Source organism: Streptomyces xylophagus (assembly GCF_000716435.1).
In the GTDB taxonomy this organism is placed as follows: Bacteria; Actinomycetota; Actinomycetes; order Streptomycetales; family Streptomycetaceae; genus Streptomyces; species Streptomyces xylophagus.
On the sequence record NZ_JNWO01000005.1, the window covers coordinates 57672 to 173014 of the forward strand.

The 115343-nt window shown below is 71.1% G+C and carries 94 protein-coding genes (2 of these 94 cut by a window edge); 51 read left to right on the forward strand and 43 right to left on the reverse strand.

Annotation, left to right across the window (positions count from 1 at the left end):
• The 3 genes from OO70_RS11625 to OO70_RS52320 all read left to right on the forward strand — a co-directional run.
• Positions 1-13 carry the final stretch of an SWIM zinc finger family protein gene (locus tag OO70_RS11625; RefSeq protein ID WP_078651362.1) on the forward strand. Its footprint begins 1457 nt before the window's first position, so 13 of the gene's 1470 nt are visible here — the last part of the coding sequence; its start codon lies off the left edge, out of view; its stop codon occupies positions 11-13.
• Positions 10-2736 carry a DUF7824 domain-containing protein gene (locus OO70_RS51225; RefSeq protein ID WP_051741116.1) on the forward strand — a complete coding sequence of 909 codons (2727 nt, stop codon included), beginning with the start codon at positions 10-12 and terminating at the stop codon, positions 2734-2736. The genes OO70_RS11625 and OO70_RS51225 overlap by 4 nt, the downstream gene beginning before the upstream one ends.
• Positions 2737-2869: 133 nt before the next feature.
• Complete coding sequence (locus tag OO70_RS52320) at positions 2870-3508, forward strand: PadR family transcriptional regulator (RefSeq protein ID WP_078651363.1); 639 nt, start codon at positions 2870-2872, stop codon at positions 3506-3508.
• Positions 3509-3613: 105 nt separating this feature from the next.
• Here the strand turns inward: OO70_RS52320 and OO70_RS11640 are convergent, their stop codons facing one another.
• Positions 3614-4042 (reverse strand): type II toxin-antitoxin system Rv0910 family toxin, encoded by a 429-nt coding sequence (locus OO70_RS11640; RefSeq protein ID WP_043668025.1) that lies wholly within the window; start codon positions 4040-4042, stop codon positions 3614-3616.
• A gap of 112 nt (positions 4043-4154) precedes the next feature.
• Entirely contained in the window at positions 4155-4322 is a 168-nt protein-coding gene (locus tag OO70_RS53700; RefSeq protein ID WP_106971117.1) for a hypothetical protein, read from the reverse strand.
• Between the two features lie 219 nt (positions 4323-4541).
• Between OO70_RS53700 and OO70_RS11645 the strand changes: the two genes are divergently transcribed.
• Both OO70_RS11645 and OO70_RS11650 read left to right on the forward strand, forming a co-directional pair.
• Positions 4542-5096, forward strand: a complete 555-nt coding sequence (locus tag OO70_RS11645; protein WP_043668028.1) for a Clp protease N-terminal domain-containing protein — start codon at positions 4542-4544, stop codon at positions 5094-5096.
• 46 nt (positions 5097-5142) lie between these two features.
• Complete coding sequence (locus OO70_RS11650) at positions 5143-6150, forward strand: EamA family transporter (protein WP_043668031.1); 1008 nt, start codon at positions 5143-5145, stop codon at positions 6148-6150.
• Positions 6151-6186: 36 nt separating this feature from the next.
• On the opposite strand, the gene OO70_RS11655 is transcribed toward OO70_RS11650, so the two are convergent.
• From OO70_RS11655 to OO70_RS11670, 4 genes are all read right to left on the reverse strand, one after another.
• A complete protein-coding gene (locus tag OO70_RS11655) occupies positions 6187-7110 on the reverse strand; it encodes an RNA polymerase sigma-70 factor (RefSeq protein WP_043668034.1) in 924 nt (307 codons plus the stop codon).
• Between the two features lie 58 nt (positions 7111-7168).
• Positions 7169-7645, reverse strand: coding sequence for a carboxymuconolactone decarboxylase family protein (locus OO70_RS11660; RefSeq protein WP_043668038.1), 477 nt, complete (start codon positions 7643-7645; stop codon positions 7169-7171).
• 150 nt (positions 7646-7795) lie between these two features.
• Positions 7796-8428 (reverse strand): FMN-binding negative transcriptional regulator, encoded by a 633-nt coding sequence (locus OO70_RS11665; RefSeq protein WP_043668040.1) that lies wholly within the window; start codon positions 8426-8428, stop codon positions 7796-7798.
• A complete protein-coding gene (locus OO70_RS11670; RefSeq protein WP_043668043.1) occupies positions 8428-9114 on the reverse strand; it encodes a pyridoxamine 5'-phosphate oxidase family protein in 687 nt (228 codons plus the stop codon). The genes OO70_RS11665 and OO70_RS11670 overlap by 1 nt, the downstream gene beginning before the upstream one ends.
• Before the next feature lie 77 nt (positions 9115-9191).
• Here OO70_RS11670 and OO70_RS11675 point away from each other — a divergent pair, with 77 nt between their 5' ends.
• Positions 9192-10523 (forward strand): aminotransferase class I/II-fold pyridoxal phosphate-dependent enzyme, encoded by a 1332-nt coding sequence (locus OO70_RS11675; protein ID WP_106971671.1) that lies wholly within the window; start codon positions 9192-9194, stop codon positions 10521-10523.
• 42 nt (positions 10524-10565) lie between these two features.
• A complete protein-coding gene (locus tag OO70_RS11680; RefSeq protein WP_043668049.1) occupies positions 10566-11468 on the forward strand; it encodes a LysR family transcriptional regulator in 903 nt (300 codons plus the stop codon).
• A gap of 40 nt (positions 11469-11508) precedes the next feature.
• Here the strand turns inward: OO70_RS11680 and OO70_RS11685 are convergent, their stop codons facing one another.
• A complete protein-coding gene (locus tag OO70_RS11685) occupies positions 11509-11976 on the reverse strand; it encodes a pyridoxamine 5'-phosphate oxidase family protein (protein ID WP_199827299.1) in 468 nt (155 codons plus the stop codon).
• Positions 11977-12124: 148 nt separating this feature from the next.
• Between OO70_RS11685 and OO70_RS11690 the strand changes: the two genes are divergently transcribed.
• Positions 12125-12766, forward strand: a complete 642-nt coding sequence (locus OO70_RS11690; RefSeq protein WP_043668052.1) for a cysteine hydrolase — start codon at positions 12125-12127, stop codon at positions 12764-12766.
• A 3-nt stretch (positions 12767-12769) separates the two neighbouring features.
• On the opposite strand, the gene OO70_RS11695 is transcribed toward OO70_RS11690, so the two are convergent.
• The gene (locus OO70_RS11695; RefSeq protein ID WP_043668055.1) at positions 12770-13237 is read right to left on the reverse strand and encodes a Rieske (2Fe-2S) protein; all 468 of its coding nucleotides are present in this window, start codon (positions 13235-13237) and stop codon (positions 12770-12772) included.
• Between the two features lie 193 nt (positions 13238-13430).
• On the opposite strand from OO70_RS11695, the gene OO70_RS11700 reads away from it, so the two are divergent.
• The 7 genes from OO70_RS11700 (at position 13431) to OO70_RS11730 (ending at position 19504) form a co-directional block, all read left to right on the forward strand.
• Positions 13431-14186, forward strand: coding sequence for a HipA family kinase (locus tag OO70_RS11700; RefSeq protein ID WP_043668058.1), 756 nt, complete (start codon positions 13431-13433; stop codon positions 14184-14186).
• Positions 14183-14599, forward strand: coding sequence for a DUF3037 domain-containing protein (locus tag OO70_RS11705; protein WP_043668061.1), 417 nt, complete (start codon positions 14183-14185; stop codon positions 14597-14599). The genes OO70_RS11700 and OO70_RS11705 overlap by 4 nt, the downstream gene beginning before the upstream one ends.
• A gap of 141 nt (positions 14600-14740) precedes the next feature.
• Positions 14741-15502 (forward strand): 3-oxoacyl-ACP reductase FabG, encoded by a 762-nt coding sequence (fabG, locus tag OO70_RS11710; RefSeq protein ID WP_043668063.1) that lies wholly within the window; start codon positions 14741-14743, stop codon positions 15500-15502.
• 32 nt (positions 15503-15534) lie between these two features.
• The gene (locus OO70_RS11715) at positions 15535-16296 is read left to right on the forward strand and encodes an SDR family oxidoreductase (protein ID WP_043668069.1); all 762 of its coding nucleotides are present in this window, start codon (positions 15535-15537) and stop codon (positions 16294-16296) included.
• A 201-nt stretch (positions 16297-16497) separates the two neighbouring features.
• Complete coding sequence (locus OO70_RS11720) at positions 16498-18072, forward strand: ABC transporter substrate-binding protein (RefSeq protein WP_043668072.1); 1575 nt, start codon at positions 16498-16500, stop codon at positions 18070-18072.
• Positions 18073-18185: 113 nt separating this feature from the next.
• A complete protein-coding gene (gene ung / locus OO70_RS11725; RefSeq protein ID WP_043668074.1) occupies positions 18186-18869 on the forward strand; it encodes a uracil-DNA glycosylase in 684 nt (227 codons plus the stop codon).
• 101 nt (positions 18870-18970) lie between these two features.
• Complete coding sequence (locus OO70_RS11730) at positions 18971-19504, forward strand: hypothetical protein (RefSeq protein ID WP_043668078.1); 534 nt, start codon at positions 18971-18973, stop codon at positions 19502-19504.
• Positions 19505-19531: 27 nt separating this feature from the next.
• On the opposite strand, the gene OO70_RS11735 is transcribed toward OO70_RS11730, so the two are convergent.
• Positions 19532-20017 carry a hypothetical protein gene (locus OO70_RS11735; protein WP_043668081.1) on the reverse strand — a complete coding sequence of 162 codons (486 nt, stop codon included), beginning with the start codon at positions 20015-20017 and terminating at the stop codon, positions 19532-19534.
• Between the two features lie 117 nt (positions 20018-20134).
• Positions 20135-20647, reverse strand: a complete 513-nt coding sequence (locus tag OO70_RS11740) for a DinB family protein (protein WP_043668083.1) — start codon at positions 20645-20647, stop codon at positions 20135-20137.
• Positions 20648-20741: 94 nt separating this feature from the next.
• Here OO70_RS11740 and OO70_RS11745 point away from each other — a divergent pair, with 94 nt between their 5' ends.
• Positions 20742-21653, forward strand: coding sequence for a Gfo/Idh/MocA family protein (locus tag OO70_RS11745; RefSeq protein ID WP_043668086.1), 912 nt, complete (start codon positions 20742-20744; stop codon positions 21651-21653).
• On the opposite strand, the gene lnt is transcribed toward OO70_RS11745, so the two are convergent.
• Positions 21571-23145 carry an apolipoprotein N-acyltransferase gene (gene lnt, locus OO70_RS11750; RefSeq protein ID WP_043668089.1) on the reverse strand — a complete coding sequence of 525 codons (1575 nt, stop codon included), beginning with the start codon at positions 23143-23145 and terminating at the stop codon, positions 21571-21573. The two genes, OO70_RS11745 and lnt, sit on opposite strands and share 83 nt — an antisense overlap.
• Before the next feature lie 77 nt (positions 23146-23222).
• Entirely contained in the window at positions 23223-23714 is a 492-nt protein-coding gene (locus tag OO70_RS11755) for a nuclear transport factor 2 family protein (protein ID WP_043668092.1), read from the reverse strand.
• 113 nt (positions 23715-23827) lie between these two features.
• Here OO70_RS11755 and OO70_RS11760 point away from each other — a divergent pair, with 113 nt between their 5' ends.
• Positions 23828-24568, forward strand: a complete 741-nt coding sequence (locus OO70_RS11760; protein WP_043668095.1) for an SDR family NAD(P)-dependent oxidoreductase — start codon at positions 23828-23830, stop codon at positions 24566-24568.
• Positions 24569-24747: 179 nt separating this feature from the next.
• Here the strand turns inward: OO70_RS11760 and OO70_RS11765 are convergent, their stop codons facing one another.
• From OO70_RS11765 to OO70_RS11780, 4 genes are all read right to left on the reverse strand, one after another.
• On the reverse strand, positions 24748-25317 hold the full coding sequence (locus OO70_RS11765) for a chloramphenicol phosphotransferase CPT family protein (RefSeq protein ID WP_043668098.1): 570 nt from the start codon (positions 25315-25317) through the stop codon (positions 24748-24750).
• Positions 25318-25343: 26 nt separating this feature from the next.
• Positions 25344-25523: a hypothetical protein gene (locus tag OO70_RS11770; RefSeq protein ID WP_043668100.1), complete on the reverse strand. Its 180-nt coding sequence runs from the start codon at positions 25521-25523 to the stop codon at positions 25344-25346.
• Positions 25524-25618: 95 nt separating this feature from the next.
• Positions 25619-26137, reverse strand: coding sequence for a DUF1877 family protein (locus OO70_RS11775; protein WP_043668103.1), 519 nt, complete (start codon positions 26135-26137; stop codon positions 25619-25621).
• Between the two features lie 9 nt (positions 26138-26146).
• Complete coding sequence (locus OO70_RS11780) at positions 26147-26425, reverse strand: winged helix-turn-helix transcriptional regulator (protein ID WP_234336836.1); 279 nt, start codon at positions 26423-26425, stop codon at positions 26147-26149.
• A 140-nt stretch (positions 26426-26565) separates the two neighbouring features.
• Here OO70_RS11780 and OO70_RS11785 point away from each other — a divergent pair, with 140 nt between their 5' ends.
• A complete protein-coding gene (locus tag OO70_RS11785) occupies positions 26566-27126 on the forward strand; it encodes a carboxymuconolactone decarboxylase family protein (protein WP_043668110.1) in 561 nt (186 codons plus the stop codon).
• A gap of 1 nt (position 27127) precedes the next feature.
• Here OO70_RS11785 and OO70_RS11790 read toward each other — a convergent pair whose 3' ends face one another.
• Positions 27128-28003, reverse strand: coding sequence for an undecaprenyl-diphosphate phosphatase (locus OO70_RS11790; protein ID WP_043668113.1), 876 nt, complete (start codon positions 28001-28003; stop codon positions 27128-27130).
• 318 nt (positions 28004-28321) lie between these two features.
• On the opposite strand from OO70_RS11790, the gene OO70_RS11795 reads away from it, so the two are divergent.
• Genes OO70_RS11795 through OO70_RS11805 form a run of 3 tightly spaced genes read left to right on the forward strand, consistent with a single transcriptional unit; the run spans position 28322 to position 31190 of the window.
• Complete coding sequence (locus OO70_RS11795; protein WP_078651381.1) at positions 28322-29512, forward strand: Gfo/Idh/MocA family protein; 1191 nt, start codon at positions 28322-28324, stop codon at positions 29510-29512.
• Entirely contained in the window at positions 29509-30447 is a 939-nt protein-coding gene (locus OO70_RS11800; RefSeq protein ID WP_043668115.1) for a DUF6807 domain-containing protein, read from the forward strand. The genes OO70_RS11795 and OO70_RS11800 overlap by 4 nt, the downstream gene beginning before the upstream one ends.
• Entirely contained in the window at positions 30441-31190 is a 750-nt protein-coding gene (locus OO70_RS11805; RefSeq protein ID WP_043668118.1) for a cupin domain-containing protein, read from the forward strand. Before OO70_RS11800 ends, OO70_RS11805 begins: the two co-directional genes overlap by 7 nt.
• Positions 31191-31219: 29 nt before the next feature.
• Here the strand turns inward: OO70_RS11805 and OO70_RS11810 are convergent, their stop codons facing one another.
• On the reverse strand, positions 31220-31711 hold the full coding sequence (locus OO70_RS11810) for a winged helix-turn-helix transcriptional regulator (RefSeq protein ID WP_043668121.1): 492 nt from the start codon (positions 31709-31711) through the stop codon (positions 31220-31222).
• A gap of 103 nt (positions 31712-31814) precedes the next feature.
• Between OO70_RS11810 and OO70_RS11815 the strand changes: the two genes are divergently transcribed.
• Complete coding sequence (locus OO70_RS11815; RefSeq protein ID WP_043669018.1) at positions 31815-32999, forward strand: thiolase family protein; 1185 nt, start codon at positions 31815-31817, stop codon at positions 32997-32999.
• Positions 33000-33042: 43 nt separating this feature from the next.
• Here the strand turns inward: OO70_RS11815 and OO70_RS11820 are convergent, their stop codons facing one another.
• Complete coding sequence (locus OO70_RS11820; RefSeq protein ID WP_043668124.1) at positions 33043-33846, reverse strand: TVP38/TMEM64 family protein; 804 nt, start codon at positions 33844-33846, stop codon at positions 33043-33045.
• Between the two features lie 50 nt (positions 33847-33896).
• On the opposite strand from OO70_RS11820, the gene OO70_RS11825 reads away from it, so the two are divergent.
• From OO70_RS11825 to OO70_RS11835, 3 genes are all read left to right on the forward strand, one after another.
• A complete protein-coding gene (locus OO70_RS11825; RefSeq protein WP_043668127.1) occupies positions 33897-34619 on the forward strand; it encodes a DNA alkylation repair protein in 723 nt (240 codons plus the stop codon).
• 300 nt (positions 34620-34919) lie between these two features.
• Complete coding sequence (gene tuf, locus OO70_RS11830) at positions 34920-36089, forward strand: elongation factor Tu (protein WP_043668130.1); 1170 nt, start codon at positions 34920-34922, stop codon at positions 36087-36089.
• A 125-nt stretch (positions 36090-36214) separates the two neighbouring features.
• Positions 36215-37060, forward strand: coding sequence for a spermidine synthase (locus tag OO70_RS11835; protein WP_043669019.1), 846 nt, complete (start codon positions 36215-36217; stop codon positions 37058-37060).
• Here OO70_RS11835 and OO70_RS11840 read toward each other — a convergent pair.
• Both OO70_RS11840 and OO70_RS11845 read right to left on the reverse strand, forming a co-directional pair.
• Positions 37022-38329, reverse strand: coding sequence for an MFS transporter (locus OO70_RS11840; protein ID WP_043668133.1), 1308 nt, complete (start codon positions 38327-38329; stop codon positions 37022-37024). The genes OO70_RS11835 and OO70_RS11840 overlap by 39 nt on opposite strands.
• An 89-nt stretch (positions 38330-38418) precedes the next feature.
• Positions 38419-39435, reverse strand: a complete 1017-nt coding sequence (locus OO70_RS11845) for a membrane protein (protein ID WP_043668136.1) — start codon at positions 39433-39435, stop codon at positions 38419-38421.
• A 151-nt stretch (positions 39436-39586) separates the two neighbouring features.
• Here OO70_RS11845 and OO70_RS11850 point away from each other — a divergent pair, with 151 nt between their 5' ends.
• Complete coding sequence (locus tag OO70_RS11850; RefSeq protein ID WP_043668139.1) at positions 39587-40024, forward strand: DUF4442 domain-containing protein; 438 nt, start codon at positions 39587-39589, stop codon at positions 40022-40024.
• A 72-nt stretch (positions 40025-40096) separates the two neighbouring features.
• Here the strand turns inward: OO70_RS11850 and galU are convergent, their stop codons facing one another.
• Complete coding sequence (gene galU, locus OO70_RS11855; RefSeq protein WP_043668142.1) at positions 40097-41062, reverse strand: UTP--glucose-1-phosphate uridylyltransferase GalU; 966 nt, start codon at positions 41060-41062, stop codon at positions 40097-40099.
• 342 nt (positions 41063-41404) lie between these two features.
• On the opposite strand from galU, the gene OO70_RS11860 reads away from it, so the two are divergent.
• The 6 genes from OO70_RS11860 (at position 41405) to OO70_RS11875 (ending at position 48838) form a co-directional block, all read left to right on the forward strand.
• Positions 41405-43255, forward strand: coding sequence for an RICIN domain-containing protein (locus tag OO70_RS11860; RefSeq protein WP_234336826.1), 1851 nt, complete (start codon positions 41405-41407; stop codon positions 43253-43255).
• A gap of 266 nt (positions 43256-43521) precedes the next feature.
• Positions 43522-46011: a beta-glucosidase family protein gene (locus tag OO70_RS11865; protein WP_043668147.1), complete on the forward strand. Its 2490-nt coding sequence runs from the start codon at positions 43522-43524 to the stop codon at positions 46009-46011.
• 127 nt (positions 46012-46138) lie between these two features.
• A complete protein-coding gene (locus OO70_RS54505) occupies positions 46139-46369 on the forward strand; it encodes a hypothetical protein (RefSeq protein WP_158711445.1) in 231 nt (76 codons plus the stop codon).
• 106 nt (positions 46370-46475) lie between these two features.
• Positions 46476-47975: an amidohydrolase gene (locus tag OO70_RS11870; RefSeq protein ID WP_043668149.1), complete on the forward strand. Its 1500-nt coding sequence runs from the start codon at positions 46476-46478 to the stop codon at positions 47973-47975.
• Positions 47962-48174, forward strand: a complete 213-nt coding sequence (locus OO70_RS54510; protein ID WP_158711446.1) for a hypothetical protein — start codon at positions 47962-47964, stop codon at positions 48172-48174. The genes OO70_RS11870 and OO70_RS54510 overlap by 14 nt, the downstream gene beginning before the upstream one ends.
• Before the next feature lie 13 nt (positions 48175-48187).
• Entirely contained in the window at positions 48188-48838 is a 651-nt protein-coding gene (locus tag OO70_RS11875) for an isochorismatase family protein (RefSeq protein ID WP_051741165.1), read from the forward strand.
• Between the two features lie 806 nt (positions 48839-49644).
• Here OO70_RS11875 and OO70_RS11880 read toward each other — a convergent pair.
• Positions 49645-51000: a lysine N(6)-hydroxylase/L-ornithine N(5)-oxygenase family protein gene (locus tag OO70_RS11880; protein WP_407702763.1), complete on the reverse strand. Its 1356-nt coding sequence runs from the start codon at positions 50998-51000 to the stop codon at positions 49645-49647.
• Between the two features lie 99 nt (positions 51001-51099).
• On the opposite strand from OO70_RS11880, the gene OO70_RS11885 reads away from it, so the two are divergent.
• Positions 51100-52053 (forward strand): methionyl-tRNA formyltransferase, encoded by a 954-nt coding sequence (locus tag OO70_RS11885; RefSeq protein ID WP_043668154.1) that lies wholly within the window; start codon positions 51100-51102, stop codon positions 52051-52053.
• 171 nt (positions 52054-52224) lie between these two features.
• Here the strand turns inward: OO70_RS11885 and OO70_RS11890 are convergent, their stop codons facing one another.
• Genes OO70_RS11890 through OO70_RS11900 form a run of 3 tightly spaced genes read right to left on the reverse strand, consistent with a single transcriptional unit; the run spans position 52225 to position 55206 of the window.
• Positions 52225-53112 carry an ABC transporter ATP-binding protein gene (locus OO70_RS11890; protein ID WP_043668157.1) on the reverse strand — a complete coding sequence of 296 codons (888 nt, stop codon included), beginning with the start codon at positions 53110-53112 and terminating at the stop codon, positions 52225-52227.
• A gap of 4 nt (positions 53113-53116) precedes the next feature.
• Positions 53117-54184, reverse strand: coding sequence for a FecCD family ABC transporter permease (locus OO70_RS11895; protein ID WP_043668160.1), 1068 nt, complete (start codon positions 54182-54184; stop codon positions 53117-53119).
• Positions 54181-55206, reverse strand: coding sequence for a FecCD family ABC transporter permease (locus OO70_RS11900; RefSeq protein ID WP_174479416.1), 1026 nt, complete (start codon positions 55204-55206; stop codon positions 54181-54183). The genes OO70_RS11895 and OO70_RS11900 overlap by 4 nt, the downstream gene beginning before the upstream one ends.
• Positions 55207-55433: 227 nt before the next feature.
• On the opposite strand from OO70_RS11900, the gene OO70_RS11905 reads away from it, so the two are divergent.
• Entirely contained in the window at positions 55434-77387 is a 21954-nt protein-coding gene (locus tag OO70_RS11905; protein ID WP_043668165.1) for a non-ribosomal peptide synthase/polyketide synthase, read from the forward strand.
• A gap of 62 nt (positions 77388-77449) precedes the next feature.
• Positions 77450-77659 (forward strand): MbtH family protein, encoded by a 210-nt coding sequence (locus OO70_RS11910; protein WP_043668170.1) that lies wholly within the window; start codon positions 77450-77452, stop codon positions 77657-77659.
• Between the two features lie 63 nt (positions 77660-77722).
• Here OO70_RS11910 and OO70_RS11915 read toward each other — a convergent pair whose 3' ends face one another.
• From OO70_RS11915 to OO70_RS11925, 3 genes are read right to left on the reverse strand one after another with little or no spacing between them, the layout of a single operon-like run.
• Positions 77723-78799 carry an iron-siderophore ABC transporter substrate-binding protein gene (locus OO70_RS11915; protein ID WP_043668174.1) on the reverse strand — a complete coding sequence of 359 codons (1077 nt, stop codon included), beginning with the start codon at positions 78797-78799 and terminating at the stop codon, positions 77723-77725.
• 51 nt (positions 78800-78850) lie between these two features.
• Entirely contained in the window at positions 78851-80662 is a 1812-nt protein-coding gene (locus tag OO70_RS11920; RefSeq protein WP_051741121.1) for an ABC transporter ATP-binding protein, read from the reverse strand.
• Positions 80659-82380, reverse strand: coding sequence for an ABC transporter ATP-binding protein (locus OO70_RS11925; protein ID WP_199827300.1), 1722 nt, complete (start codon positions 82378-82380; stop codon positions 80659-80661). Before OO70_RS11925 ends, OO70_RS11920 begins: the two co-directional genes overlap by 4 nt.
• A 217-nt stretch (positions 82381-82597) precedes the next feature.
• Between OO70_RS11925 and OO70_RS11930 the strand changes: the two genes are divergently transcribed.
• Positions 82598-83242: a DedA family protein gene (locus OO70_RS11930; RefSeq protein ID WP_043668176.1), complete on the forward strand. Its 645-nt coding sequence runs from the start codon at positions 82598-82600 to the stop codon at positions 83240-83242.
• A 57-nt stretch (positions 83243-83299) separates the two neighbouring features.
• Here OO70_RS11930 and OO70_RS11935 read toward each other — a convergent pair whose 3' ends face one another.
• Positions 83300-83827 (reverse strand): gamma carbonic anhydrase family protein, encoded by a 528-nt coding sequence (locus OO70_RS11935; RefSeq protein ID WP_043668178.1) that lies wholly within the window; start codon positions 83825-83827, stop codon positions 83300-83302.
• Positions 83828-83937: 110 nt separating this feature from the next.
• Here OO70_RS11935 and OO70_RS11940 point away from each other — a divergent pair, with 110 nt between their 5' ends.
• The gene (locus OO70_RS11940) at positions 83938-84732 is read left to right on the forward strand and encodes an acyltransferase (protein WP_043668180.1); all 795 of its coding nucleotides are present in this window, start codon (positions 83938-83940) and stop codon (positions 84730-84732) included.
• A gap of 7 nt (positions 84733-84739) precedes the next feature.
• Here OO70_RS11940 and OO70_RS11945 read toward each other — a convergent pair whose 3' ends face one another.
• Positions 84740-85597, reverse strand: a complete 858-nt coding sequence (locus OO70_RS11945) for a DMT family transporter (RefSeq protein WP_043668182.1) — start codon at positions 85595-85597, stop codon at positions 84740-84742.
• A gap of 106 nt (positions 85598-85703) precedes the next feature.
• Here OO70_RS11945 and OO70_RS11950 point away from each other — a divergent pair, with 106 nt between their 5' ends.
• Both OO70_RS11950 and OO70_RS11955 read left to right on the forward strand, forming a co-directional pair.
• Positions 85704-86288, forward strand: a complete 585-nt coding sequence (locus OO70_RS11950) for a helix-turn-helix domain-containing protein (RefSeq protein WP_043668184.1) — start codon at positions 85704-85706, stop codon at positions 86286-86288.
• 31 nt (positions 86289-86319) lie between these two features.
• Complete coding sequence (locus tag OO70_RS11955; protein WP_043668187.1) at positions 86320-86877, forward strand: YbaK/EbsC family protein; 558 nt, start codon at positions 86320-86322, stop codon at positions 86875-86877.
• Between the two features lie 24 nt (positions 86878-86901).
• On the opposite strand, the gene OO70_RS11960 is transcribed toward OO70_RS11955, so the two are convergent.
• The gene (locus OO70_RS11960) at positions 86902-87951 is read right to left on the reverse strand and encodes a cation diffusion facilitator family transporter (protein ID WP_043668188.1); all 1050 of its coding nucleotides are present in this window, start codon (positions 87949-87951) and stop codon (positions 86902-86904) included.
• Between the two features lie 59 nt (positions 87952-88010).
• On the opposite strand from OO70_RS11960, the gene OO70_RS11965 reads away from it, so the two are divergent.
• Positions 88011-88370, forward strand: coding sequence for an ArsR/SmtB family transcription factor (locus OO70_RS11965; protein ID WP_043668190.1), 360 nt, complete (start codon positions 88011-88013; stop codon positions 88368-88370).
• Between the two features lie 26 nt (positions 88371-88396).
• Here OO70_RS11965 and OO70_RS11970 read toward each other — a convergent pair whose 3' ends face one another.
• From OO70_RS11970 to OO70_RS11990, 5 genes are all read right to left on the reverse strand, one after another.
• A complete protein-coding gene (locus OO70_RS11970; protein ID WP_043668193.1) occupies positions 88397-89623 on the reverse strand; it encodes a 4-hydroxybenzoate 3-monooxygenase in 1227 nt (408 codons plus the stop codon).
• An 84-nt stretch (positions 89624-89707) separates the two neighbouring features.
• Positions 89708-91345, reverse strand: coding sequence for an APC family permease (locus OO70_RS11975; RefSeq protein WP_043668197.1), 1638 nt, complete (start codon positions 91343-91345; stop codon positions 89708-89710).
• Positions 91346-91491: 146 nt separating this feature from the next.
• The gene (locus tag OO70_RS11980; protein WP_043668200.1) at positions 91492-91911 is read right to left on the reverse strand and encodes a CoA-binding protein; all 420 of its coding nucleotides are present in this window, start codon (positions 91909-91911) and stop codon (positions 91492-91494) included.
• Positions 91912-92002: 91 nt separating this feature from the next.
• Positions 92003-93871, reverse strand: coding sequence for a right-handed parallel beta-helix repeat-containing protein (locus OO70_RS11985; protein WP_043668203.1), 1869 nt, complete (start codon positions 93869-93871; stop codon positions 92003-92005).
• A gap of 141 nt (positions 93872-94012) precedes the next feature.
• The gene (locus OO70_RS11990; RefSeq protein ID WP_043668206.1) at positions 94013-95008 is read right to left on the reverse strand and encodes a LacI family DNA-binding transcriptional regulator; all 996 of its coding nucleotides are present in this window, start codon (positions 95006-95008) and stop codon (positions 94013-94015) included.
• 195 nt (positions 95009-95203) lie between these two features.
• Here OO70_RS11990 and OO70_RS11995 point away from each other — a divergent pair, with 195 nt between their 5' ends.
• Positions 95204-97162: a carbohydrate-binding protein gene (locus tag OO70_RS11995; RefSeq protein ID WP_234336827.1), complete on the forward strand. Its 1959-nt coding sequence runs from the start codon at positions 95204-95206 to the stop codon at positions 97160-97162.
• 13 nt (positions 97163-97175) lie between these two features.
• On the opposite strand, the gene OO70_RS12000 is transcribed toward OO70_RS11995, so the two are convergent.
• A complete protein-coding gene (locus OO70_RS12000; protein ID WP_043668210.1) occupies positions 97176-99155 on the reverse strand; it encodes an AfsR/SARP family transcriptional regulator in 1980 nt (659 codons plus the stop codon).
• Positions 99156-99282: 127 nt separating this feature from the next.
• On the opposite strand from OO70_RS12000, the gene OO70_RS12005 reads away from it, so the two are divergent.
• The 4 genes from OO70_RS12005 (at position 99283) to OO70_RS12020 (ending at position 102333) form a co-directional block, all read left to right on the forward strand.
• Positions 99283-100164 carry an alpha/beta fold hydrolase gene (locus OO70_RS12005; RefSeq protein ID WP_043668213.1) on the forward strand — a complete coding sequence of 294 codons (882 nt, stop codon included), beginning with the start codon at positions 99283-99285 and terminating at the stop codon, positions 100162-100164.
• Between the two features lie 75 nt (positions 100165-100239).
• On the forward strand, positions 100240-101004 hold the full coding sequence (locus tag OO70_RS12010; protein ID WP_043668216.1) for a cysteine--tRNA ligase: 765 nt from the start codon (positions 100240-100242) through the stop codon (positions 101002-101004).
• Entirely contained in the window at positions 101001-101546 is a 546-nt protein-coding gene (locus OO70_RS12015; RefSeq protein WP_043668219.1) for a SixA phosphatase family protein, read from the forward strand. Before OO70_RS12010 ends, OO70_RS12015 begins: the two co-directional genes overlap by 4 nt.
• Positions 101547-101667: 121 nt before the next feature.
• On the forward strand, positions 101668-102333 hold the full coding sequence (locus OO70_RS12020; protein WP_043668222.1) for a hypothetical protein: 666 nt from the start codon (positions 101668-101670) through the stop codon (positions 102331-102333).
• Between the two features lie 8 nt (positions 102334-102341).
• On the opposite strand, the gene OO70_RS12025 is transcribed toward OO70_RS12020, so the two are convergent.
• On the reverse strand, positions 102342-104312 hold the full coding sequence (locus OO70_RS12025; protein ID WP_051741123.1) for an APC family permease: 1971 nt from the start codon (positions 104310-104312) through the stop codon (positions 102342-102344).
• Positions 104313-104437: 125 nt separating this feature from the next.
• Here OO70_RS12025 and OO70_RS12030 point away from each other — a divergent pair, with 125 nt between their 5' ends.
• A complete protein-coding gene (locus OO70_RS12030; protein ID WP_043668225.1) occupies positions 104438-105064 on the forward strand; it encodes a YigZ family protein in 627 nt (208 codons plus the stop codon).
• 41 nt (positions 105065-105105) lie between these two features.
• Here the strand turns inward: OO70_RS12030 and OO70_RS12035 are convergent, their stop codons facing one another.
• Positions 105106-107064, reverse strand: a complete 1959-nt coding sequence (locus tag OO70_RS12035; protein WP_234336828.1) for a protein kinase domain-containing protein — start codon at positions 107062-107064, stop codon at positions 105106-105108.
• Between the two features lie 144 nt (positions 107065-107208).
• Here OO70_RS12035 and OO70_RS12040 point away from each other — a divergent pair, with 144 nt between their 5' ends.
• The 3 genes from OO70_RS12040 (at position 107209) to OO70_RS12050 (ending at position 112428) form a co-directional block, all read left to right on the forward strand.
• Positions 107209-108024 carry an SDR family NAD(P)-dependent oxidoreductase gene (locus OO70_RS12040; RefSeq protein ID WP_043668231.1) on the forward strand — a complete coding sequence of 272 codons (816 nt, stop codon included), beginning with the start codon at positions 107209-107211 and terminating at the stop codon, positions 108022-108024.
• 101 nt (positions 108025-108125) lie between these two features.
• A complete protein-coding gene (locus tag OO70_RS12045; RefSeq protein WP_043668234.1) occupies positions 108126-109289 on the forward strand; it encodes an exonuclease SbcCD subunit D in 1164 nt (387 codons plus the stop codon).
• Positions 109290-109437: 148 nt separating this feature from the next.
• A complete protein-coding gene (locus OO70_RS12050) occupies positions 109438-112428 on the forward strand; it encodes an AAA family ATPase (RefSeq protein WP_043668236.1) in 2991 nt (996 codons plus the stop codon).
• On the opposite strand, the gene OO70_RS12055 is transcribed toward OO70_RS12050, so the two are convergent.
• Positions 112422-112868, reverse strand: a complete 447-nt coding sequence (locus OO70_RS12055; protein WP_043668240.1) for an Lrp/AsnC family transcriptional regulator — start codon at positions 112866-112868, stop codon at positions 112422-112424. The genes OO70_RS12050 and OO70_RS12055 overlap by 7 nt on opposite strands.
• Before the next feature lie 134 nt (positions 112869-113002).
• Between OO70_RS12055 and OO70_RS12060 the strand changes: the two genes are divergently transcribed.
• The gene (locus tag OO70_RS12060; RefSeq protein WP_051741124.1) at positions 113003-113482 is read left to right on the forward strand and encodes a rhodanese-like domain-containing protein; all 480 of its coding nucleotides are present in this window, start codon (positions 113003-113005) and stop codon (positions 113480-113482) included.
• Positions 113483-113485: 3 nt separating this feature from the next.
• Here OO70_RS12060 and OO70_RS12065 read toward each other — a convergent pair whose 3' ends face one another.
• Positions 113486-114280, reverse strand: coding sequence for an ATP-grasp domain-containing protein (locus OO70_RS12065; protein ID WP_043668246.1), 795 nt, complete (start codon positions 114278-114280; stop codon positions 113486-113488).
• 75 nt (positions 114281-114355) lie between these two features.
• On the opposite strand from OO70_RS12065, the gene OO70_RS12070 reads away from it, so the two are divergent.
• Positions 114356-114874: an immunity 21 family protein gene (locus OO70_RS12070; protein WP_043668249.1), complete on the forward strand. Its 519-nt coding sequence runs from the start codon at positions 114356-114358 to the stop codon at positions 114872-114874.
• 168 nt (positions 114875-115042) lie between these two features.
• On the opposite strand, the gene OO70_RS12075 is transcribed toward OO70_RS12070, so the two are convergent.
• Positions 115043-115343 carry the 3' end of a DUF885 domain-containing protein gene (locus tag OO70_RS12075; RefSeq protein WP_043668252.1) on the reverse strand. Its footprint extends 1391 nt past the window's final position, so the window shows 301 of its 1692 coding nt (coding positions 1392-1692); its start codon lies off the right edge, out of view; the stop codon is at positions 115043-115045.

A 115343-nucleotide genomic window follows, 5' to 3' on the forward strand; every position in this document is an offset into this window, starting at 1 on the left:
GACCGCACGATGAACCTGGTCCACCTCGCGGAAGCCGGGGACGTCGAAGGAGTGCTCCGGGAACTCGGCGCGCTGACGCCGGACGGGCGCGCTGCACAGGCCGAGGCGCTGGAGGAGCGGCGCGCGCCGCTGCGAGCCGGCTGGTACCACGTCCCCGAGGAGGAGAAGGCCGCCCAGCTGGCCGCCGAACTGGGTTGCCGGACCGACCCGTTGGCCGCCGCCGAGTGGATCCTGCGGTCCGAGAACGGCGCGAACACGGTCGTCCTTCCCCTCGGCGGCGTCTGGATGCTCGACGTCGTGAACCTCCAAACCGTGGCCTGGCGAGCCGAGTTGGCCGCGCGGATCGCCGAGCTGTCGACGCCGGGGAACACCGTCAGGTCCGACCTCGTCGAGCACCTCGTCCACGACACGGGGTGTCCCGTGCCGACCACCGACGGGTTCATCGACAGCTGGCTGGTCCGCCGCGGCAGCAACTGGGAGCAGCCCGGACACCTGCGCGGCGGCGCCCGGTCCGGGGCCACCCTTCTGGCGCGGCTGCGCGCCGACGACCTGACGCCGAAGCTCCTCCCGCTGCTCGTGGATCGGCCGGGCATCCACCTCGGCGCGCATGGATTCCACCACCAGACGACGCGGCACGACCTTCGCTACGTGAGGGAGAACACCAGGCTCGGCGTGCTCATCTACCTCTCCGCCGAGAGCAACGGGCTGGTCGACCGGGCCGCGCTGGTTCGGCGTGTCTTCGCCGATCTGCTCGCCGCCCCGGTCTGGGGGCAGGACGCGGCGATCGCGCTGACTCAACTCGCCCTCACACCCGGGGAACACGCCTCGACGAGCCGTGAACGCCGGGCGCTCGCCGAGCAGTTGCTGCCGCAGCTACTCCAGGACGGCACACGAGCGGAGACCGCGCCGCCACTCGCCCACCTGCGCGCCCTCGCCCTCACCCCGGCCGAGAACGCGCCCGCAGTCCGTGACCATGTGGCCCTGCTCGACCTGTCGTTGCCGGTCGCCGCCTACGCCCAGGAGGTTCTGATCGGCCTGGACGAGGCCGGGCTGCTGGAGCCCGACGTGCTCACCGAGATGTGCCAACGGGTCCTGCCGCGACCGGAGAAGAAGCTGGTCCGTACCCAACTCACCCGGCTCGACCGCGCGGCCCGCAAGGATCCCGGGCGCGCCCGCAGTGCCGTACTCGACGTGGCGACGGCCTTCGACCACCGGGACGTCGACATCCAGGAGCGCGCCCTCGACGTGGTGGCTCGGCACCTGAAGGCTGCGGGCGACTCCGTACTGCCGGAGCTGCGCACGGCAGCCGAGCGGATCACCCCCGCTCTCGCGGCCCGCGCCGCCGAACTGTTCGGCGCTGCACCAGACCAACTCCCCTCCCCGCACGCCGACTTGCTGCCCGCTGTACCCGAGCCCCGCCCGGTCCCGGGCCCCATCGAGACGCCCGCCGAGGTCGCCGAGGAACTCGCGGCGGTCGTAGCGAACGACAAGGACGTGGTGACGTTCGAGCGCGTCCTGGACGTACTGGTCCGGCACGCCCACCTCGACCGTGCCGCGCTGGAGCGGGCGTTGCAGCCGGTCATGCGCAGACAACCCCGCGACGCCCTGGACTTCACCCAGTCCGACGTCTACGACGTGGCCGCCGCGCTGCGCGGCGACGAGCCGAGGCGGCGTAACTTCACCGACCGCCTCAGGTACCAGGACCACTCTCCGGCAGGGGAGTTGCTGCAGGCGCGGCTCGCCGAGGCGCTCGACATCATCAGGACCGACGCGCAGCCGTTCCTGCTGGCCGTGCCGACCGACGCGACGGGGGCGCTGGACGCCGCCGTACTCGTGGAGCGGATCTCGGTGCTCGACGGGCTCGGCATCACCCCCGCGCCGGTCGACCTGACCCAGGCCCTGCTGCGCGTCACCCCGACCGCGGACGAGGAGGTGCTGGGCGCCGCCGAGCAGCTCCGGTCCGACGCCGGGCGACGGCTGGCCGAGTGGCTGCGTGAGGGCGGGCTGCCGCACTGGGAGTGCGGGCCTGCCGACTGGCCCGAAGCCCGGCCGGGCGAGCACCCGTCGGAGTGGGTGAGCCACCTGCGCCCCGAACCGGCCCCCGGCCCCCCGCTCCTCCCGGCCGCCGCGACCCTGATCGGGCCGCACCGCGACAACGGCCTCTACGACCCGATGCTCCCCTTCTGGCTCGCCCAGCTGCCCCACCACCGCGAGGTCGTGCTGGCCCGCGACTACTTCAGATACCGCGTCTCCATGCGGGGCTGGGCCCTCGCACTGCCCTTCGCCGCGGAGTCCGGCGGCCCGGCGGGGTTCGCGCTCCACCTGGCCGTGGCGTACACCCTCACCTACGACCAGCAGCGCGAACGCGACGCGGCGGTGGACGCGCTGCTCGTGCTCGCCGGGCGGGGACAGCTGAACACCGACCTGCTCGGACGGCAGCTGGCCGCGCTGCTGCGCGCCAACTGCGTCGAGGCGAACCGGGTGACCGCCTCCCTCCGTACGGCGGCCGAGACGGGCGCGTACGCCACCGTCTGGTCCGTCCTCGAAACCGCCCTGCCCCTCCTGCTGCGCGACCCCGTGGCCAGGGGCACCGGAGCGCTGCTCGCCCTCGGCGTGGACTCCGCCTCGCGCTGCGCGGCGAAGGGGGAGATCCCCGAGGTCACGGCGGCCGCGGCGCGCAAGGGGTCCAGCCAGGTGGTGAAGACCGCGCGGCTGCTGCGCGACGTACTGGGCTGAGCGGTCCCACCCCTGGACGGGAGTGGTCCGAAGGGATTTTCCGGAAGCCCTTCGGCAGGGGGTTGTCATCCGAACAGTTCCGATATATCGTTGACGCATCGCGACAGATCAACGATGGAATGGAGTGATTGCGATGCGTACCCACGGATACGAGCGTGGACATGGACAGGACGGCCCCTCCCGGCGCGGCCGGGGTGGCCCTGACGGACGGCGTGCGGCTTTCGGTCCCTTCGGGCCGGGTGGCCCGGGCGGTCCCGGTGGCCCCGGCTTCGGACCGGGCTTCGGTCCCGGCCCCTGGGGCGGACGAGGGCGCGGCGGCCCCAGGGGCGGCAGGGCACGGCGCGGCGACGTACGCGCGTCGATCCTCGCCCTCCTGAAGGACCGGCCGATGCACGGCTACGAGATGATCCAGGAGATCGCCGAGCGCAGCGGCGGCGCGTGGAAGCCGAGCCCCGGCTCGGTCTACCCCACCCTGCAGCTGCTGGAGGACGAGGGCCTGATCGTCAGTGAGACGGAGGGCGGCAAGAAGCTCTTCGCGCTCACCGAAGCCGGCCGTACCGCGGCCGAGGAAGGCCCGGACGCGCCCTGGGAAGAGGCTTCCCGCGGTGTCGACTGGGAGGCCCTCAGCGAGATCCGCCAGGCCGGCTTCGGTCTGATGGAGGCCTTCGGCCAGGTCTGGAAGACCGGCAGCAAGGAGCAGCGCGAGAAGGCGCTGACCGTCATCAACGACGCCCGCAAGAAGCTGTACCTGATCCTGGCCGACGAGGACTGATGTCCCCGGCGCCGGACGAGGCAGCGGGCCAAGGCGCCCCACGGGACATCCGTGGGGCGCCTTCCCTTTGCGCGTTCCCGTTCCTGCGGTGCCCCTGCGCCTTCCTCAGGCCACCAGCCCGGCCAGTTTGCGCAGCGACTCGTTCAGAGCGGCCGTCCCCGAGTCCTTCAGCTTGCCCGCCATCAACGACACCGCCGCGCCCGTGAACTCGCCGTCGATACGGACCGTGGTGGCGTCGCCGTCGGGTGTGAGCGTGTAGCGCGTGGCGACGTTCACGGCCATCGGGCCCTTGCCGCGGATGGCCAGCACGCGGGCGGGCTCCAGCTCCTCGATGGTCCACTCGACCTCCGCCGGGAAGCCCATCAGCTTCATGTTCTCCTGGAAGGTCCCGCCCACTTCGAGGGCTTCCGGACCGCCCTTGGGGAAGTTCGTGTGGGTCGCGTTCCACTCGCCGTACGCGGACCAGTCCGTGAGTTGAGTCCACACCTTCTCGGCCGGGGCCTCGATGCGTGCCTCCGCGCTGATTTCGGCCATGCGACCACCTCTTCGTATCGGGCTACGGTGTCGCGGAACGTAGCCGCAGGGCGTCCAACATTCAATACTGATGAACCGTCAGGAATTGTGTACGTCCGCCGGTTTGCCGGGGTCAACTCACCCGCCGTATCACCGCCGCGTCGAACAGGTCCCACGCGCGCGGGTGGGCGCTTTCGTCGTGGCAGTGCCAGGCGTCCCAGAACAGGTCGGCGAGCAGTGCGTCTTCCGGGGCGTACACCCGGTACACGTACTGCCTGCCGTCGACCGCCGGCAGAGCCACCAGCCAGCACCTGCTCTCCACGCTCGCAAAAGACGTACGCCGGGTGCAGCGCGGTTGCGTACGGGGCGCGCGGTGGGCAGGCGCGCGCCTCTCAGGGTCGGCCCGCGTGATCTCATCCGTAAGGAGGAGATTCCGTCAGCCTGGGTCCACTTTGCGTGGGACGCCGAAATGCTCCCCTCCGGGGATGCCCTCAATGCGGGGGACTGATGGGGTAGGAGAGTGCAACCCCGTATCCCCAGGCAGTCGACGAGCGAACAGGGAATCCACCGCGCGGACCACGATGCCAGGCTCAGTGCAGAGCTGGCGGCGGTGGTCGCCGGCGCGCGCCGCCGGGCCCTGCGGGACGGGGACCGGCAGATCGACACGGCACACCTCCTGCACAGCCTCCTCGAGTCGGACCCCGAAGCGCGTGCCGTCTTCGGCGACGGCCCCCAGATCGCCCGACTCCTCGGCTACCTCGTGCAACGCAGCATCGGCTACGGCCTCCGCTGGCAGGGCGCGGTCGAGGACTCCGGCGCGATCCCGGTCATCCCCACGGCGGAGGGCTGGTCGCCCCTCGCGGCGGGCGCGCTGGAATACGCCTGTGAACGCGCCGAACTCCGCGGCGACGCCCTGGCCTGCGGCAGCGACCTCCTCGCCGCGATCGTCGCGGACCCGGAGTCCCGCGCCGTCGAGGTCCTCCACCGGGCCGGCATCGAGTCGCCTGAAGTCCTGGTGTGGATCGAGAGCCGGTGGGACGAGTACGTCGGGGACGGGGAGACGTCCACGCCCTGAGACAGGTGTCAACAGGGGTGACGGTCATGTCATCGCCTGTCATCATGTGGCCGTGCATACGTCTGAGAGCAGTGCGGCCGTCGGAGGCGGGAAGGGCGTCGGGCTGGGCCTTGCGCTCGGGTCCGCGTTGGCCTTCGGCGGGTCCGGTGTCGCGGCGAAGCCGCTGATCGAGGCGGGCCTCGACCCCCTGGACGTGGTGTGGCTGCGGGTGGCCGGTGCCGCGCTCGTGATGCTGCCCCTCGCCGTACGTCATCGCGCGCTCGTCCGCAGCCGCCCCGCGCTGCTCCTCGGCTTCGGACTGCTCGCCGTCGCCGGTGTCCAGGCCTGCTACTTCGCCGCGATCTCCCGCATACCCGTCGGCGTCGCCCTGCTCGTGGAGTACCTCGCACCCGCCCTCGTGCTCGGCTGGGTGCGGTTCGTGCAGCGGCGTCCGGTCACCCGTGCCGCCGCGCTCGGTGTCGTCCTCGCGGCCGGCGGACTCGCCTGTGTCGTCGAGGTGTGGTCCGGCCTGAGCTTCGACGCCGTGGGACTGCTGCTCGCCCTCGGTGCCGCCTGCTGCCAGGTCGGCTACTTCGTCCTGTCCGACCAGGGCAGCGACGCCGGCGCCGAGGCCCCCGACCCGCTCGGCGTGATCGCGTACGGCCTGCTCGTCGGCGCCCTCGTGCTGACGGCCGTGGCCCGCCCGTGGACCATGGACTGGTCCGTCCTCCGGGGCGACGCCGCCATGAACGGCACCCTCGTCCCCGCTGTCGCCCTGCTCGCCTGGATCGTGCTGATCGCCACGGTCCTCGCGTACGTCACCGGCGTGGTCTCCGTCCGCCGTCTCTCCCCGCAGGTCGCCGGCGTCGTGGCCTGCCTCGAAGCGGTCATCGCGACCGTGCTGGCCTGGGTACTGCTCGGCGAACACCTCTCCGCACCGCAGATCATCGGCGGCGCGGTCGTCCTGCTCGGCGCGTTCATCGCCCAGTCCTCGGCCCCCACGAAGGGCTCCGAGGAGCCGGTCGCGAGCGGCGGCCCGGAACGGGAGCTCTCCGCCCGGGAGACGGCCTCCTGAGCCGCCCCCCAGCACCACTCCCTGGATCTCCCTACGTCAGCTCGGTCGCCGACGCGCCTGCCTCAGCTCGCGGTCGACGGCCCAGGCGTCCGCGACCGGGCCGAGGTGGCCGAGCTTGTCGGGATTGATCACCGCGCGGATGGTCTGAATCTGTCCGTCCAGCACGTCGAGGATCAGAGTGTGGAGCACCTTCCCGTCGCGGTCGCGGAAGATCGCACCCGGCTGGCCGTTCAGCTCGTGCGGCTCGAACGACACGTCGATCCGGATCAGCCACGGGAAGACGGTGCCCAGCACCCTCGCCACGTTGTCCGCCCCCATGACCGCCTTGGCCAGCTGCGGTGCCTTGCCGCCGCCGTCCCCGACGAACTGCACGTCGGCGGCCAGCAGTTCACGCAGCCCGCCCACGTCGCCGTCCTTCAGCGCGGCGAAGAACCGCGCCGCCAGCTCCTGCCGCTCCTGCCGGTCCGCCGCGAACCGCGGCCGCCCGGCCTCCATGTGCCGCCGCGCCCGTACCGCCAACTGCCGGCACGCCGCCTCCGAACGTCCCACCGCCGCGGCGATGTCCTCGAACTCGAAGGCGAACACCTCGCGCAGCACGAACACCGCCCGCTCCAGCGGGCTGAGCCGCTCCAGCATCAGCAGCGCCGCCATCGAGACCGAGTCGGCCAGATCCAACGACCGGGCCGGATCCTGGTACGGATCACTCAGCAACGGCTCGGGAAACCACGGGCCGACGTACTCCTCCCGCCGGACCCGCGCGGACCGCAGCACGTCGACGGAGATCCGCGTCACCACGGCCGAGAGATAGGACTTGGTCGACGTGGGCCGGGTCGCGGTGCCGTCGAAGCGCAGCCACGTCTCCTGCACCGCGTCCTCGGCCTCGCCCACACTGCCCAGAATCCGATAGGCGATCGAGAACAGCAGCGGCCGCAGCTCCTCGAACTCCTCGACCTTGCTCACGCCGAATCCCCTTCCCCTGACGGGAGTTGTGTCCCCAGCCGCATACCAACACTGCGGTTCAGCCGAACATCCCGGGCTCGTAGTCGCCGGCGCACGGCTGCCGGGTGATGATGTTCAGCCGGTTCACCGAGTTCATGAAGGAGACCAGGATGACCAGGGCGGTGAGCTGCTCCTCGTCGAAGTGCTTCGCCGCGTGCGCCCACACGTCGTCGCTCACCCCACCCGCCCCGTCGGCGACCCGGGTGCCTTCCTCCGCCAGCTCCAGCGCCGCCCGCTCGGCCTCGCTGAAGACCGCGGCCTCGCGCCACGCCGCGACCAGGTTCAGCCGTACCGAGGTCTCGCCCGCGGCGGCCGCCTCCTTGGTGTGCATGTCGACGCAGACGGCGCAGCCGTTGATCTGGCTCACCCGCAGCGCCACCAACTCCTGTGTCAGGTGCGGGAGTTGCGAACCCTTGAGTGTCCTGCCCACCGCCATGAACTGCTTGGCGGCCTTACCGGCGATCGGGCTGGCGAGGTAGTTCAGTCGCGCTTCCATGGCGTGCTCCTCTGCGTGGTGTCCGTCGGCTACACCCCCGAGACGAGACAGCCCGGCCTCCTGTGACATGAGCGAATGTGACCTGCGTCTCCCGGCAGACCGGTGCTGCCCGCAGAGGAAGTCCCCTTGTGTGAGGGGGAGTTCCGTTCTTCACCCCTCGCGCCGCCGCAACAAATGCTCCCGCGCCACCGCGTCCCGAGGACCACCGCGCTCCGCGAGCCCCGCCGCGATCCGGTCCTGCACCTCGGCCGACCGCTTGCCCGCGTACTTGAACTTCGCCCGCACGCCGGTCACTTCGAGCCGCAGCACGCGAATACCGGACAACAGTCGTCCGTACGGCGCCTCGCCCGCCGCGACCGGCGCGGAGCCGCCCTCGGGCTGGAAGTGGCCGACCTGGCGGTTCAACAGGGCCGCCTTCTCCGCCGGATCGTCCACCAGGTGGGCGGTGCAGCGGAGTTGGACCGCGGCGTAGAAGCTGGTCGGCACGCCGTGTTCCGCCGGGCCGTCCGGTTCCGCCTGCCAGGGACCGGTGACGTACACGTAGTCGTCGACGACGCTCAGCACCACCTGGGGGTTCGCCTCCAGCGATGACCACAGGGGGTTGGGGCGGGCGAGGTGGGTGATCACCTCGCCGCGGTCGGGGTCGTAGGCGAAGTGGAGCGGTTGGACGAACGGGGGTTCGCCGGGCGGGCCGTTGACGGCGAGCTGCCCGAAGTCGTGGGCGGCCAGCCAGTGTTGCCACTCGGCGTCGTCGTGAGGTGCGTCCCAGGGGTGGATGAGCATCACAACGCCGCCAGGTAGTCGGGGAGTTCGATGCCGGGAGCCAGGTCGTCGTTCGGGAGCGGGGCGCCGTAGGCGGGCCGGACGGGGACGACGCCGGCCCAGTGGGGGAGGTCCAGGTCCTCGGGGTCGTCGTTCGCGCCGCCGGTGCGCAGCTTGGCGGAGACCTCGTCGAGGTCGAGGCGGATCACCATGGTGGCGGCGAGTTCCTTCTTGTTGGCGGGCCGCGAGTCCGCCGACCGGCCCGGCACGACGTGGTCGACCAGCGCGTCCAGCGCCGTCCGCTTCTCCTCGGGGTCCGTCACCTGGTGAGCGATGCCGTGCACCACCACGGAGCGGTAGTTGATCGAGTGGTGGAAGGCGGAGCGGGCCAGCACCAGCCCGTCGACGTGCGTGACCGTCAGGCACACCGGGAGCCCGGGATCGGCCTGCCCTGTCATCCGCAGCGGACGCGCGCCCGTCGAACCGTGCACGTACAGCCGCTCGCCGACCCGCCCGTACAGCGTCGGCAGCACGACCGGCGCGCCGTCGCGGACGAAGCCGAGGTGACAGACGTAGGCCGCGTCGAGTATCGCGTGCACCAGGTCCTTGTCGTACGACGCCCGGTTCGCGGAACGCGTGGGGACGGTCCGGTCGGTCGGCGTGTAGGCGGCGGGCGGCGACGTCGGCTGTGGGGCGGTCCCCTGCATGGTGCTCTCCAGTGTGCGGTGACTGTGTTCGGGCGACTGTGTTGCGAGGGATATTGCACTAGTGCATAATGCTCTTTGTGCTAGGAGGATATCGGATCGAAGGGCGACGTGCAGCAGACATTGCCGCGGACGTCGAGCGTGCGGTGGGTTCGGGTGAGCTGGAGCCCGGGCAAGTGCTGCCTCCCATGCGGGAGTTGGCGGTCGAACTGGGGGTGAACCCCAATACGGTCGCGGCCGCGTACCGGACCCTGCGGGAGCGCGGGGTCATCGAGACCGCCGGGCGCCGGGGCAGCCGGGTGCGGCCCAAGCCGGCCACGACCGGGCGTGAGCACATCCGGATGGACGTGCCGGTGGGGGTGCGTGACGTGTCCCACGGCAACCCGGATCCGGCGCTGCTGCCCTCCCTGGCGCGGGCCTTCACCTGGGCCGCCGAGCAGTCCGACCGGGAACCGGTCCTGTACGGCGACAACCCGGTCGAGCCGGAGTTCGCCCGCTTCGCGCGCGCCGCACTGGACGCCGACGGGGTGCCGGCGGGCCCGGTGGCCGTGGCCTCCGGCTCCCTGGACGCCGTCGAGCGTGTCCTCGCCGCCCATCTGAAGCCCGGGGACACCGTCGCCGTCGAGGACCCCGGGTGGGGCAGCCTGCTCGACCTCGTACCGGCCCTCGGACTGCGCGTGACCCCCGTCCGCGTCGACGACGAGGGACCACTCCCCGACGACGTGCGCGCCGCGCTGGAGTCCGGCGCGCGGGCCCTGATCGTCACCGACCGGGCACAGAACCCCACCGGAGCCGTGGTGAGCGCCACGCGCGCGCGTGCCCTGCGTGCCGTGCTCCGCCGGCACCCGGAGATCCTGCTGATCGAGGACGACCACGGCCACGGCATCGTCCACCAGCCCCTGCACCCCCTGGCCGGCACCACCCGCACCTGGGCCTTCATCCGCTCGGTCGCCAAGGCCTACGGCCCCGACCTGCGCCTCGCCGTGCTCACCGGCGACGCCGTCACCCTCGACCGCGTCCGCGGCCGCCAGCGACTCGGCCCGGGCTGGGTCAGCCGCCTGACGCAGCGGGCCGTGTCCCGCCTGTGGGCCGACGGCGCGGTGGACGCACCGGCGGTGGCAGCCGCGTACGGCGAGCGCAGGGACGCGCTGATCGCCGCGCTCGCCGAACGCGGCGTCCCGGCCCACGGCAGCAGTGGCCTCAACGTGTGGATCCCGGTACCGGACGAGACGGGCGCCGTGTCCCGCCTGCTCCACGCGGGCTGGGCCGTGGCCCCGGGCGCCCTCTTCCGACTGGGCGCAGCGCCCGGCATCCGGATCACCGTCTCGACCCTGACGCCCGAGGAGACCGGACCATTGGCGGAAGCGATCGCTTCGGCGTGCGAGGCGGGGCCGGTTCGGGGTTATGCGTAGCACAAGCGAGATCTACGCCCGGTATCTCGTAGCATCGCTTACATGTTGAACCTGGAGCGCCTGCGTACCCTGGATGCCCTCGCCCGGCACGGCTCGGTCAGCGGTGCTGCCGAGGCGCTGCATGTGACGACCTCGGCCGTGTCGCAGCAGATGTCCAAGCTGGAGCGGGAGGTGAGCCAGCAGCTCCTCGCGAAGAACGGGCGAGGGGTGCGGCTCACGGACGCCGGCCGGCTGCTCGCGGAGCACGCGGGGCGCATCCTGTCCCAGGTCGAGCTGGCGCAGGCCGATCTGGAGGCCCAACGGGGGCAGGTGGTCGGCGAGTTGAGACTCTCCGCGTTCCCGACCGCCGCCCGCGGCCTGTTCCCCGCCGCGCTCTCCGCCCTGCGCGCCCAGCACCCCGCGCTGCGCGTCCGCTCCACGGAACTGGAGCCGGAGAGCGGTATCGCGGGAGTCGTGCGCGGCGACCTCGACCTCGCGGTCGTCCTCGACTGGTACAACAAGCCGATGCCGCTGCCGGACGGCCTGGTGAAGGCGCCGATCCTGGACGACCCCGCCGATGTGGCGATGCCGGCCGACCATCCGCTGGCCGGGCGCGACGAGGTGGACCTCGGGGAGTTCGCCGACGACGAGTGGATCACCTGGGCCGAGGGCGAGTTCTGTCACGAGTGGCTGATGTTCACCCTGCGCTCCCGGGGCATCGAGCCGATCATCGGCCATCGCGCCGCCGAGACACACACCCAACTGGGCCTGGTCGCCGCCGGGTTGGGCGTGTGCGTCGCCCCTCTGCTGGGCCGCCGGCCGATGCCCGCCGGAGTCGTCACCGTCCCGCTCAAGCAGCGGGTGCGCCGACATGTGTACGTCGTCTGGCGCGCGGACGCCGACCGCCGCCCGTCCATCCGCGCGGCGGTCGAGGCGTTGCAGGCGGCGGCCGAGACTCTCACCTGAGCGGAACCGGGCAGAGCAACAGCGGAAACGGGCAACTGGCTTACAGAGCCGCCAACTTGCGGAAGTCCCACGACGCGACCGTGTCCGGCGTCAGCCGTATCCACGCGTGCCTGCCGTCGTACGGCATCGCGTCCAGGCCGAAGTTCTTCTGCGCGAACAGCTTCTCCACGGCGACGAGTTCGGGATGCGGCTCGCCCGTGCGCGGGGCCTCGCCCACGAACTCGACGGTCCCGGACAGCTCGACGCCCCGCAGCTCGTCGTAGGCGTGCCCGCCGTCGATCACCACGGCGACGCGCGGGTCGCGGCGCAGGTCGGACCAGCGCTTGCTGCGCGTGATCGAGTAGAGCCACAACGAGGTGCCGTCCCAGGCGAACCAGAGGGGGCTGACATGCGGGGCCCCGTCCGCGGAGGCGGTCGCCACGCGGCAGGTGCTCTCGGCGGCGAGGAACTCGTCCAGTTCCTCGGGTGTCATCATGATCTTCCGGCCTCGACGCTGAGTGGCGGTCATGCGATCCCCTTCGGCTACGGCACGAGCGGCGGGCAGCCGCTTCTGACGCTGCGTCAGGAAAGGGGCCGAAGGAGCGTCGGCCGTCTTCCCTCCGCACGCGATGCTCGTTACTGTCGCCCGCCCCGGCCGTCGACGACAAGGGAGAGCCATGCCGTCGCACGCACAACTCAGTGAGATCCTCGACACGGTGGGCACTGCACTGCTGACCGTCGAATGTCAACAGGGGGTGGTCGGCCCGGACAGCGCACTGCCCGAACTCGCCCTCGCCGCCCGCTCGTCGGGCGCGCTCGCCAACGTCGCCCGGCTGGTCGCCGCCGCCCACGAGAGCGGGGTGCAGGTCATCCACGCGGTCGCCGAACGCCGCCCGGACGGCCGGGGCGCGAACCACAACGCCCGGCTGTTCCGCGCCGCCGAACGCCTGCCCGTACAGCAGCTGTCGGGCACCACGGCGGTGCGCGTCGCGCCCCCGATCGAGGTCGCCGAGGAGGACTTCGTCGTACGACGGCTGCACGGTCTGTCACCGATCCAGGGCACCGAAGTCGACGCGCTGTTAAGGAACTTGGGCTGCCGCACACTGATCGTCACCGGCGTCTCGGCCAACGTGGCGATTCCCAACGCCGTGTTCGACGCCGTCAACCGCGGCTACACCGTCGTCGTACCGAAGGACGCCATCGCGGGGGTGCCCTCGGAGTACACCCCCGCGATGATCCGCAACACCCTCGCATTGGTCGCTACGGTCGCGACCACGGACGAGGTGCTGGGCTGTCTCAAACGACCGCGCCGGAGCTGACCGTCACGCCAGCGTGATGGAGTCCCCGGACACGGTGATCTGCTCGGCGGGCAGCGCCTCGGTCGCGGGACCCTTCTTCACGCTGCCGTCCGTGACGGAGAACTCGCTCTTGTGGCACGGACAGACGATGACGCCGTTGCTGATGCTGCTCACCGCACAGCCCTGGTGGGTGCACTTCGACGAGAACGCCTTGTACGTGCCCGCCGTCGGCTGGGTGACCACCACGCCCTGGCTGGCGAAGATCTTGCCGCCGCCCTCGGGGATGTCGGAGGTCTTCGCCAGTTCGGTACCGCCGGCGGCACCCTGGGCGGTGGACGAACCCGCGGTGTTGGTGGAGCCCGAGGAGTCCGACGACGAGTCGTCGCTGGACGAACACGCGGTCAGCGCGACGGCGAGTCCCGCCGCGCCGACCGCCGCCAACGCGGTGCGGCGGGACGGCGCCGTAACGGGTTCGAACGAGTCGCTGGTCATGCTGACGTTCCTTCCATGGGGGGCGTGTGTGACTGTGCAAAGGGGTACGAAGTGCGGGCGACCGTCGTTCAGACGGTGTCGAGAGCTTGGCCTGATCGAGATCAGGTGTGCGTAAAACGTCCCTGTCGTTCCGCTGTCGGCCCTGTATAAGGCCTGAACAGGCGCTTGTAGCGGGCACCAGTAACCTGGGGCGATGCTCAAGGAAGTCATTGCGACCCGCTACATCACGCCCCTGCGCGAGGGCGGTTCGCTGCCGGGGCTCGTCGAGGGTGACGACTTCGCGCCGTACGTCATGAAGTTCAGCGGCGCAGGACAGGGCCGCAAGACGCTCGTCGCCGAGGTCGTGGTGGGGGAGCTGGCCCGCCGGCTGGGCTTCCGGGTTCCCCGTCTGGTGACCCTCGACCTCGACCCGGTGCTCGGCCTCGGTGAACCCGACCAGCAGGTCCAGGAACTGCTCAGGTCGAGCGGCGGCACCAACCTCGGCATGGACTTCCTGTCCGGCGCGCTCGGCTTCGACCCGCTCGCCTTCACGGTGAGCCCGGAGGAGGCCGGCCGGATCGTCTGGTTCGACGCGCTGGTCAACAACGTCGACCGCTCCTGGCGCAACCCCAACCTCCTGATGTGGCACGGCGACCTGTGGCTCATCGACCACGGTGCCACCATGATCTGGCACCACAACTGGCCCGGCGCGGAGACTTCGGCGGCCCGTCCCTACGACGCCACCGATCACGCCCTCGCCCGCTTCGCCCCGGACCTCGCGACCGCCGCCGGGGACCTGGCACCGCGGGTCACCGAGGAACTCCTCGCCGAGGTCACCGCCGAGATCCCCGACGCCTGGCTGACCGGCGAGCCCGGCTTCGACACCCCGGATCTCCTCCGTGAGGCGTACGCGGCACCCCTCCTCGCGCGCGTGCCCTTCCTCCATGAACGCATCAAGGGACTCCAGTGACCGAGCGCCACATCATCCGGCCCAGCGAGGCCAACGAACGGGACGTCTTCGAGTACGCCCTGCTGCGCGTCGTCCCCCGCGTCGAGCGCGGCGAGCAGATCAACGCGGGGGTGCTCGTCTACTGCCGCGCCCAGTCCTACGTCGGTGCGCGCACCCATCTGGACGAGGCTCGGCTGCTCGCCCTCGACCCGGCGGCCGACGTGGCCGGAATCAGGGCCGCGCTCGGTGCCGTGGAAGGTGTGTGCGCGGGTGGTGAGGCCGCGGGGCAGGCGGCGGCGGACGATGCCGGGCGGCGGTTCCGGTGGCTGATCGCGCCCCGGTCGACGGTGGTGCAGCCGGGGCCCGTGCACACCGGTCTCACCGTCGATCCGGCGGCCGAGGCGGAGCGCCTGCTGGACCTGCTGGTGAGGTAATGGATCACACCCGGCCGCGCGCACGTTGACACCGCGTGCCAGGGCTTCTAGCGTCACGTCTGCCGAAGGTACTAAGCGGTCGCTCACCGACTGGCCGCGGTTTCAAGGGCGAGAGTCTCTCAAGGGCGAGGAGAACCAGGAATGTCCACCACTGAGCAGCGGGTCGCGATCGTCACCGGCGGAGCGCGGGGCATCGGCGCCGCCACCGCCGTACGCCTCGCGGCCGAGGGCCGTGCGGTCGCCGTGATCGACCTCGACGAGGCCGCCTGCAAGGACACCGTGGAGAAGATCACCGCGGCCGGCGGCAAGGCCCTCGCGGTCGGCGCCGACGTCTCCGACGAGGCGCAGGTCGAGGCCGCGATCACGCGCATCGTCGCCGAGCTGGGCGCGCCGACGATCCTCGTCAACAACGCGGGCGTGCTCCGCGACAACCTGCTCTTCAAGATGAGCGTCTCCGACTGGGACACCGTCCTCGGCGTGCACCTGCGCGGCTCGTTCCTGATGACCAAGGCCGTCCAGAAGCACATGGTCGACGCGGGCTTCGGCCGGATCGTCAACCTCTCCTCGTCCTCCGCCCTCGGCAACCGCGGCCAGGCCAACTACTCCGCCGCCAAGGCCGGTCTGCAGGGCTTCACCAAGACCCTCGCCATCGAGCTCGGCAAGTTCGGCATCACGGCCAACGCCGTCGCCCCCGGCTTCATCGCCACCGACATGACCGCCGCCACCGCCGCCCGGGTCGGCATGGGCTTCGAGGACTTCAAGGCCGCCGCCGCCACCCAGATCCCGGTGCAGCGCGTCGGCGAGCCCGACGACATCGCCAACGCCGTCGCCTTCTTCACGAACGAGGCGGCCGGTTTCGTCTCCGGCCAGGTCCTGTACGTCGCCGGCGGACCGCTCAACTAGGCATCACGGGAACACGGGAACGCGGGAAAACAATGACTGAACTGCCTGAACTCTCCGGCAAGGTCGCCGTCATCACCGGCGCCAGCCGCGGCATCGGCTACGGCGTCGCCGAGGCCCTGCTCGCCCGCGGCGACCGGGTCTGCATCACCGGCCGCAACGAGGACGCCCTCAAGGAGGCCGTCGAGACGCTCGGCGCCGACCGCGTCATCGGCGTGGCCGGCAAGGCCCACGACGAGGCCCACCAGGCCGTCGTCGTCGAGCGCACGATGGAGGCCTTCGGCCGGATCGACTTCCTGGTCAACAACGCCGGTACGAACCCGGTGTTCGGCCCGATCGCCGACCTCGACCTGAACGTCGCCCGCAAGGTCTTCGAGACCAACGTCATCTCGGCGCTCGGCTTCGCCCAGAAGACCTGGCACGCCTGGCAGAAGGACAACGGCGGCGCCATCGTCAACATCGCCTCCCTCGCCGGGGTCTCCGCCTCGCCGTTCATCGGCGCGTACGGCGTCAGCAAGGCCGCGATGATCAACCTGACGCTCCAGCTGGCGCACGAGTTCGCGCCCGGCGTGCGGGTCAACTCGATCGCCCCGGCGGTCGTGAAGACCAAGTTCGCCGCCGCCCTGTACGAGGGCCGCGAGGCGGAGGCCGCCGCCTCCTACCCGCTGGCCCGGCTCGGCGTGCCGTCCGACATCGGCGGCGCCGCCGCGTTCCTGACCTCGGATCAGTCCGACTGGATCACCGGCCAGACCCTCGTCGTCGACGGCGGCATCTTCCTGAACGCCGGAGTCGGCTGACCAATCCGTCCGGGCGTCGATTTCTTTGCAGTTCACTTGACGAAATCGGCGCCCGTGTCGAGGCACGAAACCGCGCACAGTCGAATGACAACGTCGTCATAAAAACGCTGATCAAAGGCCCCGTCCGAACCTTGCTCGACCGGCCGGGGCACTGCGGTATGGTCTGCCGACCCTTGGTACGGCGGATCGAGGAGCGTGCGCGTGTTCAACCGGAACCGAGGCCTGCGCAGAGTCGCGGCGATGGCGTCGATATCCCTGGTGGCCGGATGCGGAGTGTTCTCGGACGGGAATCCCGACGACCGCGGACCCATCGTCGTCGGGACCACCAGCGCCCCCAGCACACTCGACCCGGCCGCCTCCTGGGACGGCTCCTGGGAACTGTTCCGCAACATCTACCAGACGCTGCTGGCCTATCCGAACGGCGCGACCACACCCCAGGCGGACGCCGCCAAGTGCCGCTTCACGGACGCCTCGAACACCACGTACCGCTGCGCACTGCGCGCGGGCATGAAGTTCGCCGACGGCGACACCCTCGACGCCCAGGCCGTCAAGCACTCCATCGACCGGATCAGACAGATCGACGTCCCGGGCGGCCCCGCGGGCCTGCTCGGCAGCCTCGACCGGGTGCAGGTGATCGGCGACCGCGACGTCGTCTTCCACCTCAACAAGCCCGACGCCACCTTCCCGTTCGTGCTCGCCACCCCGGCCATGTCGATCGTCGACCCCGACGACTACCCCGCGCACTCCCTGCGCAAGGACGGCAAGGTCTTCGGCTCCGGGCCGTACACCCTGAAGTCCTACGACGACGGCAAGCAGGCCCAACTCGTCCGCAACGACCGCTACAAGGGCTTCGCCGAGCGGGAGAACAGCGCGGTGACGATCCGCTACTTCCAGGACTCCGGCACCATGGTCAAGGCGCTGCGGGACGGGAAGATCGACGTCACCTACCGCGGCCTCGCCGCCGACGACATCGTCTCCCTCCAGGGCCGCCCCTCCAAGAGCCTGCAACTGGTCGACGGCGCCGGCACCGACATCAACTACCTGGTGTTCAACCCCAAGGACCAGTGGGCCCGCAACCCCGCCGTCCGCAAGGCAGTAGCCCAGATCGTCGACCGCGGCGCGATCACCCACAAGATCTATCGCGACACCGTCGACCCGCTCTACTCCATGGTCCCGAAGGGCCTCACCGGCCACACCACCGCCTTCTACGACAGCTTCGGCGACCCCAGCGTCCCCAAGGCGCGGAACATCCTCACCAAGGCGGGCATCACCGAGCGCGTCCCGCTCACCCTCTGGTACACGTCCGACCGCTACGGCTCCGAGACCGCCCTCGAATTCAGGGAACTCAAACGGCAGTTGGACAGCTCCGGGCTCTTCACGATCACCCTGAAGAGCCGTCCCTGGAAGACGTACGTGACGGGCTACCAGAAGGGCGAGTACCCGGTGTTCGGGCGCGGCTGGTTCCCGGACTTCCCCGACGCCGAGAACTTCATCGCGCCGTTCGTCGGGCAGCAGAACGCGCTCGGTACGCCCTACCCGGCACCGAAGATCACCAACGTGCTGCTGCCCGAGTCCCGCCGGGAGACCGACCGGGCCGACGTGGTCAAGGAGTTCGAGGACGCCCAGCAGATCCTGGTGGACGACACCCGGCTGCTGCCCCTGTGGCAGGGCCGGCAGTACGTCGCCGCGAGCGACGACATCTCCGGCGGGGAACAGGCCCTCGACCCGTCCACGATCATGATGATGTGGGAGCTGTACCGCAAGACCAGCTGGTGACACGGATCCCGGCACCCGTTGTCAGTGGTCGCCTGTAGGTTCTGGGACATGGAGGCGACCGCACAGCGCGGTCGCTCCGCATCGCAGTCGCCGCACACGGTAAGGAAGTTGACGTGACCGACATCTCCATGCTCCCCGAGTCCTGGCGCGGGGTCCTGGGCGACGAGCTTCAGCAGCCCTACTTCAAGGAGCTGACCGAGTTCGTCGAGGAGGAGCGGGCGAAGGGTCCGGTCTACCCTCCGCGCGAGGAGGTCTTCGCCGCGCTGGAGGCGACGCCGTACGACCAGGTGAAGGTGCTGGTCCTCGGTCAGGACCCGTACCACGGCGAGGGGCAGGGACACGGCCTGTGCTTCTCGGTCCGCCCGGGTGTGAAGACCCCGCCCTCCCTCCGGAACATCTACAAGGAGATGAAGGAGGAACTGGACCTCCCGATCCCGGACAACGGCTATCTGATGCCGTGGGCCCAGCAGGGCGTCCTGCTGCTCAACGCGGTGCTCACGGTCCGCTCCGGCGAGGCCAACTCGCACAAGGCCAAGGGCTGGGAGAAGTTCACGGACGCGGTCATCCGCGCGGTGGCCGACCGCCCCGACCCGGCGGTGTTCGTCCTGTGGGGCAACTACGCGCAGAAGAAGCTCCCCCTGATCGACGAGAAGCGGCACGTGGTGGTCAAGGGCGCGCACCCCTCCCCGCTGTCCGCCAAGAAGTTCTTCGGCTCCCGCCCGTTCACCCAGATCGACGAGGCCGTCGCCCAGCAGGGCCACACCGCGATCGACTGGCGCATCCCGAACCTGGGCTGACCCCACCGGGCCGGTCCGGGGCCGCCTGACGGGGATTGTCAGTGCCGCCGGTTAGCGTCGACCGAGACAGCTGGTACGGCTGACGAGGTGCGGAGGACGCGGTGGCGGAGCGACAGGGACAGGCGGCGCCGGACGCTCTGCTGACGCGGATCGGACAGGTCGTCATGCTGCACCACGGCGGCGACCGCGAGGAGGCCCGGGACCGGCTGCTGGGCCTGTGGGCGGAGCTGGGCGAGGACGGCGACCCGCTCCACCGCTGCACCTTGGCCCACTACCTGGCCGACACCCAGGACGACCCGACCGACGAACTCGCCTGGGATCTCCGGGCGTTGTCGGCGGCGGACGAACTGACGGACGGGCGGGACACCGGCGACAACGGCGAGGAGGGGGCGATCGCGGTCCGCGCCTTCTACCCCTCCCTGCACCTCAACCTCGCCGCCGACTATGTGAAACTCGGCCGCGCCGACGCCGCCCGCACCCACCTCCACCGGGCCCGGGGCGCCTGCGCGGTCCTCGCCGACGACGGCTACGGCAACGGCGTACGGGCCGCGATCAGCCGACTGGAACTGCGGCTCGACACCGAAGGGGGCTCAGCGGGAGACGGGACTTGGGGGCCGCCGAGACAGCGGCCCTAGGGTCTGGTCGGCAGGGTCCCGCTGGCCTCAACGGCTGTACGTCTGACCGCAGATGATCGACTGGGGGCTGTCCGGCTTCCAGCCACCGTACTTCCTGCCCAGGGCACAGACGTCCGTCGTGTTCTTCGGTACCGACTTCACCACGTCGGGGATGTCCGCGCCCGGCTGCCGGGGGTGGCGCGGCTTCGGGTGCGGATGAGGGTGGGGATGGGGATGCGGGTGTGCGCGGGGGACCGGTGCCTGTGCCGCCTTCGGGGGCGTGACCGGTGCGCGGTGCGGCGGATGCGGGGCCGGTTTCGGGCGGTGGGACGGGTCGATGAGTTCCAGTGCCTCCCGTGCCGGGGCCTGCACGACCTGCGGCTCCGCGCTGCCGTCCGGACGCGGCACCGACGCTTGGGACGGTGGCGCGGCAGGGGGCGCGGGGGCGGGCGGCCGCTGGACGGTCACACAGCCGGAGAGGGCCGAGACAGCCACGGTGACCAGGAGCGTTGCGGTGGTCGTCGTTCGATGCACCCGCGCAACTCTGCTGGTTCCGGCCCCGTTTGGAACACCGGACGGGCGGATGATGCCCCACACGGGTGATCTCCGCCCCCTTACGGACGGCCCGCGCCCGCCCCGGGTGACGTGACGTCAGTCGCCGGTGTTGCCGTCGATGCGCTCGCGGAGCAGGTCGGCGTGGCCGTTGTGCCGCGCGTACTCCTCGATCATGTGCGTGTAGATCCAGCGCAGGTTGAAGCGCTCACCGGTGCGCCGGTGCTTGCCCAGGGAGTGGTCGTCCAGGGTGAACCGGGCCGCGTGCTCGTTCGCCACCGCGATCTCGGCCCGCCAGGTGGTGTGCGCCTCCGCCCAGGTGTCCGTCCCGGTGGTGTGGAAGTCGCCGTCCGGGTCCTCCTCGGTGAAGTAGATCGGGTCCGCCTGCTCGTCCGCCATGACCTTGCGGAACCAGCCCCGTTCCACCTCCGCCATGTGCCGCACCAGGCCCATGAGCGACAGCGTGGACGGCTCCACGGACGCGGTCCTCAACTGCTCGTCGGTCAGCCCCTCGCACTTCCAGGCCAGGGTCTCCCGGTGGTACGTGAGCCAGCCCTCCAGCATGGTGCGTTCGTCGGCGGTGGTCGCGGGTTCAGTGCGCTCGATGGTCATGCCCGCATCCTCGCGCGCCCGGTCCGCCCGCACCAGCGGATATCCCCCGCCGTATGCTTCCGAGGTACCGCCGGGCGAGCGTTAGGGAGACTCCGTGAAGGTCGGCTGCATCGGACTCGGTGACATCGCGCAGAAGGCCTACCTGCCGGTTCTCGGCAGCCTGCCCGGTGTCGAACTTCATCTGCAGACCCGCACCCCCGCCACACTCGCCCGGGTCGCCGACGGCCTCCATGTGCCGGCGGAGCGGCGGCACACCGACCTCGACGCACTTCTCGCGCAGGGCCTCGACGCCGCGTTCGTGCACGCGCCGACCGTCGTGCACCCCGAGATCGTCACCCGGCTGCTGGAGGCGGGCGTACCGACGTACGTCGACAAGCCGCTCGCCTACGAACTCGCCGATTCCGAGCGGCTGGTGGGGCTCGCGGAGGAGCGGAACGTGTCGCTCGCGGTCGGGTTCAACCGGCGCTACGCCCCCGGGTACGCGCAGTGCGCCGACCATCCGCGCGAGTTGATCCTGATGCAGAAGAACCGGATCGGGCTCCCCGAGGAGCCGCGCGCGATGATCCTGGACGACTTCATCCACATCGTGGACACCCTGCGGTTCCTGGTGCCGGGGCCGGTCGAGGACATGACCGTGCGCGCCCGCACCCAGGACGGACTGCTGCACCACCTGGTGCTCCAGCTCTCCGGCGACGGCTTCACCGCGCTCGGGGTGATGAACCGGCTCAGCGGCTCGGTGGAGGAGATCCTGGAGGTGTCGGGCCAGGACACCAAGCGTCAGGTCCTCAACCTCGCGGAGGTCGTCGACCACAAGGGCCAGCCGACGATACGGCGCCGCGGTGACTGGGTGCCGGTGGCCCGGCAGCGCGGCATCGAGCAGGCCGTGCTCGCCTTCCTGGACGCGGTGCGCGCCGGCAAGATGCTCAGTGCCCGGGACGCGCTGGCGACTCATGAGCTGTGCGAGCGGGTGGTACGAGCGGTTGCGGACCGGTCCGCCGCAGCCTGAGCGCCTGCACACCCTCACCGGCACACATCGCCGCGAGCACCAGCAGGGCCAGACCCACCGGCCAGGCGCCGTAGCGGACGTACGGTGTGACGCCGTGCGCGAGCGGGACGTCGTAGACCCGGGTCGTGCTGGCGTTCGTGCCGATCCACGGGCCGATGCGCCGGCCGCTCGGGCCGTAGACGGCGGAGACGCCGGTCAGGGTGGCGTGGACCATCGGGCGGCCGGTCTCGGCGGCGCGCAGGGCGGCGAGGGTGGCGTGCTGTTCGGGGGCCCAGCTGTGCTGGAACGACGAGGTCGACGACTGGGCGAGCAGCACGTCGGCGCCGTCCTGGGCGAGATGGCGGCTCATGTCGGGGAACGCGGTCTCGAAGCAGATCAGCGGGCCGATGCGCAGCCCGTGCCCCACGTCCATGACCACCTGCTCGGAGCCGTGCCTGCGGTCCACGCCCGCCGCCTTGCCGACCGAGGTGGCCCAGCCGAGCAGGGAGCGGAACGGGATGTACTCGCCGAAGGGGACGAGCCGCATCTTGTCGTAGCGGTCGCCGGTGAGGCCGTCCGGGCCGACCAGGATCGAGCTCTTGTAGATGCCGGGCTTGTCGGAGCGTTCGGCGTCCACGTTGACCAGGATGTCGGCGCCGGTCTCCTTGGAGAGGGCGGCGATACGGCGCGCGTAGTCCGGCCGCTTGGTGAGGTCGAAGCTGACGCTGCTCTCGCCCCAGGCGATCAAGTCGACGTCCTGGCCGGCGAGTTGGCGGGTCAGCTGCTCCTCGCGGTCGAAGCGCCGGTCGCCGCTGTCGTCGCCGTCGATGATCCCGGGCTGCACGACGGCGATCCGGACGCGGCCGTCGATGTCGGGGCGCGGCGACCACACCCACGCCGCCGAGGTCACGGCGGCGGTGACGAGAAGTCCGGCGACCGCGGGCACCCGCACCGCGCGGACCGCGACCAGCACGGCGACCGCGACATTGACGGCGACCACCAGGAAGCTCAGCAGCCACACCCCGCCGACGGACGCGAGCCGTAGCGCCGGTTCCACCTGCCACTGGGTGGAGCCGAGCAGACCCCAGGGGCCGCCCAACCCCTGCCAGGACCGCACGAGTTCGACCGTCAGCCAGCCCGAGGGCAGGACCAGGAGCGCGGCGGCACCCCGCCTCGCCGACGGCGCGCCGCCGAGGAAGCGGCGCACCAGCCAGCCCCACGGCGCCCACAGCGCGCCCAGCAGCCCGGCGATGACCACGATGAACACGCTCAGGCTCGGCATCAGCCAGCTGTGCACGGCCAGCATGAAGCCGAGCCCCCCGAACCAGCCGTCGTAGACCGCCCGGCGCCCGGTCGGCGCCGAGCGGGTCAGCAGGATCCAGGGGACGAGCGCGACGTAGGCGAACCACCACAGGGACGGCGCGGGGAACGCGAACACGGGCAGGGTGCCCGCGAGCACGGCGAGCAAGGAGCGCCGCCAGGGGGAGACGAGCCAGTCGCCGAAGGTCTTCATATGAACCCCCTACCCGCTGGTGGCTCCAGTGTGCGTGCCGCGGCCGATCCCGGACAGCGGACGCCGAACCGGTCGTATCAGTTGATCACGGCTTCCGGGCGCCGTTCGGGAAGACGCCGCCACTTCTCCTCCACGACGACCTCGGTCAGCCGCCAGCCGTCGTATGTCCGCAGCAGCCCGAACGCGTACCGCCCGCCGCACACGAAGTCGGGCGAAGTGGAGGTGTCACTGTCGTCCTCCTTGGCGAAGCGCATCGGATTGACGTAGTCGGCCTGGACGCGGGCGGTGTCGTCGGTGTGCTGGTCCAGGGCTCCGAAGCGGATCCGCCGGTTGACGATCAGATGCTGCCGCATCGGGAACAGCTTCATGCTCTCCGCGAGCCATTCGGCGATCTGGTCCGTGTCTCCCTCGATTCCTCCGGCGGACCGGTAGTCGGCGCGCCCGTTCGGGGCGAACAGTTTCCGGTACGCCTCCCAGTCGCCGTCGTCCACCGCCACCGCGTATTCGGTGATCACTTCGTCCACGGCCAGCCGGTCCATCACAATCGCCAGTTCCACACGCTGCGTCATCGGCTCAGTGTTGGCTACGGAGCGTGTCGCGCCAAGGGGTACGCGGGGACAAGGTGGGGAACATTGGGTGGTTACTCGTCGATATTCATCGGTATTCGTCGCGGGGAGTGCTCATGAAGCGTCTTGTCACGGTCGTCACCGGGGGCAGCCGGGGGATCGGCGCCGCGACCTGCCGGCGGCTCGCGGAGGACGGGCACGACGTGGTGGTGGCGTATCTCCGGGACGCGAAGGCCGCCGAGGAGGTGGCGGACGCGGTACGGCGGACCGGGGCGCGTTCGGTGTGCGTACGGGCCGACACGGCGGTCGAGGCGGACGTCGAGCGGCTCTTCACAGCGGCGGAGAAGGAACTCGGGCCGGTCACAGGCCTGGTGAACAACGCCGGGATCACCGGACCGTTCGGCCGGCTCGCCGACACCGACCCCGCCGACCTGCGCCGGGTCGTCGAGGTCAACCTGCTCGGCACACTGCTGTGTGCACGCCGTGCCGCGCGGGTGATGACGGCCCGGGGGAACGGCGTGATCGTGAACGTGTCGTCGTCCGCCGCCACCCTCGGCAGCCCCGGGGACTACGTCCACTACGCCGCCACAAAGGCCGCCGTCGACGCCCTCACCCTGGGCCTCGCCAAGGAACTCGGCCCCGACGGCATCCGCGTCAACGCGGTCGCTCCCGGCATCATCGACACGGAGATCCACGCGAGGTCGGGCGACCCGGACCGCGCCCAGCGTGTGGCGGCCTCGATTCCGCTGCGCCGCCCGGGGCAGGCCGAGGAGGTGGCCGCCGCGATCGCCTGGCTGATGTCGCCGGACGCGTCGTACGCGACGGGGGCGGTGCTGCGGGTGGCGGGAGGGCGGTGAGCGCTGTGCCGTGCGCTTCCGGATGTTGTCGCCGGACGTGTCCGATGCGACGGGGGGTCTGCGGGTGTCGGGCGGGAGGCTGAGCGAGGCCTGTGCCGCGATCGCCTGGCCGTTGTCGCCGGACACGCCGTACGCGACGGGCGTGGTGCTCCGGGTGTCGGGCGGACGATGAGCGAGCCCTACGCTGCGGCCCGCAACCGCTCGAACGCCGTCGGTCTCGGTCTGCCGGGCAGGAAGTCCTTGATACGGCGGGCACATTCGGCCGGCCCCCAACGGCTGGTGTCGCACTCGATGTCGTAGACGCCGTGCGCGTGGACCTGGGTGACTTGCCGGGCGGCGAGACCGGTCGGCCGGTCGGCGCGTTCGCGCTCGCGGCGTTCCAGTTCCTCCGGCGGACAGTGCACGCCGACGAGCACCACGTCCTCGGGGACGAACAGCGAGAGGCAGTCCCGCAGCCGCCACTCGGCGCTCAGCACATGGTCCACGACGACGTTGTTGCCGGCGGCGGCCATCCCGGCGACGGCACGGTGGTAGCCCCGCCAGGTGCGGTGCAGCACGGTGTCGAGGTCGCCGGGCTCGATCGGGACCGGTGAGCGCATCGCGTGGAACACGTCGACCGGCATATGGAAATACGGCTCGTCCAGCATCCGAACCAGCTCGGCCGCGATGCTCGACTTGCCCGAACTGGACGTGCCGTTCAGGAAGATGACGAGCCCCTGGCGCTCCGGCACGCTGCTGAGATGCTCCACGCGGTGGATCCTATGCACCGCTCGGGTCAGGCGGCCGCGATGACCTCGTCGCGGATCGCGGCGGCCCACTCGACCACCAACAGCTCGTATTCCTCCCGCTCTTGGGTGGAGAGCGAGCCGCCCGCACGCAGCCAGAGTGCCCGGATCTGCTCATTCACCTCGGCAGCAGACCGCACGGAACCAGGGGCCAAGAAATCGGGGGACATGCGAACAGCCTAGGGGCAAGGACTGACACTGCGCTACCGGACGGCTACTCAGACCGTATGGGGTTGGTCACGGGCGCGAGGTGGAGGCTGTTCGCTCAGTCGACCCACGTGACGATGTGCTGGGCGTGATGCGCCGCGGCTCGGTAGAACTCCCGCAGGGCGGCGAAGTGTTCGGTCAGATGGCCTCGTACGTCGCCGCTGAATCCGGCACCGAATCCGCAGACGGCGGCCGCGTCCACGGTGGACGCCGGCAGGTCCGCGAGCAGGTCGCCGAGTCGGACACGGTCCAGTGCCGCGGCGATGTCGGCGACCGCGCCAGGGGCGAGCAGCCGGGGCGGATCGCCGAAACCGTCGTACACCTCGTCGTGGTCCAGGAATCCCACGTTCCCGTCGGGATCGCCCGAGACGGCCCGGTCAAGAAGGGCGATCACATCAGGGTCGGCGCCGGTCGAGCGGCAGTAGCGGATCAGGCCCCACACAGCCCAGCCCGTGTCGAGCAGGTCGCCTTGCGGTGGATTCCAGCCCGGTGACGCGCCGGACGCGGCGAGGACCGAAGCGCGGCAGCGGTCGAGGTACTCGGACGTCACCCGGGCGAACTGCTGGGTCAGCGCCATGAGGTGGGTTCACCCCCGCCGCTCGGCCCACACCCGCGACCAGTCCAGCAACGGCCCCATCGCCGTTACGAGGTCCTCGCCCAGCGGGGTCAACTGCCATGCCCCGTCGGGCGTCTGCGTCGCGATGTCCGCCTCGCGCAGCTCCGTGAGGCGGGTGGAGAGGACGCTGGAGGACATGTCGTCGCAGCGGCGTTGCAGGTCACGGAAGCCGATCGGGGTGGCGTGCCGGTGGAGTTCCCAGATCGCGCGGAGTGTCCAGCGCCGGCCGAGGAGGTCGAGCGCGGCCATGACGGGGCGGCCGGTGGCCGATCCGCGTACCGGGCGACCGGGGGTGGGGGTCGGTTCCAACAGGGCCTCCTCGCCTGGGTCATGGCGATCTCCTGATTCACCCTTGCGCTTCGATTTCAGAAGCGCAAGAGTTTGTGAACATGAATCAGCGCATCGAAGGAGTCACCCCGCCCTACGCCCCCGACACCGACCGCGCCCTGCACCGCTGGATGCCACCCGGCGTCTCCCGTGAACCCCTGATGCTCTTCAAGGTTCTCGAACGCCACCCCGAACTCGCCTCACGGATGCGCGCGTTGGGCGCCGGGCTCCTCGTCCACGGCCGCCTGAGTGCCGCAGACCGCGAACTCGTCATCGCCCGTGTCTGTGCCCGCGCCGACTGCGCCTACGAGTGGGGCGTCCACATGGCGACGTACGCCGAAATCGCCCAACTCACCCCGCGGCAGGTCACCTTGACCGCGACCGGCACCCCGGACGACCCGGACTGGTCGCCCCGGCAGTCCGCGCTGCTCCGAGCCGTCGACGAACTCCACGCCGACGCACACCTGAGTGGCGCTGCCTGGTCCGGCCTGCGGGAGCATCTCGACGAACCCGAAGCGATCGAATTCCTTGTGCTGGCGGGGTGGTACCGCACCATCGCCTACGTCGCCAACGGTGTCGGAATCGAGCCCGAGCCGTGGGCTCTCGCCCTGCCCGAGCGGTAACTCAGTTCGCCGACTCGGCCGCGTGCGGGCTCAGTGCGCCCGCCGTCACCAGCGCGATGATGACGATGCCGAGGGCGATGCGGTAGTAGACGAACGGCATGAAGCTCTTGTGCGAGATGAACTTCATGAACCAGGCGATTACGGCATATCCGACCACGAATGCGATCAGTGTCGCGAACATCGTCGGGCCCCACGCGACATGCCCTTCCTCCGCCGCGTCCTTCAACTCGAAGGCGCCGGAGGCCAGTACGGCCGGCATGGCGAGGAGGAAGGAGTAACGGGCCGCCGCCTCACGGGTGTAGCCCATGAACAGGCCGCCGCTGATGGTCGCGCCCGAGCGGGAGACGCCGGGGACAAGGGCCATCGCCTGGCAAAGGCCGTACAGGAGGCCGTCCTTGGCGTTCAGGTTCTCCAGTGTCTTGCGCTGCTTGGGCGCCCGGTGCCGGCCGCCCGTCTCGTCGCGGGCCGCGAGCCGGTCGGCGACGCCGATGACGACGCCCACCACGATCAGCATCGTGGCGGTGATGCGCAGGTCCCGGAACGGCCCCTCGATCTGGTCCTTGAGCGTGACTCCGAGCACGCCGATCGGGATGGAGCCGACGATCACCAGCCAGCCCATCTGGGCGTCGTGGTCGCGCCGCATCTCCTTGTTCGTGAGCGACCGGAACCACGCGGCGAGAATCCGCCCGACGTCCTTGCGGAAGTAGATCAGCACGGCTGCCTCCGTACCGAGCTGCGTGATCGCCGTGAAGGCCGCGCCCGGGTCCTTCCAGCCGGAGAAGGCCGCCGTAAGCCGCAGATGCGCACTGGAGGAGACGGGGAGGAACTCGGTCAGCCCCTGGACGAGCCCGAGGATGAGGGATTCAAACCAAGACATGGAGTGACGACGTCCAAGTGCTGATCGTGGAGCGGCAAAGGGCACACCAAAACGCCGCGCGCGGTGATCGAGTGTGTATGAGAGGCAGCGTAGCGTCCCGGTGTGACAGGCCCGACACAGGGGTTTCACGGCGTGGGCGACTCCGGGCACAGGGGTTTCGCGGGCGGCCGGGCGACTCCGCACACAGAGGTTTCACGAGTGGTCCGACGACTCCGGCTTCGCGGTGTTGACCAGCTGCGGGGGCGGCGCATACGTTGCAGCGGAGGAAAGCGCTTGCTGGACGCGCTCGCTGTCTCCGGAGGAGTGCTGATCACGCCCATGTCCACACCCGCCACCCACCCCGGGGCGTTCCAGCCCTTGTCGCCGCTCACCGGCCGCCGCGTCAGGGCCGCCGTGGTCGGCGCCGGTGCCATCGGCCGCGGCTCCCACTTCCCGGCGCTGGCCCGGCTCGCCGAGGAGGGTGAGACCGAGGTCGTCGCGGCCGTTGACATCGATGCCAACTCGGTCGGGTCCTTCTGCGCCGAGGCCGGGATCCCGCACGCCTACACCGATCTGGAGCAGATGCTCCGGGAACAGCGGCCCGACCTCGTCACCATCTGCACCCCGCCCACCCTGCACCGCGCGCAGACCGTCGCCGCGCTGCGGGCCGGCGCCTGGGTGTGGTGCGAGAAGCCGCCGGTGCCGAGCCTGGCCGACTTCGACGCCGTGGAGGACGAGGAAGGCCCCGAAGAAGAGGGAGAGGCCGGCGGGCCGTACGCCTCCATCGTCTTCCAGCATCGCTTCGGCTCCGGCACCCGGCATGTGCGGCGGCTGCTCGCCGAGCGGGCCATGGGACGGCCGCTCGTGGCGCACTGCCAGACCACCTGGTACCGCGACACCGCTTACTACGCCGTGCCCTGGCGTGGGCGCTGGGCGACGGAGGGCGGCGGTCCGGCGATGGGACACGGCATCCACCAGATGGACCTGCTGCTCGATCTGCTCGGGCCGTGGAGCGAGGTGAAGGCCATGGCCGGGCGGCTGGTGCACGACGTGGAGACCGAGGACGTCTCGACCGCGCTGGTCCGCTTCGAGAACGGCGCGATGGCGACCGTGGTGAACAGCGTGCTGAGCCCCGACGAGGTCAGCCGTATCCGCATCGACTGCGAGCGCGCCACCGTCGAACTCACCCACCTGTACGGGCACAGCAACGACAACTGGCGCATCACACCCGCCCCGGACGTATTGGGTGAGGAGGTCGCGGCCTGGCAGGACTTCGGGCCCGACGTGCCGAGTTCGCACCTGGAGCAGCTGCGCGAACTCGTCGTGAGCATGCGGGCCGGCGAACGGCCGCGCAGCAGCGGCACGGACGGGCGCACCAGCCTGGAGCTGATCACCGCGCTCTACAAGTCGGCGTTCACGGACACGACCGTACGGGCGGGCGAGATCGGTCCCGGCGACCCCTACTACACGGCGCTGCACGGTGGCGCCCCCGGCTGGGCGCCCGTGGCGCGCGAGGAGGTGTCGGCGTGACCGGCCTGCGTATCGTCCACGCCCACGGCGACCGCATCACGGTGACCGAACCGGCCACCGGCGTCGAGCTGTTCAGCTACGTGTACCGGCCCGAGGCCGCCTGGGAGGCGCCCAAGCCGTACCTCCACCCGATCAGGACGCTGGCCGGTGACGTCGTCACGGACTACCGGCCCAACGACCACCGCTGGCACAAGGGCCTGCAGTTCACCGCCTCGCATCTGTCGGGCGCGAACCTGTGGGGCGGCAACACATACGTTCACGGCGAGGGATATCTCGAACTCCCAGAGCGGGTCGGGTCGATGGCCCATGTCGCCTTCGACGAGATCGACATCCACGACGACGCGGGCGCCGAACGTCTCGTCATCGCCGAACGGCTGACCTGGCACCCGTACAGCGGCGAACTCTGGGCCGACGAGCAGCGCCGGATCGAGGTGCACGATGTCGACACGGAGTCCGGTTCGTGGGCGCTGACCTGGACGAGCGCCGTGACGAACCGCCGTGCCGAGCCGCTCCTCTTCGGTAGCCCGACCACCGCGGGACGCGAGGCGGCGGGCTACACGGGCCTGTTCTGGCGCGGACCCCGTGCTTTCCGCGACGGCCGGATCATCGGCCCCGACGGCGAGGGCCCCGAGCTGATGGGCACCCAGGGCCCCTGGCTCGCCGTCTCCGGCGAACACGACGGCACCGACGGCCACGCGACCGTCGTCTTCGCGCACGCCCCCGAGAACGATCACACCGGCGCCCAGGGCAGCCACCCCGACCACTGGTTCGTACGCAACGAGCCGTTCGCGGGGATCGCTCCCTCCTTCGCCTTCTACGACGAACTGGAGGTGGCCCCCGGCGACACGCTCACCCGGCGCTACCGCGTCGTCGTGGCCGACGGAGCCTGGGAGCGGGAGGAGATCGCCAAGTACTTGGAGGCGCGCCCGTGGTGAGTGGTTTTTCCGGGCTGCCGGGTGGGGTCGCGGTCTCGCATCTGTCGGTCTACGACTGGCCGGCCGAGGCCGGCGTTGACGAGGGTGTGTGCGGCGGAACTCCCCATATGCACCTGACCTGTTCGGAGGGGTACGTCGTCACCGGCGGGCGGGGTGCGGTGCAGACGCTCACCATGGCCGACACAATTTCCGGCACGACGTCCGGATACGAGGTCACGCCGCTCGCGGCCGGGACGGTCGCCTGGTTCACGCCGGGGACCATCCACCGGCTCGTCAACGAGGGCGACCTGCGCATCACCGTCCTCATGCAGAACAGCGGGCTGCCCGAGGCGGGGGACGCGGTGCTCACACTGCCCCCGCAGTACCTCACCGATCCCGAAACGTACGCCGCCGTCACCGTGATCCCGGCCGACGCGCCCGAGGCGGAGCAGGAACGCGTCGCCCGAGCCCGGCGCGACCTCGCGCTGGAGGGCTACGAGGCGCTGCGCTCCGCCGAGGGTCCGGAAGCGCTGACCGCTTTCCATAAGGCCGCCGCCGCGCTGGTACGACCACGGCTCGCGGACTGGCGCGAGCGGTGGGAGCGGGGCGCGCGGGCCGCCGCCGCGGCCACGGGGGAGCAGCTCGAACGGCTCGAACAGGGGGACTTCTCCCACCTCGCCGATGCTGTTGTACGGGCTGAACAGCCTTCGGCGTACGGGAAGTTCGGGATGTGCGGGCGGTTGGACGTTTACAAGGGTGCGTGACGCGCTTCGTTTCTGATCAGGGTTTTTGATCAGGCGGCCGTCGGGCCCGTCACTGTCCAGCCGGGGGTCTGCGGGTGGGCCGTCAGGTCCTCGTGGCGGACGGGGTCGCCGCAGGCGGTGCAGGTGACGGCAGGGACCAGTTCGTTGCCGCAGATGTGCTCGATCACCATGGGGCGGTCGAGCGTGTCCTTCCGAAGATGGCGGTCGCCCCACGCCATGAGGGTCATCAGAACCGGCTCCAGTTCGAGACCCGCCTCCGTGGGCCGGTACTCGAAGCGCTGCGGGTGCTCGCTGTACGTCCGCCGGGTCAGGATCCCGGCGTCGACGAGGCGGCGCAGCCGGCTGGCCAGGACGTCGCGCGGGGCGCCGATGTTGCGGACCAACTGGTCGAAGCGGCGGTTGCCCAGGCATACCTCCCGCAGGACGAGCAGGGAGTACTTCTCGCCGACGAGTGCGAGGGCGTCGGCGATGGAGCAGGGGCGCGGGTCTTTCGGGGCGGGCTTGTTTTTTGGGTCGGCCATAGCACCCACTTTAAGGGAGGGTTTGATTTTCCAACTCACGGGGCTATGGTGAGTTTGGATTTCCTACTCACTGGTAGTTCTGGCTGTCATGGAGGCCCGCACCATGTCTATAAAAATTGGGCGTGACGCAGTGATCGTCGAAGCCGTACGCACGCCCGTGGGCAAGGGCAAGCCGAACGGCACCCTCGCTCAGGTCCACCCCGTCGAACTCCTCGCGCACACCCTGCGCACCCTCGTCGAACGCACCGGGATCGCCCCGGAGGCCATCGACGACGTCATCGGCGGTACGGTCACCCAGGTCGGTGAGCAGGCCGTCAACATCACCCGGCAGGCCGTGCTGTCGGCGGGCTTCCCGGAGTCGGTGCCCGCGACCACGGTGGACCGCCAGTGCGGCTCCTCCCAGCAGGCCGTGCACTTCGCGGCGCAAGGTGTGATCTCGGGGGCGTACGACCTGGTCGTGGCCTGTGGAGTGGAGTCCATGGGGCGGGTGCCGATGGGGTCGGCCGTGCTGCCCGGCACGGACCCATTCGGCCCCGGTGTCGCCGGGCGCTACCCGGAGGGCCTCGTCCCGCAGGGCATCAGCGCCGAACTCATCGCCGCGAAGTGGTCGATGACACGCGATCAGCTGGACGCCTTCGCGGTCTCCTCGCACCACAAGGCGGCCGCCGCGTGGGACGCGGGTCTGTTCGACGCCCAGGTGGCGCCCCTGGCGGACGCCTCGCGCGACGAGTGTGTACGGCCCGGCAGCACGACCGAGATCCTCGGCGGCCTGAAGCCCGCCTTCTACGACCCGAGTTATGCCGAGCGCTTCCCGCAGATCGAGTGGAACATCACCGCCGGCAACTCCAGCCCCATCAACGACGGTGCCTCCGCCGTCCTCATAACCTCCAGCGAGACCGCGGCCCGTCTCGGCCTGCGCCCGCTCGCTCGGCTGCACAGCTTCGCCGTGACCGGTTCCGATCCACTCCTCATGCTCACCGGCGTCATCCCGGCCACCGAGAAGGTGCTGCGCCGGGCCTCGCTCACCCTCGACGACATCGACCTGTTCGAGGTCAACGAGGCGTTCTCCAGTGTCGTTCTGGCCTGGCAGCAGGAGACGGGCGCCGATCTCGCCAAGGTCAACGTGCACGGCGGGGCCATCGCGATCGGGCATCCGCTCGGCGCGAGCGGTACGCGGCTGACGACCACACTCGTGCACGCGATGCGGGACCGCGGGGCGCGCTACGGGCTACAGACGATGTGCGAGGCGGGCGGCCTCGCCAACGCGATGATCCTGGAAGCTGTCTGAGCTGTCTCGTTGTTTCCCGTCTGGGTGCTGCCCGTCCGGTTGTTCAGTGGTCCCGCAGGTGGTGGCGCTTGCGCCAGGCCACCACCGCGCCGCCCAGGGCGGGCAGGGCGATGCAGGCCATCGCGATCAGGAACGCCGGCGAGGTGGGGCTGGAGGCACGGGCGCCAGCGACGACGTACGCGGCGGTGTTCGGGATCGACCCGAGTGCCGTCGCGAGCAGGAACGGCATCCAGCGCATGCGGGAGACGGCGGCGCAGTAGTTCACGCCCCAGAACGGCAGTCCCGGGAAGAGTCGTGCCGCCATCATCGAGCGGAAGCCGTGCCGGCTGAGCTGGCCGTCTGCCGCCTTGAGCCATCGACCCCGCAGCAGCGGGCGCAGGGCGTCCTGGCCCAGCACGCGGCCCAGGCCGAAGGAGATCCCGGCGCCGAGCACCGTGCCCGCCAGCGCCGAGACGGTGCCCAGCTGGGAGCCGAACAGGGCGCCCGCCGCGAGGTTCAGCAGCGGGCGCGGTACGAACGCCACGCTGCACAGGCCGTACGCCGCCGCGAACACCAACGCGGCCATGGCGCCGCCGAGTTGGGGCGGCCAGCCGTCGGAGAGCAGCCGCTGCGGATGGAAGAGCAGCACCGTCGACGCCGCCCCGGCGAGCAGGACGAGGAGCAGCGACAGCCGCGACCACGGCGAGAGCAGGGCTCTCGTGCAGCGCGAGGCGAAGCTGGTCGGGACGTCGGGCACCAGGGGGGCGACGGGCACGGCCGCGGGTACGGCTACGGCGAGCTCCGTGGCTACGGCCCGGGGAGAGGCCGTGGCGGTGCCCCCAGAACGGGTGGTGGCATCGGCGAGCATGTCGGCGACACTAACCGACCTGTGTATGTGATCGCCGTATGGTTCGTCTCATGAGCGTCACAGGTGCGGGCACCCCGGCGGTGCCCGGCAGCGTTCTCGCCGACACCGTGCTGGAGCGGCTCACCGCTGCGTACGCCGCCGCGGCCGACCCCGAGCGGGCCGCGCCGATGCGGGCGTACATGAAGGACGTGGCGCCCTTCCTGGGCCTCCCCACACCCCTGCGCCGTGCCCTGTCCCGCACGGTCCTGGAGGGCACGCCCCGCCCGGACGAGGCCGACTGCGTCGCGATCGCCCTGCGCTGCTGGGAACTGCCGGAGCGCGAGTACCAGTACTTCGCGGTGGACTACCTGCGCCGCCATGTGAAGCGCTGCACGTCCGGCTTCCTGCCGGTCGCCCGGTACCTCGTATCGACCGTCCCCTGGTGGGACACCGTCGACGCACTCGCCTCCCACGTAGTGGGAGGCCTGGTCGCCGCCGATCCGAAGCTCAAGGCCGACATGGACGAGTGGATCGTCGACGACGACCTGTGGGTCGCCCGTACGGCCCTGCTCCACCAGCTGACCTACAAGGAGCACACCGACACCGAGCGCCTCTTCGCGTACTGCCTGCGCCAGTCCGGACACCCGGACTTCTTCATCCGCAAGGCGATCGGCTGGTGCCTGCGGGAGTACGCCTGGACGGATCCGGAGGCGGTACGTGGGTTCCTGGCGAGGGAGAAGGGGCGGTTCGCGCCGCTGTCGGTGCGTGAGGCACTGAAGAACATCGGGGCCTGAAGAACATCGGGGCTTGAAGAGCGTCGGCACCTGAACTCCGGTGCCCTCATAAATCATTCGACTCGGGGCAAAGCGTCGGCAATGATCGGCGTCATGTTCCGGTACGCCTTCCACCTCGCAGCATCCGCGGTCGCGGATGCCCCGAAGGCTGCCGTTCCCGTCCTCGTTCCTGTTCTAGCGGCCGCAGTCGACGGCGCCCGAAGCTGACCCTCTCCGGATCGTCCGGCGGACCCCGCAGGGGGAGGGTCGGCGAGTCCTCGGGGTCCCCGCATCCACCTCACCAGGCTTCGAGGTACCGCCATGTCCAAAACGGCATACGTCCGCACGAAACCGCATCTGAACATCGGCACGATGGGCCATGTCGACCACGGCAAGACCACCCTGACCGCCGCCATCACCAAGGTTCTCGCCGAGCGCGGGGCGTCCACCTTCGTCCCGTTCGACCGTATCGACCGGGCGCCGGAGGAGGCCGCGCGCGGCATCACCATCAACATCGCGCACGTCGAGTACGAGACCGACACCCGGCACTACGCCCACGTCGACATGCCCGGCCACGCCGACTACGTCAAGAACATGGTCACCGGGGCCGCGCAGCTCGACGGGGCGATCCTCGTCGTCTCCGCGCTCGACGGGATCATGCCGCAGACCGCCGAACACGTGCTGCTCGCCCGGCAGGTGGGCGTCGACCACATCGTGGTCGCGCTCAACAAGGCCGATGCGGGCGACGACGAACTCACCGACCTGGTCGAGTTGGAGGTCCGCGAACTGCTCACCGCGAACGGCTACGGCGGCGACTCCGTACCCGTCGTACGGGTGTCCGGCCTCAAGGCCCTTGAGGGGGACCCCCGTTGGGCGGCGTCCATCGACGCGCTGCTCGACGCCGTGGACACGTATGTGCCCATGCCCGAGCGGTACTTGGACGCGCCGTTCCTGTTGCCGGTCGAGAACGTGCTCACCATCACCGGGCGCGGGACGGTCGTCACCGGTGCGGTCGAGCGCGGCACGGTCCGGGTGGGCGACCGGGTCGAAGTGCTCGGCGCCGCCGTGGAGTCGGTGGTCACCGGGCTGGAGACCTTCGGCAAGCCCATGGCGGAGGCGCAGGCCGGCGACAGCGTGGCGCTGCTGCTGCGCGGGGTGCCGCGTGACGCGGTGCGGCGCGGGCACATCGTCGCGGCGCCCGGCAGCGTCGTGCCCAGCCGGCGGTTCTCGGCGCAGGTGTATGTCCTGTCGGCGCGTGAAGGTGGTCGTACGACCGCTGTGTCGACGGGGTATCGGCCGCAGTTCTACATCCGTACCGCGGATGTGGTCGGGGACATCGATCTCGGTGAGGCGGGGGTTGCTCGGCCCGGGGACACCGTCACGATGACGGTTGAGCTGGGGCGGGAGGTGCCGTTGGAGCCGGGGCTCGGGTTTGCGATCCGTGAGGGTGGGCGGACTGTGGGGGCCGGGACTGTTACGGAGGTTGACTGACGGCTTGGTGGGCTGATGGGGCGTGGGTGGCTGCGGGTCCGTTGTGGCTGGGCGCGCAGTTCCCCGCGCCCCTTTGGGGCGCCTGCCGAGCCCGGTGCTTTCCCGGCACCGGCACAATGGACTCCGTGAACGAGCCGATACCCGTGACCCGGGACGTTGATCACGGGACTGCCAAGCTGATGCCCGATGTGGATCGGGATCGGGCCTGGCTGTTGACCGTTGATGGGGCGCCGCAGTCGTACGTGGACCTGGATGAGCCGACGCATCTGGAGTTCGAGTACACGCGGCGGCTGGGGCATGTGCTGGACGTCGTCGCGGAACGGGGGCGGCCGTTGGACGTGCTGCACTTGGGTGGTGGGGCGTTCACGTTGCCCCGGTACGTGGCCGCGACCCGGCCTGGTTCGCGGCAGGACGTGGTCGAGGCCGACCGGGGGCTGCTGGAGTTGGTCACCGAGTATCTGCCGTTGCCGGACGGCGCCGGTGTCACCGTGCACGGTGCCGATGCCCGTGCCTGGCTGGAGGCGGCGCCGGACGGTTCGGCGGACGTGATCGTCGCCGATGTGTTCGGTGGTTCGCGGGTTCCTGCGCACCTCACCTCCGTGACGTATGCCCGCGAGGCCGAGCGGGTCCTGCGCGCCGACGGCGTCTACCTCGCCAACCTCGCGGATGCCGCCCCCTTTGCCTTCCTGCGTGCCCAACTCGCCACGCTCGGCGCGGTGTTCGGGGAGCTGGTGCTGATCGCGGAACCAGGCGTACTGCGCGGACGGCGCTTCGGCAACGCGGTTCTCGTCGCCGCGCACCAACCGGTCGACACGGCGACCCTGACCCGCCTCGTGGCCTCGGACGTGTTTCCGGCGCGGCTTGAACACGGGTCCGCGCTGAGGGAGTTCATCGGGGGTGCGCGGCCGGTCCGGGACGAGGACGCGGTGCCGTCACCCGTGCCGCCGGACGGGGCGTTCGGGATCGGCTGAGTCGTCGGAGACGGCCCGTGTCTCCTGCGGTGTCACCTTCGTACGGCGCCGCAGGTTCCGGACCTCCGGCACGCACAGCACCGCTCCCGTGACCAACGTGACCAGCGCCGCGCACCCCCACAGGGCCGCCGTACGCCCGAAGGCCGACTCCGCGGGGCCCGCTGCCGCCGCGGCGATCGGCATCAGCGCGATCGAGCCGAACCAGTCGTAGGCCGAGATCCTGGAGAGTTTCTCCTCGGGGATCTCCTGGTGGAGTGCGGTCATCCACGAGACACCGAACACCTCGACCGTCGCCCCGGCGACGAACATCACCGCGAACAGGACTCCCACCGGCACCGGTATCGCGAGCGCGGCGGAGGGGAGGGCCAGGGGAAAGATGCAGAGCATGCCCGCGAGGAGCAGTCTGCGGGGTTTCCAGCGGGTCATCAGGAGGGCGCCGGCGACCGTGCCCGCGCCGAACGCGGCCAGGGCCAGGCCCCATGGACCGGCGCCGCCGAGGCTGTCGCGGGCGACGAGTGGGCCGTAGACCGCGTCGGCCGCGCCGACCACCGCGTTGGCGATGGAGAACGCCACGACGATGGACCACAGCCAGGGGCGGCCGATGAACTCCCGCCAGCCGTCCCGGAGATCGGCGAGCATCCCGCCGCCCGGTGCGCGCGGCGGGATGTGACTCACGTTGAGGAAGGTGCGGAGTCCTCCTGCTACGGCGAACGCCGCCGCGTCCACTGCGAGCACCCAACCCGGGCCGACCGCCGCGACCAGCGCGCCGCCGAGGGCCGCGCCGCCCAGGGACGCGCCCTGCATCGCCATGCGGAACACGGCGAACGCGCGGCCCGCCTGTTCGCCGCTCACCGTGGACATCAGCATGCCCTCGGCCGCCGGGCCGAAGAACGCCTGCCCGGTACCACCGAGCGCGGTCAGCAGCATCATCTGCCAGATGCGGGGCTCGCCGGTGAGGACGAGTACCGCGAAGGCCGCCTGGGAGGCGCAGCTGAGGGCATTCGCCGCGACCATGACGTGGTGCCGGGGGACCCGGTCCGAGATTGCGCCGCCTATCAGCAGGAACAACACCAGCGGCAGCGTGCGCGAGGCGGCCACCAGGCCCACGTCACCGCTGTCGCCGCCCGCGTCCAGCACGGCGAACGCGGCGGCGATCAGCGCGCCGTTCCCGCCGAGGCCGGTCGCCACCGCGGCGGCGGTCAACAGGGTGTAGTTGCGGCCCGCCCAGTCGGGTCGGCGCGGTCGGCGGGGAGAGGCGGTGGCGGTCACCGGGCGACTATCGCCGCAGGTGCCACGCCCTGCCAAACAGATTGCCGCCAGAATCCAGCCAAACGGTCAACCGCTCGACGAGCGGAGGGTCAGCTCGTGGCACCCGTCGGGTCGCCGTGCAGTCGTACGGTGCTGAGGATCTTCTGGATCGTCGCGTCGGGGATCTCCTCGCTGACGCCCTTCGCGCCGTAGAGGGTCCAGGAGACGTAGTCGGACGCCGAGTTCTTGAAGGCGAACGTGGTCGCCTTGCCGTCGGAGGAGCACTTGCCGGACTTCGGGACGCCGGACGTGTACGAGGTGGCGACGCTGCCCGTGACACCCGACTTCGTCGTGTACGGCTTCGCCGTGCCGATCTTCAGGTACTTCTTGGACGAGTCCTTCTGGTCCGTGTACCCGCCGAACGCGAACGCCGCCGCGTCGCCGCGGGCCGTGCTCGCGGTGTCCTTCGCGCCGTCCTCGCCCTTGGTGCCGCTCGACGCCAGCGACGAGGTCTCCTTGGTGCCGTCCTTGTTGTCGTCGGACTCGCACCAGTTCTGCTTCAGGTAGGCGGGCGCGGAGAAGCCGATGTACGGGGAGCCGTCGCCCTTCACCTCGTCCTCGAAGAAGGTGAACGTGCCCGGCTTGCCGACCTCCCAGTCGGCGGGGACGTCGAAGGCGGTGCCGTACTTCTGGTTGACGACGACCTTCCAGCCCGCGATCGTCGGCTGCTCGGTCTCGTCGCCGCGCGGGTTGTCGTCCGAACCCGAGGAAGAGGCACTCGGGTCCGCGGACGCCGACGGAGACTGGCTCGACGTGTCCTTGCCGCCGTCCGCCTTGTCGTCCTTGTTGCCGCCCAGGACCAGGTAGCCGGTCACACCCGCCGCCACGACGACGGCAGTCGCGGCGACGATCGCGACCAGCTTCGTCCGGTTTCCGCCGCCCCCGCCCTGTGGCGGCTGCGGACCGCCCGCGGGAGCCGGAGCACCCCACTGCGGTTGCTGCCCATAGGGGTTGGGCTGCTGGTAGCCGGGCTGCTGATACGGATTCGGCTGTTGGTACCCCGGCTGCTGGTACGGGTTGTTCTGCGGGTTCTGCTCGCCCCCGGGCGGCTGCTGTCCTGGCCACATGGGCAGTAACCCTAGTGCCGCGCGGGACACGGTGGGGTCACCGCCCCTTGACAGGGTCGTACCAACTCGGACCGGACGGCGTTTGCCGGCGCACAGGTCTGGCCCGCATTGGCTACCCATGGGTAACATGCTGCTCATGAGCGCAGATCAGATGTCGATAGGCGAGTTGCTGGCCGCCACGGTGCCGATGGTTCGCACCCTGAACCTGGAGTACCTGGAGACCAGTCCGGAGCGGGCCGTGCTGTCCCTGCCGGACCAGAGCGAGTACCGCAACCACGTCGGCGGACCGCACGCCGGTGCCATGTTCACCCTCGGCGAGTCCGCCAGCGGTGCGATCGTCCTCGCCGCCTTCGGTGACCAGCTCTCGCGGGCCGTGCCGCTCCCGGTCAACGCCGAGATCGCGTTCAAGAAGATCGCCCTCGGACCGGTGAAGGCCACCGCGACCCTCGGCCGCCCCGCCGCCGACGTCGTCGCCGAACTCGACGCGGGTGAGCGCCCCGAGTTCCCGGTCACCGTCGCCATCCAGCGCGAGGACGGCGCCGTGACGGGTGAGATGACGGTCACCTGGACGCTCCGGCCGAACGGCTGACCATCACAGAGCTGATGCAACAAGGGCCCGGTCGTCGCCTACGGCGTGACCGGGCCCTCGTGCGTGGGGAGTTCAGGCCGCGATCCGCGAACCGCTCTCGCTGTCGCCGGTCCCGCCGTTCTCCAGCCCTGCCACGAACTCCTTGAGCCACGCGACGAATTCGGGCCCCAGGTCGTCGCGATCGCAGGCCAGCCGGACCACCGTGCGCAGATAGTCGGCCTTGTCGCCGGTGTCGTAGCGCAGGCCCTTGAAGACGACTCCGTGGACCGTGCCGGCGGCTGCCAACTCCTGGAGGGCGTCGGTCAGTTGGATCTCGCCGCCGCGGCCGGGCGGGGTGCGCTCCAGGGTGGCGAAGATCGCGGGGTCCAGGACGTAGCGGCCGATGACGGCGTAGCGGCTCGGCGCGTCCTCGCGGGACGGCTTCTCGACCAGGCCGGTGACGCGCACGACACCGTCCTCGCCGGTCGGCTCGACGGCCGCGCAGCCGTACAAGTGGACCTGTTCCGCGGGGACTTCCATGAGGGCGACCACGCTGCCCGCGTACCGTTCGCGGACCTCGAGCATCTGACTGAGCAGGGTCTCGCGAGGGTCGATCAGGTCGTCGCCGAGGAGGACGGCGAAGGGCTGGTCGCCGACGTGGTGGCGGGCGCAGAGCACCGCGTGCCCGAGGCCGAGCGGGTCGCCCTGGCGGATGTGGTGGATGTCGGCGAGGCGCGCGGGATCGCGTACGGCGTCCAGGCGCACGGTGTCGCCCTTGGCGGCCAGGGCCTGTTCCAGTTCGAAGGCGTGGTCGAAGTGGTCCTCGATGGCCCGCTTGTGCCGGCCGGTGACCATCAGGATGTCGTCGAGTCCGGCCGCCGCGGCCTCCTCGACGACGTACTGGATCGCGGGCTTGTCGACGACCGGGAGCATCTCCTTCGGCGTCGCCTTCGTCGCGGGCAGGAACCGCGTGCCGAGCCCGGCGGCCGGCACGACCGCCTTGCGGACCGTGGGGACGGGGGCGGATGCGGGGGTGGCTGAAGAGTGGGGGGCGATCATGCGGTTCATGGTGGCCCACGGCGATGAGAGCGCCCCGAGAGAAACTTCGGAGTTCCCTGTGCACCTCCCTTAGTTCGCGGGGGAGTTGGAGATTGTGTGGAGACGCCTGTGGATACCGCGGGTAACCAATCTGAATTCCCCACGTTTTGAACATCGGTCACTCGAACTCCTTGTTTCCTGTCAGAGGCTTGTGCGAGTGTGAGCCACCTCATGAGGGCCAGTCGTGAGAAGGCAATGGTCAGGGTCGTTTCTGACACCTCATAGGTATGCACCAATCAAGCACCTGCTTTCCGATGGTCGGGCATTCGTATGCCGTCCTGCGGCTTGGAAGGAAAAGGTTCCGTGCAATCCCCCTACCCCCCACGCCCTCCGTTCGCGCCCCGCCCCGGGGCGAGTCCGGGGGAGTCCGACCGCAATCTCGTGGCGCAACTCGGCGATAAGGCCGCCGGCACCCGTGCCGTCGCCACGCTGCTCGCCCGCCATTGGCAGGCGACAAGTGAATATGCCTCCATCTGTCTCGCCTCCGCCGAGAGTTCGGCGTCCATGGTGGCGACCGCCGCCTTCCACCAGGTGCTTGCGGGCCGCGCGACCGGCGGCGCCCTGCGCCCCCAACTCCTTGTAGCGGTAAGGGAGATGGTGAAGAAGTGGGCGGCGGAGGAGCGAATTGCCGCGCTGCTGCCGGAACTTCGTAAACCCACCGGCGCCCGTGGTCTGCGCGCGGCACGACCCGGCACCTCCGAAAGGCGACTGCTCGCGGAACGCGCTTTCGGCGCGCTGTCGGGCGCCTCCCAATGCCTGCTGTGGCACACCGAGGCCGAGGCCGAACCCATATCCGTACCGGCCGGTCTGCTGGGCGTCGACGAAGCCACCGCGACGGCCGCGCTGGACCAGGCGCGTGAACAATTCAGGGCAGGCTGCGTTCGCGCCCACCGGGAACTCGCACCGACCCCGGAATGCCGCCACTACAACCGACTCCTCGACGTCCCGATCCGCCGCGGCGGCAGTCTGTTGCCTGATGTGCAACGGCATCTCCTGACATGCCGCTACTGCCGATTCGCGGCGGAACAGCTGAGCCATTTCGACGGCGGCCTCGAAGTGCTGCTCGCCGAGACCGTCCTCGGCTGGGGCGCCCGCCGCTACCTCGACTCACGGCCCGGCCGCGCGACCCGCGAGACCTCCGCGCGCGCCGCCCGCCATCCGGTGGGCCGCCACCGGCCCGTGCCGGACGGCCGCCTCGCCTTTCCGCGCAGGCACCCCAGGGCCGCGATGGTGGGCGTGGGTCTGACCTCGCTCGCCCTGCTCGCCACCGTGCTCGCCACCAAGGGCTGGACCGAGGGGGACAACCCGCCCGATCCGCAGGTCACTTGGGGTGCGCCCAGCGGCAGTTCGACCCGCCCGAGCCCTGTCGCCGCACCCTCGTCCGACGGTTCCGCGTCGGCCGCCTCCTCCGTCGGGGGAATCGTCCAGCAGGGCGTCCTGCGCAGCCTCGACTCGGGACTGTGCGTCGACATCCCGGACGGCCGGCTGGAGACCGGCGCCACCGTCGCCATGGCGGCGTGCTCGTCCGCCGGGTCCCAGCAGTGGTCGTACGACCAGGACGGTCTGCTGCGCAGCCTCGCCGATCCCGGACTCTGCCTGGGCTCCGACACCACCGCGGGCACGGTCACCCTGGCCGGCTGCCTGGTGCACGCGGGCGAGGTGCACTACGACCTGACCGTGCGCGGCGAACTCCTGCTCCGCTGGAGCCAGGGGCTGGCCGTCGCCCCCGTGAGCGGGAAGGCGGGGGCGCGGGTCGTGGTGACGGACCGGGACGGCTCCGCCGGGCAGCGGTGGGCGCTGGAATCCGACGCCGACGCGCGGGTGAAGCAGGGCGCACCGGACGGAAAGGGAGAGACGGAAGGGAAGGGCGCGCCGCCGGGGAGCGGCGCACCGAACGCACCGGAGCCGCCCGAGGGCGCACCCCAGGGAGACCCACCCCCGCCTCCCTCGAACCTGCCGCAACAGCAGCAGAACGACCCGCAGTACGCACCCCGCGCCGCCCAGGTCGCCTGCTGCGGCGACCCCGCGCCGGAACCCGAGCCCTCGGGCACCGGTACCGGCACCGGTACGGCCGTCGCCGCCGTGCAGCCACTGGTGACGGTCGTGACGGACGTCGTGGATACCGTCACCGGTCTGCTCCCGGCACTGCACTGATCGTGGGGCCGCCCCATCGGGGTGGCCCCACGCCTTTCCCATCACCTTCCCACCCTTCGGTTCTTGTCGACTCGCGGCCGATTCCTGTTCGGATCGTTGACACGAGTCAGCGGCGGTCATAGTTTTCCCGCCGCGCGATCGGTTCCTAACGGATCGTCAAGTCGGGCCTGACGCATAGTGCGTTCAGATTCCGAACACGGTCCGGGGCACCGAGGCGCACCTGCGGTCCACGACGTCGTGCCCGCACACCGAAGGAGTGACGGCTCATGACCGACACCGACATCGACACCGTGTCCCGGCGATCCGCCCTGCGCCTGCTCGGCGGCGCGATCGCGGTCGCCACCGCGGCCACCACCGGACTCATCTTCCCGTCGCACGCGAACGCGCAGACCAGACCCGAGGCGGGGGCCGGCCCCCGCGTCGAAGGACTCCTGGCCAGGCTCACCCTCGACGAGAAGATCTCCCTCCTGCACGGCGCCACCGACCCGAACTCGCTCGGCCAGGCCGGATACATCCCCGGCGTCCCCCGCCTGAAGATCCCGCCGCTACGGCTCACCGACGGACCGGCCGGCGTCCGCGTCACCGCACACGCCACCGCCCTCCCCGCGCCCGTCCTGCTCGCCTCCGCCTTCGACCCCGAACTCGCCCGCCGCTACGGCCGGGTCGTCGGCCGCGAAGGACGCGCCCTCGGCCAGGACGTCCTGCTGTCCCCGATGGTCAACCTCATCCGCACCCCGTACGCGGGCCGCAACTTCGAGACCTTCAGCGAGGACCCGCTGCTCGCCGGCGACCTGGTCGCCGCCGAGATCAAGGGCATCCAGGGCGAGGGACTCGTCGCCACCGTCAAGCACTTCGCGCTGAACAACCAGGAGAAGGACCGCAACACCATCGACGTACGGGTCGACGAACAGACCATGCACGAGATCGAGTTGCGCGGTTTCGAAGCGGCGATCGGTGCGGGCGCCGGCGCGGTCATGGGCGCGTACAACAAGGTCAACGGCACCTTCGCCTGCGAGAACAAGACCCTCCTCACCGACATCCTGCGCGGCCAATGGGGCTTCGACGGCTGGGTGATGACCGACTGGTTCGCCGCGCACAGCACCGTGGCCGCGATCACCGCCGGTCTCGACATGGAGATGCCCGACGGGACGTACTTCGGCGCGCCCCTCAAGTCGGCTGTGCAGAACGGCAGTTTGCCCGAGTCGTACGTCGACCGCGCGGTGCGCCGGATCCTCGGCGTCATGGACCGGTTCGGGCTCCTCGACGGCAGCGCGCCGCCGCGCCCCGACCGTGACGCGAAGGCGGGTGCGGCCGTCGCCCTGGAGGTCGCCAAGGCGGGCGCGACCCTGCTCCGCAACGAACACCGCACCCTCCCGCTGACCGACGGCTCCATCGCGGTGATCGGGCCCACCGGCAGCCTGCCCTTCGTCAGCGGCGGCGGCAGCGCGCACGTCGTACCGGACCACGCGGACAGCCCCCTCGACGCGATCAAGGCACGGGCCGGTTCCGGCACCCGGGTGACGTACACACTCGGCGAGGATCTGTTCGGCAAGGCGATCCCCGCGTCCGCGCTCACCCCCACCTTCGACAGCGAAGGACAGCGGGTGGACGCCGGGAAGACCTGGCAGTACGACGGCTCGCTCACGGTGCCGGAGACCGACGAGTGGACCTTCGTCCTCCACTTCTCCTCCGCGCCCACCGCCCGCCCCCAAGTCCTGCTGGACGGCGCGGAGTTGTTCCCGCTCGCGGCCGGATACGGCGAGTACTTCTCCGGCGGCCTGGTCTCGGCCGACCCCGACGGCCTCGGCGTACGCCGCAAGACCCTCACCCTCACCAAGGGCGCCCACACCCTGAAGATCACCGCCGCGGGCGGCGACGCCGGACTGCTGTTCCGGCTGCGGCGCAGCACCGGTGCGACCCGCGCGCAGGACGTCGCCGACGCCGTCACCGCGGCGCGCGCCGCCCGCAGTGTCGTCCTGTTCGCCTACGAGGACGCCACGGAGGGCCTCGACCGCACGAGCCTCCAACTCCCGGGAAATCAGACTCGGTTGATCGATGCGGTGACGGCCGCGAACTCGCGCACCACGGTCGTCCTCAACACCTCGTCCTCGACCTCGATGCCGTGGCTGGCCCGCACCGGCGCCGTCCTCCAGATGTACTACCCGGGCCAGGAGGGCGCCGCCGCCACGACCGCCGTCCTGTTCGGCGACTGCGACCCCGGCGGTCGGCTCACCCAGTCCTTCCCGGTCGACGACGCCCACCATCCGGTCGCCGGGGACCTGCTCCGCTACCCCGGCGTGAACGGCACCGAGGAGTACTCCGAGGGCATCCACGTCGGCTACCGCTGGTACGACGCGGAGGGCGTACGGCCGCTCTACCCCTTCGGGCACGGACTGTCGTACACCTCCTTCTCCTACGACGACCCGTCGGCGCGGTGGAACGGGCACGGGCTGGATGTGACCTTCACCGTCCGCAACACCGGGCGGCGGGAGGGCGTGGCCGTGCCTCAGGTGTACGTCGGGCGCTCACCGGATCTCCAACTCGACCAGGCTGTACGGGTGTTGGGCGGCTATCGGCGGCTCGTGCTGCGGGCGGGGGAGCGGCGGCGGGTCAGTGTTCGGGTCGATGCGCGGACGTTGTCGTCGTGGGATGCGCGGCGGCATGCGTGGGTGCTGGGGACGGGGCGGCGGTCCGTGTGGGTCGGGGCTTCGGCGGGGGATCTGCGGGTGCGGGCGAGTGTGGAGGTGAAGCGGTAGACGAGGCGAGGCGGTGCGTCGTCATCGGCCCTGCCGGGTGTGGTGGGTGGGGCCGGTGAAGGGGTGATCGGTGATCGTGTCACCCTGTCCTGACGAAGGCGGACTTCGCAGCGCATGAGGGGGGAACATGGCCGACAGTCGTGCTCGGTGGCGGTTGCGGGCCTGTGCGGTGGTGTTTTTCCTTGCTGGCGGCGGCTCGATCGTGGCTTCCCTACAGGATCGCGATCCGTGGTGGTCCTGGTTGCCGCATCTGTGGGTCGGTGTGCTGTTGGTCGCCGTCGGCCTCCTCTTGTTCCTGGCCGGCGGTCGCCGCAGTCGTCTCCCGAGAGTGAAGAAGCGCAGCCTTCCGCCGCTGTAGGGGACGGGGGTTCATTCGCAAGGTAAGGTAAGGCTTACTTTACTTGGTGGATGTGGTTGAGGGGTGTGCCCTCGGCATTCCCCTGTGTGGGGCGATGGAGGCTCATATGGCAGACAACGCAAGCGCCCCGGCGCCCGCGCTGACGCTCGCCCGGGTGCGGTTGGGCGCCGGTGGGCCGCTCGCCAGGGTGCGGGTGGCGGACGGGCGGATCACCCACGTCGTACCGGAAGCGGACGCGGATGCTGGTGCCGGCGGTGAGCAGGTCCTCGATCTCGACGGGCGGGTGTTGTTGCCCGGGTTGTGGGACGCCCATGTCCACCTCGCGGAGTGGGCGAGCGCCCGGCACCGGCTGGACCTGGCCGGGACCGTCTCCGCGCGGGCGGTTGCCGACCTCGTCCGGGAACGCGCCGGGGTATCCGATGGGACGGTGCTCTACGGCTACGGGTTCCGCGACGGGCTGTGGCCCGACGCCCCGCACAAGGCGCTGCTCGACGCGGTGCTGGCCGATCGGCCGGTCGCCCTGGTCAGCGCCGATCTGCATGCCGCGTGGCTCAACTCCGCTGGCCTCGCCCTCGTCGGCCGGGGCGACCACCCCACCGGACTGCTCAGGGAACACGAGGCCCACGAAGTCCTCGCCGCCCTCTCCGCAACGCCGGCCGAGGTCGTCGACGGCTGGATCGAGGACGCCTGCCGGGCCGCCGCCGCGCGCGGGGTCACCGGTGTCATCGACTTCCAGTTCGGCGACACGGTCGGGGACTGGGAACGGCGGTCGGCCCAATTCCGGCCCGCCGTACGGGTGTCGGCGGCGGTGTATCCGAGTCACCTGGACGCGGCGGTCAAGCGTGGCCTGCGCACGGGGGACGAGGTCGGGGCGAGTGGCGGTCTGGTGCGGGTGGGGCCGCTGAAACTCTTCACGGACGGCTCGCTCAACACCCGTACCGCCCTGTGCCGCGACCCCTACCCGGGTCTCGAGAACACGGACGGCGCCCACGGCATCGAGGAGACGGCCCCGGGCGAACTCGTACGGCTCATGCGCCGCGCCGCCGCGCACGGCATCGAACCCGCCGTGCACGCCATCGGCGACCGCGCCAACACCGTTGCCCTGGACGCCTTCGAGGCGGTGCGCTGTCGCGGCCGGATCGAGCACGCGCAGCTGCTGAGCCCCGAAGACCTTCCGAGATTCGCCCAGTTGGGAGTCGTCGCGGGTGTGCAGCCCCGGCATGCGACGGACGACCGCGATGTGGCGGACCGGCACTGGGCCGGACGTACCGAACGCGCCTTCGCCTACGGCGACTTGCTCGCCGCCGGTGCCCGGCTGGAGTTCGGTTCGGACGCGCCTGTCTCGCCGCTCGACCCCTGGCTCGCCATCGCGTCCGCCGTCAGCCGCACCGACGACGAACGTCCCGCCTGGCACCCGGAGCAACGTCTGTCCGTCCCGGACGCGTTGGTCGCGGCGGCCCGTGGACGCCGGCTCATCCGGGTGGGGGACCCGGCCGACCTCGTCGTCGTGGACGTGGACCCACTGGACGCCGATCCGGACACCCTGCGCACGATGCCGGTGCACGCCACGATGGCCAACGGCCGCTGGACTCATGGGCCTTACTGAGGCGGCGAGCGGCGAGCGGCGAGCGGCGAGCGGCGAGCGGCGAGCGGCGAGCGGCGAGCGGCGAGCGGCAAGGGGCAGGTGGCGAGCGGCGAGCGGCTGGGCGGCCTGCCGGGTTCGGGTGCCGGGCGCGGTTTGTGAGGGCCTGCTGCCGCCCGTGAAGATCTCCGACGCGTTCCCCACGACCTTCGACGACCGGTGAGAGGCCGATGCGCATGCCGACATCCGACATGGTCCCGTACGTCATGCCCGGCCCCGCCGCGCTGCCCCCGGACCGGACGGGCTGGGCCATCGACCCCGGCCGCGCTGCCCTGGTGGTCCTGAACGTCCAGAACCACTTCCTGCACGTGTTGCGGGAGTCCTCGGCTCCGGTAGGTGAACTACTCGCCGGAGTGGGTGAGTTGGCGCGGTCAGCGCGGGCGGCGGGCATCCCCGTCCTCTACACCCTCAAGACCGCCGAGCGGGAGCCGGACGGCCGGGAGAGCAGCTTCGGGCATCCGCGTCTCCCCGGCGGCGAGGACTCCCGTGACGTCGTGGACGCGATCCGGCCGCAGGTCGGCGACAGCGTGCTGGTGGCGAAGCGGTTCAGCGCCTTCGCCGGGACCCGACTGCGGCGCAGGCTCGCGGAGTTGGGGCGCGACCAGCCGGTGATCGTCGGGGTGTTCGCGCACACGCAGGTCCTGCTGACCGCGGCCGACGCGTGGATGCAGGACATGGAACCGTTCGTCGTCGCGGACGCGGTGGCCGACCGGGCGCACGAGGATCACCGGATGGCGGTGGAGTGGATCGCGGCGACGTGCGGGGCGGTCAGGACGGTGCGGGGTGTGGCGGATGTGTTCGGTGGGCCGAAGTCCCAACGCCGGTGATGTGACGGGAGGTTGACCGCTGCCGACGGCCTCGCGTGCGGTGATCCTGCTGGTGACTGGTGACTGGTGACTGGTGACTGGTGACTGGTGACTGGTGACTGGTGACTGGTGACTGGTGACTGGTGACTGGTGACTGGTGACTGCATCGAGCAGGGTCAGTGACCACCGGTCAGCGAGCCGCGTCCGGTAAGCACCGACTGAACCTTGGCCGCCGCGCCCGGCGTAGACCGAAACCTGGCCCCCGCTCCTGCGCGGAGCCAATCCCGGCGACCGTGCCCGTCGCGGGCCGATCCCGGCTGCCGCTCCTGCGTGGACCCAACCCTGGCTACCGTGTCCGGCGCGGCCTGATCCCCGCCGCCGCTCCTGCGGGGGCCCGGCCCTGGCCGCCGTGCCCGCGCGGAGGCACCCCTGGCCGTCGTGCCCGGCGCCGACTGATCCCGGCCGCTGTTCCCAGCGCGGAGCCAACCCCGGCTGCCGTGTCCGGCGCGGCCTGATCCCCGCCGCCGCTCCAGCGCGGGTCCGGCCCTGGCCGCCGTGCCCGCGCGGAGTCACCCCTGGCCGTCGCGCCCGGCGCCGACTGATCCCGGCCGCTGTTCCCAGCGCGGAGTCACCCCTGGCCGCCGTATCCGGCGCGGAGCCAACCCCGGCCGCCATGCCCGGCGCGGACCGATCTCGGCTGCCGCTTCCGGCGCGGACCCAACCTCGCCCCCCAGCGCGGACCCAACCCCCACTCGCCGCCCCGCCGCAGAAAAACCCCGGGCCCGGAAGGGACCGTACCCTCCGGGCCCGGGGAGTCGGGGGTGGCGTCAGACGGGCAACCTCGCTGCCTGTACCGAGCGGTGGATCTCCTCCGCTCGTACCGCGACCGTCGACAGCAGGGTGCTGGTCAGCCCGTGGGTGTGTTCGGTGCCGCCCTGGAGGTAGAGGCCGGCGGTTACCTCCGGGACTGTTTCGACCCGGTGGTCCCGGCCCACGCGGATCTCGTCGCCGTCGTCCCTCAGGCAGAGCTTGGCCGCCTCGCCGAGCAGCGAACTCAGGTCGCGGGGGCGGTAACCGGTGGCCAGGACCAGCACATCGGCCGACAGCACCTGCTTCTCGCCGGTGGGCAGGAACTCCACGGCGACGTCGAGACCACCGTCCGTCGCGGAGTCGACGGCGCGGATGCGGGAGACGTTGAGGAAGCGCAGCCGTTCCCGTCCGGCCACCTTCTCCCGGTACGCGGTGGCGTACAGGGCCTCGATCAACTCCATGTCGACAACGGAGTAGTTGGTGGAACGGTGGTAGTCGATGAGCGACTGCTTGACCTCGGACGGAGCCGAGAAGTAGACGTCCACTGCCTCCGGGTCGAAGATACGGTTCGCGAACGGGCTGTCGTCGGCGGGGGTGTAGCCGTACTTGGCGAACACCGAGCACACCTCGGCGTCCGGAAAGGTGCGGTGCAGATAGTCCACCGCCTCGGCGGCGCTCTGGCCTGCGCCGAGCACCACGGCCCGCCGTACGGGCGCGCCCGCCTCGGCCAGCCCGGTCGCCCGGGGTATCAACTCGCTGTTGTGCCAGACGCGTTCGCCCAGTTCGAGACCCGGCGGCACGTGCGGCTCAAGACCCATCGCCACGCTGATGTTGCGGGCCCGGCGGGTCACGGTCGTACCGGAACCCCTACCAGAACCGGGACTTGAACCCGAACCCGGTCCCGATCCGGAACCCGCAGGGTCGCGGGTGGTGACGTCGAAGAACGCGATCTCGCCGTCGTCGCCGCGCACCGGGTCGACGGCGACGACCTCGCTGCCGTAGGAGACCAGGTGGGAGACCCGTTCGGCCGCCCACTCGAAGTACTCGTGGAACTCCATGCGCAGCGGGAAGAGGGTCTTCTGGTTCAGGAAGTCGATCAGTCTGCCCTGCTCGCGCAGGAAGCAGAGGAAGCTGTAGTCGCTGGTCGGATTCCTCAGCGTGACAAGGTCTTTGAGGAACGACACCTGCATCGTGGCATCGTCGATCAGCATGCCCCGGTGCCAGCCGAAGCGCGGCTGCCGTTCCAGGAACAGCGCGTTGAGGCGACGGTCTGCCGGAAGGTTTCTGTTGTGCTCCTCAACCGCTATGGACAGTGCGAGATTTGACGGACCGAATCCGATTCCGAGGACGTCGTGGACAACGTCGGAATCCATGAGCGGTGACTTCACCGTGGCATCGCCTCCCTCAGGCAGCCCAATGCTAGATAAGGTAAGGCTTACCTTGCAATGGAGTCGTTGAAGGGAAGGACCGTCATGCGGGTCGTCATGCTCGGCTATCAGACCTGGGGTCACCGCACGCTGCAGGCGTTGCTGGACTCCGACCACGAGGTCGTGTCCGTCGTCACCCACCCGAAAAGTGAGCATGCCTACGAGAAGATCTGGGACGACAGCGTCGCCGAACTCGCCGAGAAGAACGACGTTCCCGTGCTGCTGCGCAACCGCCCCGACGACGCCGAACTCCTCGACGCCGTACGGGAAGCGCGGCCGGACATCATCGTCGCCAACAACTGGCGGACCTGGTTGCCCCCGGAGCTGTTCGACCTCCCGCCGCACGGCACCCTCAACGTCCACGACTCGCTGCTGCCGTCGTACGCGGGCTTCTCGCCGATCATCTGGGCGCTCCTGAACGACGAGCCGCGCGTCGGTGTCACCGCGCACCGCATGAACGGCGAACTCGACGCGGGCGACATCCTGATCCAGCGCTCGGTGCCGGTCGGGCCAACCGACACGGCGACCGACCTGTTCCACCGCACCGTCGACCTCATCGCGCCGATCGTGCGCGAGTCGCTCGACCTGATCGCCTCGGGCCGCGACGCCGGCCAGTGGGTGCCGCAGGACCGCGGGCGGGCCAGCTTCTTCCACAAGCGCTCGGCCGAGGACAGTCGTATCGACTGGAGTTGGCCCGCGGAACGCCTGGAGCGGCTCGTGCGGGCCCAGTCGGACCCGTACCCGAACGCGTACGCCTTCCACCGAGGTGAGCGGCTCAGGATCGTCTCCGCGGCCGTCTCCGAGGGGCGCTACGGCGGCACCCCGGGCCGGATCTTCATCCGCGAGGGCGACGGAGTGGTCATCGTGGCGGGTCCCGAGGCCCATACCGGGCGCGGCCGGGGGCTGTTGGTGCGCCGGGTGCGCACCGACGACGGCACCGAGTACGCGGCCGGCGACTACTTCCGCACCATGGGCGGGTACTTGACGTCCCGCCCGTGAGTGAGCGGGCCCACGTCGGTCGGCGGACGACGCTGGCGCGTCGAGCGCGGTGAGGGTAGGGGTTCGGAAAAGTGTGACACTTCTCGCGAAAGTGTCACACTTTTTCGGCGGTACCCGGCTGCCCGGCCCGCCGGCGGGCCGGGCAGCCGGGTACCGGCCCTCGGCGGGGCCTCACCGGGTCGTGACGGCGTTCTCGGGTCTCTCGGCAGGGGAGGCGCCGTCGTGGTGGTGCCGCCCCAGCGGGATCACCAACGGTGTGCCGCTGATCGGGTCGGGGGTGATCCGGCAGCGCAGGTCGAAGACGTCCTCGACGGTCGCCTCGGTGACGACATCGGCGGGCGCGCCCTCGGCGACGATGCGGCCGGCCTTCATGGCGATGACGTGATCGGCGTACCGGCAGGCCTGGTTGAGGTCGTGCAGGACCATCACCACCGTGCGGCCCTCGCGCCGGTTCAGGTCCGTGATCAGGTCGAGTACGTCGATCTGGTGGGCGAGGTCGAGATAGGTCGTCGGCTCGTCGAGGAGCAGGACGGGGGTGCCCTGGGCAACCGCCATGGCTATCCAGGCGCGTTGCCGCTGGCCGCCGGAGAGTTCGTCGACCGGGCGCTCGGCGAGTTCGGTCAGGTTGGTCGCTTCGAGGGCCGCGTGCACGGCCTCCTCGTCGGCCGTGGACCACTGTCGCCACCAGGTCTGGTGCGGGGAACGGCCCCGGCCCACCAGATCGAGGACGGTGAGTCCCTCGGGCGCGACCGGCGTCTGCGGCAAGATGCCCAGTTTCCGGGCGAGTTCGCGGGTCGGCACGGAACGCAGCGCCACGCCGTCCAGCTCCACCACGCCCTGGCGCGGCGCCAGCAGCCGGGCGAGCGCCCGCAACAGGGTCGATTTGCCGCAGGCGTTGGCCCCGACGATGGCCGTGATCCGGCCGGTCGGCACGGTGAGGTCCAGGTTCTCGACGACCACCCGCCCGTCGTAGGCGAGTTGGAGGTTTTGGGCGCGCAACTCGGGCCCCGGCGAGGGTGATTCGGGTGTCCGCGGGGCGCGCGGGTCAGTGGTCGACATGAGATCAGCCTCCAGAGCCCGCGCGGTTGACGCGGATGAGCAGCCACAGCAGGACCGGCGCGCCCAGGGCGCCCGTGACGATCCCGACCGGCAGTTCCGTCCCCGGGATCGCCTCGCGGGCGAGGAGGTCGGAGCCGAGGACGACGAACGCGCCGGTGAGACCGGAGACGAGCGGGGGCGGCGACGAGGTGCCCGCCAGCCGCTGGGCGATCTGCGGACAGGCGAGCGCGACGAACGCCACCGGACCGGCCGCCGCCGTACCGAACGCGACGAGCCCGACCCCGGCCAACAGCAGTGCCAGCCGCACCGGTTGGACGGGTGTGCCGAGCCCGGCGGCCACGTCGTCGCCGAGCATTAGCGTGCGCATCCAACGGCCCATGCCCAGCGTGACCGGCAGCAGCACGGCCAGGGCGATGGCCAGGGAGTCCACCTGACTCCAGGTCCGGCCGTTGAGGTTGCCGACCAGCCAGCCGAGGGCCGCTTCCGCCTCGAAGCGATTGCCGCGTGCCACAAGGAAGTTGGTGGCGCTGGAGCAGATCCAGGACACGCCGATGCCGACGAGGATGATGCGGTACCCGGTGGCCCCGCCCTTCCACGCCAGCGCGTACACGAGGAGTGCGGTGGCGAGGGCGCCGAGCAACCCGAGCGTCGACAGGCCGAGCCCGCCGGTCCAGCCCAGAACGACCGCCGCCACCACGGCGGTTCCGGCGCCCTCGGTGAGACCGATCATGTCGGGGCTGGCCAGCGGGTTGCGGGTCATCGTCTGGAACACGGCCCCGGAGACCCCGAACGCGACCCCGACCAGCAGTCCGACCAGGGCGCGCGGCAGCCGTAGATCCTGGACGACGATGACCGTGCCCGCGTCGCCCGAACCCCACAACGCCCTGATGACGTCGGTGAACGCGACCGGGTAGTCGCCGATCGTCAACCCCCAGCAGAACAGCAGGAAGGCGCCGACCGCGACGCCAACTCCCGTAAGGAGCAGGCGCGGACGCAGTACGCCGGACACCGGGGGGAAGGTGAGCCGGAACGGTCGGTTACTCAAGGCGGCTGGTGGTGCGGACACGCTCATACCTCCGCGAGCTTCCGGCGGCGGACCAGGACGATGAAGAACGGGCCGCCGAGGAAGGCGACGAGGACACCGGCCTGGATCTCGGTCGGGCGGTCCACCATCCGGCCCAGGATGTCGGCGGACAGCAGCAGCACGGGCGCGAGCGCGGCGGACAGCGGCAGCAGCCAGCGGTAGTCGGGGCCGATGCCGACCCACTGGGCGAGGACGCGCGCGATGTGCGGGACGACCAGACCGAGGAAGACGACAGGGCCGATGACGGCGACCGACGCGCCGGTCAACAGCACGACGGCGGTGACCCCTTGGAGCCGTACCAGACCCAGCCGCCGTCCCAGGGAGGCGGCCACGTCGTCGCCGAGGGCCATGCTGTTGAGGGCGGGCGCGCAGGACAGGGCCAGTACGGCGCCGACGGCGAGGAAGGGCAGGATGCGCACCAGGTCGCCGGAATCCTGGTCGGCCAGGGTGCCGGCGGACCAGAAGCGGTAGCGGTCCAGCGCGTCCTGGTCGGTCAGCACGATGGCGCTGGTGAACGACTGGAGCAACGAGGTGACGGCGACCCCGGCGAGCGCCAGTTTGACCGGCGTCGCCCCGGACCTGCCGAGCCGCCCCAGGAAGAAGACCACGACACTCGCGACCAGCGCCCCGCCGAACGCGAACCACACATAGCCGTAGAGCGAGGTGGCCCCGAGCACCCCGACCGCAAGGACGATCGCGAAGGACGCGCCCGCGCTCACCCCGAGAATCCCCGGGTCCGCGAGCGGATTGCGGGTCAGGGCCTGCATCAACGCACCCGACAGACCGAGGGCCGCGCCCGTGGTCAGGCCGAGCAGGGTGCGCGGCACGCGTACCGACCAGATGACGTTGTCGATCAGCCGGCTCGGCGGATGGCCCAGCACCGAGCGCACGACCTGGTCGAGCGGAACGCTGAGCGCGCCCAGCGCGACGGACAGCAAAGACAGCAGAACGAGGAGGGCGACGACGAGGGTCACCAGCACCGTGGTGCGAAGCCTTCTGCCTGAAGCCACGTGCCGGTCTCCATGTCGTCTTCCGGGTCATCTTCCGTGCGCCGGAGCCCTGTTGGCGGACCACCGGACAGCCCCGCCAGCAGCTTAGGTGAGCATAACCTCAGTGGCTGTGACGTGGACCTGTGGTTCCGGGGTAGGTCTATCAAGTAAGGCAATGCTTACCTTACTATGCGAGCGGTCGCGGCTCCGCTGAGCCGTTCCGCACGCATTGGGAGGCACGGGCAGCTGTGGCGGGCAACACGCTTTCTTCCGCACGGGCAACGGCGACGAACGACTTCTGGCGACGGCGCTTCGCGTCACCGGTACCGGAGACGTCATTGCCCCTGGACTTCCCCCGCCCACCTCGCCAGGACAGCACGGTGTCCCGCGCGCGACGCACGGCCCCCCTCGCCGTCACGGCCGACGCGACCACCCAACTCGCCGCCTTCGTCGCCCTGTTGCACCGCTACGGCGGCACGACGGCCACCGAGACGGCAGTGGCCCACGAGGGCCTCCCGCTGCGCGTCACGATCGACGGCGACACCCCGTTCACCCAACTCCGCGACCAGATCGAGGCCGTACGCGCGGAGGCCACGGCCCACCACCTGCCGACCACCGATCTGCTACGGCTCCTCGCCCCCGAACCCTTCCGCGGCGGCGGCCTGTTGTGCGCCACGGGCTTCGGACCGGCCCCCTGGGACGAGAGCGCCCCACTGGACCTGGCGCTGACCGTGACCGACGGCGCGGTGTCGGCGGACTACCGCACCGACCTCTTCTCGCCCGCCACCGTCGACCTGATCCTCGGCCACTACGGCACCCTCCTCGCCGACGCAGTAGCCCGCCCGGCCACCCCGGTCGCCGACCTCGAACTCCTCGGCGCGGACGAACGGCACCGCATACTGCACGGCTGGAACGACACCGCGCACGACGTCCCCGCGCTCACCTGGCCGCGCATGTTCGCCGACCAGGTCGCCGCCCGCCCGCAGGAGATCGCCCTCATCCACGAGGACGTCCGCCTCACCTACGCCGAACTCGACGCCCGCGCATCGAAGTTGGCGCACGCCCTGGTGGCCCGGGGTGCCGGTCCGGAGCGGGTCGTCGCGCTCGCCGTACCGCGCTCGGCCGACATGATCGTCGCCGAGGTCGCCGTCCTGAAGGCGGGCGCCGCCTATCTGCCCGTCGACACCGACTACCCGGCCGACCGCATCGCCTACATGCTCGCCGACGCCCGCCCGGTCTGCCTCGTCACCACCGCCGAGATCGCCCCCGACCTCCCGCCGGACCTGGACCCGCTGGTCCTCGACGCCCCGGACACGGTCGCGGAGCTGGCGGCCCATCCCGCCCAAGGGCCGTCCACCGCCGACGAGTTGACTACCGCGCACGCTGCCTACGTCATCTACACCTCCGGCTCCACCGGCCGCCCCAAGGGCACGGTCCTCTCCCATGCGGGTGTCGCCAAACTGGTCGCGACCCAGCAGGAACGTTTCGGGATCGGCCCGCACAGCCGTGTCCTCCAATTCGCCTCGCCCAGTTTCGACGTGGCGTTCTGGGACCTCTGCCTCGGCCTGCTCTCCGGCGGCCGCCTGGTGGTCGTCCCCGCCGACCGCCGCGTCCCGGGCGCACCCCTTGCGGACTATGCGAACGAGTACGGCATCACCTTCATGATCCTCCCGCCGGCGCTGCTCGCCGCCATGCCCGAGGACGTCCAACTCCCGTTCGAGTCAACCCTGTTGGCGGGCACGGAACGCGTCTCGCCCGAGTTGGTCGGACGCTACGCGCGCGGCCGGATGATGTTCAACGCCTACGGCCCGACCGAGGCCACCACCAACTCCACCCTCGGCCTGTGCGACCCGGACACCCCGGCCGGCACCATCGTGCCCATCGGCATCCCCGACCCCGGCACCCGCGCGTACGTCCTCGACGACCGCCTCCGCCCGGTCCCCGCAGGTGTCACAGGAGAGCTCTACCTCGCGGGCGACGGCCTGGCCCGCGGCTACCTCGGCCGCCCCGCGTTGACCGCCGAACGCTTTGTCGCCGACCCCTTCGGCGCCCCCGGCGAACGCCTTTACCGCACAGGTGACTTGGTGCGCTGGAAGGCGGACGGCCGCCTGGAGTTCCACGGCCGCGTCGACACTCAGGTCAAGATCCGCGGCTTCCGTATCGAGCCCGGCGAGATCGAGTCCGTCCTGCGTTCCCACCCGGCCGTCGACCAGGCCGCCGTGGTCGTCCGCGAGGACCGCCCCGGCGAACGCCGCCTCGCCGCCTACGTCGTGCCCTCACTGGACGCCGACCCGAGCCCCGACGAGGGGGTCGCCGACTGGAAGGACCTGCACGAACTCCTCTACTCCGCCGCCGGATCGGACGGTTTCGAGGAGAACTTCGCCGGCTGGAACAGCATGTACGACGGCCTGCCCATCCCCCTCGCCGACATGCGCGAGTGGCGCGAGGCCACACTCGACCGCATCCGCGCGCTACGGCCCCGCCGCATCCTGGAGATCGGCGTCGGCTCCGGCCTGCTGCTGTCCCGGCTCGCCCCGGACTGTGCCGAGTACTGGGGCGCCGATCTCTCCGAGGAAGCCGTACGCGCCCTGGACGCCCAGGTGTCCGCCGTCCCCGAACTCGCCGACCGCGTCACCTTGTTGGCCCGCCCCGCGCACGATCTCACCGGACTGCCCGAAGGCCACTTCGACACCATCGTCGTCAACTCCGTCATCCAGTACTTCCCCGGCGGCGACTACCTCACCGGCGTCCTCCGTGACGCGGCCGCCCTCCTTGCCCCCGGCGGCGCGGTGTTCGTCGGCGACGTACGCAACCTGCGCCTGCTCCGCACCCTGAGCGCGGCCGTCGAGAGCGGACGCGCACGGGACGAGGCGGCGGACGACAAGGAAGCCCTGCGCGCCGCCGTCGACCGGGCCGTCGCCTGGGAGGGCGAACTCCTCGTCGACCCCGACTACTTCACCACCCTCGACGGCCTCACCGCCGACATCCGCGTCAAGCGCGGCACGCACCACAACGAACTCACCCGCTATCGCTACGACGTTGTGCTGCGACCGCAGGTGGATGCGTCGGAGCAGATGCCCGAGTCGCCCTGGCCCGCGCTCGGTTCGGCCGGCGCCCTTGAGGCCCTGCTCGCCGACCGCCCGGACCGGCTGCGGATCACCGGCATCCCCAACTCCCGCCTCGCCGACGACCTCGCCGCGCTCACCGCCCTCGACGACAGCAGCAGGCCGGCCGCCGGACCGTATGGCGTGGACCCCGAGACCCTGTACGAGATCGCCGAGCGGCACGGTTACGAGGTGGCGCTGACCTGGAACGGGGACGCGGAGGACGGCAGTTTGGACGCCGTGTTCGCCCTCGAAGAGGAGGCACAGGCCCGGTACCGCCCCGGAACCGGCCACCCGCTCACCAACCGCCCTGCCCCCTTCCGCAACGTCAACGCCCTGATGTCGACCCTGCGGGCGCACGCCACCGAGTACCTGCCCGACTACATGGTCCCGGCCGCGTTCGTCCCGCTGGACCGGCTGCCGGTCACCCCGAGCGGCAAGCTCGACGCCGCCGCGCTGCCCGTACCGGACCTCACCCGGATCAGCGCGGGCCGGGCCCCCGAGACACCTCGCGAGCGACTGCTCTGCGACCTGTACGCGCGGGCGCTCAAGGTGCCCTCTGTCAGCGTCGACGACGACTTCTTCGCGCTCGGCGGCGACAGCATCGTCGCGGTCCAACTCCTCATCCTCGCTCGCCGGGCAGGCCTGGAACTGACCCCGCGTGACGTGTTCCGGCACCGCACGGTCGCTGAACTCGCCACGGTCGCCCGCACCGGGACGGCCGATCTCATTGCAGAAACCCCGTGGCAGCCGCTGGGCGACGACGAACTCGCCTCGCTCCAGGGAGAGTTCCCCGTCACCGTCGAGGAGGCGCTGCCGCTCGGCCCGCTCCAGGAGGGCTTCTTCTTCCACGCCCTGGTGGACGGCGCCGAACTCGACGCGTATGTCGTGCAGCAGGTCATCGAGCTGTCGGGACCGGTCGACGGCACCCTTCTGCGCACGGCCGCGCGTCGCTTGCTGGACCGGCACGCCCCGCTGCGCGCCTGCTTCCGCCAGACGCCCGACGGCCGCCCCGTCCAGCTCATCGCGTCAGGCCTCGAACTGCCCTGGCACGAAGTCGACCTGTCCGCACAGGACGACCCCGCGGTCTGCCGCGCCCTCGCCGAGGCCGTCGCCGCCGACGAACGCGCCCACCGCTTCGACCTCGCCCACCCACCACTGATCCGCTGCGCCCTCATCCGCTTCGGCGAGGACCGCAGCCGACTGGTCCTGACGTTCCATCACATCGTCGCGGACGGCTGGTCGCTGCCCGTCCTGCACCGCGAACTCCTCGCGCTCTACGGCGAGAACCCCGCACCTCTCCCCGAAGTCGCCCCCTACCGCGGCTACCTGCGCAGGATCGCCGGCGCCGACCGCGAGGCAGCCCGCGCGGCCTGGCGCACCGCGCTCGCCGGGGTCGAGGAACCCACCCGACTCGTCGAGGCCCCCGCACCCGCCGGACCCGTCGAACCCGCCCAGATCCGCGTCGAGTTGACCGAGCGGATCACCTCACGCCTCGCCGCCCGCGCCCGGGAACGCGGAGTCACCCTCGGCACCCTCGTGCAGGGCGCCTGGGGTCTGCTCGTCGGTCGTATGACGGGCCGCCAGGACGTGCTGTTCGGCACCACCGTCGCCGGACGTGACGCCGCCGTCGACGGCATCGAGTCGATGATCGGCCTGTTCATCAACACCCTGCCCACCCGCCTGCGTTGGGCCCCCGGCGACACCCTGGGCGCGCTGCTCGACCGGCTCCAGGAGGAACAGAGCGCACTCCTCGACCACCAGCACCTCGGCCTCGCCGACATCCAGCGCGCCACCGGCCACGCGGGCGACGGCGAACTCTTCGACACCCTCGTGGTGTTCGAGAACTACCCCGGCGGCGAAGGCGCCCCGGGCATCACCGACCCCACCGGCACGATCGCCGTCGCCGGGCACGCGTTCCACGACGCCGTGCACTACCCTCTGGCCCTCATCGTCAAGCCCGGCCGCCGCCTGGACCTGCGCCTCAAGCATCACGCCCGGCGCCTCGACGCAGACGCCGTGCAGTCCCTCGCCGACCGGCTCACCCTCGTCCTGCACACACTGGCGGACGACCCCGGCGCCCGAGTCGCCGACCTCGACCTGCTCACGCCGGACGAGTTGGCAGACGCCCACTCGGCGGGGGAGACGCGGCCGGTCCCGGCCACCACGCTCGCCGCCGAGTTCGCCGCGCAGGTCGCGCGTACTCCGGACGCTACGGCTGTCGTCTTCGACGGTACGACCCTGACCTACGCCGAACTGGACGCGCGGGCCGAGGAGTTGGCGGCGCGGCTGCGGGCCAAGGGTGCGGGCCGAGAACGGTTCGTCGCCGTCGCCGTACCCCGCTCGGCAGAGCTGATGGTGGCGCTGCTGGGTGTTCTGAAGTCGGGGGCCGCCTATCTGCCCCTCGACCTGGACTATCCGGCCGAGCGGCTCGCGTACATGCTGGCCGACTCGGGGGCGACCACGGTCGTCACGACGGAACGGGACGCGCAGCGGCTGCCGTTGGTCGAGGGACTCGACGTGCTTCGCGTGGACACGGAGGGCGGAGAAGCCCTGTTCGGCGGAGTCCCGGACCCCGCCCGCCCCGACGACCCCGCCTACCTCATCTACACCTCCGGCTCCACCGGCCGCCCCAAGGGCGTCGTCGTCACCCACCGCGCCATCGGCAACCGCCTGGCCTGGATGCAGGGCGAGTACCAACTCACCGCCGATGACCGGGTGTTGCAGAAAACGCCGTCCAGCTTCGACGTGAGCGTCTGGGAGTTCTTCTGGGCGCTGTGCGAGGGCGCGGCCGTCGTGCTCGCCGCGCCGGACGGACACCGCGACCCCGCCTATCTGGCCCGCCTGATCCGGGCCGAGGGCATCACGACGATGCACTTCGTGCCGTCGATGCTGGAGGCGTTCCTCGCCTCCGACGAGGTCACCGCCGACCCCGCGTGGGCGGGCAGCCTGCGCCGCGTGTTCAGCAGCGGCGAGGCCCTGTCCGGGTCCGCCGCCCACCGCTGGCACGAGCTGACCGGCGTCCCGCTGCACAACCTCTACGGCCCCACCGAGGCCGCCGTCGACGTGACGTACCACGCCTACGACGGCACGCCCGACACCACCGTGCCCATCGGCCGACCCGTGTGGAACACCGGCCTGCGCGTGCTCGATTCCTGCCTGCGCCCGGTGCCCGACGGAGTCCCCGGCGAGCTGTACCTGACCGGCGTCCAGCTGTCCCGCGGCTACCACCGGCGCCCCGCGCTCACCGCCGACCGCTTCGTCGCCGACCCGTACGCCACCGAGCCCGGCGCGCGCATGTACCGCACCGGCGACCTGGTGCGCCGGCGCCCCGACGGCACGATCGACTACCTCGGCCGCACCGACCGCCAGGTCAAGATGCGCGGCAACCGCGTCGAACTCGGCGAGATCGAGGCCGAGTTGACCCGAGTGCAGGGTGTGGCACGGGGCGCAGTCGTCATCCGCGACCAGCGGCTCGTCGCCTACGCGGTCCCGGCGTCCGGAGCCAGGCTCGACGCCGCCGAACTGCGCGCCGCCCTCGCGGACGCGTTGCCCGCGCCCTTGGTCCCGGAGGCGTACGTCGTCCTCGCCGACCTCCCGCTCACCCCGAGCGGGAAGTTGGACCAGGTCGCGCTGCCCACCCCCGAGGCCGAGCGCGCCGAACGCCGGGCGCCCGCAGGGCCGTTGGAGACCCAGCTCACCGAGATCTTCGCGGCCGTCCTCGGCATCGAGGACGCGGGCCCCGACGACGACTTCTTCCGCCTCGGCGGCGACAGCATCAGCTCCATCGGCGTCGCGAGCCGCGCTCGCGCGGCGGGCCTGGACCTGAGCCCGCGCGACGTGTTCACCCATCGCACACCGGCTGCCCTCGCGGCGGCGGCCGGCACCACAACGGCCGTCCTGAGCAACCGAGTCGAGGCGTTCACTCTCACCGACGCCGACCACGCCCGAGTCCGCGCCGTCGCCGCCCCGGCGGAGGTCGCCGACGTATGGCCGCTGGCCCCCCTCCAGGAGGGCCTGTTCTTCCACTCGGCGTACGACGAGGGCGCGTTGGACGTCTACACCGTCCACGAGACCTTCGACTTCGCCACCCGCCTTGACACCACCCGTCTGCGCGCCGCCGTCCGCACGCTTCTCGACCGCAACCCGGGCCTGCGCGCGGGCTTCACCAGCGACGGCCTCGACCAGCCGGTGCAGTTCATCGTCGAGGACCCGGAGATCCCCCTCGAAGAGGTCGACCTCTCCCTGCTCCCCGCAGCCGAACAGGACGTACTCCTGAGGGAGTTGACGGACGCCGAGCGCAACCGCCGCTTCGACCTGTCCGCACCCCCGCTGTTCCGGTTGCTCCTGCTCCGCCTCGGAGCGGAGCGCGGCGACCGGCTCGTCGTCGGCCGCCATTTGATCCTCTGGGACGGCTGGTCGGCATGGCTGTTCCTCGACGAACTGTTCGCGCTCTACGAGGCGGGCGGCGACGCGAACTCCCTGCCTGAGCCCGGCAGTTACCGCGACTACTTGACCTGGCTGGAGGAGCAGGACGACTCGGTCGCCACGGCCGCCTGGCGCACTGCGCTGGCCGGTCTCGACGAGCCCACCCTGCTTGCGCCCACCGCCGCCGACGGCTTGGAACCAGTCATCCCCGACCAGCTCGACATACGCCTGTCCGCCGAACTCGGCGAGCGGCTCCGCGAGTTGGCCCCGGCTCACGGACTGACCCTCAACACGATCCTCAACGCGGCCTGGGGACTCACCCTCGCCTCCGCGACCGGCCGGTCCGACGTCGTCTTCGGCACCACTGTCGCAGGCCGCCCCAGCGAGGTCCCGGACGTCGGCAACATCATCGGCCTGTTTCTCAACACCGTCCCGACCCGTATCGCCCTCAACCCCGCGGAGCCGGTCCTCGACCTGCTCCGCCGCATCCAGGGTGAGCGCCTCGACCTCATGCCGTACGAGCACCTCAGCCTCGGTGTCCTCCAGGCCGAGACCGGGCACCGCAAGCTCTTCGACACGCTGTTCGTGCTGCGCAACAACGACACCGAGGAACGGCTGGCGGACCTGAAGACCCGGCACGGCGCCACCGCCGTCGCCAACGTCGACGCCACCCACTACCCGGCCAACCTCGTCATCACCCCGGGCCGCGAGATCGCCGTCACCCTCACCCACCGCCCCGACCTCGTCCCAACTGACCGCGCCCAGGCGCTCCTCGACCGTTTCGCCCTGCTCGTCGACCGCCTCACCGCCGACCTCACGGCACCGGTCGGCTCCCTCGACCCGCTCCTGCCCGCCGAACACGAGGCGCTACGGAGGGAGTCGGCGGCCAGCCGTGTCCCCGACCCCGAGGACACCATCGCCGACCTGCTGGCCGCACAGGCGGAACGCACCCCGGACGAACGGGCCCTCGTCTTCGGCGAGCGCAGCATGACGTACGCCGAACTCGACGCCGCCGTCAACAGGATGGCCCGGCTGCTGATCGACCGGGGCGCCGGCCCCGAGAAGGTCGTCGCCCTCGGCCTGCCGCGCTCCCTCGACATGGTGGTTGCCCTCTTCGCGGTACTGCGCACCGGAGCGGCCTATCTGCCACTGGAGTTGGACCACCCGGCCGACCGGCTCTCCCTGATGCTGGCCGACGCCCGCCCGCTCCTCCTGCTCAGCACCACGGCCGTATTCGCCACGCTGGACGGCGAGATGGCCCGCGTCCTGCTCGACGACACCGAGATCAAGGGGGAGTTGGCGGCTCAGTCGGACGTCCCCGTCCGCCGTCGCTTCAGCCTCGAACACCCCGCCTACGTCATCTACACCTCCGGCTCCACCGGCCGCCCCAAGGGTGTCGTCACCCCCTATCGGGGCCTGACGAACATGCAGTTGAACCACCAGAAGGAGATCTTCGAGCCCGCCATCGCCTCGGCCGGCGGCCGACGGCTGCGCATCGCGCACACCGTGTCCTTCGCCTTCGACATGTCGTGGGAAGAGCTGCTCTGGCTGGTCGAGGGGCACGAAGTGCACGTCTGCGACGAGGAGTTGAGGCGTGACGCCGAGGCGCTGGTCGCCTACTGCGAACGCCATCGCGTCGACGTCGTCAACGTCACGCCCACGTATGCGCGGCTGTTGATCGAGCAGGGTCTGCTGGAAGGCCACGTCCCGCCACTCGTACTCCTCGGCGGCGAGGCCGTACCGGAGACGGTGTGGACGGCCCTGCGCGACACCGAGGGAACGTACGGCTACAACCTCTACGGGCCGACCGAGTACACCATCAACACCCTCGGCGGCGGCACCCTCGACAGCGACACTCCCACCGTCGGCAAACCCATCCGGGGCACCCGTGCCCACATCCTCGACGCCTGGCTGCGCCCCGTGCCCGACGGTGTGCCCGGTGAGCTGTACATCGCCGGAATCGGCCTGGCCCGGGGCTACTTGGACCGGCCTGCGCTGACCTCCGAGCGCTTCGTGGCCGACCCGTTCGGTGAGCCCGGCGAGCGCATGTACCGCACCGGCGACCTGGTCCGCCGCAACCCCGACGGCAACCTCGACTTCCTCGGACGCACCGACGACCAGGTCAAGATCCGCGGCTACCGCATCGAACCCGGCGAGATCGAGACCGCCCTCAGCCGCCACCCGCTGGTCGCCCAGGCCGCCGTGGTCGTCCGCGACGAACGCCTCGTCGGCTATGTCGTCCCGTCCGGCGCCGACTCGGCCGAGCGCACCGCCGCCGAGGCCGCGCAGGTGGGGGAGTGGCAGGAGATCTACTCCGACGAGTACGAGGAGATCGGCACCGCCGTCTTCACCGAGCAGTACGACGGCTGGGACAGCTCCTACGACGGACAGCCCATCCCCTTCGAGGAGATGCACGAGTGGCGCGAGGCCACCCTCGCCCGCATCGGCGCCCTCAAGCCCCGCCGCATCCTCGAAATCGGCGTCGGATCAGGCCTGTTGCTGTCCCGGCTCGCCCCGGAAGCCGAGGCCTACTGGGCAACCGACTTCGCCGCGCCCGTCATCCGCAAGATCGGTGAGGAGGTCCGGCGCGACCCCGCACTGGCCGCCAAGGTCGAACTCCGCTGCCGCCCGGCCGAGGATCTGAGCGGCTTGCCGTTCGCGTACTTCGACACCATCGTCATCAACTCCGTCATCCAGTACTTCCCGAGCATCGACCACCTCACGACCGTTCTGCACGGTGCGATGGAACTACTCGCGCCCGGCGGCGCCCTGTTCGTCGGCGACGTCCGCAACCTGCGCCTCGCCGGCACCTTCCACACCGAGATCCAACGCACCAGGGGCACCGCCGAAGCGGACCTGGAACGGGCGGTGGAACGCGGCCTGCGCCTGGAGAAGGAACTCCTCGTAGACCCCGACTACTTCACCACCCTCGGCTACGGCGTCGACCTGCGCACCAAGCGCGCCCAGCACCACAACGAGCTGAGCCGGCACCGCTACGACGTCGTCCTCTACGCCGACGAGCCGGACGTACGTCTGGACAACGCCCCGTCCGTCGACTGGGCCACCGGCAACACCATCGGTGAACTCCTGCGCGGAGACTGGTCGTCGGCCGAGGCGATCGGTCAACTCCTGGACGGCAACTGGTCCGCGACGGGGGTGGCCGGTGAACGCCCGCGCGGCGAACGCCCGGAGGCGCTCCGCTTCACCGGCATTCCCGACGGTCGTACGAGTGACACAGGCGTCGATCCCGAGCACCTGCACGAACTCGGCACGGCGGCCGGATACCGGGTGCTGACGACCTGGTCGGAGCAGGACGGGACGTACGACGCCGTGTTCCTGCGGTCCGGCGAACTCCGCCTGACCGGCGGCCTGTTCCGTCCTGGCGGCGGCATCCATCCCTACGCCAACGACCCGACCGCCGCCCGCGAGGCGAGCGCCCTGGTCCGCAGGCTGCGTGAGGACCTGGGCCGCGAACTGCCCGACTACATGGTGCCGTCGGCCTTCGTCACCGTCGACGTCCTGCCCATGAACGCCAACGGCAAGCTGGACGTCCGCGCCCTGCCCGACGCCGAACCCGCCGTCGCTCTCGGCGGCGGACGCGGTCCGCGCACCCCGCAGGAAGAGGTGCTGTGCCGTCTGTTCGCCGAGGTGCTGGGACTTCCCGAGGTCGGCGCGGAGGACAACTTCTTCGACCTGGGCGGACATTCACTCCTTGCCACCCGGCTGGTCAGCCGCGCCCGCACCGAGCTGGGTGCCGAACTCGCCATCCGTGACCTCTTCGAAGCCCCGACTCCCGCCCTGCTCGCGGGCCGTGCGGACACGGCGAGCCCGGCCCGCCCGGCGGTCACCCCGGTCGCGGACCGACCGGCCCGCATCCCGTTGTCGGCCGCCCAGCGACGGCTGTTGCTCGTCGAGCAGATCACCGGCAGCGGAGTCGCCTACAACTTCCCGCTGGTCTTCCGGCTGCGCGGAAGCCTCGACACCGAGGCACTGGCCGCCGCGCTGCGAGATGTCGCCGGACGCCACGAGGCGCTGCGGACCGTGTTCCCGACGCACGTGGGCGAGCCGTACCAGCGGATCGTGCCGGCCGAGGAGGCGGACCCCGCCTGCACAGTCGTCGACTGCGCAGAGGACGAACTGCCCGCACTGATCGAGTCCGCCCAGCGCCGCCCCTTCGACCTCACCGCCGAACTCCCGCTGCGCTGCGAAGTGTTCAGGCTCGGCCCGGATGAGCATGTGGTGGCAGTCGTCCTGCACCACATCACCACCGACGAGTGGTCCGACCGCCCCTTCCTCGCCGACCTCGACATCGCCTACGCGGCCCGCAGTGAGGGACGGGAGCCTGCCTGGGCGCCGCTGCCGGTGCAGTACGCCGACTACACCCTCTGGCAGGACGACCTCCTCGCCCGCACCGGCGAGGCCCAACTCGCCCATTGGGCCGAGGCCTTGCGCGGTCTGCCCGACGAACTTGCCCTGCCCGCCGACCGACCGCGCCCTGCCGAGCCGACCGGCCACGGCGGCAAGGTCCGCCTCGAACTGTCCACTGCCACCGGCCACGCCCTGCGCGGCCTCACCACCGCCACCGGCACCAGCATGTTCATGCTGTTCCAGGCGGCCACCGCCGCACTGCTGAACCGGCTCGGCGCGGGCGACGACATCCCCCTCGGCGCACCGATCGCAGGCCGCACCGACGAGGCACTCGCCGACCTGGTGGGTTTCTTCGTCAACACGCTGGTGCTGCGCACCGATGTGTCTGGCGACGAGTTGACGTTCCGCGAACTCCTGCGCCGGGTAAGGGAGTCGTCCCTCGCGGCCTTCGAGTACCAGGATCTGCCCTTCGACCGGGTGGTGGAGGCTCTCAACCCGCCCCGTGCGGCCGGTCGTAACCCCCTCTTCCAGGTCATGCTCGGCTACCACCACCGCCCCGACGGCGACCCGGACGTGCTCGGTCTTGACACCGAGTGGTTCGACATGGACACCGGCATGGCCAAGTTCGACCTCCACTTCACCTTCGTCGACGAGACCGGCCGCGACCGTGTCGTCCTGCTCCTGGAGTACGCGACCGACCTCTTCGACGAGTCGACCGCCGAGCGCATCGCCGGCCGCATGGCGCGCCTGCTGGACCACGCGGCAGCTGAACCCGACCGCGCCGTAAGGGAATTCGACCTCCTGGAGGACACCGAACGCGCCCTGGTCCTGGGGGAGTGGAACGCCACCGAACACCCCGTCCCGGTCACCACCCTCCCGGAACTCTTCCGCGCCCAGGTGACCCGCACCCCCGACGCCACGGCCCTCGTCTTCGAGGGACAGCGGCTGACGTACGCGGAGCTGGACGCCCAAGTGGAGCGCACGGCCAGGGTGTTGGCCGCGCTCGGCGCAGGCCCCGAGCAGACCGTGGCCGTAGCCCTCCCGCGCTCACTCGAACTCGTCGTCGCCCTGCTCGCCGTCCACCGATCCGGAGCCGCCTACCTCCCGCTCGACCCCGACTACCCGGAGGACCGCCTCGCCCTCATGGTCGAGGACGCCCACCCGGTGTACGTCATCCGCGACACCCTGCCGACGGGGCCGGAGGGGCAACTCCCCACGTCCTACGATGCGTCGAGCCCCGCGTATGTCATCTACACCTCCGGTTCGACCGGTCGCCCCAAGGGCGTCGTCGTCCCGCACGAGGGCATCGTCAACCGGCTGCTGTGGATGCAGGACGCCTACGAACTGACGCCCGCCGACCGCGTGTTGCAGAAGACGCCGTCCAGCTTCGACGTGTCCGTGTGGGAGTTCTTCTGGCCGCTGATCACCGGCGCCACCCTGGTCGTCGCCCGCCCCGAAGGCCACCGAGACCCGGCCTACCTGGCCCGGCTGATCCGCGAACAGGACGTCACCACCGTCCACTTCGTGCCCTCCATGCTCCAGCTCTTCCTGGAGGAACCGGCCGTAGCGGAGTGCACCGGCCTGCGCCGGGTCATGTGCAGCGGTGAGGCCCTGCCCGTCGCCCTCACCCACCGCTTCCACGACATCCTGGCCACCACCGAACTCCACAACCTCTACGGTCCGACCGAGGCCTCGGTCGACGTGACGGCCGTAGAGATCGGACCCGCCGCGACGAGCGTCCCGATCGGCCGCCCGGTCTGGAACACCCGCACCTATGTCCTCGACGCCGGACTGCGCCCGGTACCGCCCGGTGTCCCGGGCGAGTTGTACCTCGCGGGCGTCCAGCTCGCGCGTGGCTACCTCGACCGGCCGGGGCTGACCGCCGAGCGGTTCGTCGCCGACCCGTACGGCGCGCCCGGCACACGGATGTACCGAACGGGCGACCTGGCCCGCTGGAACGCCGACGGGACCGTCGAGTATCTGGGGCGCACCGACGACCAGGTGAAGGTGCGCGGCTTCCGTGTCGAACCCGGCGAGATCCAGGGCGTGTTGACCACGCACCCGTCCGTCGCACACGCCGTCGTGGTCGTGCGGGAGCAGAGCCTTGTTGCGTACGTGGTCCCGGCCGGGGGCAGTGGTTCGGCGGATGTGACCGGAGCGCGCACCCGCACAACCGCCGCCCCGATCGACGTGACCACCCTGCGCGCCCACACCGCCGCCGCGCTGCCAGCCCACATGGTCCCCGCCGCCTTCGTCGCGCTGGACGCGCTGCCGCTCACCCCGAACGGCAAGCTCGACCGCGCGGCCCTGCCCGCCCCGGACTTCACTGCCGCCACCGGCACGGACGCGGGTACGTCGCCCCGTAGCCCGCGCGAGGAGATCCTCGCCGGACTCTTCGGCGACATCCTCGGCCTCGAACGCGTCGGCGCAGACGACGACTTCTTTGCCCTCGGCGGCCACTCCCTGCTCGCCATGCGCCTGGTCAGCCGCGTCCGTACGGCACTTGGCACCGACCTCACCGTCCGTACCGTCTTCGAGGCGTCCACCCCCGCATTGCTAGCCGCCCGCCTCGACGACCGGGCCGGTGGCCTGCCCGCCCTCGTCCCCACCGACCGCCCCGACGAACTCCCGCTCTCCTACGCCCAGCGACGCCTCTGGCTGCTGCACCGCATCGAGGGCCCGGGAGCCACCTACAACATCCCGGCCGCCTGGCGCCTGACCGGCACACTCAACCGGGCCGCGCTGGCCGCCGCGTTGAACGACGTCGCCGTACGGCACGAAAGCCTGCGCACGGTCTTCCCTGAGCGGGACGGCCGCCCCCACCAGGTCGTGCTCGACCAGGCGTCGGTGCCCCTCCACCACAGCCGGGTCACGGAGGCCGAACTGCCCGGCCTGCTCGCAGAAGCCACCGCACGCGGCTTCGACATCGACCGTGAACTCCCGCTGCGCGCCCACGTGTTCGAGGTGGCCGAGGACGAGCACGTACTGCTGCTGGTGCTGCACCACATCGCTGGCGACCAGTGGTCCGACGGGCCCCTGTGGCGAGACCTGGCCACCGCCTACGAGGCCCGCCGCGAGGGACGCCCGCCCGCGTGGGCGCCGTTGCCGGTGCAATACGCCGACTACGCCCTCTGGCACCGCGAGGCACTCGGCGATCCCGACGCTCCCGACAGCCGCCAGTCCCGCCAACTCGCCTACTGGCAGCACACCTTGGCAGGCCTGCCGGACGAACTGGCCCTGCCCGTCGACCGCCCCCGCCCGCTGGAGAGCAGCCACCAGGGCGGCGCAGTCGGACTGACTCTCGATGCCGAACGGACCCGACAACTACGCGCGTTGGCCCGCCGCCACGGCGTCAGTATGTTCATGGTCACCCAGGCTGCCGTCGCCGCACTGCTGCACCGGCTCGGAGCCGGGGACGACATCCCGCTCGGCGCGCCGATCTCCGGACGGGCAGACGAACACCTCGAAGACCTGGTCGGCTTCTTCGTCAACACCCTTGTTCTGCGCACCGATCTCTCCGGCGACCCCACGTTCGCCGACCTGCTCGCCCGCGTCCGGGACACCGACCTCGCCGCCTATGAGCACCAGGATCTGCCCTTCGAGCGCCTGGTGGAGGCGGTCAACCCGGCCCGCTCGCTAGCCCGGCACCCGCTGTTCCAGGTGATGGTCGTCCACCTCGACGACGAGGGCGCCACCCCCGCCCTGCCCGGCCTGACCGCCCGCCGTGAGGAACTCGGCCAGCAGGGCGCCAAGTTCGACCTCAGCTTCGACTTCGTCGAGCAGGGCGAGGACGGTATGCGGTGCTGGATCGAGTACAGCGCCGACCTCTTCGACGAGTCGGCCGCCGAACTCCTCGCCCAACGATTGGAGTTGCTGCTCGCCCAGGTCGCCACCGATCCGGGCCGACGCGTCGGCGCGCTCGACGTCCTGCGCGACGACGAACGCGCCCTCGTCCTCACCGACTGGAACGCCACCGCCAGGACCGTCCCCGACCTCACCCTGCCCGAGCTGTTCCGGTGCCAGGTCGCCCGCACCCCCGAGGCCACGGCCGTCGTCTTCGAGGACACCGCCCTCACCTACGCCGAACTCGACCTGCGGGTGGAGAGGTTGGCGCACACCCTCGCCGCGCAGGGAGCGCAGGCAGAGGCCGTCGTCGCCGTCGCCCTGCCGCGATCCCTCGCCCTCGTGGTCGCGCTGCTCGCGGTCCACCGCGCGGGTGCCGCCTATCTGCCTCTCGACACCGGTTACCCGACCGACCGCCTCGCCTACACGCTCGCCGACGCCCGCCCGGTCTGCCTGGTCACCACGGAGGGCGTCACCCTCCCGGACACCGATGTGCCCACCCTCACGGTGGACGCGGACGGCACCCCGAACCAGCCGGCGTACGCACCCCTGCCCACGGCCCACGACCCACGCCACCCGGCCTACGTCATCTACACCTCCGGCTCCACCGGCCGCCCGAAGGGCGTCACCGTCCCCCACCAGGGCATCACCAACCGCCTGTTGTGGATGCAGGACGCGTATCGCATGGACGCCGACGACCGGGTCCTGCAGAAGACCCCGGCCGGATTCGACGTGTCGGTGTGGGAGTTCTTCTGGCCGCTGATCACCGGTGCCACGCTGATCGTGGCCCGCCCCGACGGCCACCAGGACCCGGTCTACCTCGCCGAACTGATCCGGCGTCAGCACATCACCACGGCCCACTTCGTACCGTCGATGCTGCGCGCCTTCCTCGACGAGCCCGCCGCCGCCGACTGCACCGAACTACGCCAAGTCATGTGCAGCGGCGAGGCGTTGCCGTCCCCGCTGGCCGCCCGATTCCACCAGGTCCTCCCGGACACGCGCCTGCACAACCTCTACGGCCCCACAGAGGCGTCCGTCGACGTCACCGCCCACGAGGTACCCGCCGACCCGGCCGCCGTGCCGATCGGCCGCCCGGTGTGGAACACCCGCACCTATGTGCTCGACGCGGGACTCCGTCCCGTACCGCCCGGTGTGGCCGGTGAACTGTACCTGGCGGGCGTCCAGTTGGCGCGCGGCTACCTCGGCCGCTCCGCCCTGACCGCCGAGCGGTTCGTCGCCGACCCGTACGCCACCGAGCCCGGCGCCCGCATATACCGCACCGGCGACCTGGCGCGCTGGACCCGGGAGGGCGAACTGGAGTACCTGGGCCGCGCCGACGACCAGGTCAAGCTGCGCGGCTTCCGTATCGAACTCGGCGAGATCGAGACCGTTCTCGCCGGCCACCCGGGCGTCGCGCACGCCACCGTCGTCGTACGGGACGAACGGCTCGTGGCGTACGTCGTACCGGTCGGCGCCCCGGCGGACTCCGCCGAACTGCGCGCCCACACCGGCCAGTTGCTGCCAGACCACATGGTCCCGGCCGTCGTCGTCACCCTCGACGCCCTCCCGCTCACCCCCAACGGCAAGCTGGACCGACGCGCCCTGCCCGCCCCCGACTTCGCGGCCGAGGTCACCGACACCCGCCCGCGCACGGCGCTGGAGGAGACTCTCTGCGCGCTAGTCGCTGACGTTCTCGGTCTCGAACGCGTCGGTGTCGAGGACGACTTCTTCTCGCTCGGCGGCGACAGCATCGTCGCCATGCAACTGGTCGCCCGCGCCCGCGCCGCCGGACTCACCTTCAGCCCGCGTGACGTGTTCCGCCACAAGTCGGCCGCAGGGCTCGCCACCGTCACCACCGCCACGGTCACCGCCGAGCGCAACGCCGACACCGTGCTGCTCGACCTCACCGCCGACGAGCGCGCCGAACTCGCCGCCCTGCCCGCCGGAACCGAGATCCTGCCCGTCTCCCCGCTCCAGGCCGGCCTGCTCTTCCACGCCGCCCTCGACTCCGGCGACGACGGACCGGACGTGTACACCGTCCAGGTCTCCTACGACCTCGAAGGCCCCCTCGACACCGACCGGTTGCACCTCGCCGCGCAGGCCGTACTCGACGCGCACGAGAACCTGCGCAGCGGCTTCCGGCACCTGTCGTCCGGGCGGCCCGTCGCCGTCGTACCGCGTACGGCCGTACTGCCGTGGCGACAACTCGACCTGACCGACGACCCCGAGGAGTGGGAGCGTCTGCTCGTTCAGGAGCGGCGCCGCTTCGACCCCGAACGGCCGCCGCTGCTCAGGCTGTTGCTGGCACGGCTCGGTCCGGACCGGCACCGGCTCGTGCTCTCGCACCAGCACCTCCTGCTGGACGGCTGGTCGTTGCCTTTGCTCACCGCCGAGTTGTGGGCACGCTACGAGGGCCGCACCCCGGTGGCGCCCGCCCCTTATCGCGAGCACTTGCGGCTGCTCGCCGCCCAGGACCCGGCAGCCTCCGCAGCCGCGTGGGCCGAGGCCCTCGGCGGACTCGCCGAGCCCACCCGGCTCGCGCCCGTCGACCCCGACCGTGCCGCCGTCGTACCGTCCACCCACACCGTGGAGTTGGACCCGGAACGTACGGCGGAGCTGGAGGCGTTCGCGCGGCGCCAGGGCGTCACCGTCAACACTCTGGTCCAGGCCGCCTGGGGCGTGCTGCTCGGCCGGCTCACCGGACGGGACGACGTGGTGTTCGGTGCCACCGTCGCCGGGCGCTCGCCCGAACTGGCCGGGGCCGAGTCGATGATCGGCCTGTTCATCAACACCGTGCCGGTGCGGGTGCGCGTCCGGCCGGAGGAGAGCACGGTCGCCCTGCTGGAGCGGCTCCAGGACGAGCAGTCCCGGCTCATCGCCCACCAGCACCTCGGCCTCGCCGACATCCAGCGGGCCGCCGGACTCGGCGAACTCTTCGACACACTCGTGGTGTTCGAGTCCTACCCGGTCGCCGATGCGGAGGAGGAGGGCGACGGCCCGCGCGTCACCGTCCGCGATCACGAGGACTCCACCCACTACCCCTTCGCGTGGGCGGTCGAGCCCGCCGAACGGCTCCGGCTGACCGCCGAGTTCAGGCCCGATCTCTTCCAGCCGGCCGTCGTACGGCGGATCTCAAACGCCCTGACATCTCTGCTCACCGGCATGGCGGCCGACCCCGACCGTCCCGTCGGCCGCCTCGACCTGCTCGACCCCGCCGAGCGGCACACGGTCCTGGAGACCTGGAACGACACCGCGCTCCCGGAGTCCGAACGCCTCGGCACGGTACCCGCGTTGTTCGCCGCGCAGGCCGCCGCGAGCCCCGACGCGATCGCCGTCACCGATGGCCGGACGACGTGGACGTTCGCCGAACTCGACGCACGCGCTGACCAGTTGGCCCGCACCCTCGCCGGACACGGCGCCGGACCCGAGCGGATCGTGGCCCTCGCGCTTCCCCGCACCGCCGACCACATCGCCGCGATCCTCGCCGTGATGAAAGCGGGCGCCGCCTATCTGCCCCTCGACCCCGACCTTCCGGAGTCGCGCCTGACCGGCATGCTCGACGACGCCGGCCCGGTGCTGATCCTGGCCACGGACGAGACGGCCGCCGCGCTGCCCCCAACCGGCGTACCGGTCCTACGGCTTGACGTCCCGCTCGACGGACTGCCGCAGGCGGAACCCGTCGCCCCCGAACCCGACCACCCCGCCTACGTCATCTACACCTCGGGCTCCACCGGCCGCCCCAAGGGTGTCGTCGTCACCCAGCGAGGCATCGCCAACCTGTTCCACAGTCACCGCCACGACCTGCACGAGGTCGCCAGGCGGCGCACCGGACTACGGCGGCTGCGCGTCGGGCACGCCTGGTCGTTCTCCTTCGACGCCTCCTGGCAGCCGCAGTTGTGGTTGCTGGACGGGCACGCGCTGCACATCGCGGACGACGAGACCCGGCGCGACCCCGAACTCCTCGCAGCCTTCATCCGCGACCGGGGCATCGACTTCATCGAGGTCACCCCGTCGCTGCTCGCGCAGATGGCGGACAGCGGCCTGATCGGTGACGAGGGCGACTGCCCGCTCGCCGTGGTCGGCTTCGGGGGCGAGGCCGTACCCGAGTCGCTGTGGACGCGGCTGGCCGCGCTGTCGGACACCGAGGCGTTCAACCTGTACGGCCCTACCGAGGCCACCGTCGACGCGCTCGTCGGCCGGGTCCGCGACAGCGCAACTCCGGTCGTCGGACGCCCTGTCCACGAGTCCCGCGCCTACGTCCTCGACACCGCCCTGCGCCCGGTACCGCCCGGCGTCACAGGCGAGTTGTACCTGTCGGGACCAGGCCTGGCCCGCGGCTATCTCGGCCGGCCCGAACTCACCGCCGAGCGGTTCGTCGCCGACCCGTACGCCACCAAGCCCGGTGAGCGCATGTACCGCACCGGCGACATGGCCCGCTGGACCGAGGACGGTCTGCTGGAGTTCGCCGGACGCACCGACGACCAGGTCAAGATCCGCGGCTACCGCATCGAACTCGCCGAGATCGAGGCCGCGTTGGACAGCCACCCGGCCGTCGCGCAGACGGTCGTCGTAGCCCGCGAACACCGGCCCGGCATCCGGCAGTTGGTCGCCTACGTGGTCGCCGAGGAGGTGGACGGGGTCGTGCTGCGCGCCCACGCCGCCGCCGCGTTGCCCGACTACATGGTCCCGGCCGCCGTGGTCGTTCTCGACCGGTTGCCGCTGCTGTCCAACGGCAAGCTCGACCGATCCGCCCTGCCTGCCCCGGACTTCTCCGCGCAGGGCGGCGGCCGGGCCCCTTCGGGCGACACCGAGCGCACCCTGCGCGACCTGTTCGCGGACGCCCTCGGGCTGCCCGCCGAGGCGATCGGCACGGACGACGACTTCTTCACCTTCGGCGGCGACAGCATCGTCGCCATGCAACTCGTCGCCCGGGCACGCGCCGGTGGGCTTCGGGTCACGCCCCGGCAGGTCTTCCAGCACCGAACTGTCGCCGCCCTGGCGGCCGTTGCCGTCCCGCTCGGCACCGACGAACGGCACGCCGTACACGACGACGGCACCGGCACCGTCCCGCTCACCCCGATCATGCGCGGCCTGCTGGAGCGCGGCGGACCCATCGCCGCGTACCACCAGGCGGCCCTGGTCCAGACCCCGGCCGACCTCACCGAACCCGGCCTGCTGGCCATCCTCACGGCCCTCGCCGACCGGCACGACATGCTGCGAGCCCGGCTCGTCCGCGCACCGGAGTGGACTCTGCGGGTACCCCCGGCCAAGGACACCGACGTCAGCACCTGGCTCACCCGGGAAGACGTGCGCGACGCGGGCGAAGCTGAGCTGCGCGCCGCCATCTCCCGACACGCTCAGGTGGCAAGGGCGGGGCTCGACCCCGACAGCGGGGCGATGGTGCGGGCGGTCTGGTTCGACGCCGGTGCCGGCCGGCCCGGGCGGCTGCTGATCCTCGTCCATCACCTGGTGATCGACGGCGTCTCCTGGCGCGTCCTGCTGCCCGACCTGGCCACCGCCTGGGCGGCGGTCAGAGGCGGCCGTATGCCCGAACTCACCCCCGTGGAGCTGTCGTTCGCCCGTTGGTCCCGGCTCCTCGGAACCCGCGCCACCGACCCCGCCACCGAGGACGAGCTGCCGTGGTGGACCTCCGCTCTCGCCGAGGGCGCCGAACTCCCGCTGGCCCGCACGCTCGACCCGGCCCGGGACACGGTCGCCACCACCCGCTACCTCTCCCTGACCCTGCCCGCCGACCTCACCGGCCCCCTCCTGAGCCGGGCCCCGGCCGCCTTCGGCGCCACCGTCAACGACGTCCTGCTCACCGCGTTCGCACTCGCCGTCGGCGACTGGCGGGCCCGGGAGTTGGGCGCAGACCGGGCGGGCGGGCCCGTACTGGTGGACGTGGAGGGCCACGGCCGCGAGGAGCAACTCGCGGGCGACGCCGACCTGTCCCGGACCGTCGGCTGGTTCACCAGCGTCGTACCCGTACGACTCGACCCGGGCGAGGCCGACTTGGCGGACGCCTTCGCAGGCGGCCCCGCACTGGACGCGGCGTTGGCCGACATCCGCGCCCATCTCACCGCCCTGCCCACGGCCGGCATCGGACATGGCCTGCTGCGGCACCTCAACCCCGCGACCGGTCCGCGACTCGCCCAACTCGCCGAGCCGCAGATCGAGTTCAACTACATGGGCCGCTTCGACCGCCCGGCGGCAGCCGACTGGTCCTACGCCCCCGAGGACGACGCCGCCGACCTCGACGCCGACCCCGGCCAGCCGATGTCCCACGCCCTGACTCTCAATGCCATCACCGAAGACCGTCCCGAAGGCCCGGAGTTGAGCGCCCACTGGGCCTACGCCGCCGAACTCCTCACCGAGGAGCAGGTGCGAGACCTGGCTCGCACCTGGTTCCGGGCGCTGGAGGCGGTCGTACAACGCGCCGCTGACCTGAACAGGCCCTGACCGAACCGCACTTACCCACCCGACCCCGCCCGACCGCATCAGAGAGGCAAGGAATCCCCGACATGAGCAACCCGTTCGAGAACCCCGACGGCGTCTACTCCGTTCTCGTCAACGACGAGGGCCAGCACAGCCTTTGGCCCGAGTTCGTGGACGTGCCGGCCGGCTGGACGGTCGCGTACGGACCCGCCGCCCGTCAGGAGTGCCTCGACCACATCGAGACCAACTGGACGGACATGAGGCCGAAGAGCCTGGTCGAGGCCGACGGGGTCTGAGCACACGAAAGGGGGGCGGGTCCGAACCACCTCGGACCCGCCCCCCTTTCGCGTTCCCGTGTGTCAGGACGCCGGCTGCTCCACCTTCGTGGCGGTCTTGCCGTCCACCGCCGCCGCGAGCTGCGGCACGAGGCGGTCGAGGACGTAGGGGATGCTCAACACGGTGGACAGGGACACCGCGTTGCCGTAGTCACTGGTCTCCTTGATGAAGACCTCGCGGCCCTGCTTCACCACGTTCAGGTCGCCGTAGATCTTGTCGTCGTGCAGCTTGGTGACGGCCGTGGTGGTGTCCGGGACGATCCACACGGCGACCTTCTGGTCGAGGAGGTCGTAGCGCTCCTTGCTGATGTTGGCGCCGAACGTGTCACCGATGACCTTGTCGAGGTCCTTCGGGAGGGTGAAGCCCAGGTCGGACAGGAGGCGGGAGCGCGGGTCCTGGCTGCCGTAGACGAACACGCCCTCGTACGGGGTGGCCATGACGGCCGAGGCGCCGGCGAAGGCGGGGTTGGCCTTCTTCGCCGCGTCGAACTTGGCCTCGACGCCCGAGACCAGCGTCTTCGCCTCGGTGGCCTTGCCGAGCGCCTGGCCGATCTCCTCGGTCTGCTGCTGCCACGGCACGCCGTAGTCGTTGTACGCCTTCGGCTGGGCGACGACCGGCGCGAACTGCGACAGGCTCTGGTACTGCGCCTTGGTCAGGCCCGAGTAGACGGCGAGGATCAAGTCGGGCTTCAGAGCGGCGATCTTCTCCACCTGCGGGCCGGTGCCGGTGTCCTTGAGGACGGTCGGCGCCGCCGAACTCCCCAGCTTGTCCGTGGCCCACGGGCCAATGGCACCCTTGTAACCGCCGAGCCATTCAGTCGTGCCGACCGGCACCTTGCCCAGGGCGAGGACGGCGTCCTGGTCCGTGAGGCCGACGGTGACGATGCGCTTGGGCTCGGACTTGATCGTCGTACTGCCGAACTTGTGGGCGATCGTCACGGGAAAGGCGTCCGCGGAGGCCTTCGCCTCCGAACCCGCCGTCTCCGAAGAGGACGCATCGGAACCGGAGTTGGAGGAGCCGCAGCCGACCGCCGTGACGGCCAGCAGGAGTACGGAGGCGAGCAGGCCGGACAGCCGGGAGGCTCTGGTGGCGCGGGGCATCGGATGATCCTTCTGTTCGTCGCGGTGGGTTCGGCGGGGGGTGACAGGTCTTCAGCGAGGGGGGCTGGTGGCGTCGGGGGCGGCATCGGCGGAGCGGCTGTCGGACCAGGCGTGCCACAGGGTCGCGTACGGGCCCTGGGCGGTGAGGAGTTCGGCGTGGGTGCCGTTCTCCACGACCCGGCCGTCGCTGAGGACGATCACCCGGTCCGCGGTGGCGGCCTGGCTCAGCCGGTGCGCCACGACCAGTGCGGTACGGCCGCGCAGGGCCTGTTCGGCGGCCTCGTCGAGCTGACGGGCGCCCGAACTGCCCGCCTCCGCAGTCGCCTCGTCGAGGACGACGACCGGCGGGTCCGCCAACAGGAGGCGAGCCAGGGCGAGTTGCTGGGCCCGGTCGGCGGTGAGCCGATGACCGCCGTCGCCGACGACCGTGTCCAGGCCCTCCGGCAGCGCCTCGACCCAGCCGAGCGCGCCCACCGTGTCGAGTGCCTCGCGGAGTTCCTCGACGTGCGCGTCCGGGCGGGCCAGCCGGAGATCGTCGGCGAGCGGCCCGGCGAAGACATGGACCTCCTGCGTGACGAGCCCGACCAACTGCCCGGCCTCGTCCGGTTCCGCGCCGCCGACGTCGATCCGGCCCGACTGCGGGCGGTGCAGCCCCGCGACCAGCTTGGCGAGCGTCGTCTTGCCCGCACCGGTCGTACCGACCAGCGCCACCCGCTCCTTGGGCCGTATCTCCAGGTCGACGTCGTGCAGCACCGGGCGGCCCGGCACATACGCGTGCGAGACACCGGTCAGCGTCACGGACGGAGGTCCGGCGGCGGTCGTACGGTCGTCCGCGCGCTCGGCGACCACGGGCGCGGGCTCGTCCACCACACCAACGAGCCGCGCCAGCCCCGCCGTTGCCGACTGGGCGTCGTCGAGCAGCACCAGGGCGGTGTTGACCGGCCCGAAGAGACTGTGGAAGTACAGCGCGGCGGCGGTGGCCGTACCGACCGAGGCGGAACCGTCGCGCACCAACAGGAACCCGGTGACCAGGACCGCGGACAGCCCGAGGTACTCGGCGATGTGCAGCCGACTGTAGAAGCGCAGCATCAGCCGCACCCCGCTCATCGTCAACTCCACGGCGGCGCGCGAGCGTTCGGTGACCCGCCGGGTGTGTCCGGTCTGCAAGCGGTACGCCCGTACGGTCCGTGCCCCGCCGATGGTGTCCAGGAGTTGCTGCTGCTGCGTCCCGGTGGCGATGCGCTCCTTGGCGTACAGGGGAACGGCGTTGCGCACATACCAGCGCGCGGTGTGCGCCTGCACGGGCACGGCGATGAGCGCGGCCAGCAGGAATCGCCAGTCCAGCAGGGCGAGCGCGCCGAGCGTCAGCACGATCGACAACGCGGACCGCGCCAACTCGGGCAGCGCCCCGCGCACCGCGTCGGCGACCCGCGAAACATCCCGTGTGACACGGGAGTTGAGGTCGCCGGAGCCGGCCTTCTCCACCCGGTCCAGCGGAAGCGACAGAGCACGCTCGACGAACAGTTCACGCAGCCGCGCCAGCGCGGTCTCCCCGAGCCGTGACACCAGGGACATGCCGAGCGCGGTCGTCACACCCTGGACCACCGCGACACCGGCCAGCGCGACCACGGGGAAGGTGAGCGCGTCGGGGGAGCGCCGCTCAGTGACCACATCGACGATGTGGCCCAACAAGGGCTGGGTAAGCAGCCCGACGGCCGTGGCGACGACCATCAGCCCGAACCCGGCGGCGGCCAACCCGCGCTGCGGACGCAGGAGTTCACCGACTGCGGCGCGGGTGCGGGCCGGGGTGGCGGTAGGGAGAAGGGCGCGGTCGCTGTCCGTCTGTACGGCTTCCGTCGTCATGCCAGCACCGCCGTCCGGTAGGTCGCGTCGGTCCGCACCAGGTCCGCGTGGGTGCCCTCGGCGCCGACCCGGCCGGCGTCGAGGAGGATCACGTGGTCGGTGACGGCGAGAAGGGCGGGGCTGTTGGTGACAACGATCGTGGTCCGGCCCTGCCGGAACTCGCGCAGGCCGTCCGCGATGCGGGCCTCGGTCACCGTGTCGACGGCAGTCGTCGGATCGTGGACGACCAGGACAGGCGGCCCGGCACGCAACGCCCGTGCCAGCAGGACGCGTTGGCGCTGTCCACCCGACAGGGAACGACCCCCCTCGCCGACACTGGTCGCAATGCCGTGCGGCAGGGAGTCGGCCACCTCGTCGGCGCGGGCGGCGGCCATCGCGAGCTCCGTACGAAGATCCGGCTCACCGCCCTCCGGTGGTACCCCCCACTCCTCCTCCGGAGTCACATTCGCCGCCAACGAGCCCTCGAACAGCGCGGCGTCGTGCGCGGCGACCAGTACCGCCGCCCTAAGTCCCGCCGGATCAAGGCGAGTAAGCGGTACGCCGTCCAGCTCGACCGAGCCCGACTCCGGGTCCGTCTCCCGGCCCAGGCAGCGCAACAGAGCCTCGGCGCCGGCCGGATCGGTCACGGCGATGCCGGTCAACTGCCCGACGGGCAGGTCGAGATCGAGGCCGTCGAGCCCACCGAGCCGTACGCCGCGCAGCCGCAGTTCCCCGCGCACCGGCTCGGCGACCGGGTCGACGCCGCCCACGACGGCGGGACCGATGGCGAGCACTTCCGCGACCCGGGCGGCCGAGGCACGCCCCTGCGCCAGCTCGGCGTTGACCCAGGCGAACGTCTCCAACGGCCCGAGCAGAAACAGCGCGAGCCCCACCGCCGACACCAACTGTCCCAACGTAAGGGAGCCGTTGAGGGCGAGCCGCCCACCCACGAGGGCGATGAGCGCGATGAACCCACCGGTGAGCGCGAGCACGAGTCCCGTCTGCCAGGACTCGGCACGCGCCGAACGCAGCGTGGCGGCAAGGGAGATGCGGCTCGTCCGTCGATACCGCTCGACGGCGGCCTGCTGTGCCCCGAGCCCCTTCAGCACCCGCAGCCCGGCCACCAGGTCGGCGGCCACGCCCGAGGCATGGGCGGCCCGATCCTGCTCGGCCTCGCTACGACGCTCGAGCGGCTTGCTCAGCAGATGCCCCAGCCACAGCAGAACGGGCGTGCCCAGCAACACGATCAACCCGAGTGTCACGGACGTCAGCAGCAGCGCCACGGCACTGACGGCGACACCCGCGACGGCCCAAATCCCGGCCATCAGCGCCATGTTGACCGCGCCGACCCGCTTGGCGTCCTCGGTGGCGACGTTGGCCAGTTCACCGGGCAGCCGTCCCTCCTCGGCGCCGCCGCGGGCATCGAGCACCCGGCCCACGATCGCCAACCGGAGTGTGTGCGCGGCCTCTTCGGCACCGCGTTCACCGGCCTTGGCACCCAGCCGGAAACTCCACGACAGCGTCACGTACAGGACGGCCAGTACGCCGAGCCAAAGCGCCAGACGCCCGGCGTCCTGACCGGCGACGGCCTGATCGATGACGACACCGATGAGCACCGGAACCAGGGCTTCCCCCAGTTGGTGCACGCATCCGAGCGCCGAGCCGAGAGCGAGGCGCCGTCTCTGTCCCTTGACCGAGCGCGCCAGGACGTCCCGCCCCGACAGTTCCCCTGCTCCCACCAGCCACCCTCCGGAAACCGGCCAACTTAGGCAAGGCTACCTTAAGTGAATCCGGGGCAGGTGATGCCCTTTCGGCCCTTCCGGTAGGTAACGGAGCGGTTCCGATGCCCGTCGATCCGGGGGCGTCGGCGCGCGACGCCGAGCGGTACGCTTCCCAAGTGCGCCCCTTTTGCGGAGCACACAGGCAAGGCGGTACGCGAACTCTGGAGGACCGGCGTTGCACGTCCAGGAATGGCTCGACACGGTTCCCGCGGTGGCCGTCTACGCCCTGGTGGCGCTCGTCATCGGGGTGGAGAGCCTGGGCATCCCGCTGCCGGGCGAGATCGTCCTGGTCTCGGCGGCCCTGTTGTCCTCCCAGCACTCCGGCATCAACCCGGTCGTCCTCGGCGCCTGCGCCAGCCTCGGTGCGGTCATCGGCGACTCCATCGGCTACGCGATCGGCCGCAAGGGCGGACGCCCCCTGCTCGCCTGGCTCGCCGACAAGTTCCCCAGACACTTCAGCGAGGGCCATGTGGCCACCGCCGAGCGGTCGTTCGAGAAGTGGGGCATGTGGGCCGTCTTCTTCGGCCGCTTCATCGCCCTCCTCCGCATCTTCGCCGGCCCCCTCGCGGGCGTACTCCGCATGCCCTACTGGAAGTTCCTCATCGCCAACCTCCTAGGCGGAGTCATCTGGGCGGGCGGCACCACAGCGGTCGTCTACTACGTAGGAATCGTCGCCGAGGACTGGCTCAAGCGCTTCTCATACTTCGGCCTGGCGGCGGCGGTACTGGTGGGCGTCGCCTCAATGCTGATCGTCAGGCGCAAGGCCCAAAAGATGTCAGCCGAGAAAAACGAACCCGAGCCGGTAAACGCGGGCGAGTAACGTAGGGGCGCGGGGAACTGCGCGCCCAGCCACAACGAACCCGCACCCGCCAACGATCTACTCATGCACCCCCTTATGCGCCTTGGCCAACTCCGCATACATGGTCCCGTTCAACGTGAGCCCCTCCCGCTCCTCGGCGCTCAGTTCTCGGCGAACCTTGGCGGGCACACCGGCGACCAGTGACCCCGCCGGCACAACCATCCCCTGCGGCACCAACGCCTGAGCCGCAACCAGCGAACCCGCCCCAATCACCGCCCCGTTGAGCACCGTAGCCCCCATCCCAATAAGGCAGTCATCCTCAACGGTAGCCCCATGCACAACGGCGTTGTGCCCGACGGAAACCCGCTCCCCGACACTGACCGGAAACCCGGGATCGGCATGCAGCGTGCAGTTGTCCTGAATATTGCTGCTGGCCCCCACAGAGATCCGCTCCACGTCACCGCGCAACACGGCTCCGTACCAGACACTCGCCCCGACCCCCAGCGTCACATCCCCGATGACAGACGCCGTAGGAGCCACGAACGCCGACTCGTCGACCTTCGGTTCCCTGCCGCCCATACCCACGATCAACGCCCTGTGCGTCACAACACCCTCCCAAGCCGTCGGAGACACCCCGCACCGTACGTCATCCGGTAGGGCGAAGATCACAGCGGCCGAACCTCATGGCCACGGCTCACGCTGAGTACCGTGGCCGGGTGCCCAACCGCAAGAACACGTTCTCAGAATGGCGGCGCCACCTCGCGCAGCGCGCCGTCCACGCGGGCTGGGCCTGGGTGCAGCGCACGGGCTCCGTCACCGCCGCACACCCGGGACGGTTCCGCTTCGGCGCGATGGGAACAGGTACCAGACTCGCCTTCCCGCTGGGCACCGTCTTCGGCGAACCCTGGATCCACCTCGGCGCCCACTGCATCGTCGGCGAGCAGGTCACCCTCACCGCGGGTCTGATGCCCGACCTCGACCTCGGCCCCGACCCCATCCTGCGCCTGGGCGACGGCGTGGTCCTCGGCCGCGGCAGCCACGTCATCGCCGACACGACGGTCACCATCGGCAGCGACTGCTACTTCGGCCCGTACGTCTACGTCACGTCCACGAACCATTCCTACGACGACCCGCACGAGCCCATCGGCAAACAGTGGCCGCGCATGGAACCCGTCGAGATCGGCCCGGGCTGCTGGATCGGTACCGGCGCGGTGATCCTGCCGGGCGCGCGCATCGGCCGGAACGTGGTGGTGGCCGCCGGTGCCGTGGTCCGCGGCACGGTGCCCGACCACGCCGTGGTGGCGGGGGCGCCCGCACGGGTCGTACGCCGCTGGACCCCCGCCGAGGGCTGGCAGCCACCGCTGCGGACCCCGGCGCCGGTGCCGATCCCCGCGGATGTGACCCCGGATCAACTGCGCGCGCTGGCGGGCCTGGACGAGGCGGGCGCGGCCCGGCTCGCCGAACTCGACGAGAACGCGATCGCCTACCTCGCGGAACTGGACGAGGCCTGACCCGGTCTTATCCGGTCGCCAGCAACAACGTCCCCACCAACGCGAGCCCCGCCCCCGCCGCCTGCACCGCCCGCAACCGCTCGCTCAGGAACCCGCGCGCGGCCAGCGCGGTCACCACCGGATACAGCGACGCGAGCACCGCCGCCACAGTCACCGGCCCATGCTGCGCGGCAACGGAATACGTCCCGTTGGCCGCCACATCGGCGAGCCCCACGAAGGCCAGCGCCGGCAGCGAACCCCAGGGGAACCCGCCCGCCGGGAGCGCGGCCCCGCCGCGCCGTACGGAGACGTAGAGCGCGGCGCCACCGGTGGCGACGTTCGTCAGGCGCTGCACGAACAGCGCGAGGAAGAGGCCGGTGACGCTGGTGGACGCCTCCGCGATGAGCGCGAACACCGTGCCGAAGCCGAGCGCCGCGACGAGCGTCAGCAGGATCGCCCGGCGCTGCACGGGCGCGCCCCGCAACTGGGGTCCGCCCGCGAGGACCACCCCCGTGACGGCGACCGCGATCCCCGCCACCTGCATCAGGCCGGGCCGCTCCCCGAGGAAGAGCCCCACGCCGACCGGTACGGCCACGCTCAGCGTCGCGAGCGGCGAGACGACCCCCATCGGGCCCAGCGCGAGCGCCTTGTAGAAGGAGAGGAGGGCGACCGGCCCCACCAGCCCCGCCGCGAACGCGAACCACAGCCGCGGCCCGGCCTCGCTCCAGCCGCCGGTGGCCACGACGACCGCGCCGAGCACCGCCGCAGCGATCCCCTGCGAGACCACGACCACCGTCAGGGCGGGAGATCGTCGGGTCAGCAGGCCTCCGCCGAAGTCGGCCAACCCCCACAGGAGGCTGGTGGCCAGGGCGAAGAATGCTGTCACGGGGTGCCTCGCAGTACAGTTCGGTGAACGATTGGGTGCACCACACCATAGTTCACCAAAGTGAACCCTGTCATCCACAATATTGAACTGAAGGTATGGACGGAACGTGTCGGACCTCGACCTGCTGACCCAGTCCCTGGCGCGCAACGTCAAGCACTGGCGCTCGGTGCGCGGCTTCACCCTGGACGTGCTCGCCGCCCGGGCCGCCGTCAGCCGGGGCATGCTCATCCAGATCGAGCAGGCCCGCACCAATCCCAGCATCGGCACGGTCGTCAAGATCGGCGACGCCCTCGGCGTCAGCATCACCACCCTCCTCGACTACGAGCAGGGCCCGAAGGTCCGCGTCGTCCCCGCCGACCGAGCCGTACGGCTGTGGCACACCGACGCCGGCAGCTACAACCGCCTCCTCGCCGGCACCGAGGCGCCCGGACCGCTGGAGATGTGGGACTGGCGGCTGATGCCGGGCGAGAGCAGCCCCTCCGAACCGCACCCCACCGGCACGGTCGAACTGGTCCACGTCACCGCGGGCGAACTGACCCTCACCGTCGACGGCGAGGACCACCTCGTCCCGGCCGGCGCGAGCGCCACCTTCGAGGCCAACACCCCGCACACATACGGGAATCGGGGCGAGGTGCCGATGGAGATGATGATGATGGTGTCGGTCCCGCCGGTGCGCGGAGACACCCCGTGAGCGGCCGCCGCAGGGCTGTTAGCGTGCCGTCATGCGCGCACCCATCGGACACTTCGACCACGCCACCCCCGCCCCCGACTGCCTCGACGAACTGACCCGCCCGGTCGCCGACGCCGTGCGCGCCTGGCGCGGCAGCGTCCCCGCCGAGCAGATCGTCTACGTCGACACGGACCCCGAGTGGGCCGACACCGCCACCTTCGTCGAGCACTACGGCCGCGAACTGCTGGACCAGTCCGCGAACTGCGTGGTCGTGGCCGGAAAGCGCGGCGGCGAGACCATGCTGGCCGCCTGTGTGGTCCTGTCCACCACCCGCGTCGACGTGAACGGCGTCGTACGCCGCCAACTCGGCGCCCGCAAGGCCTCGTTCGCCTCCATGGACACCGCTACCGGCGAGAGCGGCATGGAGTACGGCGGCATCACCCCCGTCGGACTCCCCACCGACTGGCCGGTGTTGGTGGACTCGGCCGTCGTGGACCTCCCGTACGTCCTCGTCGGCAGCGGACGCCGACGCGGCAAACTCCTCGTCCCCGGCAAGGCGTTCGCGGAACTTCCGGGCGCGGTCGTGCTCGAGGGTCTCGGGGTCGCCTGACATCAGGCCATGCTGTGCCTGATGTCAGGCCATGCTGTGGTGGGCCAACTCCCCGTGCGGGTCCGCCTCGCCGGGCACCGGCGCCGGATCGGCGTGCACCAGGGCCGCCGTGAGCCGCGGCACCGCGTGCAACAGCGCGTGCTCCGCCGCCACGGCGACGGCGTGGGCCTGCCGTACCGTCGCCTCCCCGTCCACGACCAGCGCCACCTCGGCGCGCAGCCGGTGCCCGATCCAGCGCAGCCTCAACTCGCCCACGCCGCGCACCCCTTCGACCTCCCGCACGGCGTGCTCGGCGCGGTCCACCAGGTCGGGATCGACGGCGTCCATCACGCGCCGGAACACCTCGCGCGCCGCGTCCCGCAGCACCAGGGCGATCGCTGCCGTGATCGCCAACCCCACGATCGGGTCGGCGAGTTGCCAGCCCAGCGCCGCACCACCGGCGCCGATCAGCACGGCCAGCGAGGTGAACCCGTCGGTGCGGGCGTGGAGTCCGTCGGCGACCAGCGCGGCAGAACCGATCTCCCGCCCGACGCGGATGCGGTACCTGGCCACCCACTCGTTGCCCACGAACCCGACGAGCGCCGCGACGGCGACCACGGGAACGTGCGTGACGGGACGCGGATCGAACAGCCGGTCCACCGCCGCCCAGGCCGCGAAGGCGGCGGACGCGGCGATCGTCAGCACGATCGCGATTCCGGCCAGGTCCTCGGCGCGCCCGTAGCCGTACGTGAAGCGGCGGGTGGCGGCCCGGCGGCCGAGGACGAACGCGATGCCGAGCGGTACGGCGGTCAGCGCGTCCGCCGCGTTGTGCACCGTGTCGCCGAGCAGCGCGACCGACCCGGACACGACCACCACGACCGCCTGCACCAGCGCCGTCACCCCGAGCACCGCGAGCGACACCCAGAGCGCGCGCATACCGCGGGCCGAGGACTCCAGCGCGGAGTCGAGTTTGTCGGCGGTCTCGTGGGAGTGGGGAGTGAGGAGGTGGGTGAGGCGGTGCCGGACACCCTTGGGGGAGTGGTGATGGTGGTGCCCGTGTTCATGGCCGTGATCGTGGTGGTGCTGGTCGCTCACGTGCGTCCCCTTCCGGTGCGCGGGTGGACGTACGGCGTCCACAGGGCCATTATGTGCGTATGAGCGCACGCATGCACCTATCACCTGCGCATGATGCGCATCCGCGCACCCCCGGCGAGGAACAGTTCGCGCTGGCGGCCGAACTCCTGGCCCTCCTCGGCGACCGCACCCGCCTGACCCTCCTGCACGCGCTGACGGCGGGCGAGTCCGACGTCAGCACCCTCACGGAGGCATGCGACGCGGCCCGCCCGGCCGTCAGCCAGCATCTGGCGCGGCTGCGCCTCGCGGGGCTGGTGACCACGCGCAAGGAGGGCCGCCGGGTCATCTACTCACTGAGCGACGGCCATCTACGACGGCTCGTCGACGAGGCGCTGAACGTGGCCGACCACCGGCTCAACGACCGCCCGCCGCACGACTGACAATTTATTGGGGAACCGGTGTCCTTTTATTGGGGACCGGTGTCCTTGCCCAGGTACGACTCCGCGAACGCGAGCCCGGCGGCGGGGGATTCGAAGACGCGGCGCAGTCGGGCGAGGGTGGTGCCCGCGCGGTACGGATCGCCCGACGAGGCGCCGTGGTACACCTCGGAGAGCCACTGCGAGAACTCCTGGTACTCCCAGACGCGACCCAGACAGGCCTCCGAATAGCCGCCCAGGCCTACGGAGTCGCCCATCGTGAGGTACGCGACGAGCGCGTCGCCGAGCAGGAACGCGTCGTGCAGGGCGAGGTTCATGCCCTTCGCGGCGATGGGCGCGGTGAGGTGGGCCGCGTCGCCCGCGAGGAAGAGGCGGCCGAACACCATGGGCTCGACAACGTAGTTGTGCATGTCGAGCACGCGCTTCTCGATCAGCCGACCCTCGGTCAGCGGCGGGGCGCCGGTCGCGGCGAGCCGGTGCTGGAGCTCGGCCCAGACGCGGTCGTCCGGCCAGTTGTCGGGGTCGTCGCCGGGCGGGCACTCCAGGTAGTAGCGGGTGACTTCCGGACTGCGCGCCATGTGCCCGGCAAACCCGCGCGGGTGGACGCCGAACAGCACACAGTCCGAGGACGGCGGCGCCTCGGCGAGCAGCGCGAGCCACCCTATGCCGTAGTCGTGCCGCGCGACACGGGCCCGCTCCGGCGGCAACGCGGCCCGGGTCACCCCGCGCGCACCGTCACAGCCCGCCACGAAGTCGCAGCGCACGAGCTGCCGTTGACCGGTTTCCGGGTCGGTGTACGACACCGCCGGGCGGTCGGTGTCCAGGTCGTGCAGCTCGACGTCCCGCACGCCGAAACGGATCTCGCCGCCCAGCACGTCCGCGTACTCCCGCACCAGATCCGTCACGAGCAACGGCTGCGGATAGACGTAGTGGTGATGCCCCGTCAACTCGGTGTACGACAGCCGGTGCCGCTGCCCGCCGAACCGGAACTCGCACTGCGTGTGCCGCTGCGCCCGCTCCAACAGGTTGGCGGCGAGGCCCCGTTGGCGCAGTCCTTCGACAGCCCACTCCTCGATGACACCGGCCCGTGGCCGCTGCTCGATGAACTCACGGGTCTCCGTCTCCAGCACCAGACAGTCGAGCCCGGCCGCCCGCAGGATGTTGCCGATGGTGAGCCCGGCGGGGCCGGCGCCCACGACGACGACCGGAAAGCGGGGCGTGGACGGGGAGTTGGGGTGGGGGGAGGTGGAAGTCACCGGACCAGTATGACGGTGTCCGGACAACCGAAAACCGGCCACCTGGGCGGCGGCCGGTTCGGATGCGGCTGGGGAGGGACCGGATCAGTGCGCGGGCGCGTCCGTGATCACGACCTCGTCGATGCTGCGCTCGATGTCCTCGGACCGCGACGCGGTCGCCTTGGCCCAGTAGTAGATGCCGAGGGAGAAGACCGCGACCACCACGATGTCCCACCACAGTGCGATGTGACCCTGACCACCGAAACTGCCCTGCCAGGAGATGAGTCCCAGACCCAGCAGATAGGCCGGCAGCCACTGCGCGGCCCTCCAGTCCAGCCGGGGCGCGTCGGGCCGCTCACTGGCCGTGGCGTACCAGGCGTAGGTGCCGAGCAGCAGGTAGCCGAGGACGATGGCGATGCCGAGCCGCCACAGGGTGTCCCAACCGGCCCAGTAGATGATGAGGTTGGCCACCACGAACGACAGCGGCGAGAGCACCTTGCCGAAGGGGAGCCGGTAGGGGCGCTCCAGCTGCGGCAGCCGGTCGGAGAACACGCCGTACGCCAGCGGGGCACCGGCGTACATCAGGACGCTCGCCGAGGTGATGAACCCGACCAGCTCCTGCCAGCTCGGGAACGGCAGGAAGCAGACCACGCCGGTCACGAAGGAGATGATCAGGCCGAACCACGGCACGCCCCGCTTGTCGGTGTCGGCGAAGACCTTCGGCGCGTAGCCGTTCTTGGACAGGCCGTAGGAGACGCGCGAGGTGGCGGTGGTGTAGATCAGGCCGGTGCCACCGGGGGAGATGATGGCGTCGAGGTACAGCACGACGCTCAGCCAGCCGAGGCCCACCACGGTCGCGAGGCCCGCCCAGGGGCCGCTGATGCCGGCGTACGCCAGCTTGGCCCAGCCGTGTGCGAAGGAGCTGCCCGGGAGCGCGCCGATGAAAACGACCTGGAGCAGGACGTAGATGGTCGCGCCGATGGCCACGGAGCCGAGCGTCGCGCGTGGCAGGTCCCGCTTGGGGTCGCGGCTCTCGCCCGCGAGCTGGATGGCCTGCTCGAAGCCCAGCAGGGCGAAGATGATGCCGCTGGAACTGATCGCGCTCAGCACACCCTTGGCGCCGAACGGAGCGAAGCCGTGCGAGGTGAAGTTGCCCGGGTGGAAGTTGCCGACCGCGATGATGAATATCGCGGCGAGCGGCACGGCGATCTTCCACCAGGTCGCGGCGCTGTTGGTGTGCGCCAGGACCCGGACGCCCAGGAAGTTGACCACGACGAACACCGCCATGAGGATGACGGCGACGAGGATCCCGCTGCCCGTCAGCGTCCCGTCGGTGTGCTGGAAGCCGGTCGCCCAGGACCAGTGACCGGCGTAGCCGATCATCGCCTCGACCTCGACCGGCGCCACGGTCGCCGCCTGCAGCCAGGAGAACCAGCCGAAGGACATACCGGCCAGGCCGCCGAAGGCGTAGTGCGGATAGCGTGCCGTACCGCCCGCGACCGGGAACATACCGCCGAGTTCCGCGTGCACCAGGGCCAGCAGCACGATCGCCACCGTGCCGATCAACCAGGAGATGATCGCCGCCGGACCGGCCACCACCACGGCCTTCTCGGCGCCGTACAGCCACCCGGAACCGATGATTGAGCCCACCGAGGCCCACATCAGTCCGATCAGTCCGACATCCCGCCGCAGACCGCTCGGGTCCCTGGTGGCCTCTGGTACGGACTGGTCAACACTCACCATGTCAAGGGGCCTCTCGAAGTCAGCACGCATGCTTAACGGGCAAGAGGCCTCAGGCTAGGAATGAATGAATATTTACAGAAGTCCGTTGTATGAAACTTTGCTTGTCTTCGAGGGCTTCTTTGACAGGTTCACAGCTTTACGACAGGTCAGTAGGAGCTACGACCGAGGCCCGGGATCTCGATCGCCGGGCACCGGTCCATCACCATCTCCAGACCCGCCGCCCTGGTCCGCTCGTACGCGGACTCGTCGATCACGCCGAGCTGGAACCACACTGCCTTCGCGCCCTTGGCGACCGCCTCGTCGGCGACCGGGCCGGCGAGGTCGCTGTTGACGAACACGTCGACGACGTCGACCTCGAAGGGGATGTCCGCGAGCGAGGCGTACCCCTGCTCACCGTGGACCGTCTCCGCCTTGGGATGTACGGGGATCACGCGCTTGCCGAAGCGCCGCAGCACCTCCGCGACGCCGTACGCCGCGCGGGACCGGTTCGAGGACAGTCCCACGACCGCCCAGGTGTCACCGGACTCGGTGAGGATCTTGCGGACCGTTGCTGAGTCGCCGTACACGATCGGCCTCCTGGGACGGGTTCGTCGCCTGCTGCTGTCTTTGACGGGACAACAGCAGGCGACGGCCGGGGATTCCGCGCGGTGGGGCGGTTCAGTCCTCGACCACGGTCGTGTTGAGGCCCTTGTCGTAGTGGTTGCGGGCGATCTTGATGCCCGAGCTGCCGTGGAAGACGAACAGCGGTGAGGTGTACGGCGGTTGGTCCGGTCCGGCGAGGCGGCGGACCGTGTTGCCGGTGAAGGTGAAGCCGCCGACGCTCTTGGCGTTGACGACGGTGACGTCGCCGATGTCGAAGGAGTTGTGCTCGACCGCGATGTTGTGGTGCACCGGGTTCGCCGCGTCGACGACCTGGTTGGTCGGTTCCACGAAGATGACCGGGCCGGTGGGCCGGGTGAAGGTGTTGTCGCGGATCGTGAGGTCGGCGACCGGGCCCGACTCGTACCACTGGTAGGCGTCGGCGGAGACGTAGATGCTGGCCATGGACATCGCGTCGAAGCGGTTGCCGGTGATCAGGACGGGCTTCCGGGTGGTGACCAGGATGCCGCGGGTCGGCACGTTGCGGAACGTGTTGCCGGAGATGACGACCGACGGGGCGGCCGTGATGTTCTCGACGACCGTGCCGCCGATCTCGACCCCGGCGGGAACCGGCCGGTCGAAGGTGACGGTCATCGTGGTCAGGGACTTGGTGTGGTCCATGCCGCTGGGACCGTCCACCGCCGTGACCTTCGCGTGCGCGTCCGTCAGCGGGACCATCGTGCGCTTGGTCGTGAACTCGACCTCGTCACCCGGGGCGAACTGAGGGAAACCGGCGGTCTGCGGGTGTTCGTAGGCGAGGGTGAGGGTGTTCGGGCCCGGCTGTCCCGCGACTTCGAGATATGTGCCGTGGATGTTGATCGGGTCGTCGTGCGGGCCGTCGAAGAGGCTCCGGGTGATCGAGACCTTCCCCTTCACGCCGGACATCTGCACGAAGTCCGCGAACGAGGCCGTCGACCGGCCGGACTTCGGGTCGGGTGCGAAGTTCACCTTGTCGATGGAGATGTTCTCGCTGAACTGCCCGACCACACCGAAGGATTGGAGGTAGTAGGCGTTCATCGAGCGCATCGTGACGTTCTTGGACTGCCAGATGAAGGCGCCCGGTTCCGTGCGCTCGATGAGGCGCATCTGGTAGACGAGCCCGGCGTCCGTCGGCTGTGCCGCGGTGGTGTAGTCGATGCGGATCCGGCGGTTGCCGAGGTCGGTGACCGAGGCGACGTCGTTGAAGAGGGGGTTGTCCCCGCGCCAGGTCTTCTGCGCCTCGGGGTCGTGGATCTGCGTGTACTGGAGTCCGTCGACACCCGACCAGTACGGCTGCCCGGTGGCCGGGCTCTTCTCGCCGAGCCAGGTGATGTGCGTGCCGTTCACCTGGTAGGGGCTGCCGGCCGGGATCTTCAGGACGCGGTAGGCGTGCGCGTCAGTGCCGTCGGTGACACCGGCGGTGGCGACGGTCGCGTCGATGACCTCGGGGGCCGCGTAGTCGAACGAGAGGTTCTGGAACGTCACATCGGTCGAGCGGATCGACGCGAACGCCGTCTGCAGACCGTGGTAGACCAGCTTCGCCCCGCCGCCGTCGACGGTGACGTCGTGCATGTCCTCGATCAGCAGCCCGATCTTCTTGTCCCGGTAACGCTGGTCGGCGCCAACGGTGTTGGAGACGTACAGCTCCCGCGTCTCGGCCCGCTCGGGGTACAGCTGGTAGGTGCCCTTCGAGAAGACGATCCTGACCGGCCGGTCGCGGTCGACGCGCTTGGCGTGCCGCAGCGCCGCGACGACGGCGGGCGTCGAGTCGGTCCGGCCCGTGGGGTCGGCGCCGTAGGCATCGACGTCGACCACCGCCACCGGCGCCGGTCTCGACGCCGCGGCGACAGGACTGCCGCCGCCCACGAGCAGCGCGAGCGCCACCCCGAGAAACACATACCGAGACATAACCAGCCCCTCCGGAGTATTCATGAGTCATCAAACACCCGATGAATATGCGGAGTTGCCGCCGATTTCCTGGTCGGATCTCCGACTGGAGTGTCCTTAGATCCGACCTCTAGGTCAATGGTCTGGACGAGGCAGGGGCAGTTACACCCTCGGCGCCGCCGTGCTCGCGCGGATCACCAGCTCGGGGTCGAAGAGGAGCTCGCCGACGGGGACGTCGCGGTTGCCGACCAGGGCGAGGATGCTGCGGCCCACCTCCGAGGCCAGGCGGTCGGCCGGCTGGCGGACCGTGGTGAGCGGGGGATCGACGAAGTCCATGATCATGGAGCCGTCGTAGCCGACGACCGACACGTCCCCCGGCACGTCGTACCCCTGGCGCCGCGCCCCGCGGATCGCGCCCAGCGCCATGTAGTCGCTGGCGCAGACGATCGCCGTGGCACCCTGTGCGAGGAGCGAGATCGCGGCGGACTGGCCGCCCTCCACGGTGTAGGACTGCCGGACCACCCACTGCTCCGGGTCCTCGACACCGCGCTTGCCCAGCGAGGCGACGAAGCCGCTGACACGGCGGTCGGCGGGGCGGTTGCCGACCGGGCCCGACGCCATGCCGATACGGCGGTGGCCGAGCCGGTGTAGGTGGTCGACGGCGAGTTCGGCGGCGAGCAGGTCGTCGGTGGAGAACACCGGCGCCTCACTCACGCCCTCGAACCGGCCGTTGACCCCGACGAACGGGATCCTGCGGGAACGCAGGAGTTCGTACGCCGCCGGGTCCGCGCCCTCGATCGTGTTGCTGGCCGAGAGGAACACGACGGCGGCGACACCCCGGTCGGCGAGCGAGGTCACGAAGTCCAACTCCTGCACTCCGCCCGGGAAGCACGGGCACAGGACCGTCTTCAGACCGTGCGGGGCGAGCACGGACTCGATCCGCTCGGCGACATCGGCGAAGAACGGGTTGGAGACCAACTCGGTGACGACCGCGACGAGTTGACCCCGTGTCTGCCGCTCGTACCCCAGGTCGGCCATCGCCTGCTCGACGGCCTCGCGGGTCCTGCGGGACACGCCCTGGCGCCGGTTGATGACGCGGCTGACCGTGGCCTCGCTCACCTGCGCCCGGTCCGCGACCTCGGTGATGCCGACCTTCATGCCGTTCCCTCCGAGAACCCGACTTGCAAGAAGTGGACGAAAACTTTCAGCTCATCCGTCCGAGCAAAGTAGCAGCAGAACTGCGTGCCTTCCATGTTTCTCGCGCATGACCATTGAACCGCCACTTCCGCCCCTGCTAGCTTTCCGGCCACCACGCGGCCCCCACCCCGCCGTCACCGAAGACCGGGAGACCCGATGAAGCCCTCGCGGCTCATGCTGCTCACCGCTGTTGCCCTGCTCGCACCGATGGCTCCCGCTCTGTCGGCCACCGCGTCCGCCGCACCCCGCCCCCAACTCGCCATCCCTGACCCCGGGTTCGAGAACGGCGGCACCGGCTGGACCTTCACCTCGGGCGCCGGCGTCGGCACCGGCAACAGACACGGCGGCGAGCGCTTCCTCTACCTCGACGCCGGAGCCGGCAAGAGCGCCGAAACGACCATCGTCGCGCCCCGTGACGGCAGTTACGACTTCTCCGCGTGGATCGGCAGCGCCGGCACCGGCGGCACGTACACGGTCCGGCGCAACGGCGTGACCGTGCAGACGATCACGCTGCCCGAGCATCGCCCGTACGCCCGGTACACCATCAGCGGCGTCACGCTGAAGACCGGCGACCGGCTCCAGATCGAATTCGGCTCCGGCACCGCCTGGGTCAACGCCGACGACCTGATGATCTCGCCCGCCGCGCCCGCCGACCCCAAGGTCACCTCGTCCGACCCCGAGGTCGCCGAGATGTTCGCCTGGGCACAGAAGAAGGCCAACAGCTGGGTCCAACTCCCCGGCACGGTGGGCCCGATCAACGTCGACGAGTACCAGACCGGCGGCACCGGCACCGCGTCGTACGAGCCCACCTACTGGGCCGGATACGCCAACCGCAGCGCCTACTACTCCCGCGACATGACCCACCAGCTCGCCGGCGCCCACCTCATCGGCCTCGACGCCGAGAACGAGACGATGCTCCGCTCCTACGCGGCATCGGCCACCGCCGAGCACAAGTACTTCCCGGTGTGGTCCCTCAACTTCGACGCCAAGACCTATCTGAGCATCGACTACAAGAGTCCGGACAACTTCGTGCGCGAGGTGCCGGCCACCTTCGAGCTCGTCGAGAAGGCGGCCCAGGCCTACCTCTGGACCGGCGACCGCAGATACGTCGACGACCCGGTCCTGTGGGACTTCTACCGGCACGCCACCGACCAGTTCATCGACCTGCACAACTCCGCCGTGGACAACGGCAAGGTCAAGGTCGCCGAGGGCACGGGCAACGGCATCTTCCAGGGCGCCGCCAGCTATAACGAGCAGGACGGCGACGGACTCGCCGAGGCCGGAGACGGCATCGCCTCCGAGTACCAGGCGTATCTGGCGATGGCGATCCTTGCCCGCGGCAAGGGCGACACCAAACTCGCCAAGACCTACGACAAGCGCGCCGCCGATCTGAAGACGTACTTCAACGACACCTGGAGCGGCACCGGCAGCGGCGCCGACATGGTCCGCGCGTACACCCTCTCCGGCACCCCGGTCACCGGCTGGGGCAAGGAGAACAGCGTCTTCATGCCGATGAAGCAGATCCTCGACCCCGGCCCGCGCAACGACGCCTACCTCGACTACATCCAGGCGCAGGAGCTGGGCCCGGACGGCTCGCCCAACATCGAGTCGACGACCTACCTGCCCGACATGTTCTTCAAGAACAACCGCGACGACACCGCCTGGCAGTGGATGCAGAAGATCTACGGCGAGCGGGAGACCCAGCACGTCAACTCCAGCCAGGGCCCCGACGGCGACTACCCCGAGGTGTCGTTCACCCTGGTCAGCCAGACCATCCAGGGCCTGATGGGCATCACCCCGGACGCGCCCGACCACAAGGTGACCACCCAGTCACAGCTGCCGACCGGCATGAAGTGGCTCCAGGTCGCCGATGTCCCCATCGGCACGGGCACCGTCACCGTCCGCCACGACGGAGCGACGAAGACCACGCTGACGAACAACTCCCGCAAGGACGCCTACAGTTGGGAAGCCCGCTTCCCCGGCGTCCACAAGAAGATCAAGGTCAACGGCGTCCCGCAGCGCGTACACACCAAGACCGTCCACGGCGTGACCTACACCTACGCGACGCCGACGGTACGGGCCGGGGCGACGGCCGTGGTGCAGGTGACCGACTGACCCGAACACCGGCTCACCGAGGGCCCCGTAGCGCGACGGCGAGCTCGTCGAGGTACCGCGCGACCGGGCCCAGGGTGACCAGACCACTGCCCGCCCCGGCCAACTCGGCTGCGGCGGGGGTCAGTTCGGCGTGAGCGCGCTCCATCATGTCCCGGTCGCCCACGCCGATCGCCGCGCGGCCCGCCAGACACCACAGGGCCTCGAACATCAGGTCGCGCGGCGGCTCCGGAAGCGAACGCAGCGCGGCCCGGGCGTCGTCGGGGCGGTCGTGGGCCAGCAACACGAGGGGCCGGGCCCACGGTTCGTACGGTCCCCAGTCGGTGTCCTCGTCGGTCTGGGCGGGCCGCCCGTGCCGCAGGCGCACGCACAGCAACCCCAGCGGCAGCAGCCCGCGTTCCAGCCCGGGCATACCGGCTCCGTCCAGCCGCCGCGCCGCGTCCCGGTAAGCCGCCTCCACCTCGGCCACCTGCGCCCGACCGGTCTCGGCGAGCCGGAGCGCCCGGTACCAGTGCGTGAACACGCCCACCAGGGGCAGTTCATGACGATCCGCCAGGCGATCCGCCGCTGTCGCGTGCGCCTCGGCTCCGGTGAAGTCCGCGAGGGCGCTGCGTGACTGGAGCCGGACGAGATGCCCGAGGACTTCGTAGGTGAAGAGGCCGTAGCGGGCGGACAGGGCGATCAACTCGGCGCCGATCTCGTCCCGTTGTGGGGCAAGGCCCGCGCGGTGGAAGGTCTGCATGAACACCCCGTTGAGGGCGAAGGCCAGTAGCGCGGGGTCGTTCAGCCGGCGGGCGATGTCCTCCGCCTGGCGGGCGGCCTGGGGTCCGCGTGCCGAACGGGTGCCTCGTGACTCCAGGGCGATCGTGGCCAACAGGCGTGCCCGCGCCGCGAGATGGGCGTCCGACGGCAGTGCGGCCAGGGTGTGTTCGGCGGCGGCCACCGTGTCCGCCGCCTGTTGCGGGTCGTCGACGCGGGTCCAGATCGCGGGGACGTCGTAGGCGCCGATCACGCGGGCGGTGAGTTCCGTGTCGCCCAGTTCCGCCGCCGCAGTGATGGCAGCGAGGCGATGCCGGCGGGCCGCCTCCAGGCCGCCGCCCCCGGTCACCGCGAGGTCGCGCAGCAGCCCCACCGTCGACTCCAGCCGCGCACGGGCACCGGACGCCACGGTCCGGTCGTAGGCCGCGGTCGCCTGCGCCCACACACGCTCCGCCGGACCGCCGGGACCGGGGTCCAGGTGCGGTGCGTGGTCGAGGATGTCCGCCTCCAGGCGGCGCAGGGCCGGGCCCGGATCCGCCCCCAGCTGTTCCACGAGGAGGGTGCGCGCCCGGCGCAGCACCGCGAGCGCGTCGCCCTGGCGGCCGGTGCGGTACAGGGCCAGCGCCAGCAGTCGCCAGGCGTCCTCGCGCCACGGGTGCTCGGCCACGTGCGCGTCCAGGTCGGGCACCGCCTCCGCGGCCTGCCCCAGGGCGAGTTGGACCTCGGCCCGACGCTCGACGGCGTGCAGCCGCAGCTCGCCGAGGCGGGAGCGCTCCGCCCGCGCCCAGCTCTCCTCGCCGAAGTCGGCGTAGGCGGGACCCCGCCACCAGCCCAGCGCCTCCTCCAGCCGGGCGAGCGCGTGCGGGTCCGGCAGGGCCCCGGCGGCGGTCACCGCCCGCTCGAACCGCCACGCGTCCACGGCCTCAGGCTCGGCACGCAACGCGTACCCGGGACCCTCGGTCACCAGCAGCCTGGCCGGAGTGCGCGGCGGGCGCTCCGGTTCCAGTGCCCGGCGCAGCGCGGCCACGAAGGTGCGCACCGCGCCCACCGCGTCGCCGGGCGGCTCGTCCTGGCCCGCCCACAGATCCTCGACCAGCCGCCCGACCGGGACCACCCGACGCCGGGCGACGAGCAGCCGGGCCAGCACGGCCCGGTGCCGGGGCCCCTTCAGGGCGATCGCGTCCCCGGCACCGTCCCAGGCCGCCACCGGCCCCAGCACCCCGAACGCGACGTCCATCGCCGACCACCCTTTCCGGGGCATCGCCCCAGGTCACGGTAGCGCGCTCACTCGATGCTCATCGGCGCGCGGCAGGCTCGGAGGCATCCCTTACGACTGCGACGACCGTACGAAGGAAGAGCGCACCATGCCACCGACCATCCCCGGCTTCACCTACCATCGCGTCCCCGTCGCCGACGGCGTATCCCTGAACGCGGCCGTGTCCGGCTCCGGCACCCCGATCGTGCTGCTGCACGGCTTCCCGCAGACCCACCTCATGTGGCGCCACGTCGCCGCCGACCTGGCGGCCGACCACACGGTGATCTGCCCCGACCTGCGCGGCTACGGCGCGAGCGACAAACCGGCCGAGACCGACGGCTCCGCCTACGCCAAGCGCACCATGGCCGCGGACATCGTCGCCCTCGCCCACGCCCTGGGCCACGACCGCTTCGCCCTCGCCGGGCACGACCGCGGCGCCCTGGTCGCCTTCCGTGCCGGACTCGACCACCCCGGCACGATCACCCACCTCGCCTGCCTCGACGTACTCCCCACGCTCGACATGTGGGACGTGATGCACGGCGTCACCGCAGCCGTCGGCTTCCACCTCTACCTGATGGCCCAACCCCCGGGCCTGCCCGAGCAGTTGATCGCCGCCGCACCCGACGCCTTCTTCGGCCACTTCCTCGACATCTGGACCAACGACCCGCAGGCGATCCCCGCCGACATCCGCACCGCCTACCTCGACGCCTGCCGCGCCGCGATCCCCTCGATCGTGGCCGACTACCGCGCCTCCGCCGGCATCGACATCGCCCACGACCGGACGGACCGGGACGCGGGCAACGTGCTGCGGATGCCGGTCGCCGTCCTCCAGCAGGACTGGGGTGCCGCCCTCGGCTTCGACGCGGCGGCCCTGTGGCGTGCCTGGGCACCTGACCTGCGCCACGACACGGTCACCTGCGGCCACTTCATGGCGGAGGAGGCGCCCGCAGCCGTAGCAAAGACACTGCGGGACCTGGTCGCCGCCCGCTGAACGGGTGCGCTGATAGTCACCCCGCGCCGGACAGACCGGGGTGAATCCCGCCACCTCGGCCGGAACAGAGCGAACATGCATGCGTACGGCCCTCCGCCCGCCTACGCTCAGGCCGTGCTGCGCATCATCGACTCCCGAACCGGCGAGCCCGTCGAAGCCGCCCCCGCCCGCCGTGGCCTGACCAGGGTCGAGGCGCACGCGTCGGGCCTCGACGCCACGGCACTACGCGTGCTCCTCGTCTCCGACCTCCTCGTGCGCGCCCTGGAACTCGGCGGCACCCCCGTCTGGGCACTGCTCACCGGCGACCGGGAACAGGCCGAACTCCGCGCCGCCGCAGGGGCATTGGGCATCCGCCCCTTCGAGGACGGCGGAGACATTGGCTCCGGACTCGGCGAGGCACAGGTCCTCCACGTGGCCGCCGAGGGCGGTGCGACCACCGGGGGAGTCCTGGTCGCCGTAGCGCCCGTCGATGCGGCTACGGCCGCTGCCCCGGACCTCTCCGACCCGGGCGCGCTTCGGCTCGCCCTGCTCTCACAGCCCAGGGACCTGCCGGGACGGCTCGACGCGGACGCGCTGGAGGAGGCGCGGCGGACGCTGGCGCACTGGCGAGGGTCGGTCGCCGACTGGGCGCGTCGGCCCTCGCGGCCGGTGCCCGACGAGGTGCGCGTGCAGCTGCGGACCGCCTGGGAGGACGACCTGAACGTGCCCGAGGTGCTTGAGGTGCTGCGCCGGGTGGAGACCTGGCCCGACCTTCCGGACGGCGCCCGCTTCGAGACGTACGCCTACGCCGACCGGCTCCTCGGTCTCGAACTCACCCGTGACATCGGGTCGTTGGCGTGAGTGCCGCCCGTTCCGGAGCCCGGCCGCTGCGCCGTCTGGTCGTGCTGCGGCATGCCAAGTCCGCCTGGCCGGAGGGTGTTCCCGACCACCGGCGGCCCCTCGCCCCGCGCGGCCGCAGGGACGCCCCGGCGGCCGGGATCGCGCTCGTCGAGGCCGACTGTCTGCCCGACCTCGCCCTGTGCTCCACGGCCGAACGGGCGCGCCAGACCTGGGAGTTGGCCTCCGCCGAGTGGGGGACCCCACCGCCGGTACGGTTCGAGCCGCGGCTGTACGCGGCCGACGTACCGGAGCTCCTCGACGCCGTCCACCAAGTGCCGCCCGAGGTCGAGACGTTGCTCCTGATCGGGCACAACCCCGGCCTGGAGGATCTGGTCCTCGAACTCGCCGGCGACAGCCTCGACGACGCGCTGGACGAGGTCCGGGTGAAGTTCCCGACCTCGGCGATCGCCGTCCTTGCCTGGCACGGCAGCACCTGGCAGGACCTCGCCCCGGGCACGGCCCTGCTGACAGGCCTGACCGTGCCGAGGGGCAAGAAGAAGTGAAGTAGGGCCGCCCCCAAGGGACTTGGAGGAAGCGCGGGCAGCGCGTTGTCCGGGCATGGAAATATGCTCCGGGCGGGGCGGTGCCGACCTCCTCGGACGAACCAGGCGAAGGGCTACTCACATGGGGGACATGTCCGCCGAGCGGCGCCGCATCCTGCAGTCGCCTCCGCCCGAGCTCGCCGCGGAGGCGGCCGCGAACCCGGGCGGGTCGGTCGCGGTGATCGATCCTGATCTCGTCGGCGACCCCAACGGCTACGTCCCGGGGGAAGCGGTCCTGGGTGTCTGGCGGGTCGGCGAGGACGGGAAGCTGACCGGTGAGTTCGTGGAAAATCCGCACTACGGCCCTCCCAAGGACGACTTCGCCAAGCTCACCGATTCCAAGCACTGGCTGGGCTGGCTCGGTGAGCAGCCCGCCGTCGCGGTGCGCGACTCCATCGCGGGGATCTTGGAAGAACAGGTCCCTGGAGCGGTCCTGGAGTGGATCAAGGTCATCGACGTTCCGCGTTATCTCACCGGAGGTCGTCCTCAACCGGACGACGAGAGCCACCTGATCGTCACCCGGGCGGGCATCGCCCTGCCCTTCGCGCTCTCCGTGACCAGCCCCGGACGCAGCCGGGACATCCTCCAGGGTGTGTTCACCTGGGTCGCCGTCCGACTCGACCAGCCCGGCACACGCAAGGACCAGGTCTGGTTCGACCTACGAGCCGACCTGGACCGGGCCGAGACGGAACTCCGCGAGCGGATCTACCTCGTCGGCCAGAACCCGGCCCCCGGCACCTCCACCTGACCTCCCGGTCAGCCGACGTGGACGCGCGGCCGTCGCTCCGGGTCGGGTTCCGCGCGCCGCAGTACCTCGCGGGTGACCGGGGCGACCTCGCCGTCGCCGAAGACGAGGAAGCGGATCAGATGGCTGACGGGGTTGCCCTCGGTCCAGGTGAAGTAGGCGTGCGGGACCTTGCCGGTGCGGTCGCGCAGGGTCAGCAGGACGGCGGCGATCGTGTTGGGCACCGTGGGACCCATGACGCGCAGTCGGCGTACCCCGTACTTCTCCTCGCCGTGGACGGTGATGTCCGCGGAGAAGTCGGAGGAGTCATGGAGGAGCACTTCCAGGAACAGCACGGGGCCGCCGTCCGGGATGTGGGTCTCCTCGCGCTGGCTGTACTCCTTGGCGCGGTACTCACGGGTGCTGTGCTCGTCCGGTTCGTTGGCGATCAGCCGCAGCGGGCCGCTGCGCGCCGCCTCGTCGACGAACCGGGACGCGTTGTCGTCGAACGTGACCTCGGCGGCGCGCAGTTCGAAGGCGCGGTGGATGCGCGAACCGAACGACGTCACCAGGATCAGCACGATGAAGATGCCCGCGATCTTGATGCCGTCGGGCCGTTCGATGACGTTCGTGACCAGCGTGTAGGCGAACACGGCGGTGATCGCCCCGAACCCGACCGTGGACTTCCGATGGCCCCGCTTGTGCACGGTGACCGTGGAGGCGAACGCGGCGGACAGCATCAGCACCAGCACACCGGTCGCGTACGCCCCGCTCTGCGCGTCGACGCTCGCGTGGAACCACAGGGTGATCAGGACGGCCGTCACCATGAAGACCAGGACCAGGGGGCGTACCGCTCCCGTCCACTCCGGCGCCATGCCGTAGCGGGGCAGATAGCGCGGGACGAGGTTCAGCAGCCCGGCGAGCGCGGACGCGCCCGCGAACCACAGGATCGCGATCGTCGAGATGTCGTAGAACGTGCCGAAGACCTGACCCAGGTGCTCGTGCGCGAGATAGGCGAGCGCGCGGCCGTTCGCCGGGCCGCCCGTCTTGAACGCGCTCTGCGGGATGAGGATCGTCGTCGCCAGGCTGGACAGCAGCAGGAAGCAGGACATGATCACGGCGGCCGTGGTGAGCAGCTTGCGGGTCTCGCGGATACGGCCCGTCGGCTTCTCGTACGTGTCCGTCGGATCGCCCTTGACCTGCGGCATCACCGCCACACCCGTCTCGAAGCCGGACATGCCGAGCGCGAGTTTCGGGAACACGAGCAGCGCCACGCCGACCATCGCGAGCGGCGAGGAGTGCGCGGCCGTCATCGCGTCCGTCCAGTCGCCGATCTTCACCGGATGGCTCAGCACCTCCCAGGCGGACACCGCGAGCACCACCACGTTGAGCGTGAGGTACGCGCCCACCAGCACCACGGCGATTCCGATGGCCTCCCGGAACCCCTTGAGGAAGACCGCGCCCAGCGCGCCGACGAGCACCAGGGTGATCCAGGTGTTCCCGCCGTGCATCCAGCCCGGTGCGAACGGGTTCTCCACGACGTGCGCCGCCGCGTCCGCCGCCGACAGGGTGACCGTGATCATGAAGTCCGTCGCCGCGAAGCCCAGCAGCACCAGGACGAAGATCTTCCCCGACCACCACGGCAGCAGCCGCTCCAGCATGGCGATCGACCCCTCGCCGTGCGGACTCTCGTGCGCGACCCGCCGGTAGACCGGCAGCGCCCCGAGGAGCGTCAGCCCGATCAGCACGATCGTCGCCAGCGGGGAGAGCAGTCCGGCCGCGAGCGCGGCGATGCCCGGCTGGTAGCCCAGGGTGGAGAAGTAGTCGACGCCGGTCAGGCACATGACCCGCCACCAGCGGTGACCTTCGTGCTCCGGGTTCGGGGTGGCGTGCGGGCCCGGATGCCGGGCGCTCTGCTCGCTCAGCCCGTCCAGGAGCCAGGCCCGGCAGCGGTCCGCGGCGGACCCCGTGGTCTCCGTACGGTCCGCCTGTGTGCCGGTCATGGTGACAACCCCCTGCGATCGAACGTCCGTGCCCGGTGTCCGGACAGCGACGAGCGAGTATCCCCCACATCGTCACCCGCACCCGGACCGGGGGCGACCGACAACACTGCGCATAGGCTGGCCGGATGCAGGACGAGTACCGCACAGTGGCCCGCCCGGGCGTGCACGAGACCGAGGTCAACCGCTCCCGCTTCCTGTGCGCCCTCGCCCCGGCGGCCACCGAACAGGAGGCCCAGGCCGTCATCGCCCGCATCCGCAAGGAGCACGCCGACGCCACCCACAACTGCTTCGCCTACGTCATCGGCGCCGACGCCGCGATCCAGAAGGCGAGCGACGACGGCGAACCCGGCGGCACCGCGGGCGTCCCCATGCTCCAGATGCTGCTCCGCCGCGACATGCGGTACGTCGTCGCCGTCGTGACCCGCTACTACGGCGGCGTCAAGCTCGGCGCGGGCGGCCTCATCAGGGCGTACGGCGGCTCGGTCGGCGAGGCCCTCGACGCCCTCGGCACGATCACCCGCCGCCGCTTCCGGCTGGCCACGGTGACCGTCGACCACCAGCGGGCCGGCAAGGTGCAGAACGACCTGCGCGCCACCGGCCGCGAGGTACGGGACGTCCGCTACGGCGAGGCGGTCACCATCGAGATCGGTCTGCCGGACGCCGATGTGGACGCCTTCCGGGGCTGGCTCGCCGATGCCACGGCAGGGACGGCGGGGCTGGAGCTGGGCGGCGAGGCGTACGGAGACGCATGACCCTTCAGGAGTCCTGACGTCTCACGGTTTCTGACGTCGCGTCAGGAGCGCCATGTCCAGGCCTGGTTGGAGTTGCCCGCGCAGCCGAACCCTTGCACCGTCTGTCCGTCCTTCCCGGTGCCGGAGGCCTCGGCGTCCAGACAGAGACTGCCCGGGACGGTGACCAAGGTCCCGCCGCTGCCCAGTCGCCACTTCTGGGCGCTCTGCCCGTCGCAGCTCCTGGCCCGCATCTTCTGGAAGTTCTGGCCGACCGATCCGGCGTCGGCATCCAGGCAGGAGTGGGTGCCCTGATTGACCACCAGATACTGGGAGTTGCTGCCGGGCACGTGATACAGCGCCCACCTCTGGGCGGCCGTGCCGTTGCACCCCCACACCTGTACGGCGCCGGCGCGGGTGTCGAGGCACCGGGCGACATCGACGGTGTTGACGCTCTCGGTGACGGTCACCGAACCGGACCTGACCGGCCCGCGCTTCGTGCCGTACAGCAGCTGCGCGGTCTGCGCGTCGACCGTCCCGCTCGCGGCGGTGCCGGCCTCGTTCTGGAAGGCATTCACCGCGTCGACCGTCGCCTCCCCGAAGTCGCCGTCGACCGTGACGTGCAACCCGTAGCCCGCGAGGAGGAGTTGGAGCGCCTTCACACAGTCGCCGTGGGAGTGGGAGGCGAGTTCGGCGACGCACGAGGCGATCCGGATGTCGAGGCCCGCGGGGTCCTGGGTGGCCGGTGCCCTCGTCGGGCTCTGCGACGCCCCGTTCCCCGACCCCGGCAGGGTCGCGGCGGAGGTTGGTGAACGGCTCGTCGCCGAGGGCGAGTTCGCCGGTACGACGGCCGCCGCCGAGGGCGCCTCCGGCCCGGCACCGGCCGACGTTCCGGTGTCGTCGTCGTGGTGCAGCAGCAGCGTCGCGGTGATGCTGCCGGCGACCAGGACGGCCGCCGCGGCGACCGCACCCACGATCAGCTTCCGGCGATTCCCGGGCGCGCTTCCCTGCTTGCCGGGCGCGGCGGGCGGTTCCGGCGGTGCTGCGGCGGGACCGGCCGCCGGCCGCTCGACGCGGAAGGGTCTGCGCTTGGGGGCGACGCGGGGCGGACCGCCGACCGGCGCGGCCAACTGGTGTCCGATCGCCGTCCTGAACACGGCTTCGGGCAACGGCCGTTGTGCGGGGTCCTTGTCCAGACAGGTGCGGATGAACGCGGCCAGGTCGGCGTCGACGCCCGCGACCTTGTCGAGGACTTCCTCCCGGGGCGGATCGAACGCCACCCGGTGCAGCACGTCGACCCCCGTGCCCTCGCCGAACGGCGCCTCCCCGGCGACGGCGTAGGTGAGCGTGGAGGCCAGCGAGAAGACGTCGGAGGCGGCGGTCACCTCCTGGCCGCGGACCTGCTCCGGGGACATGTAGGCGGGGGTGCCCACGTTCTGGCCCGTGGCGGTGATCGAGGTGCCGTCGCCGGCCTGGACGACGCCGAAGTCGATGACGCGGGCGCCGTCGGCACCCAGGATCACGTTGGACGGCTTGAGGTCGCGGTGCACGATCCCGGCACGCCAGATCGCCTCGATCGCCCGTCCCACGTCGGCCAGCAACCGCCAGGCCGCCTCCACATCGACCGGTCCGCGCGCGTCGACCAGCTCGGCGAGCGTGGGCCCGGGTATGTACTCGGTGGCGACCCAGACGAGGTCTTCCTCACAGCCGCTGCCCAACAGCCGTACGATGTGCGCCCCTTGGATCCGGCCCAGCGCACCCACCTCGCGCTCGAAACGCTTGCGGAACTGCGGGTCCTCCGCGTACTCGGGCCGGATCACCTTCACGGCGGCCGGGCCCGTGGCGCCGGTGGCGTCGCGGCCCAGATAGACCCGGCCCATCCCGCCGCTGCCGAGCACCGACATCAACCGGTACGGGCCCGCCTCCCTGGGGTCGTTCTTCCGCAACGGGACGACGGGAGGCGGTTCCATCCCCGCCGCCGCATAGGCGATCGTTTCGGACCGACCGCGGTACTCGACTGGCATGGGAACCCTGTGTCTCTCGCGTGGTGCGTGTGACGCGAGATTAGCGCAGCAGGTGTGTGGGACAAGGGAGTTGAGGGTTTCCTGTCGCCGGTGGCGGCCCGCGTACCATCACCTTCTCCCAGCACACGAGGAGCACCGACAACCATGGCCGACGAACGGGTCGTCATCGTCACCGGCGGAGGAACCGGCATCGGCCGCGCGACCGCACGGCTGCTGCGCGCCGCCGGACACCAAGTCGTCATCGGCGGCCGACGCCCCGAGCCGCTGCGCGAAGTCGCCGAGGAGACCGGCGCGTCGGCCCACCCCGTCGACATCACGGACCCGACAGCCGTACGCGAACTGGTCGACACGACCGTCGCGCACTTCGGCAGACTCGACGGCCTGGTCCTCAACGCCGGTGTGGGACGCGGCGGTTCGGTCGGAGACCTGACGGACGAGGCCTGGGACACGGTGATGCGCACGAACGTGACCGGCCCCTTCCAGCTGATGCGCGCCGCGCTCCCGCACCTGCTGGAGACCCGCGGCGCGGTCGTCGCCGTCGCCTCGGTCTCCGCCCTGCGCAACGGAAGCGGCAACGCCGCCTACGCGACCTCCAAGGCGGCCCTCCTCCAACTGTGCCGTTCCCTGACGGTCGACTACGGCCACCGGGGGCTGCGCGCCAACACGGTGTGCCCCAGCTGGGTCCGCACGGAGATGGCCGACCGCCGCATGACCCGCTTCGCCGAGGAGGCGGGACTGGAGGGCGGGGTCGAGGAGGCGTACGACGAGGCGACCCGGCTGATCCCCGCAGGACGCCCGGGCGATCCCGCCGAGGTCGCCGAAGCGATCGCCTGGCTGCTCTCGCCGGCCGCGTCCTTCGTCAACGGCGCGGTGCTCACGGTCGACGGCGGGGTCACGGCACTGGACCCGGGAGGGGTGGCGTTCGACTTCGACCTCCGGCGTCGGGACGGCGGTCACTGATCCGCACATTGCGGATATATCCGGCGATAAGGCCCCGAAGGAGTGGGAACTCCGAGGTCAATGGTGGATCAGGGGCCGGCAGGCGCTAGCGTGGTGGCTCCATGAGACTGCTGCACACTTCCGACTGGCACCTGGGCCGGGCGTTCCACCGCGTGAACATGCTCGACGCCCAGGCCGACTTCGTGGGCCACCTCGTCACCACCGCGCGGGAGCGCGACGTGGACGCGGTGGTCGTGTCGGGAGACGTGTACGACCGGGCGGTGCCGCCGCTGGCCGCCGTCGAGCTGTTCGACGACACCCTGCACCGGCTCGCGGACCTGGGCGTGCCCACGGTGATGATCTCCGGGAACCACGACTCGGCCCGCCGCCTCGGCGTCGGCGCGGGACTGATCGACCGCGCGGGCATCCACCTGCGCACCGATCCGTCCGCCTGCGGGACGCCCGTGGTGATCCCGGACGCGCACGGCGACGTGGCCTTCTACGGGCTGCCCTATCTCGAACCCGCCCTGGTGAAGGCCGAGTTCGGGGTGGAGAAGGCCGGGCATGAGGCAGTGCTCGCCGCCGCCATGGACCGCGTCCGCGCAGACCTGGCCGCCCGTGCGCCCGGCACCCGTTCCGTCGTCCTCGCGCACGCCTTCGTCACCGGCGGCGAGGCCAGCGACAGCGAGCGGGACATCACCGTCGGCGGAGTCGCCGCCGTACCGGCCGGAGTCTTCGACGGCGTCGACTACGTGGCCCTGGGTCACCTGCACGGCTCCCAGACCATCACCGAACGTGTCCGCTACTCGGGCTCGCCCCTCCCGTACTCCTTCTCCGAGGCAGACCACCGCAAGAGCATGTGGCTCGTCGACCTGGACGCCGCCGGCACCGTCACCGCCGAGCGCCTCGACTGCCCGGTGCCACGCGAACTGGCCCGGATCCGGGGCCCGTTGGAGGAACTGCTCGACGACCCCGATCTCGCGCGGCACGAGGAGGCGTGGGTCGAGGCGACGCTCACCGACCCGGTGCGCCCGGCCGACCCCATGGTCCGGCTCACTGAGCGCTTCCCCCACACGCTCAGCCTCGTCTTCGACCCCGAGCGGTCCCCTGACGACCCCGATGTGTCGTACGCCAGACGCCTCGCGGGCCGCAACGACCGGGAGATCGCCGACGACTTCGTGGCCCATGTGCGCGGCGCCGGACCCGACGGGGACGAACAGGCCGTGCTCCAGGCCGCGTTCGACGCGGTGCGCGCGGACGCGGTCGTGCGGGAGGTGACGCCGTGAACGTGCGGCGTGGGGGAGAAGGGGGAAGTGGCGCCGTGAGGGTGCCGTGTGCGGGAGAAGGGGAGAGCGGCGCCGTGATCGTGCGGTGCGCGGGAGAAGGGGGAGGCCGCGCTGCGAGCGCGCGGCCCTCGGCAGGAGAGGGCGTGCGATGAGGCTGCACCGGCTCGACATCACCGCCTTCGGTCCCTTCGGCGGCTCCCAGACCGTCGACTTCGACGAACTGTCGTCCGCAGGCCTCTTCCTCCTGCACGGGCCGACCGGCGCCGGCAAGACCTCCGTCCTCGACGCCGTGTGCTACGCGCTCTACGGCTCGGTGCCCGGCGTCCGTCAGTCCGGCCAGGGCATGACCCTGCGCAGCGACCACGCGGCGGCCGCCACCCGCACCGAGGTCAGACTCGAACTGACCGTCTCCGGGCGGCGGTTGGAACTCACCCGGCAGCCGCCGATGGAACGCCCCAAGAAGCGCGGCACCGGCAGCACGCTGGACAAGGCACAGAGCTGGCTCCGCGAGTACGACGCGACGGCCGGAGTGTGGAAAGACCTCAGCCGCTCGCACCAGGAGATCGGCGAGGAGATCACCCAGCTGCTCGGGATGAGCCGGGAGCAGTTCTGCCAGGTCGTGCTGTTGCCCCAGGGGGAGTTCGCGCGTTTCCTGCGCTCCGACGCCGAGGCGCGCGGAAAGCTGCTCGGCCGGCTCTTCGACACCCACCGCTTCGCCGAGGTCGAGAAACGGCTGGCGGAGCGACGGCGTGCCACCGAGGCACAGGTCCGTGAGGGCGACGCCGAGTTGCTCGCCGACGCCCACCGTATGCAGCAGGCCGCCGGTGATGCCATGGAGCTGCCGGACCTGGCTCCGGGCGAACCCGGCCTCGCCGACGAGGTGTTGGGCGCGGCGGCCGTCGCCCGCAGCACCGCACGCGAGCAACTGGCCATCGGGCACAGCCGACTCGCCGCCGCCGAGTCCGCGCAGGCCGCCGCCGACCGGGAGCTGGCCGACGTACGCGAACTGGCGCGCCTGCAACAGCGGTTCACGCAGGCGCGGGAGCGGGCCACGCTCATGGAGGAGCGGTCCGACGGCTACCGGCAGGCGCAGGCGCGGATGGAGCGGGCGCGGAAGGCGGAAGCGGTGGCGCCGGCGCTGGAGTTGCGGGACGCCGCCGATGCCGAGCACCGGGAAGCCGCACGGGCCGAGGGACACGCGCGTGACCTGCTGCCGGAGACCTTCGCGGGTGCCGGAGCGGCCGGCCTCGCCGCCGCCGCACGCCGGGCCGCCGAGGAACTGGGCGGACTGGAGTCGGCCCGCCGCGCCGAGCAGCGGCTCGCCGAACTCGGCTCGGAGCGCGCCGAGTTGGACCGGCAGGAGCGCGCCGACGAGGACGTACGGCAGGAGGCCGAGGCCTGGCTCGCACAATGGGACACGACCCGGGCGGGACTTCAGGCGCGGATCGAGTCGGCCCAAGAGGCCACCACCCGGGCCGAACAGCTCGCCGTGCAGCGCGATCCCGCCGAGCGACGGCTCGGGGCGGCCCGGCAGCGGGACCAGTTCGCCGGTGACACGGAGGACACCCAGCGGCAGGTGCTGCTCCTGGGCGACCGTGCCCTGACGGCTCGCGCCCACTGGCTCGACCTCAAGGAACAGCGCCTGAACGGCATCGCCGCCGAACTCGCCGCCCACCTCACCGACGGCGAACCCTGCGCCGTCTGCGGCGCCACCGAACACCCCGCGCCCGCCCGCAAATCCGCCGGACACGTCGACCGCGCGACGGAGGAACAGGCCCTCACCGCCCACCAGCGCGCAGAGGAACAGCGCACCGAGGCCGAGCGCCGCCTGGGCGTCGTACGGGAAGCCCTGGCCGCCGCCACCGCCGAGGCCGGCGACACGCCTACCGATCAACTCGCGGACGAGGTCGCCGAGTTGGAGCGGCTGTACGAGCAGGCGCGCCAGGACGCGTCCTGGCTGCACCCGGCCACCGAGGAGCTGCGCCGGGCCGAGCAGGAGCACGAGCGGCGGACCGCGGTCCAGCAGCAGGCTGCCCTCCGTACCGCCTCCCGCACGAGCCTCCGCGACACCCAGGACCGCGAAAGAGCGTCCCTGGAGCAGGAGTTGACGCACGCGCGGGGCACCGCCGACAGCGTGGCCGTGCGCGCCGCCCAGCTGGAGCGGCAGGCCACGCTGCTCACCGACGCGGCCGACACCGCACGCGCCGCCGAGGACACCGCGCAGCGCCTCAAGGACGCCGACGCCCGCCTCGCCGACGCCGCTTTCCGTGCCGGGTTCGACACCCCGCAGGCCGCCGCCGACGCCCTCCTCGACGACAACGCCCATCGCGAACTCCAACGGCGCCTGGACGCCTGGCAGTCGGATGAGGCCGCCGTACGGGCGGTTCTGGCGGAGGCCGACACGGCGGCAGCCGCGCAACAGGCCCCCGCTGACCTGGACTTGGCGGAGCGCGCCGCGACCGCGGCCGGGCAGCGGACGCGTGACGCGGCCTCCGCGCGCGACGCGGCGGCCCGGCGCTGCAAGGAACTCGACCGGCTCTCCGCCCGATCGGCGGCCGGCGCACGTCAACTCGCCCCGCTGCGCGAGGAGTACGACCGGGTGGCCCGCCTCGCCTCCCTCACCGCGGGCACCTCCGCCGACAACGAACGCCGGATGCGCCTGGAGTCGTACGTCCTCGCCGCCCGGCTGGAACAGGTGGCCGCCGCCGCGACCGTACGGCTGCAGCGCATGTCGTCCGGCCGCTACACCCTCGTCCACTCCGACGACCGGGCCGGGCGCGGCCGTAGCGGACTCGGGTTGCATGTCGTCGACGCGTGGACCGGGCGGGAGCGGGACACGGCGACGCTGTCCGGCGGGGAGACGTTCTTCGCGTCGCTCGCCCTCGCGCTCGGGCTCGCGGACGTGGTCACCGACGAGGCCGGCGGGGTCCGGCTCGACACCCTCTTCATCGACGAGGGCTTCGGCAGCCTCGACGAGCAGACCCTCGACGAGGTCCTCGACGTCCTCGACTCCCTGCGCGAACGCGACCGCAGCGTCGGCATCGTCAGCCATGTCGCCGACCTGCGCCGGCGCATCCACGCGCAGCTGGAGGTCGTGAAGGGCCGAGCGGGGTCGGCGGTACGGCAGCGCGGTCAGTGACCCAGCGGCCGGCGGGGCAGCGGTGAGGAGTAGACGACGCTGGTGGTGACCGAGCCGAGCGCGCCGATCCGCCCCGACACCTCCTCCAGGTGACGCATCGAGCGGGCCGCGACCTTGATCATGAAGCAGTCGTCGCCCGTGATGTGATGCGCCTCCAGAATCTCCGGCGTCACCGCGACCAGGTCGTGGAAGGGCTTGTAGTTGCCGTTCGGGTAGCGCAACCGCACGAACGCCAGGATCGGCAGCCCCAGCCGCTCCGGGTCCACGACCGCCGCGTACCCCTGGATCACCCCCGCCTCCTCCAGCCGCCGCACCCGCTCGGTGACCGCGCTCGCGGACATCGAGACCGCCCGGGCCAGCTCGGCGAAACTGGCCCGGCCCTCCCGCTGGAGGACCTCGAGGATGCGCCAGTCGGTGGCGTCCGGGGAATACATGGTCATCCCTGAGGAATAGCAGGGAGATCCCCGGCCGATCAAGAGGTACGCCGGGGATCATGCCTTCAACGAGCCGATCGGCGGCCGTAGATTTCTGGCCGTAGAGACACCTCAGAGACACCTCGGTGAAAGGCCGGACCATGAGCAGCACCACCGTCGTCAACCCGGTTCTACGGGTCGCCCCCGCCGCCCCGTCGGCAGCCGCCGCCCACTTCCGCGCGAGCCTCGCCTTCCACGCCGACGTCTCCGACGTGGCCGCCGCACTGGCGCTGGGCGGCGACCCCGGCTTCGTCGTCCTCGACTCACGCTCCACCGAGTCCTGGGACCAGGGGCACATCCCGGGTGCCGTCCACCTCCCTACCGCGCTCGTCCCGGAACAGGCCGAGGGGCTCCTCGACAAGTCGGTGCCGGTGGTGACGTACTGCTGGGGCCCGGGCTGCAACGGCGCCACCCGAGCCGCTCTCGCCCTCGCCGAACTCGGTTACCAGGTCAAGGAGATGCTCGGGGGTTTCGAGTACTGGGTGCGCGAGGGCTTCGAGTTCGAGACGCGGGAGGGGCGGGAGCGGCGCGCGGCTGATCCGCTGACGGCGCCGGTGGGGGCGGAGGAGTGCGGTTGTTGAGTCTCAGTCCCGGATCACGGTGGGCAGTGGACGGAGGAAGGGGTGGTCCGGTGCGGTGAACTCCTGTGCCGGGCGCGCCGCTTGCAGGACGACGTCGAGGGTGGCGTCGGGGTCGCAGGCGTAATGCCCGCTCGCCCAGGCCGCGTTGGCCTCTACGACAGCCCAGTTGCCGTCTGTCAGCCGCCCGATGTCGACCACGATCGCCGACGGCAGCCCGTGGTCCACGGTCACGCGGCCGGCGAAGTCCAGCACCTCGTCCCGGAGCGGGTCCTCGGTGAGCGGGACGACGTCCAGCTGACCGTCCGTCAAGTACCGGCTGCCGGTGCGGACTTCGCCGTCCAGCACGAAGAGCCGGTACTCCACGGCGAAGGTCACGATGTCGCTCACCAGCACCGCGATGTCGTCGTCGACCGCGTCGGGGCCCGGCAGCCGGCTGCCGTCCGGGTAGATCCGCGCGGGGAAGCTCTTGTCGTTGGGCGGCTTCACGAATGCCGGGCGGCGCAGCTGCCGTGCCTCGGCGAGCGTGGTGAACTCGACGTCCCTGTACGTGAGTTCGTACGGCAGCCGGGTCAGCCAGTCCGGCGGTGCCTCCACCAGCCCGAGGCCCAGCTCCCCGGCCACGGCGTCCGCGAACAGTGGCCCGGCGTACAGCGAGGCCCCGGCCGCGCCGCGTGACTCCACCGGAACCCGCCAGTCGCGCAGGACTTCGACACGCATACCGCGCCGCCGTGCCGCGTCAGCGAGGGCGTGTCCCGTCGCGGTGACGCGAGGGGAGAGGAAGAGGGTGCGGGTGTTCATGGGAGACGAGCATGGCTGATGTGAAGGTCGGGCGACATCGAATATGTGCGGTCGCTGTGCGTGTAGGTTCTGCCCATGGCGCGATACGCGGAGCCGGGCACGGCGGTGCAGTGGGTGGAGTCGGGCGGCGGGCCGCTCATAGCGGTGCCGGAGACGGTGCTGCCGTTCTGGACGGGAGCCGACGGCGATGAACTGGCCTCGGACTACGACCGGGCGTGCGAGGTCGGCGGATACGTCGGCCTGCTGCCCGTAGGGGACAGCGCGGCCCTGGTCCTCGGGGACGATCCCGCGTCGACCTCCTTCCTGCCGGACCACGGCACGTTCGTACGCTGGTGTGCCGCGAACTCCGAGGACGACGTACTCGCCGGAGTGCCCACCGCGCTCGCCACCGCGATCTGGGAGAACGAGGTGCAGTGGGACGTACCCGGAACGGTCGTCCTGTTCGACTCGGCGTGGCCCGGGCGGGATTCGGAGGGCACCGAGCATCTGAAGGTCGAGCTGGAACCGGGGCGCTACGCCGTCCGCGCGGGGCAGGCCCAGCCGGGCCCGGAGACCTGGCTCGGACTCGTCCAGCTGCGGCGGCTCTCGAACTGACCACCCAGGGCGAGGACTTCGACGGGCCGCATACCGAAGTCACGTCCTGGCCCGGAGACTTCGACGGGCTGTATCCCGAAGTCACGTTCCGGCCTGGAGACTTCAGCGACCGAGCCCCGAACTCCGGGACCCGGCCGCCGACATGTCACACCGTGCGGTGGAGCGTCGTCAGAGCTGTGACAACTCGTCCACCAGATCGTCCAGTCCCAGCGAACCCTGCGACAACGCGGCCATGTGCCACGCCTTCAGGTCGAAGTCGTCGCCGTGCCGCCGCCGCGCGTTCTCCCGGCCCAACAGCCAGGCCCGCTGGCCGAGTTTGTAGCCGATGGCCTGGCCCGGGATCGTGAGATAGCGGGTCAGCTCGCTCTCCACGAAGTCCGCCGGACGGCTGCTGTGCGCCCCGAAGAACTCCTGGGCCAGCTCCGGCGTCCACCGCTCACCGGGGTGGAACGGCGAGTCCGCCGGAATC

Excerpts from the sequence above, each read along its gene's own strand:
- OO70_RS51225 (WP_051741116.1), top strand. The coding sequence starts at position 10 with ATGAACCTGGTCCACCTCGCGGAAGCCGGGGACGTCGAAGGAGTGCTC.
- OO70_RS52320 (WP_078651363.1), top strand. The coding sequence starts at position 2,870 with ATGCGTACCCACGGATACGAGCGTGGACATGGACAGGACGGCCCCTCC.
- OO70_RS11640 (WP_043668025.1), bottom strand. The coding sequence starts at position 4,042 with ATGGCCGAAATCAGCGCGGAGGCACGCATCGAGGCCCCGGCCGAGAAG.
- OO70_RS11660 (WP_043668038.1), bottom strand. The coding sequence starts at position 7,645 with ATGGAAGCGCGACTGAACTACCTCGCCAGCCCGATCGCCGGTAAGGCC.
- OO70_RS11665 (WP_043668040.1), bottom strand. The coding sequence starts at position 8,428 with ATGCTCATCCACCCCTGGGACGCACCTCACGACGACGCCGAGTGGCAA.
- OO70_RS11670 (WP_043668043.1), bottom strand. The coding sequence starts at position 9,114 with ATGCAGGGGACCGCCCCACAGCCGACGTCGCCGCCCGCCGCCTACACG.
- OO70_RS11680 (WP_043668049.1), top strand. The coding sequence starts at position 10,566 with ATGTTGAACCTGGAGCGCCTGCGTACCCTGGATGCCCTCGCCCGGCAC.
- OO70_RS11685 (WP_199827299.1), bottom strand. The coding sequence starts at position 11,976 with ATGACCGCCACTCAGCGTCGAGGCCGGAAGATCATGATGACACCCGAG.
- OO70_RS11690 (WP_043668052.1), top strand. The coding sequence starts at position 12,125 with ATGCCGTCGCACGCACAACTCAGTGAGATCCTCGACACGGTGGGCACT.
- OO70_RS11695 (WP_043668055.1), bottom strand. The coding sequence starts at position 13,237 with ATGACCAGCGACTCGTTCGAACCCGTTACGGCGCCGTCCCGCCGCACC.
- OO70_RS11700 (WP_043668058.1), top strand. The coding sequence starts at position 13,431 with ATGCTCAAGGAAGTCATTGCGACCCGCTACATCACGCCCCTGCGCGAG.
- fabG (WP_043668063.1), top strand. The coding sequence starts at position 14,741 with ATGTCCACCACTGAGCAGCGGGTCGCGATCGTCACCGGCGGAGCGCGG.
- OO70_RS11715 (WP_043668069.1), top strand. The coding sequence starts at position 15,535 with ATGACTGAACTGCCTGAACTCTCCGGCAAGGTCGCCGTCATCACCGGC.
- OO70_RS11740 (WP_043668083.1), bottom strand. The coding sequence starts at position 20,647 with ATGACCATCGAGCGCACTGAACCCGCGACCACCGCCGACGAACGCACC.
- lnt (WP_043668089.1), bottom strand. The coding sequence starts at position 23,145 with ATGAAGACCTTCGGCGACTGGCTCGTCTCCCCCTGGCGGCGCTCCTTG.
- OO70_RS11755 (WP_043668092.1), bottom strand. The coding sequence starts at position 23,714 with ATGACGCAGCGTGTGGAACTGGCGATTGTGATGGACCGGCTGGCCGTG.
- OO70_RS11760 (WP_043668095.1), top strand. The coding sequence starts at position 23,828 with ATGAAGCGTCTTGTCACGGTCGTCACCGGGGGCAGCCGGGGGATCGGC.
- OO70_RS11770 (WP_043668100.1), bottom strand. The coding sequence starts at position 25,523 with ATGTCCCCCGATTTCTTGGCCCCTGGTTCCGTGCGGTCTGCTGCCGAG.
- OO70_RS11775 (WP_043668103.1), bottom strand. The coding sequence starts at position 26,137 with ATGGCGCTGACCCAGCAGTTCGCCCGGGTGACGTCCGAGTACCTCGAC.
- OO70_RS11780 (WP_234336836.1), bottom strand. The coding sequence starts at position 26,425 with ATGGCCGCGCTCGACCTCCTCGGCCGGCGCTGGACACTCCGCGCGATC.
- OO70_RS11785 (WP_043668110.1), top strand. The coding sequence starts at position 26,566 with ATGAATCAGCGCATCGAAGGAGTCACCCCGCCCTACGCCCCCGACACC.
- OO70_RS11790 (WP_043668113.1), bottom strand. The coding sequence starts at position 28,003 with ATGTCTTGGTTTGAATCCCTCATCCTCGGGCTCGTCCAGGGGCTGACC.
- OO70_RS11795 (WP_078651381.1), top strand. The coding sequence starts at position 28,322 with ATGTCCACACCCGCCACCCACCCCGGGGCGTTCCAGCCCTTGTCGCCG.
- OO70_RS11810 (WP_043668121.1), bottom strand. The coding sequence starts at position 31,711 with ATGGCCGACCCAAAAAACAAGCCCGCCCCGAAAGACCCGCGCCCCTGC.
- OO70_RS11815 (WP_043669018.1), top strand. The coding sequence starts at position 31,815 with ATGTCTATAAAAATTGGGCGTGACGCAGTGATCGTCGAAGCCGTACGC.
- OO70_RS11820 (WP_043668124.1), bottom strand. The coding sequence starts at position 33,846 with ATGCTCGCCGATGCCACCACCCGTTCTGGGGGCACCGCCACGGCCTCT.
- OO70_RS11825 (WP_043668127.1), top strand. The coding sequence starts at position 33,897 with ATGAGCGTCACAGGTGCGGGCACCCCGGCGGTGCCCGGCAGCGTTCTC.
- tuf (WP_043668130.1), top strand. The coding sequence starts at position 34,920 with ATGTCCAAAACGGCATACGTCCGCACGAAACCGCATCTGAACATCGGC.
- OO70_RS11845 (WP_043668136.1), bottom strand. The coding sequence starts at position 39,435 with ATGTGGCCAGGACAGCAGCCGCCCGGGGGCGAGCAGAACCCGCAGAAC.
- OO70_RS11850 (WP_043668139.1), top strand. The coding sequence starts at position 39,587 with ATGTCGATAGGCGAGTTGCTGGCCGCCACGGTGCCGATGGTTCGCACC.
- galU (WP_043668142.1), bottom strand. The coding sequence starts at position 41,062 with ATGATCGCCCCCCACTCTTCAGCCACCCCCGCATCCGCCCCCGTCCCC.
- OO70_RS11865 (WP_043668147.1), top strand. The coding sequence starts at position 43,522 with ATGACCGACACCGACATCGACACCGTGTCCCGGCGATCCGCCCTGCGC.
- OO70_RS54505 (WP_158711445.1), top strand. The coding sequence starts at position 46,139 with ATGGCCGACAGTCGTGCTCGGTGGCGGTTGCGGGCCTGTGCGGTGGTG.
- OO70_RS11870 (WP_043668149.1), top strand. The coding sequence starts at position 46,476 with ATGGCAGACAACGCAAGCGCCCCGGCGCCCGCGCTGACGCTCGCCCGG.
- OO70_RS54510 (WP_158711446.1), top strand. The coding sequence starts at position 47,962 with ATGGGCCTTACTGAGGCGGCGAGCGGCGAGCGGCGAGCGGCGAGCGGC.
- OO70_RS11875 (WP_051741165.1), top strand. The coding sequence starts at position 48,188 with ATGCCGACATCCGACATGGTCCCGTACGTCATGCCCGGCCCCGCCGCG.
- OO70_RS11880 (WP_407702763.1), bottom strand. The coding sequence starts at position 51,000 with ATGGATTCCGACGTTGTCCACGACGTCCTCGGAATCGGATTCGGTCCG.
- OO70_RS11885 (WP_043668154.1), top strand. The coding sequence starts at position 51,100 with ATGCGGGTCGTCATGCTCGGCTATCAGACCTGGGGTCACCGCACGCTG.
- OO70_RS11890 (WP_043668157.1), bottom strand. The coding sequence starts at position 53,112 with ATGTCGACCACTGACCCGCGCGCCCCGCGGACACCCGAATCACCCTCG.
- OO70_RS11895 (WP_043668160.1), bottom strand. The coding sequence starts at position 54,184 with ATGAGCGTGTCCGCACCACCAGCCGCCTTGAGTAACCGACCGTTCCGG.
- OO70_RS11910 (WP_043668170.1), top strand. The coding sequence starts at position 77,450 with ATGAGCAACCCGTTCGAGAACCCCGACGGCGTCTACTCCGTTCTCGTC.
- OO70_RS11915 (WP_043668174.1), bottom strand. The coding sequence starts at position 78,799 with ATGCCCCGCGCCACCAGAGCCTCCCGGCTGTCCGGCCTGCTCGCCTCC.
- OO70_RS11920 (WP_051741121.1), bottom strand. The coding sequence starts at position 80,662 with ATGACGACGGAAGCCGTACAGACGGACAGCGACCGCGCCCTTCTCCCT.
- OO70_RS11955 (WP_043668187.1), top strand. The coding sequence starts at position 86,320 with ATGCGCGCACCCATCGGACACTTCGACCACGCCACCCCCGCCCCCGAC.
- OO70_RS11965 (WP_043668190.1), top strand. The coding sequence starts at position 88,011 with ATGAGCGCACGCATGCACCTATCACCTGCGCATGATGCGCATCCGCGC.
- OO70_RS11975 (WP_043668197.1), bottom strand. The coding sequence starts at position 91,345 with ATGGTGAGTGTTGACCAGTCCGTACCAGAGGCCACCAGGGACCCGAGC.
- OO70_RS11985 (WP_043668203.1), bottom strand. The coding sequence starts at position 93,871 with ATGTCTCGGTATGTGTTTCTCGGGGTGGCGCTCGCGCTGCTCGTGGGC.
- OO70_RS11990 (WP_043668206.1), bottom strand. The coding sequence starts at position 95,008 with ATGAAGGTCGGCATCACCGAGGTCGCGGACCGGGCGCAGGTGAGCGAG.
- OO70_RS11995 (WP_234336827.1), top strand. The coding sequence starts at position 95,204 with ATGAAGCCCTCGCGGCTCATGCTGCTCACCGCTGTTGCCCTGCTCGCA.
- OO70_RS12000 (WP_043668210.1), bottom strand. The coding sequence starts at position 99,155 with ATGGACGTCGCGTTCGGGGTGCTGGGGCCGGTGGCGGCCTGGGACGGT.
- OO70_RS12005 (WP_043668213.1), top strand. The coding sequence starts at position 99,283 with ATGCCACCGACCATCCCCGGCTTCACCTACCATCGCGTCCCCGTCGCC.
- OO70_RS12010 (WP_043668216.1), top strand. The coding sequence starts at position 100,240 with ATGCATGCGTACGGCCCTCCGCCCGCCTACGCTCAGGCCGTGCTGCGC.
- OO70_RS12020 (WP_043668222.1), top strand. The coding sequence starts at position 101,668 with ATGGGGGACATGTCCGCCGAGCGGCGCCGCATCCTGCAGTCGCCTCCG.
- OO70_RS12025 (WP_051741123.1), bottom strand. The coding sequence starts at position 104,312 with ATGACCGGCACACAGGCGGACCGTACGGAGACCACGGGGTCCGCCGCG.
- OO70_RS12030 (WP_043668225.1), top strand. The coding sequence starts at position 104,438 with ATGCAGGACGAGTACCGCACAGTGGCCCGCCCGGGCGTGCACGAGACC.
- OO70_RS12035 (WP_234336828.1), bottom strand. The coding sequence starts at position 107,064 with ATGCCAGTCGAGTACCGCGGTCGGTCCGAAACGATCGCCTATGCGGCG.
- OO70_RS12040 (WP_043668231.1), top strand. The coding sequence starts at position 107,209 with ATGGCCGACGAACGGGTCGTCATCGTCACCGGCGGAGGAACCGGCATC.
- OO70_RS12045 (WP_043668234.1), top strand. The coding sequence starts at position 108,126 with ATGAGACTGCTGCACACTTCCGACTGGCACCTGGGCCGGGCGTTCCAC.
- OO70_RS12050 (WP_043668236.1), top strand. The coding sequence starts at position 109,438 with ATGAGGCTGCACCGGCTCGACATCACCGCCTTCGGTCCCTTCGGCGGC.
- OO70_RS12055 (WP_043668240.1), bottom strand. The coding sequence starts at position 112,868 with ATGACCATGTATTCCCCGGACGCCACCGACTGGCGCATCCTCGAGGTC.
- OO70_RS12060 (WP_051741124.1), top strand. The coding sequence starts at position 113,003 with ATGAGCAGCACCACCGTCGTCAACCCGGTTCTACGGGTCGCCCCCGCC.
- OO70_RS12065 (WP_043668246.1), bottom strand. The coding sequence starts at position 114,280 with ATGAACACCCGCACCCTCTTCCTCTCCCCTCGCGTCACCGCGACGGGA.
- OO70_RS12070 (WP_043668249.1), top strand. The coding sequence starts at position 114,356 with ATGGCGCGATACGCGGAGCCGGGCACGGCGGTGCAGTGGGTGGAGTCG.